The following is a 115,343-nucleotide window of genomic DNA, read 5'->3' as shown; positions in this document are numbered from 1 at the left end:
GCCAGCCCGTACGAGCCGACGGCCGCGCCGAGGGCGACGACCGCGACGGCGAGACCGAAGAGGATCTGCAACTCCCGGCCGAGCGGGCGGCGGCCTCCGGTGACGAGCGCGGGCAGGCCGACGAGGGCCAGGCCGTACGTGGCGAAACCGCCGTCCTTGACCACGTCCGTGAGCAGCACCTTGTGGATGGCGTCGAAGCTGCCCGCCGCCCCGAAGAGGGTGGAGACGTCCGACCACGGCCACACCATCACGAGGGCGAACGCCACCGCGGCGCCGACGGCCAGGTGGAGGGGCCGGGCGCGAAGCGTCGCCCGCGGATCGGCCAGCACGAACGCGACCAGGCCGATCACCATGTTCACGGCGGTGAACGGGTGGATGAGGACGACCAGCGTGCCGAGCAGCGCGACGGTGGCGACCGCGCCCACGCCTTCAGGCCGTGCTCGGTGGCGCAGGAAGGCGTCCCAGACCAGCAGCATGAGCGCCGTCCCGATCAGGCTCGGGTAGCTCATGGTCCAAGAGAGGGAGTACAGGCCGAGGAAGCCGCTCCAGGCGACCGGGTCGGTACCCCACAGGAGGAGGGCGAAGACCAGGGCCAGCGTCGCCACGAGCGGGCCGCGCCCGAGGTTGCGGCAGAAGCGGCGCAGGGCGAAGATCAGCAGCCCGACGTTGGCGAGCCCGGCGGCTTCGAGCACCGTACGGGTGGGCGCCCCCGTCGCCGCCTTGATCATGCCCAGCAGGACGGTGTACGGGGAGTAGTAGGGACTGCCGGAGGCCGCGCCGACCATGGGGTCGGCCGGGCTCCACAGGTCGCGCGCCAGGGTGTTCACCGTCGCGAGGTGCAGCAGGAAGTCACTGACCCAGGTGTGCTGGAGCGTGACCAGGAGCGCCCAGAGCCCGACCGGCACGGCGACGATGAGGTACGGGTCACGCCACCACCGGGCGCGGGCCGGCGGTCGGCCGTTGGGGGAATCGGCCGGCTCCTGGCTCACCTGGTCGGATCCGGCGATGGGGGGACCGTGATGCATGGGCGTCTTCTCGTGCGGGGGGAGGGAGGTTCTCTGCGACGGCTCGCGTGGGGCGGGCCACCGTGAGTTCCGATGGCCGGGGACGCCGAACGACCGTCAGCGGCGACGGCCGGTGAGGCTTCCCAGGCGGTAGGCGACACCCCATCCGGTGACGCGGCGGAAGGCCTCGACGATGATGTCGCGGCTCATCTTGGAGTTGCCGCGCTCCCGCTCGACGAAGGTGATCGGCACCTCTGCCACCTGAAGGCCGCACCGGACCGTCCGCAGCGTCAGGTCGACCTGGAAGCAGTAGCCCTGGGAGGTGACGTCGTCGATGCCGATCTTTCGCAGCGTCGTGGCGCGGTAGGCGCGGAACCCGCCGGTCGAGTCGCGCACGGGGATGCCCAGCATCAGCCGCGCGTAGGTGTTCGCGCCCCGCGAGAGGACCTCACGGTTCTTCGGCCAGTTCTGGACCTGCCCGCCGCGTACCCAGCGGGACCCGATGGCCAGGTCGCTGTGCTCGAGGGCGCCGAGCAGTCTCGGCAGCTCCTCGGGCTGGTGGGAGCCGTCGGCGTCCATCTCGACCAGAACCTCGAAGCCGTGCTCCAGCCCCCAGTTGAACCCGGCGACGTACGCCGCGCCCAGTCCCTCCTTGCCCTGGCGGTGCAGCACGTGGACCTGCTCGTCGCGGGCGGCGATCTCGTCGGCGATCTCGCCGGTGCCGTCGGGGCTGGCGTCGTCGGCGATCAGGATGTCGACGGTCGGCACGGCCGCGCGGACCCTGTCGACAATGATCTCCAGGTTCTCCCGCTCGTTGTACGTCGGGATGATCACCAGAACCCGTTGGAGGTCGCCCACGCTGTCCACCCTTCGCTCCCGCAGACCGCCGTCCTCGACCTGGCGGACCGCCGCGAAGGGTCGAGAGGCTCGCAAAGAATACGCGACATGCGGTGCGCAAGTGATGTTTGGTTCATAGGTCTCATCTCGGGCGGACCTGGAAGAACGTTCGGGCGGGCGAATACGTCGATATCGGGCCGGGCGACCGTTTCGTTCTTCGCGCCCTCACTCTCCGCTCGAGGCGGTCTCGTTCGGGCCGAGTTGCTGGATGACCTTGGTGAGCGCCGTTCGCAGGTGGCGACGTTCCTCTTCGGTGAGGGTGGCGGTCGCGTGCTCCTCCAGGCGGCGGCGGGCCTCCTGGATGGGCTGCCGGGCGGCGCGGGCGCGGTCGGTCAGGTAGAGGCGGACGAGCCGGCCGTCGTTCGGGTCACGGCGGCGGGTGAGCAGCCCGGCGGCCTCCATGCGCGTGGCGGTGTTCACGATCGTCGGGGTCGTGATGGGCAGGCGCGCCCGTGCCGCCACCTCGCCCGGCGTCAGGCCGTCGGTCTCCCAGAGCGCTTCCAGGATGAGGTTCTGGCCGATCCGGACGCCGTGTCTGTTCATCGCCTCGTCGGAGGCGGCCTGCAGCAGCTTATGCGTCCGGACCAGCAGCGTCAGGAAGTCGTCCACCTCTCGATCCTAAGGGTCGATTGCATGCTAATGATTTCGCCGCTACGGTCTCATTAGCAAGCTAACGACCTCCTGGAGAACCACGCATGATCCTGATCACTGGCGGGCTCGGCTTCATCGGCTCCCACACCGCCCGCGCGCTGCTCGACCTCGGCGAGTCCTGCGTGCTCACCCGGCACCGTACGGCCCGGATCCCCGCCTTCCTCGAAGACGAGGTCGGCAGCCGTCTCTTCGTCGAGCCGCTCGACGTCACCGACCCCGACGCGGTCCTGGGCCTCGGCGAACGTCACTCCATCACGGGCATCGTGCACCTCGCCGCGGTGTTCTTCGGCAGCCACTCCCCCGTGGAGGAGGTCCAGGCCAACACGCTGGGGCTGCTGAACGTGCTGCGGGCGGCCACGGAGTGGGGCGTGCCACGCGTGAGCCTCGCCAGCACGGTCGGCGTCTACCTCGGCGTGAACGAGACCGTGCTCCTCGAGGACGTTCCGCTTCCGATGACCGCCACGCACCCGATCCCCGCGGCCAAGAAGAGCGCCGAACTGCTGGCGGGCACGGTGGCCGAACGGGCGGGCTTCGAGGCGGTCAACCTGCGCATCGGGGCGATCTGGGGCCCGCTCGGCCGCCCCGAATCGCCGTTCTTCCCTGTTCCCCGCCTCGTGCACGCGGCGGTGCGGGGCGAGGCGGCGGACTTCTCCCCGCCGCGCCGGCCCGCGTACACCGACGACGGCGGCGACTACTGCTACGTCAGGGACTGCGGCCGCGCCATCGCCCTGCTACAGACGGCCGACCGCCTGAACCACCGCACGTACAACATCGGCTCCGGCCAGGTGACCAAGCACACCGAGGTCATCGAGGCGATCCGCACCGCCATCCCCGACGCAACGATCGACCTGCCCGCCGGTCGTAGTCCCGGCGCTCCCGCCGAAGACCCGTACCTCGACCTCACCCGGCTCCGCCAGGACACCGGCTTCACTCCCGCGTACGACCCGAAGCGCGCCGTCCACGACTACATCGCCTGGCTCAACGCCGGCCACGAACGCTAAGGAACGGCCCCCTAGGCGACGGCAGTGAACCGGCGGTCAGACGCTGCGCACGTCGCCGCAGTCGATCACGGCGACCTCGACGCAGGTACCGCCCTCCTGGCCGCTGTGGGTGCTCTTTCGCCAGCCAAGGGTTGGTGAGTCCATGTCAGGTCACGTCCCTTCCATGAGGGCTCGGATCAGATCGGTCGACGCGGCCGCAGACAGAGCAGCCGATCTGATCAGGTCGAACATCACCTTAAGACCCTCGATCGACTTATGTTGCTCGATCAGGGGGCCGTGACCGTTAACGGCCTCGGCGTAGCCCAGGTCCGGTGCTTCATCGAAGCTGAAGATCGTGAAACCCCCAGACGGATAGACCGGGGCATCCTCCGGCAGTACGTGAATCGTGATGTTCGGCCGCTCTGCCAGCTCAAGCAGCCGCGCGTACTGCTCGCGCATCACGTCGGGGCCACCCACGACGCGTCGAAGCGCCGACTCCGAAAGGACGAAGACCAGCCACGGCGCGTCCTCCCGATCGAGGATCTCTTGGCGGGCCAGCCGGGCGGCGACGAGTTCTTCCAACCTTTCGTCCGGCTGCCCTGCCCGCAGCACCTCCCGTGCGTAGGCCTCAGTCTGTAGCAGGCCCGTGATCAGCAGCGGGTCGAAGAGGCGGATGGAGGCGGCGCGGGCTTCGGCGGCGACGTAGTCACGGAACCAGCTCGGGGTCTGTTCGCGGCGGACGTGCCACCAGAGCTCTTCAAAGTAGGCGTCGAGGCCGAAGAGCTTGTCGAAGCCCTTGGACATCTCCGGGGTGGTCGGTCGTTTGGCGGTTTCGATGTGGCCGATCATCTGGCCGGTCACCCCGACTCGTCCTCCTAATGCGTCTTGCGAGAGATTGGCCTTTTTCCGGTAATACCGGAGGCGATAGCCGTACTGTGCGATCGCCGAGACGCGCGGATCGAGTTCTCGTTCTCGTCCCATCGGTTCGATCTCCCTTGTCCGCGGTTGTGATGTGTAGCGACGAAACCGTATCGACGGTAAACGCCGCGCGACACGCTGAGGAAGCGATCCCTTCAGCGACCTGCGAGGGGTAGGAGAAATCGTCGACCGCGGAGGAAGTCTCGTGATCGAATCGCGTCTTCCGTATGAAATATCTCTTAGCCCGAGGACGGCGGCGGCGCCCTGCGCCCGTCTCGTACTCAAAGACCGGCTGCGGGAATGGGGCCTGGCCGAACTGCTGGAGGACGCGGGCACCGTCACGGGTGAGCTCGTCGCCAACGCGGCCAGGCTCGGCCAGGTCTTCACGGTCCGGCTGACCCCCGAGGACGGCGCCCTGCTGGTCGAGGTGGTGGACTCCTCGCCGGACGAGCCTCAGATCAGGGACGCGTTCGGTGACTCGGACGCGGAGGGCGGGCGGGGTCTGCTGATCGTGGCGGCGCTGGCCGCCGGCTGGGGCGTACGCCGGGAGGGCCCCCGGAAGGTCGTCTGGGCACGGGTGGCGCCATGACGGCCGAGGACATCGAGGCGGAGCTGTACCGCCTTCGGAGTGCGCACCCGGACTGGCTGATCATTTACGGGGCCTACACCCGGTGCTTTGCAGCACACGGTTACATGCTCGACAGACCGGGCGTCTGGATCACCGCACGCACGCCAGCGGAACTGCAACGCCGGATAGGTCTGATAACGAACACCTATTCAGGCCATCGCAAATAGGTGCAATCATCACAGTAGACAGCCCAGGAAAAGACGCCGCAGCAGGCGCCTTGGAACCGGGGTCGGCGGTGGTCGCCCGGAGCAGCACCCACGGCGACCTTCACGCTAACGTCGCAGAGCGCCGCCTAGATGCGGCCTATACCGAGAGTTTCGTTCGCCCGGGATTCAGTGGCGAGGTCGCAGATGGGACAGACCGCCATAGCCCGACTCCGAAGCCGGACGCCGCCGAAAGGCCCCTCCGGCCCGGAGCCCCGGTGACGCTCCTCGACGGCGGCGGAGAGGTGCGATCGGTGACCTTCAGCCCCGACGGCAAGACCGTTGCCGGCGGTGGGAGTCGTCTCACGATCTGGCAGATCGGCTGAGCGCCCGGCAGCCGTTGACCTGAACCGGCTCGATCGACGCGTCGGCGCCGGGGCTGTCCGCGCCGACGGCCGGCCGATGGTCACCCATGGGAAGTCCTGCCTGTGACGCGCGTCATAGGCCGGTGCCGTCACAAAGGGCGCGGCGTCGGTGCCTTGTGGGCGAACGAACCACCGGCAGCAAAGGAAACCTCATGAACCTCGCGCTATGGATCTGCGCCGGACTGCTGGCCCTGGTCGCGCTGGCCGGCGGGATCAGCAAGACCTTCGTCCCCAAGGAGAAGCTGGCCGCGGCCCACGGTGGGGGCTGGACCGACGCCGCCAGTGTCGGCTTCGTCAAGACCCTCGGCGTCCTCGAACTCCTGGCCGCGGTGGGCTTGGTCCTGCCGGCCCTGGTCGGCATCGCACCGGTTCTGGTGCCGGTGACCGCCGTCTGCTGGATCCTGCTGATGGTCGGTGCGATGGTCACCCACGGCCGACGCGGCGAATTCGCACTCGTGGTGCTGAACCTCGCCTATCTCGCCCTGGCCGTGTTCATCGCGTGCGGCCGGTTCTGAGCCCTGGCCCGTCGGCTCAGGGTGATCCCGTCCCGTCGGTTCGCGGTCCGAAGGCGCCGGCCTGCCAGAGGGTACGGACGTGGTCGATCACCTGCGGGCCGAGGGCGCTCAGCCCTTCGACGTCGTTCTCGGCGACCGCCCTGGTCACCAGGGTGCTGGTCGCCGCGACGACCATCTGGCAGGTGAACCGGCCCGCGTCGTCGGTGACCCCCATCAGGTCGGCGAACACGGCGGTGATGGCGTCCTGCAGCTCGCTGCGGCGCCGCATCGCCGCGGGACCGGCCGCGTACACCTCGATCAGGAACAGCCGCGTGTAGGGCAGTTCGATGGCGAGTGCCGCGAGGTAGGCGGTGAACGTCCGCTCGAAACCGCCCAGCGGGTCACCGGTCGCCTCCGGACCGGGCATGCGGTGTTCGTCGGCGCCGACCATCTCCAGCAGGTGCTGCAGCAGCAGGTCGGCGGCGACGTCGAAGGCGGCCATGAAGCAGTCGAGCTTGTCCTCGAACAGCTGGTAGAAGCTCTGCCGCGAGACGCCCGACCGCTGGAGTACGTCGGCGACCGAGGTGGCGACGTACCCCTTCTCGGCCATCACTTCGGCCATCGCCGCGCACAGCCGCGAGCGCTGGATGCGTTCCACTTCCTCCCGCGAGAGCGCGTAACGCCCGCGGGGCAGCCGACGCGGCGATGAATCCGACACCCGTTCACCATAGATGTTCATGGCACCGGCCGAGACGGCAGGAGCGCGAGGTCGAGCCGCCGGAGCCGCGCCGGATCGGCGACGATGTCGTACTCGGCGACCTGGTCGCCCGCCACCGTGATCACGAGCGCGAGCAGCAGCCGGCCGTGCGGGGCGATCACGGCGCCTACCCTTCCGTCGACGAGCGCGGGTTCGGCGAACGTCGCGCGCCGCCCGAAGACCAGTGTCTCCCGCGCCACGGTGTCCGCCCCACGCGCCACCGCCGGCCGCCCCGGCGTCAGCACGACCGCGTCGGCCCGCCGTACGACGTCCGGGGCGAGCACGGCGAGCAGCGCGGTGAGGTCGCCGCCGCGCGCGGCGGCGAGGAACGCCTCGACGACCCGTCGTTGCTTGGACAGCTCGGCGGTGGGGAGCGCCGTCGTGCCGCGTACCCGGTGCCGTGCCCGGCTGGCGAGCTTCTTGGCGGTGACCGGAGTGCGGTCGACGATGGGGGCGATCTGGTCGAACGGTACGGCGAACAGGTCGTGCAGCACGAAGGCGACGCGTTCGGCGGGCGGAAGGGTGTCCAAGACCACGAGCATGGCGCGGCCGACCGAGTCGATGAGCATGGCCTCGTCCTCCGGGTCGTCGTCCCCCGCCTGCGCGGACACCTCCCATTCGAGAGTGTCCTCCCGGCGCGAGGCGCGCGTCCGCAGCATGTCGAGGCAGAGCCGGGACACCACCGTACGGAGCCATGCCTCCAGGTTGTCGATGCCGCGTTCATCCGTGCGGCTGAGTCGCAGCCATGCCTCCTGGACGGCGTCCTCCGCCTCGTTCGCCGAACCCAGCATCCGGTAGGCCACCGCGCGCAACTGCTCGCGGTGCGCCTCGAAGCGCCGGGCCAGTCCCTCGTGCTCGTCCATCGGTCACCTTCCGCCGTCGGGCTCCGTCTGTTTCGTGCCACCGAGCAGCGAGCCGACAGGAGAAGACCGACCGATGATGCGACAGCAGCAGAATAACGAGTTCGACGAGGCCCGGCCGTTGCTGCGGCCGGTGGCCCTCGGGGACCTGCGGCTGCCCAACCGGGTGGTGATGGCGCCGCTGACCCGGTGCCGCGCCACCAACGAGGACCTGGTCCCGACCGGCCTGCACGCCGCCTACTACGGCCAGCGGGCCGGCGCCGGCCTGATCGTCGCCGAGGGCACCTGGGTGAGCGCGGAGGCGATCGGCCTGCCGAACGTTCCCGGGATCTACAGTGAGCGGCAGGTCGCCGCGTGGCGCCGGGTGACCGGCCTCGTCCACGCCCTGGGCGGCCGTATCGTGCTGCAGCTCTGGCGCCCGGGTGACGACTCCCGGCCCGTACGGGAGATGAGCGTCCCGGACCTCGAACGCGTGATCGCGGAGTTCGGCGCCGCGAGCGGGAACGCGCGCCGGGCCGGGTTCGACGGGGTCGAGATCGCCGCCAACGGCACCCATCTGCTCGCGCGGTTCCTGAACCGGCGGCTGAACCGGCGCACCGACGGATACGGCCGCCCCGGGCACCGTCTCCTCCTCGAGATCGTCGACGCGGCCACCGCCGCCTGGGACGGCCGGCGTGTCGGGATACGCCTGTCGCCGTACTGGAGCGTCGCTGACGCGCCCGCCACCGACCGGACGCTCGTGGACCATCCGTTCACCGGTGACGACCGGTCGCGCGCGGACTATCCGTTCACCGGTGACGACCGGACGCTCGCGGACTACGACGCGCTCGTGGCCGAGCTCGACGAACGCCCGCTCGCCTACCTGCACCTGCGCGGTCCGATGCCCGGCGGGCCCGTCCCCGACTTCGACGCCTTCGCCCGGTACCGCAAGCTCTTCGACGGTCCGCTGATCGCCAACCACGGCTTCGACCGGGACAGCGGCTCCGCGATCATCGACGCGGGACTCGCCGACGCCGTCTCGTTCGGCCGCCTCTTCGTGGCCAACCCCGACCTGGTGGCCCGGTTCGCGCTGGGCCACGAGACGGCCGCCGCCGATCCGGGCGCCCACTACACGGGCGGCGCACGCGGCTACGTCGACCACCCGATCTGGTCGGCGTCCTGAGGATCTCCGGCTAGGCCACGGTGCCGCCGGTGTTCCGGATCATCTGCTGGAGCACCTTGAGGGCGGTGACGTAGTCGGCGTCGTCGATGCCCTGGTGGATGCGTGCGCGGATCTCCGGGGCGTGCCGCTTCAGGTCGGTGCGGGCCTCCTCCCCCGCCTCGGTGATCCACAGCCGGCCCTCTCCGTCGCGGGAGAGCCAGCCGCGCTCCACCAGGACCTCCGCCTCGGCCGCCAGGTCGTCCTCGGGGCGGAGGTAGGAGCTCATGGCCTGCCGGAGCTCAGGGACGGTCAGGCCCTGGCCGTCGGGCGAGATGTCGTTCTTTGACAGATTGCGCAGCAACCAGAACTGAGGCTGGGTGAAACCCAGCTCGGCCTGCCGGGCCCGGGTGAACGCGATGAGGGCCTCGTAGGCCACTCCGGTCCAGTACGCGGCGGGCTGCGCGGCGAGGTCGGCGTCAGAGATCTGCCCGGTCGTCATATGCGATGCCTCCTTGAATGCTCACTGATGGGAGGACCGTAGAACGTCAAGTTAAGTTGAGGTCAAATGCCGAACTGCGAGCCCACATCTACCGGCTCATCCAGCGGGCGAAGGAGGGCCACCGGCCGCGTCCGTGGAATCATCGGCCCGCGCCCACCTGGCCGGCGTCATCGAAGCCCTCTCAAGGCGACCGCACGGATTTGACTGACAGGCCATGGGCGACATGTGAGGATGCGTCGTAATCGGCAGCCGCATGTCAAGGAGTGACGCATGGATAACATTTGGGAGCCCATGCTGGACCCGGCCGAGCTCTGGGGTTCCGAGATGGCCGAGAAACTGGGCGAGGCGATCGGCCAGCGGTATGCGGACATCGCGGCGGCCGAAACACGCAAGATCACGCAGCTACGCGGCCACGCCAAGCTCGCGGTCGATCTGACCGGCCAGCTCATCCCCGCGCAGTCCGACGCCTCCGCACGGGACCAGATCACGAAGTCGATGGCCGGCGTCGCGGCGCTCGACCCACCGTCGTCGGAGACCCTGGTCGGGGGCGTACCTCTCGCCGTCCCACCGCGGGCGAACAGCTGCGTGACCAGTAACGGGCCGTACAACCAGTGGGGTCACACCTGGGACCCGCGCGCGCTGCAGCACTGGAGTTCTCCGGAGGCGATCAGTACGCCCACGCCTCGGGTGCTGCAGCCGCGGGTCGTCGTCGCGGTGGACGGGGAGCAGGAACAGATCACGGGATCCGGGTGCTGGTTCCAGGTCGGTGTCTCGGGACGGGTGACGCTCAACGTCGACTGGCGCTTCAATGCCGGGTGCGATGTATTCACGCTGCTGGCGGGCTATGGCTACGCGTCCATCGGCATGTTCGGCTCGGTCTGGGGAGCTCGGGAGAATCGATGGGTCGACCACGGCGGCGCCGGATTCACCCTGGCCGACCAGCACTACCTCGGCATTCAGGAATGGTCGAACGAGTCCCGGCGATTCAGTGTGGGCTTCGACGCGATCGCCGGCGGCGCGTATTACTGCGCGGGCTGGCTCCGCGTGCACGCGTTCGCGGCCGGGCTGAGCGGCGCCCGCGCCGAGGTCGCCGCCGTGCTGAATCCGTTGCAGGTGTGCACCTGACGATTCGCCGACGCCGTCGGCGCGACGTGCGTGACTACCTCTCCCGCGTCCGCGACGGCGCCGCGACCAGGCGGGCGACGATGACGAGGCAGAGGAGCTGAGGCAGGGTCTCGGTGCACAGGTGCGCCGCGGTGTGCTGCGCCGACTGCAGGCGCAGGCCGACGAGCAGGGACGCCGTCGCGGCGAGCATCGCCGCCGCCGGGAGCCACGGCGTGCCCAGCCGCGTACGCGCCGGGGCGAGGGCGAACGCCACCGCCGCGACCGCCGCCACGGCCGTCCCGACGAGGCCGTCGCTCCAGTAGCCGATGCCCGCCGCCGCGCCCACCGTCAGGACGAGCTCGAGGGTCGCGACGGTGCGGGACCTCGCCCGCGCGGTCTCCGGTCGCGGCTCCGGTTCGGCGGGGCGGTGGCGGGACGGCCAGAGTGCGGCGATCACCAGGACGACCAGGAAGTTCAGGCCGATGAGGACGGCGGCCTGGTACGTGCGGTCGGGGGTGTACGACAGGCGGACGGTGCCGATGGTGCCCGCCGGGAGCGCCCACGCCTGGCGCCAGCCGTCGATCCGTACCGGGTGCAGGGTCCGCCCGTCGATCTTCGCCTGCCAGCCGGCGTTGTAGTTCTCGTTGACCACCAGGTACGAGGCGCGCCGCGCCGAGACCTCGACCTGCCGGTGCTCGGACGTCCACCGCGTCACGGTCACCGGCGACGGCTCGCCGTTCCCGGCGGCCGTGGCGCCGGCCGGGGCGAGCACGGCGGAGTCGACGCGGAAGGCGTCGGACGGCGCCGCGGCGAGCCGATCGTCGCCCGCCTTGACCGTGACCGTGCGGCACGCCTGGAACCGGAACGCCCGCCCCTCCAGGAGGTCCGCGTACGTGCCGGTCGCGCGGGTCGGCACGTCGACGCCGTTCAGCCGCAGGTGGGGGCCGAACCCGCACGGCAGCGGGACGCGCGCGCCGGGGAGCGTCCGGAACGGCTTGACGCCCGGCACGGTGACGTCGGTGATCTGCGGCAGGCCGGAGAACCGAAGCGTCAGCCGGCTCGTCCGCATCGGCTTGAACGACACGCGGCCCTTGTCGTCCAGCGGCGCCTCGCGCCACTGGCCGTCGTCCCCCTCCACACGGATCTGGGTGAGATAGGCCGCGCCCGCCGGGCGACGTACGGTGATCTGCCCCACCTGGACCTTGCGGCCCCAGGACAGCGACAGCCACGGCGCGCGGTCGCCCGTCGCGGGCACCCACGTGGTCGCGGGGTCGGCGTCGAACGCGCCGCGTGGCAGGGTCGCGGGCTCCCGGGTCAGCGTCGAGCTCGCGGTGACCTGGAGGCGGGGGTCGGTACTCGTGTAGCGCTGGATCAGGTCCGGATCGGTGAGGGCGGCCGTCCCGGTCAGCTTCGCGGTGTCCGTACGGGCGGCGGTGAAGACGCGGTCGAAGGCGTACGGCTCCTCCGCCCGGCGTTCGAGGTACGGCGAGCAGACCCAGCGGATCGAGCCCCGCAGGCACGCCGGCATCCCGTCCGAGGTCCGGGACATGACCACCGTCGCGCCGGCCGGGACGTTCGGCAGGCGGTACTCGCGGCCCGCGCGCACGCCGTCGACGTGCAGTTCGGAGATGGCGACGCGGGCGGCGGCGGGGACGGCGGGCCGCGCGGTCAGCGACCGGATCCGGACGCGCAGCCAGCGGGTCCGCCCGGCGGGGACACGGAGCGGCTGCGCGGCGGAGGTACGGGCGAGGTGCTGGACGACCCGGCCGGTCTCGGTCTCGACGGCGACCTCGTCCGGCGGCGGGCCGAGGCCGTCGTCCTGGGCGAACGCCGCCGTGACGTTCCGGGGCGTCAGCGGGTGGTCGAAGTCGACGCGGAGCCACTGGCCGACGGGGCCGCTCCAGCCGCCGGTCTCCCACCGGGTGCGCGGGTCGCCGTCCACGGCGGCGTACGGGAGGGCGCCGGGCTGGTCGAGTTCGGCCGGTGAGGTGATGTCGGAGGCGGAGGCGGAGGCCGTGACGTCCTTGACGCCGGTGTAGGCGGCGACGGTGGAGTAGCGGTCCCAGCCGGGTTCGAGGACGTCCCGGCGGGTGGCGGGCACGCCCCGCTCCTCCGCCGCGGTCAGCGTGGGCGAGGTATGGCCGCGCAGTTCGCCGAAGTCGCGTTCGACCTTGCGCAGGGAGTCCGCGACGACGGGCCGGCCGGTCGTCTCGGGATCGTCGGCGCCGAACAGGACGGGCCGGCCGGTCGGCAGGCCGTCGTCGGCCATCGTGAGCAGGGCCTCCGGTGAGCCGTACAGCCGCAGGGCCCGGTCGGCGTCGAGCAGGCCGACGGTGTCGTCCGCGCCTTCGACCTCGTAGATCTCGACGGGCGCGTACGGCTGGTCCGGTGAGCTCACGGCGTCGTCCGGCAGGACGGAGCCGGCCGGCACCCCGCCGAACCAGGCGACCCTCCGGATGCCCGGTGAGGAGTCGAGTGCCTGGTGCACGCGGGCGGGCCACGCGCCGCGCAGGTCGTCGCGGCGCAGATCGTTGCGGACGAGGAGGTAGCGGATGCCCATCCGGGCCAGCACCTCGGTCAGCCCCGCGGAGCCCCGGCCGGTGGTGATCCGCTGGTCGATGGCGTCGAGCAGCCGCGTGACGCCGGCCGAGCCTGCGGGGACGAGCTGCCGCTCGCCCCAGCGGACGTTCAGCAGCGGCTGGGTGACGTCGTCCATCGGGCGGCCCCACAGGTACTCGCCGAAGCGCGCCCCCGGGACGGCCAGGACGCCCTGGTCCCCGGCGCGCCCGTTCAGCCAGGCGGCGGCCTCGCGCCAGTACCGCGGAACCTCACGGAAGTCGCCGTCGGCGGACAGGCCCGTGCTCAGCGCGGACAGCGTCACCCCGGCCAGGGCGGCGGCCGCCCCGGCGGCGGTCCACCTCCGCCACCGGAGCGGCGACGACAGCAGGTGCGCGAGGCCGAGGGCCAGCGGCAGCCGGACCAGGCCGTCGAACTTGTAGAGGTTGCGGAGCGGGGCGAGCGGCCCGTCGATCAGGTCCCGTACGGCGGGCGCGAGCGGGCCCGCGTGCCCGGCGACCATGACGACGAGGCCGGTCAGCAGCGTGAGGACGAGGAAGGTCCGCTCGGGGAGCCGGGCCCGTACGAGACCGGCCAGGCCGAGGGCGGCGACGAGACCGGTGCACAGGACGGGGAGCGTGGCGGTCGCGAAGGCGTGGCCGAGGGGCCACCAGGGACGGCCGTCCACGACGAGGAGGTTCAGCCAGCGCTCCGACCCCCGCAGGACGTTGGCGGGGCCGGTCGTCGCGGTGGTCGTCGCCGCTTTCTCGGTGTAGAGCAGCCACGAGTAGGCGTACCGGCCGAGCAGGAGCAGCGGCACGGACCACCAGGCGGTGGCGCAGCCCACCGCGACCGCCCACCACGAGAGGAGGCGCGTCCGGAACAGGCGCGGGCGCCCCCGGGGACTCCGGGTGAGCACGTACAGGACCGGGACGACGAGGACGGCGAGGACCGCGGTGGCGTTGATGCCGCCGCAGCAGGCGACGGCCAGCCCGGACCGGGCGGCCGCGCGGACCCGGCCGCCGCCGTGCGCGGCGGCGACCAGGGGCAGCACCATCCAGGGCAGCATCGCCAGGGGCAGGTATTCGGAGGAGTTCGTGCCGAGGGACGCCAGGCCGTGCGGGCCCAGCGCGAACGCGAGGGCGCCGATCAGCCGCGTGTCCGGCGTGCCGATCCGGAGGCGGCCGGCGAGGCGGCGGGCGCCGAGGAACGCGGTGCACAGCAGCGTCGCCAGCCACAGCCGCTGGACGATCCAGGCCGGCATGCCCGCCAGGTGGCCGAGCGCGTAGAACGGGCCCATCGGGAACAGGTAGCCCGACACCTGGTTCTGCAGCTGCCCGAACTGCTCGATGTCCCACAGGTGCAGCGCCCGGCCGAGGAAGCCGAGCGGGTTCACCGCCATGTCGATCTTGGTGTCGGCGATGATCCGGCCCGGCCGGGTCGCCGTCGCGAGGAGGGTCAGGAGCGCGCAGCCCAGGAGGGTCCGCAGGCGGTCCCGCAGCCGCTCGTCGAGGCGGTACGGCTCGGTGTCGGGGGACGGTTCGGCGCGGGTCAGCGCGGCCATGGGAACGACTGATCCTCCAGACCGTGCGCCGTCCCGCGCCGGACGGCCGCGTCGAGCAGCGCCGCCATGCGTTCGGCGCTGCGCGCCCACGTGAACTCGGCGGCCCAGGCCCGGCAGGCGGCGGCCGTCTCGCGACGTCGCTCCGGCCCGGTCAGCTCCTTCAGCGCCCGCTCGACGACGTCCGCGAGGTCCTCGCCGTCGCGCACGAGCCGGCCGGTCACCCCGTCGACGACGGCGTCGCGCAACCCGTCGACGTCGTACGCGACGGTCGGCACGCCGAGCGCCGCCGCCTCGGCCACACTGAGGCCCCAGCCCTCGCCCCGCGAGGCGCTGAGGTGGAGCCGGGCGCGGGCGACGAGCGCGACCTTGTCCTCCTCCGGCAGGTAGCCGTGCAGGACGACCAGGTCCGCCAGGCCGCGCGCGGCGATCCGGGCCCGCAGCCCGGCCTCCTCCGGTCCCCGCCCGATGACGTGCACCCGGACGCGGAGGCGTTCGGCGACGTCCAGCAACCGGTCGACGCGCTTGTGCGGGACGAGCCTGCTCACGCACACCAGCTCCGGATCGTCTTCCCCGGACTCTGGGACGGAGTCCGGCAGTGTGACTCCGTTGGGGACGATGTGGACGGGACCGGTCCAGGCGAGGCGTCCCCGCATGGCGGTCACCGTGGACGGGGACACCGCGACGCAGGCGTGCCGCCGGTACGTCCACCGGGCCACCGGCCCCTCGAGGAACCGGCCGATCCGCGCCAGCCACGCCGGGAAGTAGACGCCGAACTGGTCGTCGTGCACGTGGTGGACGACGCACAGCACGGGCACGCGGCGCGGCAGCACCCACGGCGTGAAGAACGGGATGCCGTTCTGGCAGTCGAGCACGGCGTCGAACGCCCGCCGATGCCGCAGCATCCAGGCCAGGACCAGCGGATACACGCCGAACCGGCCGCCCAGGCGTACGATCTGGACGCCCTCGATCCGCTCCCGCCGGGCCTGGCCGGGCGCCCGCCCGGTGACGAAGCACACCCGTGTTCCCCGCGCGGTGAACCACCGGGCCATCTCCCAGGCGTAGCGCTCGGCGCCACCGGCCTCCGGATGCCAGGGGTCGCGCCAGTTCACGATCGCGAGCGTACGCAGTCCCCCCTCGACCGTCATCTGGCGCCCAGCTCGTCGGCGACGGTGATGGGGCGCTGCGCGGCCGGGGTGCGGCGGGCCTCGGCGTGGATGCGGAGCAGATCGCGCAGGCAGCCGACGGTGTGCCGCCGTACGGAGAAGGTCGAACCGGGCACGTCGCGCCACACCACGGGGATCTCCACGGGGTCGGCGCCCCGGCGCCGGCAGTGCAGCAGCAGTTCCACGTCGAAGGCGAAGCCGGCCGTGCGGAGGTCGGCGGCGGCGGCGCGGGCCAGCGGGCCGGTGAAGAACTTGAACCCGCATTGCGTGTCGGCGACGCCTCCCGTGAGGTCGTGGACGAGGCGGTTGAAGGCGAGCGCGCCGACACGGCGCAGCGGGTGCCCGTACACCTCGACGATCGAACCCGGATGCCGCCGCGAGCCGATGACGACCTGGTGCCCGGCCCGCAGCAGGACGAGGACCTCGTCGAGGGCGGCCAGGCCGGTGGCCATGTCCGCGTCGCAGAACCCGGCGTACGGGGCGGTGGTGGCCAGCAGACCGGCCCGCACCGCCGCCCCCTTGCCGGGCACCGGGCAGTGGACGAGACGCACCGGCACCGGCCCGGACCAGCGCTCGGCGATCCGCGCGGTGGCGTCAGTGCTGGCGTTGTCCACGACGACGATCGAAGCGCTCAGCGGCAGCCCGGCCAGCTTCGCGGACAGCCGTTCCAGGCCGTACGGAAGCCGCCCGGCCTCGTTGCGCGCGGGGATGACGACGTCCAGCGCGGGGGCGGGCGGGCACTCCGGGTGCACGGCTCACCGGGAGCCGTAGTTGTACAGCGGCTTGACGACCGGGTCCTGCTGCGAGGTCGTGACGACGCGCACGACGCCGAACGAGGTGATGAGGGCCAGCACGATTCCGGCCAGCATGGCGACGGCGATCCGCATCATGGCTCCTTCGGCGACAACGATCTGAAGAGGCTACCGACCGGTAGCCGCATTGACCACACAACCGCCGCAAAAGTAGTGAACGACGCTATTGCCGTAGGCCATTGCGAAACCGGCGTCTCTCTGCTCCGGGCGGCACCCGGGACGGCCCGTGAGGAAGGTGGAACCAGATCCGGGGAGTAACCGGCCGCAGCGCGGTGAGGATCGATGGACGGTTGAGAGCCCGCTGGTGCCACGGCCGGGTCAGTGCCCGTCATGGCGGGCGCTCGGGCCGCTGGTCAGCGGTTGAGGTAAGCGGCCAGGCCGTCGGGTTCTTCGTTGGCGATGAACACCGACCGGACGTTGATGAGGGCTTCTTCAACGTGAGTGGTGCAGCCCCACGCCGCATCGCCCCAGGAGTCGGCGATCTTGATCTCGGCCGGTTCGGTGCATCCGGCGCGACCGCCGAGCTGGCAGCGTTCGGGGTGCGGCGTGGTGGCCTGCGCGGCGGCGGCGGCACGCATCCGGTCGGCGAGTTCTGCGGCGGCGGCGGCGCGTTGCTCAGCCTCGGCGCGCAGTTGCTGCTCGGCGCGTACCGCTTTGGCCAGCTCGTCGTGGGCCGCTTTGGCGCGTGCCTCGGCGGCCGCCTTCTCCTGTTCGATGTAGTGGCGTTCGATGGCCAGGGCCGCGGTGTCGGCGAAGACGCGGGCGAGGGCGAGGTCGGTGTCGTGAGGGACGCGCGGGGTGCGGTGATACATGGCGAAAGTGCCCAGCAGGCTGCCGTCGCGGGCCAGGATCGGCGTGGACCAGCAGGCCGCCAGGTCGGCACGGTCGGCCAGCTCGCGAAAGTCATCCCAGAACGGGTCGGTGGCGATGTCGGTGACGATGACCGGTTCCCGCCGATACGCGGCCGTGCCGCAGGAACCGACGCCTTCACCGGTGGCGATCCCGTCGATGGCCTGGTTGTAGAAGTCGGGCAGGCTGGGTGCGGCGCCGTGGCGCAGGTGCCGGCCGTCGGGGTCGGCGAGCAGGACGGAGACGAGCATCTCCTGCGGCGTCAAGTTCTCGATGCAGCGAGCCATCCCGTCGAGCACCTCGGTCAGCGGGGCCTGCCGGGCGATCTGCTCCAGTAGGGCGCGGTGCTCGGCCATCAACCGCTGGGCCTGTTTGACCTGAGTGGTCTCCACGCCGATCACCCGGATCCCGGTCACGTTGCCGTCGGCGTCGCGGCGCGGCTCGTAGGTGAAGTCGAAGAACGCCTCCCGCAGGTGCGGGTCGGAGCCCAGCATGACCTGGGCGTCGCGGCCGATGTAGGGCTCACCGCTGCGATAGACCTCATCCAGCAACGCGATGAAGCCCTGCCCGGTCAGCTCGGGCATCAGCTCGGCCAGCGGAACCCCGGTGCGAGCCCGTTCTTCGCCGATGGCGGCGAAGAACGCCGGGTTCGCCGCCTCCACCACGTGCGCCGGCCCCGACAGCGAAGCAAAGACGGCGATGGACTGCCCGAACAACGCCCGCAGGTCCTCCGCCGCCGCTTGCCCGGGAACCGCCGGATCCGCAGCGGAGGATCGCTGGCCTGATATCCCCGTCATGTGCCGGTCTGCCTCTCATCTGGAAATGCCGAAGATCGATGGTGCGCCGAGCGGTGACAGGCCGGTCAGGCATCGGCGTCGTTCTCGACGACGCGGATGGTCCCGCACCACGCCGGGGTGCTCACGGCCTTCCCTGCTCGCCGGCGGCCCGGAGCGGGGCGTCGGCGCAGTCTACCGTCCTTCCCCTGCTCACCATCGGGTGCCACATCCTCGACCGGTCCGAGGAGGAATGCGCCTGCCTGTTCGGCATCGGCGGGCGGGATGCGGTAGAGGGTCAGGGCGGGTCCGGTGACGACGCGTTCCGCGCCGGGGAGCCGGGCCGCCCAGGTTCCGAACTCCTCGGGCGCGTCGACGGCGACGTAGCGGATCCCGTGGGCGCGCAGCGCGTCGGTGAGCGGCGCGCCGGAGCTGATGAGGGGGTCCAGTGCCCGGGCCCGCGGGTCCTCCACCGCCATCCGGAGGTCCCGCCGCCCGCCTGTCCCGACCCGTACGGCGTCGTTCAGGACGACCCGGCCGGGCAGGTAGCGGGGCAGCGGATCGAGCACCCGGCGCCCGCCGTTCCAGGCGTAGGTCCGGTACGCCTCCCACGGCAGGACGAGCACCGTGCCGGGCTCGGCCGCCACGACGGCGCGCGCCCGCGACCAGGCGGCCGGATAGCGCACCGCCGCGAGCCGGCCGCCCGCGCCCCAGGCGAGGCCGGGCAGCAGGGCCACCGGGACGAGGAGGGCCAGGACCGCCAGTTCGGGACGCCCGCCCGCGACCCGATCGACGGCCGGACCGGCCCCGACCGCCTCCGGGCCGCTGCCCGCGACCCGGTCGACCGCCGGGCCGGCCCCATTCGCTTCCCGACGTCCGCCCGCGACGCGGTCCACGGCCAGGCCCGCCCCGACCGCGACGACGACGGCGAGCGGCGCGACGTACTGCTGGCCGTCTCGCAGTACCGCGAATCCGGGCCACAGCCCGATCGCCCAGCGCAGGAGGCCGGGGACGACCGCGCCGAGGGCGGCGAGGACCAGGCCGGCGAGCGCGGCGACCCCCAGTCCCCGGGTCGCGGCCGCCCGGCCGCGCGCGTACGCGACCAGGGCGAGCAGGACGACGCACAGCCAGGGCACGGCGGTGACGACGGCGCCGTACCCGGACGGCACGGTCTCGGCGTTCCAACCGCCGCCGAGGAGCAGCAGGCTGCCGAGCGTGCCGAACGGCGTGTCCGCGCGGGCGGCGAACGCCGCCACTCCGGCCGGGTCCGCCGGGACCCCCGAGAACCGCGTGAGGGAGGGAACGAGCCACGGCAGGCTCATCACGAGCAGCCCCGCGAGCAGCCACGGCAGTCGTCTTTTCTCCGACCAACCGACCCCGACCGGCCTCCCGGCCCCCGACCGACCGACCCCGACCGACCTCCCGGGGCGCGGCCGGTGCAGGCCGATCACGAGGACGACCAGGCCGGACACGGCCATCGCGGCGAACCCGCCGATCGCCGCCGGCACCAGCGCGAGGACCAGCCGCCGGGGCTCGCCGCGCGCGGCCGCCCGCACCACCCAGGGCAGCGCGGCGTACCCGAGGAGCAGCGCCCACTGGCCGAGCAGCAGCCGTTCGGCGACGAAGGGGTTCCAGGCGTAGACGACCCCGCCGGCCAACCGGGCCGTGAGCCGTTCCGAAGGGACCAGCGCGGCCGCGGACACGCAGGCGATCACGAAGACGGCCAGCAGGATCGCCTTCTGCACGACGTCCGCGGGCGCGACCTGGGCCAGCGCCGTGACGACCGCGTCGCTGGGCACGTGCCGCGGCAGCATCCCGGCCAGCCCGAACGTCTCGCGGTCGAACGTCGGATGCGGCACGAACACCATGTCGTACGCGAGCGTGAACCCCGGGGCCAGCGCGGGCCCGAGCGCCAGCAGCCCTAGGACCAGCCCCGTCCCGGCGGCGACGACGGAGCCTCGGGACACGCGCTAACGTCCTGGTTCGGGGTCCCGGGGCAGCCCGAGGAGGCGTTCGGCGATCACGTTGAGGTTGACCTCGGTGGTGCCCCCGCCGATGGTCATCGCGCGGGAGGCGAGCAGCAGCCTGGTCCACTCCGCGCGCGGTCCCGCACCGGGCGGGCCGGTCAGCGCGCCCTCGGCGCCCAGCAGCCCGAAGCCGTACTCGGTGACCCGCTGGCCGTGTTCCATGCCGACCAGTTTGCTGACGTTCGCGGTGGCGCCGGCGTCCACGCCGGACAGCCGTTTGAGGGTGGCGCGCAGGCCGAGCAGCGCGAACACGTGCGCGTCGGCGACCAGCCCGCCCACGCCGTCGCGGGTGACCGGGTCGTCGGCGAGGCCGAGGTCGCGGACCAGCTCCAGCAGCCGGGGCACGTCCGCGCCGAGCTGCCAGCCGGTCGACAGGTTCACGCGTTCGGCGGTGAGCGTGACCCGCGCGACCTGCCAGCCGGCGTTCACCGGACCGACGACGAGGGAGTCGGGCACGAAGACCTCGTCGAGGAACACCTCGTTGAAGACCTCCGCGCCGGTGAGGTCCTTCAGCGGCCGGACCTGCACGCCGGGAGAGGTCATGTCGACGAGGAAGTAGGTGATGCCCGCGCGCTTGGGCGCGTCCGGGTCGGTGCGGGCGACGCAGATCCCCCACTGGGCGTACTGGGCGAGTGAGGTCCAGATCTTCTGCCCGGAGATCCGCCAGCCGCCGTCACATCGGTCGGCGCGGGTGCGCAGGCCGGCCAGGTCGGAGCCGGCGCCCGGCTCGCTGAAGAGCTGGCACCACACGATCTCGCCGCGGAGGGTGGCGGGCAGGAAGCGCTCCTGCTGCTCCGGCGTGCCGTACGCGGCCAGCGACGGAACGACCCACGCGCCGATGGCGAGCTGCGGGCCCTTGATCGCGGCGGCCCGCAGCTCCTGGTGGATGATGACCTGCTCGAGGGGCGAGGCCGCCCGGCCCCACGGCCGGGGCAGGTGCGGCTGCACCCAGCCGCCCGCGGCCAGCTCCGCGATCCGCTCCCGCTCGTCCAGCGCGGCCAGTTCGGCGACCCGCGCCCTGATGTCGCGCCGCAGCGGCTCGGCCTCGGGCGGCAGGTCCAGTTCGCGTTCCCGCCTCTCCCCGGCCAGGGCGAGCCCGGCGATCGACGCCCGCTCGTCCGCCGCGCGGCCCAGCACCGCCCGCAGGGTCAGGGCGCGCCGGTAGTACAGGTGGGCGTCGTGCTCGAAGGTGTAGCCGATGCCGCCGTGCACCTGGATGCAGTCCTCGGCGCAGGCCACGGCCGCGTCGGGGGCGACGACGGCCGCAACGCCGGTGGCGTACGGGACCTGGTCCCCGGCCGCGACGGCCTGGGCGGCGTCCCAGACGGCGGCGCGGGCCTTCTCCAGCTCGATCAGCATCCGCGCGCACTTGTGCTTGACGCCCTGGAACTGCCCGATCGGCCGGCCGAACTGCTCACGGGTCCGGGCGTACGACGAGGCGCCCTCGACCGCCCACCCGGCGACCCCGCACGCCTCGGCGCCGAGGATCACCGCCGCGAGGGCCCGCACGTCCTGCGCGGTCAGTCCGGTCAGCACGCGGTCGGCGGGCACGACGGCGTCACGCGCCACGACGCGCGCCGACCCGAGTACGGCGTCGACGGCGTCCAGTGTCTCGACGTCGCACTCCCGGCGGTACAGCGCGACCCACTCCTCGGCGCCGTCGCCGACGGCGACCGGGACCACGAGGACGTCGGCCGTCGGGCCGCCGAGGACCGGCCCGGCGCCGCCGCCCACGATCAGGGCGTCGCCGCTCCGCCGCCCGGTGAGCCCGGTCGCCAGGCACACCGCGCCGGTCAGCGTTCCCCCGGCGAGGCCGGGCAGCAGCTCCTGGCGCGCCTTCGGCGCGTCGGCGGCGGCGATCACCGCGCTCGCCAGCACCGTCGGGACGTACGGCCCCGGAACCAGGGCCCGGCCCATCTCCTCGACGGCCACCGCGAGCTCCAGGACGGAGAAGCCCTGCCCGCCATGCTTCTCCGGAAGGTGCAGGCCGAGCAGCCCCAGCTCGGCGAGCTCCCCCCAGTGGGCGGGCCGCGGCGCGCGTACGGCCTGCTTCCCACCCTCGCGGCTTCGCCCCGCCGCCCCCTCGTCGTCCGCGCCGGCCGTCCGCACCACCGCCTCGTCCGCGACGGCCGCCCGGACCACCGCGCGGGACGCGTGCCGCTCGGTGAACCGGCGTACACTCGCGGCCAGCTCCTCGTGCTCCTCGGTCAGCCCGATGCCCATCCGGCGCTCCTCCGTGCCGCTACTTGCCGGGCTCCGGGTCGCGCGGCAGGCCGAGCATGCGTTCGCCGATGACGTTGAGCTGCACCTCGGTGGTGCCGCCGTAGATGGTCATCGAGCGGCTGAACAGCATGTACCGTGCCCAGATGCCGGTGGCCTGACCGGGCTCCTCCACGGTGGCCACCGCGCCCTGCGCCTCCCAGATGAAGTCCGCGACCTCCTGGTTGAACTGCACGCCGAGCAGCTTGCGGACGCTCGCCTCGGCGCCCGGCTCGTGGCCCGAGATCTGCTTGAGGGTGAGGCGCAGGCCGAGCAGGTCGATCGCCTGGCCCTCGCAGAGCAGCCGGCCCAGCTCGGTCAGCGTGGCCGGGGACAGGTCCTTGCCCTGGAAGGAGTTCAGGAGCTCCCGCGTGCCCGCGCCGAGACCCTGCCCGCTGGACAACTGCACCCGCTCGTTGCTGAGGGTGTTGCGGGCGACCTTCCAGCCCTGGCCGACCTCGCCGACGACCTGGTCGTCGGGCACGAACACGCCGTCGAGGAACACCTCGTTGAACATCGCGTCGCCGGTCAGCTCGCGCAGCGGCCGCACGTCGACGCCCTCGCCCTTCATGTCGACGAGAAAGTAGGTGATGCCGTCGTGCTTCTTGGGCTCGACCGAGCTGCGGGCGACGCAGATCGCCCACTTGGCGTGCTGGGCGAGGGACGTCCAGATCTTCTGGCCGGTGAGCCGCCAGCCGCCCTCGACCCGCTCGGCCCGCATCTGCAGCGAGGCCAGGTCGGAGCCCGCGCCCGGCTCGCTGAACAGCTGGCACCACACCATCTCGCCGCGCAGCGTCGGCGCGAGCCACCGCTCCTGCTGCTCCGGCGTGCCGTACGTGACGAGCGACGGCACGACCCACGCGCCGATGCCGAGCTGCGGCCCCTTGACCTTGGCGGCACGCAGTTCCTGGAGGATGAGCACCTGCTCCATCGGGGAGGCGGCCTTGCCCCAGGGCTTGGGCAGGTGCGGGAACACCCAGCCCTCGTCGCCCATCTTCGCGAACCGCTCCCGCTCGTCGGTGATCGCGGCGAGCTGCTCGACCTCCGCGCGGATGCGGTTGCGCAGCGGCTCGGTGTCCTCGTCCAGTTCGACCTCGACGGCGCGGCGTACGCCGTCGAGCGCCAGCCGCGCCACCGACCCGGCCCAGTCCTTGCCGGGGCCGAGCAGGACGCGCAGCGTCGAGGCGCGGCGCAGGTAGAGGTGGGCCTCGTGCTCCCAGGTGAAGCCGATGCCGCCGAGCACCTGGATGCAGTCGCGGGCGCAGCGCAGCGCGGCGTCCGGCGCGATGACGGCGGCGACGCCCGCCGCGAAGCCGGACTCCTCGGCGGGGTCGTCGGAGGCGCGGGCGGCGTCCCAGACGGCGGCGCGGGCCTTCTCCAGGTCGATCAGCATCCGCGCGCACTTGTGCTTGATGCCCTGGAACTGCCCGATCGGCCGGCCGAACTGCTCGCGGACCTTGGCGTACTCCGCGGCGGTGGTCACGCACCAGCCGGCGAGACCGACGGCCTCGGCGCCGAGGAGCAGCGCGGCCAGGTCGAGGACCTCCGGGCCCGTGAGGCCGGTCAGGACCCGGTCGGCCGGAACGGCGACCTCCTCGGCGGACACCCGGGCGACGCGGCGGGTGCGGTCCAGGCTCTTCAGCGGCGTGACCGTGAGCCCGGCGGCGTCGACGGCCACCCACTCCTCGCCCTCGTCGGTCGCGACCGGCAGCACGATGACGTCGGCGAGCCCCGCGCCCAGGACCGGCTCGACCGTACCGCTGATCGTCAGGCCGTCGTCCGTACGGCGGCCGGTGAGGCCGGTCGCCAGCGACAGCGCGCCGATCAGGGAGCCGTCGGCGAGGCCGGGCAGCAGCGCGGAGTGCGCCTTGCCCGCCTGTTCGGCGCGCAGCAGCGCGGCGCTGGCCAGCACGGTCGGCAGGAACGGCCCGGGCACGACGGCGCGGCCGAGGGACTCCAGGGCGACCGCGAGCTCCAGCAGCCCGGCGCCCTGTCCGCCGTGCTCCTCGGGCACGTGCAGGCCGAGGAGGCCCTGCTCGGCGAGAACGGCCCAGAAGGCCGGACGGACCTCTTCATCAGCGTCGAGCGTCGCGCGTACGACATCCACGGACGCGTACCGCTCCGCCCAGCCGCGCACCGCGTCGGCGAGCGCCTCGTGCTCCTCGGTCAGCCCGATCGCCATGTCCCCACCTCATCCCGCAATGTCCCGTCGCGGCCTACCTTAGATGGCCATCGACACGGATTGGAATGGGATTCGGTATGTGACACGGCTCTCGGGGGCCGAGGACCGGATCAGGCCACCTTGATCGAGCGCATGACGTAGTTGACGTCCGGCCAGAGCTTCTTGTCGGTGTTCGGCACCGTCATCAGCAGCACGCCGGGGGCCTTCTTGCCCGTGTCGACCACCGCCACCGTGAAGAGCTCCCCGGTGGTCTTCACGCCGTGCTGGCGATAGGTCAGGTAGTAGCCGACCAGCCACCCCTTGTGTCCGTCGACGTTCAGCGACTGCGAGGCCAGCACCCTCTTGTGGTGCGTGTAGCCGTACAGCTTCGCCTCGTAGGAGTCGGCGACCTTCGTCGCGGCGGCGCGCTCGGTGCCCGGCCCGCCGTAGGCGTCCTTGTTCGCGCCGCCCAGTTCGGCGCTCAGCAGCCGGCCCCAGCGCTTGGGCTCGCTCACCGCGAACTGGCCGGCGCTGAACCCGAGCTCGGCCATGGCGCTCTTCTGGGTCTGCATCTGCCACGGCTTGCCGAGCTTCGGGTAGGTCAGGCCGGCCCGCGTGTCGGAGATGTGCCCCACCGGTCGGGTGTGGGCGCCCTTGAACTGCGTGAGCGGCTTCTCCGGCTGGTCGTCCGCCGGCTGACCGGCCTTCTTCGACGTAGCCGCCTTCGGCTTATGGCTCGGGCTCGAGCTCGCGGTGTGGTCCGACTTCTTGCCGGCGGTCAGGAAGTACGCTCCGCCCGCCGCGACCAGGCCGACGACGAGCACGCCCACCACGGCCAGCAGCGGCCGCTTGGACCGGCCCTTCTCCTCGAAGCCGTCGTAGTCGTCGTAGCCGCCGGTCGACGGAGCCGTCGGTCCCCCGGCGGCGCCGTCGCCGTTCTGGTCCCGCATCCAATCCGGCAGCCGCAGGTTGCCGCTGCTCGGCTTGCCGGGCTGCGGCGGGGGGCCGGACGGGCCGATAGGCCTGTCCCACATCGCCGGGTCGTCGCCGTGCGAGAAGAAGTCGTTCTCCGCGGCCTGGTCCTCGGCCGACACCGGACCGCCCGCCGGGGACGGCGGGACTCCGGGCGCGCCCTGGAACGCCCCGGGACCGGGGAAAGGCCGGGACGGGGCGACGTCGTCGTACGGCTGCGGGCCGGCGGCCGGCGGTCCGGGCGGCGGTCCGGGCGGCGTCGCCGGGCCCGCCACGCCGTCGCCGGGGCCGAGCAGCGACTCGAACGAATAGGGCTCGGACGCCGGGCCCGGACCCGCGCCGTCGGCCGCAGGGCCGGTGTCGACGCCGGCCGCACGCGTCGGATGAGCGGGGGCGAACCCGAACGACGGGTCCGCCACCTCGTACCCGTACGTGGCGTCCCGCGCGTCGTACGGGGCGACCTGCGGACTCTCGGCCCCGAAGGGCGGCGTGGAGCCGGGCTCGGTCTCGGGCCGGACGGGCTCGTTCGGGCCGGAGGAGTTCTCCACCGTCCGGTGGCCGAACGACGGCGTCTCCTCCTCCGGCACGGACGGGAACGCCGTCGTCGGCTGGAAGGCGACCTCCGGCTCGGCCGGCGGCTCGGCGCCGAACGAACCGTCGCGCTCGGCCGGCGGCTCGGCGCCGAAGGAACCACCGGCGGAGAAGGAGCCGGTCGGCTCGGCGGACGGGCCGGCGCCGAACTCGGCGGGCGCGCCGAAGCCGCCGTACCCACCGGACGCCCCGGACTCACCGGACTCACCGGACTCACCGGAGCCCTCGGGTGCGGGCGTCGCGGGGTCGGCGGGCTCGAACGGCGCGCGCTCCCGGCGCGCCGCCTGCGGAGACTGCTCGGACGCCGAGACCGTGGGGAACCCGCCCGTCGGCGCGTCGTCGTCCGCCCAGGAACCGGGCTGGCCGCTCACCGGCGGGAACGCCGACGCCGCGGAGTCTCGTCCGCTGACCTCGGGAAGCGGCCCCGTCGGCTCATCCTGTTCGGAATACGGGCCGCTATGGCTGTTCGCCGGACGCCACTGCCCGGCGCTTCCCTGATCAGACATGCCGCACAGGTTACGTGAAGATCAACAATTCTCGCGTCGAACACTAATTACGGCCAGGCCACAGCTTGTTAGCCGCGGCATGGCGTCACCGTGACGTCCGTCTCACGCCTGAGTGTCCGCGAGAGCACCGCGATCGGGCGGAATTCCCGGCCTGGCAAGCCGTTCACGCGCCAGCAGCGTACCGCCGGCCACCGCACCGGGCATGGCCAACACGGAACCGAGCGGAATGAGGAAGGTCACGAACACCGCCACGCCGAATCCCAGGGACAGCCCCCGGTCGCGACGCAGGAGCGCGAAGCGTTCGCGCCGCCGGACCCCGCGGCGCTCCAGCGCGATCGACGTCAGCTCGAACGTGAGGAAGTATCCCGACACGCACGCCGCGAGGACGGGGACGACCGTCTGGCCGACGACCGGCAGGAAGCCCAGGACGAAGAACAGCACGGCGAAGAGCGCGGTCACCGTCCCGACGACGACCCCGTCCGCGATGGCGCGCGCGAGCTGCCGCAGCAGCGGAACCCGGGCCTCCGGAGGCAGCCCGCCCGCGCCCTCCTCCACCCGCCCCGACAGGCTCTCGTAGAAGGGATCGCCGACGATCAGGGTCACGGCGGTGAACGTGACGATCGCGATCATGATCGCGGCGCCGAAGACGAGGACGGCGATCAGCCCGCGCGTGGCGCCCCGCGCGGCCTTCGACCAGTGATCGGCGAACGGGCTCATCGCCTTCGCCAGATCCCAGTCGTAGTGGGCCAGGACCACGAGGGCGGCGACGTAGACGGCGAGGACGATCAGCGCCGGAATCAGGCCGAACAGCCATTGTTTCGGGCGCCGCGCGACCCATGCCATGCCTCGCAGGAAATACCGGACTCCGGTCGCCAAATCTCGCACGCGCCCACATTAGAGCCCGAACACCGTCCGACACCCTCACCGCGCGTACGTGGCGGATCTCGGCGCGCGCGTCGCCGCGCGTTCGGCCGCGCGCCGGACACCCCGCACCATCCCGCCGAAGACGATCTCGTGGCACGGCCGGATCGCCCACCAGTAGAGATGGCCGAACAGGCCGTGCGGACGGAAGACCGCGCGCTGCCGGAACCAGGTCCGCCCGCCCCGCTCCTCGACGCCCAGCTCCAGCCAGGCGAGGCCCGGCAGCCTCATCTCGGCCCGCAGACGAAGTGACACCCCGGGGACCAGCTTCTCGACCCGCCAGAAGTCCACCGTGTCACCGACGCGCAGCCGGTGCGGGTCGCGCCGCCCCCGGCGGCTCCCGACGCCGCCGACCAGCCGGTCGATGCCGCCTCGGACCGCCCAGGCCGTACGCCAGGAGTACCAGCCGGCGTCCCCGCCGATGCCCTCGATGACCCGCCACAGCACGTCCGGAGGCGCCGCGACCGGCGACTCGCGGACGTCGGTGTACCGGGTGCCGCCCGCCCACGCGGGGTCGGCCGGCGACGGGTCGCTGGGCGGCGCGGCGGCCGAGTCCGGAGTCGTGGCCTCGGCCTCGTGGGCGCGCCGGAGCGCCAGGCGCATCGCGTCGTCGAAGCCGGTCGGCCCGCCCGGCGGGTCGGGCACGAACCGCCGGATGTCGTGTTCCCGGCAGACGACCTCGTTGGACTGGGACTCCACGAGGGGCCGGGCCAGGCCGCCGGGCACCGGGGTGACCAGGCCGACCCACAGGCTCGACAGGTGCGCGGTGAGGATGGGGACCCGCACGACGACGCGGCGCGGCAGCCCGGCCAGCGCCGCGTACCGGCGCATCATCTCCTCGTACGTCAGCACGTCGGGGCCGCCGATGTCGAAGGTCCGGTTCACCGACGGCGGCAGCGCCGCGCATCCGACGAGGTACCACAGCACGTCGCGCACGGCGATGGGCTGCGTGCGCGTGCGCACCCACCGGGGGGTCACCATCACCGGCAGCCGCTCGGTGAGGTAGCGCATCATCTCGAAGGAGGCCGAGCCGGCGCCGAGCACGACCCCCGCGCGCAGCACGGCCGTCGGCACGCCGGACGCCAGGAGGATCGCGCCGACCTCCGCCCGGGACCGCAGATGCTCCGAGAGATCGCCGTCACCGGCCGGGACCAGGCCGCCCAGGTAGACGATCCGGCCGACGCCCGCCTCCAGGGCCGCCTCCCCGAATATCCGCGCCGCCCGCCGGTCCCGCTCCGCGAAGCCCGGACCCGATCCGAGCGCGTGCACCAGGTAGTACGCGACCGAGACCCCCTCGAGGGCCGTCCGGACCGCGACCGCGTCCAGGACGTCCGCGCGGGCGACCTCCACCCGCCCGAACCACGGCCGGGCGCGCAGCCGCTCGGGAGAGCGGGCCAGGCACCGCACCCGGTACCCGGCGCCGAGCAGCTCGGGCACCAGCCGGCCACCGATGTACCCGGTCGCCCCGGTCACCAGGCACAGTTCCCGGTCCTCGCCGCTCACCGCTCACCCCCGGACCGCGCCCGGTGGAACCGCTCCCGTCCCTCGTCGAGATCGATCAGGGGATCCGGGTAGTCCAGCCGCCGGCGCACCTCCGTGGGCAGGAGCCACGGGCGGTGCACGGCGGCGCCCTCGATCTCGGCGAGCTCCGGCACCCACCGGCGCACATAGTCGCCGCGCCGGTCGAACCGCCGCGCCTGCACGAGAGGGTCGATCACCTGGTTCGGCCGGGTGCTGGCGCCGGTCCCGGCCACCCACTGCCAGTTGAGCTGGTTGTTCGCCACGTCCCCGTCGACCAGCAGGTCGAGGAAGTGCCGCGCGCCCACCCGCCAGTCGACGTACATGATCTTGGTCAGGAAGCTCGCCGTGATCAGCCGCCCGCGATTGTGCATCCAGCCCTGCTCCGCCAGCTGCCGCATCGCCGCGTCGACCAGCGGATATCCGGTGCGCCCCCGCCGCCAGGCCGCGACCGCCGCCTCCTCGGCCCGCCAGCGATCACCCCGGGGCCGGTAGTCCTCGTGCGCCACCTCCGGATGGTCCGCGAGCAACTGCCGGTTGAAATCCCGCCAGGCCACCTGCCGTACGAACGCCATGGCGCCGGGACCGCCCACCGCGGTGGCCCGGCGCACCAGTTCGACGGCCGACAGACACCCGAAGTGAAGGTACGGCGACAGCCGGGACGTGGCGTCCCCGGCGAGATCGTCGTGCCGGTCGGCGTACCGGGTGACCGGCCCGTCCAGCCAGGCGGCCGCCCGCCGCCGCCCCTCGCCCTCCCCGCCGCGCGGCAGTACGGGCGACGGAGCGCCGTCGGCCAGATCGGCGCCCGACGGCAGGCGCTCGGACCGTACGGCCGGGACCGGCACCGTGTCCGGATCGGCCAGCGGCTCCCGTACGGGGACGTCGCTCCACTTCCGGAAGTACGGCGTGAAGACCGCGAAGTGCCCACGAGACGCGGGAGTGATCGCGCCCGGCGGGACGACGGTGACGGAGTCATGGACGCACAGCCGCCGACCCGAGGTTTCCAGCGCGCGGCCCAGCCGCGCCTCACGCCGCTGCGCGTACGCGCTGACGTCCCGCGCCAGGTGCACCGACCCCGCCCCGGTCTCCTCCGCCACCCGTACGACCTCGGCCACGACGTCGCCCCGGCGCACCACGAGCCGACCGCCCCGGCTCCGCAACGCGCCGTCCAGATCAGCCAGGCAGTCGGCGAGGAAGGCCGCCCGGTTGGGAACCACGAACCCGGCGTCCCGCACCCCGTCGTCGACGACGAACAGCGGCACCACCTGATCCGCCGCGTCCAACGCCGCGCGCAGGACCGGATTGTCGTGCACCCGCAGGTCGGCCGTGAAGAGACAGATCGCAACGGACATCACTTATGGGCATTCCCCACCCGGCGCCACCCCAACGCGCGGGCCGAGACGACGAAGACGACACGAAAGGGCGCGCCCGGCAGTGCCGGGCGCGCCCTTCGGTTACAGCGCGAGTTGGCGGCGCCGGAGGACCGAGTGGATCCAGCCCGCCCCCAACGGAATCAGGCATGCCACCGCGGCCCAGGAGCTGATGGCCGGATGCCACAGCTCGATGACCCAGGTGACGCTGAGGAGCCCGAGGCTCCAGTGTGCCGCAGACGCCAGGTAGGGCAGTTGCTTCACCTGCTTGACGAGGTTGACCGTGAGGATCCTCATCACCAGGACGCCGGCGAGCACGCCGAGGACGATGTCGACGAGGTGACTGCTGGCCGAGTAGGTCCCGACCCACATGTCGATCGACAGCGCGGCCTCGAACACCTCGACTCGCACGAACCCCTTCCACGTCGCGGCCTCGGGCCGCGGGCCGGAGTTCTCGCTCTTGTCCTCACTGAACTTGATCGCCGCGAAGGCCATCATGCCCAGCACACCGAAGAGCATGAACGTCCAGGAGAACGCGAAGTGGGATCCGAGGGCGAGCACGCCCAGGACTACGCCGATCGTTCCGACTTTGTAACGCCGAGCGTGCCGCTTGATGTGATCGTCCACCAGCCACGCGTGGTTCTTCTCGTCGGCGATGAACCACATCACGGCCGGGGCGACGAATCCGAGCCCCAAACCGACGATCTGTGGATGGACGGTCTCCAACAGGGCGGAGTAGCGTTCCGGCTGACCGACCAGCCCGTACACCGACCACGGGCTTCGCCATGCGCTGAGGGCGACGATCAGCGGCGGTACCGCCACCAGCTCCACCAACTGGATGAGGATGCCCGCAGTCACGTACACCTTCAGCCACCGGTCGAGTTTCTCCACCTTCTCGGAGATGACGATCAGGTTGTCGACTCCCGAGAGGAAGACGACCAGTGCCACGTCGAACGGGCCCATGCCCCTGATCAGGACGAAGGTGGCGAGTAACCCGATCGGTATGGCCAGGAAGGCCGATTTTCGAGGCACGAAAGGCCCCTCTCTGCTCTGTACGAGGTCCTTGCGGACCGCGAGCCGCTTTAGGGCTCGCGCAGAAGACTGTGCGCGGGGGAAACCCGTAGGCAAAGTCCGGTTGTGGCCGCCCGCGTTCCCATCAGGAACGCCTGGCCGAGCAGGTCGTGCAACGGCCACCACACGGGGGGCGTGGGGGCGGAGCCCCCCACCTCAGGGGGTTCGGGGGGTCGCCCCCCGAAAGAAATGACGAAGGGCCGGCGTGGAAGGAAGCCGAAAGGCTTCCGACCACACCGGCCCCAGGTCCGAGTGGAGGTGGCGGGAATCGAACCCGCGTCCTTCAGTACCAAGACAGGGCTTCTCCGGGCGCAGCCTGCTAGTCGTTTTCTCAGCCCCGGCGCTCACGCAGGCGTGTCGCCGACGGGCTCAGCCACTGTTAGGTTTCCCTGTCACTCCCGCGGCCGGAGTGGCAGGTTGAGTCTCCTAGCGATGCCAGGTCCCGGGCCGGAGACAGTCCCGGGCTGACAAGTTCGCTACCTAGCCTCAGGCGGCGAGGGCGAACTGAGTGCGCTTAGAGTTGGCACTTGTTGTTTTGCGGTTACAGGATTTACGAGGTCACAACCGCAACCCTCGGCCCGCTTCCCCGTGTCTCGACATACCGAAGTCGAAACCGGTCACCCCCTCTTGAGTTGTCAACCGGGCACCGAAGCACCCGTCGCGTCGACCGTACATCTTCAACACCGGGGATGCCAACGTGATTCCCGCCGCTGGACTCCTGGCGGGCGGTGGAGGTTCGACCGGGCCCTCACAGGGGCCGGGAAGGATGAGACCCCCGTGGGTGTGGACTAGGCACACCCACGGGGGTGACCGGCAGGGTCGGGCCGGTCCGGACGACAGAGCCTCCCCCGAGACGAGGCTCTGGTCTCATCACGGCGACTGAGTCCGCAACCCCCCAAGCGGTGTCTCAGTCACTTGTTAAGACGCCCGGTCACGCGCGGATGGTTGCGGCCCGAGAGTCAAGAAATGACAAAGCCGTCACGCCGGTCACAACGGCCTGCCGACGCAGCCCACGTCGGTGCCGCGTCCCGGGCCACAGGTCAGCGCTTCGCCTTCAGGAACGTCGCGGCCAGGGTCGCCGCCGAGACCTTGCCCTCGACGGCGATCGCGAAGGCCACGTCCTGCCGGTACCCGACGAACCACGAGACGACCTTGCCGTTGCCGTACGGCACCGTCGCGGTGACACCGGCCACCGGCCCGCCGGAGACCTTCGCCTGCTGGGCGGCTCCGCTCCTGACAGACGTGCTCATGAGGCTCTGCAGCGTCGTGACCCCGTCGGACGCGCCCAGCGGCTGGGCCTGCATCTGCGGCGGGGAGTCCTGCAGGAGCTGCGGCGGCCGCCAGGTGCCGACCGCGACCGCGCCGGCGACCAGCGCCATCGAGAGCGGGCTGACCTCGATCTTGCCCTGCCCGACCATCTCGGCGGCGCGCTCGGCGGTGCTGGAGGGCGTCGGCACGGAGCCGGAGAACGACGGCACCGACAGGCTCCACGGCGCGCCGAGCCCGAAGCGCGCCGCACTGGTGGACAGGTCCTGCGGGGCGATGTTGCGGTACAGCGCGGCGAACGCCGTCGTGCAGCTCACGGCGAAGTTGGAGTTGAAGGTCCCCCGGCCCACCCTGCCGCGGTAGGTGAAGTTCTGCCCGCCGATGTTCTGCGTGCCCTGTTTGCACGGCGACGACTCGATCTTCTGGCCGTTCTGCAGGAGCGCCCGGGTCGTCACGATGCTGAACGTCATTCCCGGCGGATAGTGCCCGTTCAGGGCGGCGCTGCTCGGCTGCGAAGGCTCACCGGACTGGCCGGCGTCGCTCTTGTGCTGCGCGGCGATGTTGTCCGCCGCCGCGAGGATCTTGCCCGTGGCCGGATCGATCGCGGCGAGGGACGCCGCGTAGGAGACCTTCCTGAGGGTGTTCTCGGCGGCGTCCTGCGTCCTGCGGTCGATCGTCGTGGCGACCTGCTGGCTCGGGTCGCCGAGGACCTCCTTCAAGATCTTCTCATTGGACCCCGAGAGGTCCTGCGCCACGACCTTGACGGTGGGGGTGCCGGCGAGCTTCCGCTGTTCCAGCACCTGCAGCCCGGACACGCCGATCGTGTCGCCGGGCTGGTACGGCGCGCCGACCTGCTGGAGGCGTTCGGCGGTGGCCGGTCCCAGCTTCCCGACGATCTCGTCGGCGACCGCCGGCGCGACGTACGCGATCTTGGTCTGCCCCTCGACGCCGGGCACCTGCCGGAGCTGGGCCGCGTCGCCGGCCTGGGCGGGGATCTGGAGGGTGACGAGCGGCAGGAACTTCTGCGGCGGCGCGGACCGCACGTGGGCGATCACGCGGTCCTTGTCCAGGTGGGTGATCTTCGACAACTGCCCGAGGGTCTGATCGGCGTTCGCGAGCCTGCCGGGCGTCACGCCGAAGACCTCGACCTGGACCTTCTTGAGCAGCGTCTTGGCCCTGTTGTCGACGATGGGCTGACGCGTCGGCGTCTCGGTCACGATCGCGAGCCGCTGACCCTGGCCGAGCTGCGGGTGGATGATCGACGGACTCCAGGTGACCTTCCACTTGCCGTTCGTCCGGTGCAGCCGCATCGAGCTGCCGTAGCTCCACGGCTGGCCGCCGTCGCCCAGGTCGATGCTGACCGAGAACTGGGCGGTCGCGTCCTCGCCGTTCTGCCGCACGCGGCCGAGCGCGAGGTGCAGCGACGCCAGGTCGAGCTGGGACGGTACGGCGCCGAGGACCGCCGCGACCTTGGTCCGGTCGCCGTCGGTCTGCTTCGCGGCGGTGCCGTAGTTGCCGTTCTGCCAGGCCACCAGGAAGTCGCGGATCGTCGGCAGCGGCGAGGGCTCGGCGAAGCAGCCCGCGCTCGCGGTCGTGACCAGCAGGGCCGCGGCCAGTCCGGCCGCCGACCGGAGCCGTCGGATACCCACCCTCAGCGCCTCCGCAGCCGTGCGGCGCGAGCCCGCTCCATCTCCCGGGCGGCGTCCCGCTTGGCGATGTCCTGCCGCTTGTCGTACTCGCGCTTGCCGCGCGCGACCGCGATCTCCACCTTGGCCTTGCCGTCCTTGAAATAGAGGGCGAGCGGGACCAGCGTACGGCCGGGCTCGTTGGTCTTAGCGATCAGCTTGCCGATCTCTCGCCGATGCAGCAGCAGCTTCCGGGGACGACGCGCCGCGTGGTTGGTCCACGTCCCCATCGTGTATTCGGGAATGTGCACTCCCTCGAGCCAGACCTCTCCGTCGCGGATCAGAGCGTACCCGTCCGTGAGGTTGGCCCGTCCGGCGCGCAGCGACTTCACCTCGGTGCCCATGAGCACGAGGCCCGCCTCGTAGGTGTCCTCTATGTGGTAATCGTGACGCGCGCGCTTGTTCTGCGCGATCAGTTTGCGTCCCTCTTCGCGTGGCAATGACTCAGCCTCGGTCCTTCTTCGGCAGGGTGGCCGACAGCCCGCGCACGACCGTGAGCGCGCGTCGCTCGGCCTCCCGGGGTGGGCGGTTCGCGTTCACCGCGACGTCGGGGTCGATCCCGGACCCATCGAGGTTACGGCCACTCGGAGTCCGGTATCGACCGACGGTGACTTCGATCGCGGATCCGTCGGCCAGCCGCAACGGCTCCTGCACCGACCCCTTTCCGAAGGTACGCGATCCGACGATCACTGCGCGATCTCGATCACCCAATGAGCCCGCGACGATCTCGGCCGCGCTGGCCGTTCCGCCGTCGACCAGGACGACGAGCGGGACCGCGGTGTCACCGCCCGGATCCGCCATGAGCCGCTCCGGCGGGGTCCCGGCGCGTTCGAACGTCGCCACGAGGCCGCCCGGCAGGAACACCGACGCGGTGTCGACCGCCTCGTCCAGCAGACCGCCCGGGTTCGCCCGCAGGTCGAGCAGCACGCCGCCGGGGCGCCGGGGCCGGCCGGTCACCGCCGCGCGCACCTCACGTCCGACTCCCCGCGTGAACGCCGCGATCCGGATCACGACCACACCGTCGGCGGTGAGGGACGCGCTCACGTCGTGAGAGGCCATGGCCGTCCGCACGAGCGCGAACCGCAGGGACACGCCGTCGCGGCGCACCGCGAGGTCCACGCCGGTGGCGGGCCGGCCGCGCAGCGCGGCGGCCACGGTGGCGACCGTCAGGTCGCGGGTGGCGATGCCGTCGACCGCCGAGACGACGTCGCCGGGGCGCACGCCCGCGCGCTCGGCGGGCGAGCCGGGCTGGACCCCGACGATCCGGACGTCGTTCCCGATCTTCTCCAGCCACAGGCCCACGCCGCTGTACCAGCCGTTCAAGGTGGCTTCGAGGCCGCTGAACTCCGCCGCCGAGTAGAACCGCGCCCACCGGTCGCCGAGACGGCGCAGCGCCCGCTCGACCACGGCGCGTTCCCGCTCCGGGTCCGAGGCCGGATCCGATCCCGCCCGCGCGGGATCGGCCACCGCCGGCTCGGCCGCACGCGCGGCCGGCCGGGAACCCCGCCGGAGCGGGTCCCGCCGTGCCGACGCGTGAATGCCCGTCCCGCCCGACCCGGCGCCCAGGACGTACGCGAACGCGAGAGCGGCAGTGGCGGCCGCCCCACGGAGCACACGACCGGTCAGCCGGGTCATGCGAGGATTCTACGAGCGGACTGATCACCGGACCGGCATATCGCCGGGAGCAGCGTCAGATCTTGAGGTAGCGGCGCAGGGTGAGGAACGACGCCAAGGCGCAGAGCAGGATGCCGAAGCACATCGAGGCGACGATGACCCCTGTCACGTCGACCCAGCCCAGCGGCGTCGCGAACTGCAGGTTCTTCTGCAGCCTGCCGAGCAGGAAGACCTTCGAGAAGCTCAAGAGGATGGCGGCGAACACGCCACCGACGAGACCCGCGATCGCGCCCTCGAGGACGAACGGCAGTTGGATGTAGATGTTCGAGGCGCCGACCAGCCGCATGATGCCGGTCTCCCGCCGCCGGTTGAACGCCGACAGCCGGATCGTGTTGGCCACCAGGAGCACGGCCGCGATGAGCTGGATCGCGGCGATGGTCAGCGCCGCCCACTGCAGACCACCGAGGATCTTGAAGAACTTCTCCAGGATGGCGCGCTCGTTGACGACCTGGTCGACGCCCGGCCGGCTGTTCATCTGGGCGACCACCGCGGCGAAGTTCTTCGGATCCTTGAGCTTCACCCGGAAGGAGTCGGGGATGTCACCGGGCTGGATCGAGCCGGCGATGCCCGGGCTGTCCTTGAACTGCTGCTTGGCGCGCTCGTACGCCTCCTGCGCCGTCTCCTGGGTGACCTTCGCCACCTGCGGCATGCTCTCGAGCTGCTTCTTGATCTCGGCCTTCTGACCGGGCGACGGCTCGCTCTTGTGGCAGTTCTGATTGGCGCTGAGCCTGTTGCACAGGTAGATCGAGACCTCGACCTTGTCCGACCAGTAGTTGTTGGACTTGTCGACCTGCATCTTCAGCAGCACACCGGTGCCGAACAGCGCCATCGCGATCGCGACGGTGACGACGAGCGCGATGGTCATCGTGAGGTTCCTACGGAGACCGATCCAGATCTCCTGAAAAACGAACTGTACCCGCATGCCTCGCTGTCCTTGGTCGTCCGGGTGTTGGTCGTGTCGGCGCGGCGGCGCGGTCTATCGAACGCCGCCGTACGCCTGGCCGGGTCTGCTACGCCTGGCCGACGGTCGGCTCAGACGCCGCCGTACGCCTGGCCGTAGACGCCGCGCGACTGGTCGCGCACGACGCGGCCGTCCTCCAGCTCGACCACTCGCTTGCGGAACGCGTCGACGATCGCCGCGTCGTGCGTCGCCATCACGACGGTCGTGCCGGTCCGGTTGATCCGGTCGAGCACCTTCATGATGCCGATGCTGGTCGCCGGGTCGATGTTCCCTGTCGGCTCGTCGGCCAGCAGGATCATCGGCCGGTTGACGAACGCCCGTGCGATCGCGACGCGCTGCTGCTCGCCGCCGGACAGCTCGTCGGGCATCCGGTGGGCCTTGCCCTCGAGGCCGACCAGGTCGATGACCTCGGGGACCACCTTACGGATGAAGCGTCGCGGCTTGCCGATGACCTCGAGGGCGAACGCGACGTTCTCGTAGACGTTCTTGTTGGGTAGGAGTCGGAAGTCCTGGAACACGCAGCCGATGCGGCGGCGCAGGTGCGGGACCTTCCAGTTGCTCAGTCGGCTCAGATCCTTGCCTGCGACCTGGATACCGCCCTGGGTCGGCCGCTCCTCCTTGAGGATCAGGCGCAGGAACGTCGACTTGCCGGACCCGGAAGGCCCGACGAGAAAGACGAACTCGCCCTTCTCCACGGCCACGTTGACACCCTGCAGGGCCGGTCGACTCTGGTGCGAATAGACCTTGGTGACGTTATCGAAGTGGATCACGGCTGCATCACGACGTGCCAGTCTAGGGGCTGGGGGACGGCGACGACTGTCTTTTCGTCGACAGACGCCCTGCCGCGGCTTCCCGGCTTGGCGGGCCGATTGGCCAAGCAGCAGTCTAGAGGGGAGACTGGCATGGATCGTCCAACTTGGGTACACCGAGGAAAAGCAACCGGGCATCACGGACACTCGCCGCCGAAGACGGCGGGCCACCGGCCAGGAGCGCTTAGGCTGAACGGATTCCCGCCGAACGTTCAGGAAGGAGCCGGATGAGCTGCGAACATCTGATCTGCGCGCGATGCTCGGGCCCCGTCGTCGAGGGGCGCTGCCCCGCGTGCCGCGCGGCACGGGCGGAGGTGCACCGTACCGGGCCGTTCGGCCTGTCCCCCATCGTGATCGGCGCCCTGATCCTGGCGCTGACGCTGCTGATCGCGCTCAAGCTGGGCCTGCACTGAGCGGCCGATCGCCCCGGCCCGCTGAGTGATAGGTCACCCCGGGCCGCTGAGCGATGGGCGCCCCCGGCCCTCCGCCGCCCGGCCGTCGGTCACCGACGGGCCGAGCGCGTGGTCGGTCAGTCCTGCTCGCCGGCCTCGCGGCGGCGCATCCAGCGGATCTCGGCCTCGATGAACTCGTCGATGTCGCCGTCGAGGACCGCCGTGGGGTTTCCGGCCTCGACGCCCGTGCGCAGGTCCTTGACGATCTGGTACGGGTGCAGCACGTAGTTGCGGATCTGCGTGCCCCAGGAGCTCGTCGTCTCGCCGCGCAGCTCGTTCATCCGCTCGGCCTCCTCCTGCCGCTTGCGCTCCAGGAGTTTGGCCTGCAGCACCGTCATCGCGGTCGCGCGGTTCTGCAGCTGGCTGCGTTCGTTCTGGCAGGAGACGACGATGCCGGTCGGCAGGTGGGTGATCCGCACCGCCGAGTCGGTGGTGTTGACGCCCTGCCCGCCGGGGCCGCTGGACCGGTAGACGTCGATGCGCAGCTCGTCCTCGGGGATGTCGACGTGGTCGGTCTGCTCCACCACCGGGACCACGTCCACGCCGGCGAACGAGGTCTGCCGGCGGCCCTGGTTGTCGTACGGGGAGATCCGGACCATGCGGTGGGTGCCGTGCTCTCCGCGCAGCGTGCCGTAGGCGTACGGCGCCTTGACCGTGAAGGTCGTCGACTTGATGCCGGCCTCTTCGGCGTAGGACGTCTCGTAGACCTCGGTCGGGTAGCCGTGGCGCTCGGCCCAGCGGATGTACATCCGCTGCACCATCTGCGCGAAGTCGGCGGCGTCCACGCCGCCGGCCTGCGAGTTGATCGTGACGAGCGCCTCACGGGAGTCGTACTCGCCGGACATGAGGGTGCGGACCTCGAGCTGCTCGATCTCCTTGCGGAGCGTGCCGAGGTCCCGCTCCGCCTCGCCGCGGGCGTCGTCGTCCCCCTCCTCCGAGGCCAGCTCGAACAGCACGGCGGCGTCGTCGAGCCGGCTGCGCAGCCCCTCGACCTTGCCGAGCTCGCCATCGAGGTAGGACAGCCGCCGGGTCACCTGCTGGGCGCGGTCCTGGTCGTTCCACAGGTCGGGATCGGCAGCCTGCTCGCGCAGCTCCGCGATGTCACGGCGCATCGAGTCGAGGTCGAGGACGGTCTCGATGCCGGTGAGCATCGAGCCGAGCTCCTTCATCTCTTCCGAGGGATCCATGGCTGCCACGTTCGAAAGCCTACCCGTGCCCGTACTCTCCGCGTACGCGCTCCGTCGGTCTTCGCCGACCCCGGAACCGGACCGCGCCGAAAGGCAGTCAGAGATCCCTGGCATACTCTGCCCGATAGCTGTAGCGAAGGCACGGGGTACATGAACAAGGCGGTTACGTCCACGCTCGTGGCGGTGCTCACCATCACCGCCGCCGCGGGGTGCTCGGGCAAGCCACACCGCACCGTACGAACGACCCCGGTCGCCGCCGAGAGCAGCCCCGCTCCCGAGCCGCTGACGCCCGACGTCGCGGCCAAGGCGTTCCACTCGTTCGTGAACAACGACGACGTCGCGCGGGCCAGCGGAGACGAACGGCTCTCCCTGTGGTGGACCAGTGAGGGGCAGTCGCAGCTCACGGCCGCGGCGTTCCGCCGGGCCGTGGCCGCCGGCGACCCGGTCCCCCGCTACCGCTACGAATCACCGGTCTTCTATGTGCCGCGCCTGCTGCTGACGGGGCCGCAGTGGTTCGTGGTGAGCGCGCGCCGGACGACCACGGACGGCAAGGACCCCCACACCGTGTACATGGGCTTCCTGCGGTCCAAGGCGGTCCAGCGCTGGCGGCTGAGCCTGCTCGCCGTGCTGGACGACAAGCAGAGGCAACCGAAGATCGCGGTGGACTCCGAGGGCTACGCCAAGGCCCTGGCCACCTTCGACAACGCCCTGCTGATCCCGCCACGGCTGGTGCCGTCGATCCAGGCGACACTCGCCGAGGAGGGCCCGCAGAACGTCGCCGCCCAGGTCATGCGGGCCGGGAAGTACACCACCGGCTACTACACCGGGGACCAGAAGGCGATGAAGAACAAGAAGCAGAAGAAGGCCGGGGTACGCAGCAGCGTCGTGTACTCCGCGACCTCCTTCCCGATCTTCCCGCTGGCGACCGCGGACGGCGGTGGGCTGGTGCTGTACGCCCTCAGCCGTGACACGGTCACCACCAAGAGCAAGAGCAAGCCCGGCCGCCTGCCGGTCCCCGATGACGCCGTGCCGTTCCTGAACTCCGATTCCGTCAAGAACGAGATCGACGTCAGCCAGACGATGCAGTACGTCGCGGTGGTCCCGGCCAAGCCCAAGAAGAAGGATGACGGCACCGTCAAGGCGCAGATCATCGGCGCCGACGGCGGCACCGTCAAGGCGGCCGTCCCGGCCAAGTAGCCCCAGGGCCTAGGACGCCTGGGCCGAGGCCAGGTCGAAGTCCTCGATCAGCGTGGTCGCGCGCCCGCGTACCGGCAGATACGTGACGGCCCGCCAGATCCAGGTGGCCGTCACCCGGTGCCCGGTCCTGCCGTGGAGGTAGGTGCGGACGTCCGCCGGCAGCACCGCGACGTCGCCGCTGCCGGTCGCCGTATAGGTCGTCGTCCGCCGCACCGAGTAGCTCACGATCGCCCCGCCGTCGCCGGTCCGCAGCGCGTAGACCGGATATCCGGTGGGCGAGGACCGGCCCGTGACGGCCACGTCGTGGTCGCGCAGTTGCTTCTCCTGGCGGGCCTCGGCGGTCCGCCACCCGCGGGCGACGTCGCTCGGTCTGATCGTGTCGTCGTCACCGCGATCGAGGTACGCGCCGTGCGCCGCCGGCAGTGCGGCGGGCGTGGTCGCCGGCGTGCCGGCACCCGGGTCGACCGCGACGGCGTAGCCCTGCTCGTCCGTGGCGATCCGGGGCGGCGGGCCGTGGAAGTAGAGCCGGCTCGACAGCCGCCACGCGGACTTCGCGCTCTGCTGCGAGAACACCGCGAAGATCGGGCGTTCGGCGCCACCGCGCCGCTCCAGCGCCGACACCGCGAACCACCGCGGCAGGCCGCGCAGCCGCGGGACGTACATCACGGGATTGCGCAGGGAGATCGCCCCGGTGCGCGGCGGCCGCCCGCCGCCGAGCCGCAGGGTGGCCTCGGCGGTGGCGCCGAGCGCGTCGGTGCCCACCGCACGCCACTCCTTCGCGTCGCCCGCCGTGACCGCCCGGTTGTAGTGGCGGACGTAGGCGGCGAGGACCTGCGCCGACGCGTCGGCCGAGACGGCGGGGGCCGCGGTGTCACCGGCGTCGCCGTCGCCGTCGTCGTGACCGCCCTGGCACCCGGCGAGCAGGAGGATCGCCAGCACGGCCGGCGCGACACGGCGGTGACGCATGCCGGAATTCTAGGAGGCGGTCGCCTGGATCGCCTTGCGGTAGCTTCCGACGACCTGGGCGGCACCCTGCGGGGGCACCACGGCGAGGTACTGGGTCAGAGCGGTCGTGTCCAGGTGCCGGCGGACCTTGCCGCTGATCAGACCGGCCAGGTCGCCGCCGTTGCCGATCAGCCCCGGCTTGGCCAGGTCGTAGCTCTCGCTCTGCCGCACGACGTACCAGACGAGGGCGCCGCCGTCGGTGGTGCGCAGCGCGAACGCCTGCTGCCGGTCCGGCCGGAAGTCGGAGGTGAGCGTCACGCCCCGGCGCTTGAGCGCGGACTCCGCCTTGACCAGCGCGTCGTGCGCCTGGGTGGTGTACGGGCCGGGCGCCATGCCGGACGTGCCGCGGGTCAGCGTGGCGGCGTGCACCGCGGCGACCTTCCCGGGCGCGGGCGCCGTCTTGCCGTCGTCGGGCGCGACCGCGGTGGCGTAGCCGTCCTTGTCCAGCGCGACGCCGGTGATCGTCGCGGCGGGGAACGGGTCGGCGGTGAGGAGCCAGGGGCCGCTGGGCCGCTCCTGGGTGAAGACCAGGGCGTGCCGGGTCTTGCCGGCGGTGGCGACGACCGCGAACCACTTGGGGAACCCCGTCTGCCGGGGGATGTAGTAGGCCGGAGCGCTGTAGACGAACGGCGCGTACTTCTCTCCGGCCGCCGTGCGCCGCCGGTACTCGGCGCGGTCCATGTCGAGCTGGGCGCCGGTCTCGACGGTGGCCAGCAGCTTCTCGTCGGACGTGCCGTTGGCCCGGTTGTTGACGGACTGATAGTGGGCGAGCAACTGCGCGGCCCGGTCCTTGGGCACGGCGGGCGCGGCGATCGCCGGCGAGCCGCCGCACGCGGCCAAGGGCAGCAGGACGACCGTCAGGGCGGTGAGGTGTCGAAGCATGCGGACCAGATTCGCACAGTGATCATTCGATCACTGTGCGAATCTGGAAAGAATCTCCGCTGGGGAGGACGCCCCGGCGACCGCCCGGGGCGTCCCCGCCGCCGGCTCAGGCGGGCAGCGTGCTGGCCGTCACGAGCGTGCGGATCGCGCGCAGCGCCACCGACAGGGTCGCGATGCCGAAGCTGTCGCTCTCCCAGATCTCCCCGAGGGTCTGCGCCGCCCGCGAGACGGCGGCGCTGTTCTTCTCGGCCCAGATCGCCAGGCGTTCCTCGGGGTCCGCGCCGGACTCGCTGGTGACCAGCACGTCGCGGGCGAGGGCCGCGTGCGCGGCGTACAGGTCGTCGCGCAGCGCCGATCGGGCCATCGACTGCCAGCGGTCGTCGCGCGGCAGCGCGATGACACGCTCGCGCAGCCGGGCGATCTGCAGGCGGTCGGCCAGGTCGAAGTAGACCTCGGCGGTCTCCTCGAGCGAGCGTCCCGTGCTGTGCGCGATCTCCACCAGGTCGAAGGTGGAGTAGGCGGGCACCATGATCGCGACCTGCTCGGCCAGCTCGCCCGGCACCCCGTCCTCGGTGAAGCGGTCCCGCCGCTCCTCGAAGCCCTGCAGGTCCCGGCCGGTGAGCAGCTTCGGCAGCTGCGGCGCGAGGATGGCCGCGCCCCCGGCGAAGAAGTCGACCGTCTCCTTCAGGTCGAACGGCATCCGCCGGTTGTGCAGCAGCCAGCGGGCGCCACGCTCGGTCAGCTTGCGCGCCTCGAGGCGCATCCGGATCTGCGTGGCGGTGTCGACCTGGGACTCCAGGGCGTCCACCGAGGCCCAGAACCGCGGCATGTCGAACACCGCGCGCGCCACCAGGTAGGCGCGGGCGATGTCGGAGGACGAGGCGCCGGTCTCCTCGTTCATCCGGAACGCGAACGTCGTGCCGCTGTTGTTGACCAGGCTGTTCACGACGGACGTGGAGATGATCTCCCGGCGCAGCGGGTGCCGGTCCATGTAGTCCCGGAACCGCTCCCGCAGCGGCGTGGGGAAGTACTCCACGAGCCGGGTGGCCAGGTGCGGGTCGTCCGGCAGGTCGGAGGCCCGGATCTCCTCCTCCAGCGTCAGCTTGCTGTAGGCGAGGAGCGTGGCGAACTCCGGTCCGGTGAGGCCGAGGCCCGCCTGCCGCCGCTCGGCGAGGGCCTTGTCGTCGGGCAGGTCCTCCAGCCGCCGCTTCAGCTTGCCGTCCCGCTCGAGCTTGCGCATGTGGCGCGCGTGCACGTGCAGCATGGACGAGGCCTGCCTGCGGGCGGCGGCGAGCACGACGTTCTGCTGGTAGTTGTCGCGCAGCACCAGGTCGGCGACCTCGTCGGTCATCTGGAGGAACAGCGCGTCCCGCTGCTTGCGGGTCAGCTCGCCGTCGCGGACCACCTGGTCGAGCAGGATCTTGATGTTGACCTCGTGGTCGGAGGTGTCCACCCCGGCGGAGTTGTCGATGAAGTCGGTGTTCACCAGTCCGCCGCCGAGGGAGAACTCGATCCGGGCGCGCTGGGTGAAGCCCAGGTTGCCGCCCTCGCCGATCACCTTGCAGCGCAGCTCGGTGGCGTCGGCGCGCAGCCCGTCGTTGGCCCGGTCGCCGACGTCGGCGTTGTTCTCGGCCGTGGCCTTGACGTACGTGCCGATGCCGCCGTTCCAGAGCAGGTCGACGGGGGCGCACAGGATCGCGTGGATCAGCTCGTGCGGGGTCATCGCGGTGACGCCGTCGTCGATGCCGAGCGCCTCGCGCACCTGCGGGGTGATCGAGATCTTCTTGGCGGTGCGCGGGTGTACGCCGCCGCCCTTGGAGATCAGCGAGGTGTCGTAGTCGGCCCAGGAGCTGCGCGGCAGCGCGAACATCCGTGTGCGCTCCTGGAACGACGTCGCCGGGTCGGGGTCCGGGTCGAGGAAGATGTGCCGGTGGTCGAACGCGGCGACCAGCTTGATGTGCTCGGACAGCAGCATGCCGTTGCCGAACACGTCACCGGACATGTCGCCGATGCCGACGACGGTGAAGTCCTCGTTCTGCACGTCCACGCCGAGCCCGCGGAAGTGGTACTTCACCGACTCCCACGCGCCGCGCGCGGTGATGCCCATCGCCTTGTGGTCGTAGCCGACCGAGCCGCCGGAGGCGAACGCGTCGCCCAGCCAGAAGCCGTACGACGCGGCGACCTCGTTGGCGATGTCGGAGAACGTCGCGGTGCCCTTGTCGGCGGCCACGACGAGGTAGGTGTCGTCCCCGTCGTGCCGGACGACGTCCGGCGCCGGCACCACGTGCATCTGGCCGCCCCCCTTACGGGTGCCCGCCCCCGCCTCTCCACCCACGAGGTTGTCGGTGATGTCGAGCAGACCGCTGATGAACTGCTTGTACGACGCGACGCCCTCGGCGAGGAACGCCTCGCGGTCGCTCGGGTCCGGAAGCTGCTTGCAGACGAACCCGCCCTTGGCGCCCGCCGGGACGATGACGGTGTTCTTCACCGCCTGCGCCTTGACCAGGCCGAGGATCTCGGTGCGGAAGTCCTCCTTGCGGTCGGACCAGCGCAGCCCGCCGCGGGCCACCGACCCGAACCGCAGGTGCACGCCCTCCAGGCGCGGCGAGTACACGAAGATCTCGAACTTCGGCCGCGGCTGCGGCAGGTCCGGGATCGCCTCGGGGTCGAACTTCAGCGACAGGTACGGCTTCGGTTTGCCGTCGGCGGTCCGCTGGTAGTGGTTGGTGCGCAGCGTGGCGCGGATCATCGCCAGGTAGCTGCGGAGGATGCGGTCCTCGTCCAGGCTGGAGACCGCGTCGAGCGCGCCCTCGATCTCCTCGGTGATGGCCGCGGCGAGCTCGTCGTGGGCGGCACGGGACCGGTCGTCGCCGGCGTGGTTGAGCCGCGGGTCCAGCCGCGCCTCGAACAGCCGGACCAGGAGGCGGGCGACGCGCGGGTTGGCGACGAGCACCTCCTCGATGTACCGCTCGCTGAAGGTGGTCCGGGTCTGCCGCAGGTAGCGGGCATACGCGCGCAGCACCATGGCGGACCGCCAGTCCAGGCCCGCGCGCAGCACCAGCGCGTTGAACCGGTCGCTCTCCACCTTGCCGGCCCAGAGCGCCTCGAAGGCCTCCTGGAACAGCCCCTTGACCTCGGTGTCGTCCACGTCGGGCGACGGGTCGTACCGCAGGCCCAGGTCGTAGATCCACGACTCCCGCCCGTCCGCGCGGGCGATCTCGTACGGCCGCTCGTCGATGACCTCGACGCCCATCTCCTGCAGCAGCGGCAGGATCTGGGACAGCGAGATCGGCGGGCCGAGCCGGTAGATCTTCAGCCGACGCTCGCCGGCCTGCGCGTCGTACGGCTCGTACAGGTTGATCGAGATCTCACCGGGCTCGGAGAGCTCCTCCAGCCGGGTGAGGTCCGCGCACGCCGTCCGGGCGGGGAAGTCGGCCTTGTAGCCCTCCGGGAACGCCTCGGTGTAGCGCCGGGTGAGCGCGCTCGCCTGCTCCTCGCCGCACTGCTGGACGATCGCCTCGGCGAGGTCGTCGGTCCACGACCGGGTCGCGGCGATCAGGCGCCGCTCCAGCTCGGCCGGGTCCACCTGGGGCAGCGGGCGGCCCCGCTCCCCGCGCACGACGACGTGCAGCCGGGCGAGGATCGAGTCGCCGACCATCGCGCTGTAGTCGACGGAGACGCCCTCATACGCCCGCAGCAGGATGTCCTGGATGCGCAGCCGGATCTGCGTGGTGTACCGGTCACGGGGCAGGAAGACCAGGCACGACATGTACCGGCCGTACTCGTCCTTGCGGACGAACAGCTTGAGCTGCTTGCGCTCCCGCAGCCGCAGCACGCCGAGCGCGATCGGCAGCAGCTCGTCGACGGAGATCTGGAAGAGGTCGTCGCGGGGGTAGGTCTCGAGGATCTCGATGAGGTCCTTGCCGTCGTAGCTGTCGGCGGCGAGCCCGGCGCGGTACAGGACCTCCTCCACCTTGTGCCGCAGCACCGGGATGTGCTCGATGCTCTCGCTGTAGGCGGTGTGGGTGAACAGCCCGAGGAAGCGCCGCTCGCCGACGACCTCCCCGCTGTCGCCGAACTTCTTGACCCCGACGTAGTCCAGGTACGCGGAGCGGTGCACGGTCGCCCGGGAGTTCGCCTTGGTCAGGATCAGCAGCTGCGGCTCCCGCGCCTTCGACCGCACCTGCTGCGGCAGGGACGCGAAGCTCGTCGACTCCGCCTGGTCGGACCGCAGGATGCCCAGGCCGGTGCCCGGGATCGCGCGCAACTGCTCGCCGTCCGGGCCCTCCTCCAGCTTGTACTCGCGGTAGCCGAGGAAGGTGAAGTGGTCGTCGGCCAGCCAGTCCAGCAGCTCGACGCCGTCGATGATCTCCCGGTCGGGCAGCGGCGGCCGCTTCTCGTTCACCTCGACCGCGATCGCGCCCGCCAGCGCGCGCATCTTCTGCTCGTCCTCGACGGCGGCGCGTACGTCGCCCAGCACCCGCTGCAGGTCGGCCTCGAGCTCGTCCAGCAGCACGCGATCGCTCTGCCGGTCGATCTCGATGTGGATCCAGGACTCCTCCAGCACGAGGCCGTCGCCCTCGCCGACCGTCTGAAGGCTCCCGGTCACGTCACGGGTGACTCTCAACTGCGGGTGGACGATCAGGTGCGTCGCGAGCCGGTGCCGGTTGAGCTCCATGACCACCGAGTCGACGAGGTAGGGCATGTCGTCGGTGACCACCTGCACGACACTGTGCCCGGGGTCCCAGCCGTACTCCTCGATCGTCGGCGTGAACGCGCGCACCATGGCGCGTCCCTGCGGCCGTTCCTCGCCAAGGTGCCGGTGCACCATCGCCGGGCCGCACACGTCCACCGGGTCGCGGTCCAGCAGGTCCTCCGGCGCGACATGACGGTAGTACAGCCGCAGGTAGCCGAGGATGTCTCCGGCGTCCTGCCGAACCCCCGGCGTGTGCGTGCACGCCTGCGCCGCACGGCCCAGCAGTTCGTCCTTGGCGTCGTCGAGTCCACCGGTGCCGTTGACGTTGGCACTCGCGCTCATGCGCCCTCGCCCCTCATCTCAAGTCTCCCTCAGTACCTTCAAGAATCCAGTGCTTCACGCGGTCTCGGACGGCGACCGTTGTTCCCGCCATGGCCTGTCGAGAACTTTTCGGCCGCAGCGGCGGTGATCCCGTGGGTCGGTCCGCCGTGCGCGCCGCAGCGCCACCGATCTCGTCGGATTCGAGAAGATCTTCGGCGAGTCGCCAGAGGTCGTCACGACGATCACGATCGTGCGTCGTCACCGGAGAGCGCCTGCGTCCGGCGTCCCCGGTGGGCGGACTCTGCTTTCGCGGAAGGATTACGAAGCTACGCCCGGGCATGCGGGATCGGTGTCCGGACACGCCGGAACCGAACGCGGCCGCACCACGCCGTTGTGGTGTTGTGCTCACGGCGGCCAGGTTAACGCGAAAACGCGGATTGTCCGACCCGAACGAAACCCGGTCACTCGCCTCCGGTGCTGGTGGTGGCACCGGAGTGGGCATTGGGCGCGGTCTGGGCGTTCGTGCCCTGACCGGTCGAGCCGGTTCCCGGGCCGCTGCCGCCCGTCCCGGTGCCGGTACCGGACCCGGTGCCCGTGCCCGTTCCGGTGCCCGTCCCGGTTCCGGTGCTCGGGCTCGAGCCGGTCGAGTGCGTGGGGCTGGCCGAGTGCGTCGGGGTGCTGGAGGTGTGGGTCGGGGTGGGCGAGTGCGTCGGCGTCGGCGAGTACGTCGGGGTGGGCGAGTAGGTCGGGGTCGGCGAGTACGTCGGCGTGGGCGACCGGTCCGACCGGGTCGAGGAGGGCGTGTCGACCGGCACGCCGGCGTTGCCCTGCCTGGTCTCGGAGGGGGACACGTGGCTCTGCGTGCCGTTCGGGTTGTACCCGGTGTTCTGCCCGGAGCGGCCGGCCGCGTTGGAGGTCAGGACCAGCCCGATCACGACCGCCGCGGCCGCGACGACCGCGGCTCCGGCGGCGGCGAGCCTCCGGCGGCCCCGGGACATCGTCGACCATCCGCCGGGAGCGGCCGGTTCGGCGCCGGCCACGGGCGGGAGGAGCGACGAGATCCCCTCGCTGTGGACGGGCGGGACCGGCGAGGTCGGCTGCCCCGATACGGGCGGCAGGACGGGCGACGTGCGCTCCTCCGCGCGGTAGGGCGTGGGCTCCTCCGCGCGGGGCGGCCGGACCACCGTGACGGGGTACTTGTGGGCGGCGGCGCCGAGGCGCGGCGTCCCGGCGAGGGCCGTGCCGCCGGGCGGGGTCCGCTGGGCGGCGACCGTGGCCGCGTGCTCCAGCAGGTCGGCGGGGACCGTCAGAGGACCCGCGTCGACGGCGACCGGCGGCAGCACCTCGGTCGGGGAGGGCTCCGGCCGCTGGGCCTCGCCACCGCCGCCGAGCAGGCGCAGCAGGAGGGCGTTGGCGGTGAGCCGCCGGGCGGGGTCCTTCTCCAGGGCGCCGGTCACGAGGGCGTGCAGCCCGGCGGGCAGGTCGCCGATCCGGGGCTCCTCGGAGAGGATCCGGCTGATCACCGCGGAGATCGAGTCGCCGCCGAACGGCGGAGTCCCCGTGGCCGCGAAGACCATCGTGGCGGCCCACGCGAAGATGTCGACGGCCGGCCCGACCGTCTCGCCGCGGATCTGCTCCGGGGCCATGTAGGCGGGGGTGCCGACGACCCGGCTGGAGACCGTCGAGGCCCCGTCCAGCGCCCGCGCGATACCGAAGTCGATCACCCGGGGGCCGTCCGGCCCGAGCAGCACGTTGTGCGGCTTCAGATCACGGTGCACGACGCCCGCCTGGTGGATCGCGACGAGCGCGGTGACCGTGCCGATCGCGAGCCGCTCCAGCGCGGCGCCGCCGATCGGCCCGCTCTCCTTGATCACGTCGTACAGCGAACGTCCGGGGACGTACTCGCTGACGATGTAGGGGCGGTCCCCCGCGACGTCGGCGTCGAGCACCTGCGCGGTGCAGAACCGCGCGACCCGCTTGGCGGCGGTCACCTCGCGCTCGAAGCGGGTCCGCGCCTTGGCGTCCTCGGCCAGCTCGGCGTGGAGCAGCTTGATCGCGACCTGCGCGCCCGCCGGGGATCTGCCCAGGAAGACGGCGCCCTGGCCGCCCCTGCCCAGCCGACCGACGACCTCGTAGTCCCCCAGCCGCCTCGGATCACCTGGCTGCAGGGGATTCGAATTCTGGTCCGCCGCAGTCCGGTCCATTGCCGACCGCATCCCTTCCGTCGCTCCCCGCCGACCGTCCCCACGGTCGGGCATATCGGTTGAGACGCGGTCGACGTCCTGCTGGTTCGGCCGGCCGGCCGGGGCGTCGATCAATCCCCTGCCGGCGCGCCGATCGGAGCATGGGCGACGAACCGCATCTGCCGAACATATCCCCACCGACTCCGCGTTCCCAGAGCGCGTCGCGCCAGGTGACGGACATGTCCCGTACGAGAGACGCGCCCGGCCCCGGTCAGGAATCCGGGGTGAAGTGGCGCAACACCTCGGGGTTGGCCATCGCGTCCGGATTCGCCGCCTTGTCGATGGGCGTGCCGAGCAAGATCTTACGGACTGGAACCTCGAGCTTTTTACCGGACAGGGTGCGCGGCACGCCCGGCACCACCCGGATCTCGTCGGGGACGTGCCGGGGGGACAGCGTCGACCGCAGGGCGGCGCGGATCCGGCCGACCAGGTCGTCGGACAGGGCGACCCCCTCGGCGAGCTGGACGTACAGCAGCAGGCGGCCCTCCGCGCCGAGCTGCCCGGTGTCGACGACCAGGGAGTCGGCGATCTCGTCGAACCCCTCGACGACGCGGTAGAAATCGGCGGTGCCCATGCGGACGCCCCCGCGGTTGAGGGTCGAGTCGGACCGCCCGTAGATCACGCAGCCGCCGTCGGGCAGCACCTTGATCCAGTCGCCGTGCCGCCAGACGTCGGGGTACACCCCGAAGTAGGAGTCGCGGTAGCGCTCGCCGCCCTCGTCGTTCCAGAAGTAGATCGGCATGGACGGCATCGGCTCGGTGAGCACCAGCTCCCCGACCTCGCCGATGACCGGCTCGCCCTTCTCGTCGTACGCCTCGATCTTGGCGCCGAGCCCGCGGCACTGGATGACGCCCGCGCGCAGCGGCAGCAGCACGCACGGCCCGACGAACCCGGTGGCCACGTCGGTGCCGCCGGAGAACGAGCCGACCAGCAGGTCCCGGCCGATGTGGTCGTACAGCCAGCCGAAGCCCTCCGGGGGCAGCGGCGAACCGGTCGAGCCGATCCCGCGGATCCGGGACAGGTCGTACTCCCGGCCCGGGTCGAGGCCCGCCTTCATCGACGCCAGGACGTACGGCGCGCCGACCCCGAAGTAGGTCACCCCGGTCTCGGCGGCCAGCCGCCACAGAGTGTCGCCGCCGGGCGCGCCGTCGTACAGCACGATCGTCGCGCCGACGAGCAGGCCGCCGATGAGGTAGTTCCACATCATCCAGCCGGTGGTCGTGTACCAGAAGAACACGTCGCCGGGGCCGAGGTCCTGGTGAAAGCTGAGGGCCTTGAGGTGCTCCAGCACGATGCCGCCGTGGCCGTGCACGATCGGCTTGGGCAGGCCCGTGGTGCCCGAGGAGTACAGGATCCACAGCGGATGGTCGAAGGGCACCTCCTCGAAGGCGAGCGGCTCTCCGGAGCGCCTCAGCTCGGCGTACCGGAGCGCGCGGCCCTCCCCGATCGCGGGGGCGTCGAGGTCGAGGTACGGGATCGTGACCGTGGCCGTCAGCGTGGGCAGCGCCGCCTGGATGTCCCGGACCACCCCGGACCGGTCGAACCGCTTGCCGTTGTAGGCGTAGCCGTCCACCGCGATCAGCACCTTGGGCTCGATCTGGGTGAACCGGTCGATCACGCTCGGCGCGCCGAAGTCCGGCGAGCACGACGACCAGACCGCGCCCAGGGACGCGGTCGCCAGGAAGGCGACCAGGGCCTCGGGGATGTTCGGGACGTACGCCGCGACGCGGTCCCCGCGGCCGACGCCGAGCGCCCGCAGCCCGGCGCGCACCTCGGCGACCTCGGCGGCGAGCTCCCGGTAGGTCAGCGTCCGCGAACGGGACGGGCCGGAGCCTTCGTCGGCCTCCGTCCGGAAGATCACCGCCGTGGCGTCCGGGTCCTCCTCGGCCCGCCGCAGCGTGTTCCGGGCGTGGTTGAGCGTCGCGCCGGGGAACCAGCGGGCGTCCGGCATCTCGGCGCGCTCCAACGCCGGCCCGGCGCCGCGGTCGCCCAGCACGCCGAAGTAGGACCAGATCGCGTCCCAGAAAGCGCCGACCTCGGTGACGGACCAGCGCCACAGCTCGTCATGAGAGCCGAAACCGCGCTCTTCCATGAACCGGGCGACACGGGCGGTCCGGCGGACCTCCTCGGACGGCTCCCACAACAGGTCACCCTCGGCAACGGACACGGCACGGCCTCCTCATGTTCTCGAGGAATCCAGCATTCACGGGGGCGGCCACCGATCGCAATGCCGGGTTCCCACATGCCTCTTCCGTCACTCGTGTGGCGTCGCGGTGAGCTCCTCGATCGCGGCGACGACCGCGTCGGTCTCGGCGAGGCTCGGCAGCACGGCGTCCGCGCCCGCGCCGCGCAGCTCCGCCTGAGTGGCCGTGCCCGTCGCGACCGCGATCGACTTCGCGCGGGCGATCTTCGCCGCCTGCACGTCGCGCGGGGAGTCGGCCACGAGCACGGTCGCGGCCTCGGCGATCACGCCGCGGTACCGCTCCCCCGTGCGGGTGCGGGCCAGCTCGACCAGGGCGGCCTTGGGGTAGGTCTCCGAGCCGTACCCGCCGACCTCGAAGTCGAGGTACTTGGCCAGGCCGAGCGTCTTGAGCTTGGTGACGGCGTTCGGCCGGATGGAGCCGGTCAGCACCGACTGGACGACGTCGCGCCGCCGGGCCACCGCCGCGAGGGCCTCACGGGCGCCGGGCAGCACCCGCCCCTCCTTGCGGACCGCCCCCTTGCGCGCCGAGAAGGCGTCGGCCAGGGCGGCCATGAACTCCGGCAGGTGGTCCTCGGTCGGGGCGACGTCGTTGAACGCCAGGGTCTCGAAGATGATCTCCGACTCGGTGCGCCCGGCGGTCGGCGCGAGCCGGACGAGCGGCCGCCCGGTGACGCGTTCGAACGCCTCGGCGTACGCCTCCCGGGTCACCTTGCCGACGTCGACCAGCGTGTGATCGACGTTCCACAGCACCAGACGAGGCATCACGGTCTCCTGCACGGAGTGAACACGGGGGCCGGTCAATCGTGGGGGGTCCCGGCCCGTCCGCGCAAACCCGGCCGCTCGGGGGCCGGGAGGACTCAGGGCGTCAGGAGAAGCGGCCCGTGGTGGCCTGGATCCCGCCGATCACCTCGAGCGGGATCGTCCCGCCCACCGGCTCGGTGAACCGGCCCAGGAACGTGTGGATGGTCATCCGGCCGCGCGGCGGCCGGTCCGCCGGGGTCTCCACGACGACGCGCACGGTCCTGGTCTCGCCGGGGTCCAGCCGCTGGAAGATGCACTCCACCCGCCCGACCCCCGAGCACGCCGGGTCGCTGACGGACACGACCGCCAGCCGGTCGTCCATGCCGGGTGCGGCGACCTTGACGCTGCGCGCGACGACGTGCCGGATGATCTCCGAGCCGGCGTTGGTCACGCTGAAGCCGTAGACGACGCGGCGGCCCGGGACGAGCCGGTGACCGGCCACGGGCGCCAGCGACGGGTCGGCGCGGACGGAGAGGCGCGCCAGGTCGGCGTCGCCCTCCGCGTCGACGACGCGGGCGGGCCGTGGCTCGGGCACGGTGAGCGCCTTGACCGCGAATCCGGCCGCCGCCGCGCAGCCGACGATGGCGGCCAATGACGTCAGACGCCGCACACAGCCCCCCGGTCCGTTCTCGGCGCGTCAGGCGTTCGGCCTGGTCACAGGACAGATTACTCGCCAGGGGGCGCGGAGGCGATCACCCCATGTGCGGGTACCGGTGATCGGTCGCCGGAACGAAGGTCTCCTTGACCGAGCGGGTGCTCACCCATCGGGTCAGGTTGAAGATCGAGCCGGCCTTGTCGTTGGTGCCGCTGGCCCGCGAGCCACCGAAGGGCTGCTGCCCGACGACCGCGCCCGTGGGCTTGTCGTTGACGTAGAAGTTGCCCGCGGCGAACCGCAGCTTCTCCGACGCCTCCGCGATGGCCCGGCGGTCCTGGGCGATGATCGATCCGGTGAGGCCGTACGGCGCGGCGCTCTCCATCTGGGCGAGCACCCTGTCGTAGTCGGCGTCATCGTAGACATGCACGCCGAGGATCGGGCCGAAGTACTCCGTGGTGAAGATCTCGTCCTCCGGGTCGGCGCTCTGCAGCACCGTGGGCTGGACGAAGTAGCCCTCGGAGTCGTCGAGGCCGCCGCCGACGAGGACGTCGATGGCGTCGTGGGAGCGGGCGCGCTCGATCGCGGCCCGGTGCTTGGCGAACGCCCGGTCGTCGATCACGGCGCCCATGAACACCGACAGGTCCTCGGCGACGTCGCCCATGGTCAGGGACTCGACCGTGCCGAGGAAGTCGTCGCGCATGGTGTTCCACACCGAGCGCGGGACGTACGCCCGGGAGGCGGCGGAGCACTTCTGGCCCTGGTACTCGAACGCGCCGCGGATCAGCGCGGTGGCGAGCACCCGCGGGTCGGCCGACGCGTGGGCGACGACGAAGTCCTTGCCGCCGGTCTCGCCGACGAGCCGGGGGTAGGTGCGGTAGCCGGCGATGTTCTCGCCGACGGTGCGCCACAGGTGCTGGAAGGTCGCGGTCGAGCCGGTGAAGTGGATGCCGGCCAGGTCCGGGTGCCGCAGCGCGACGTTGGAGACCGCCTCACCGTTGCCGGTGACCAGGTTGATCACGCCGGGCGGCAGGCCGGCCGCCTCGAGCAGGCGCATCGTGAAGTGCGCGGCGAACGCCTGCGTCGGCGAGGGCTTCCAGACGACGACGTTGCCCATGAGGGCGGCGGAGGTGGGGAGGTTCCCGGCGATCGCCGTGAAGTTGAACGGCGTGATCGCGAGGACGAAGCCCTCCAGCGGCCGGTACTCCAGGCGGTTCCACACGCCGGGCGAGCTGATCGGCTGCTGGGCGAGGAGCTCCCGGGCGAAGGAGACGTTGAAGCGGAGGAAGTCGATGAACTCACAGGCCGCGTCGATCTCCGCCTGCTGCACGGACTTGGACTGGCCGAGGATGGTGGCGGCGTTCAGGGTGTTACGCCAGGGGCCGGACAGCAGGTCGGCGGCCTTGAGGAAGATCGCGGCGCGGTCGTCGAACGACAGCGCCCGCCAGCCCGGCGCGGCCTGCCGCGCGGCGTCGATGGCCGCGCGCACGTCGTCGTCGGTCGCCTCCCGGGCCTGGCCGAGGACGTGCCGGTGCTTGTGCGGCTGCACCGTGTCGACGGGCCGTCCGCCACCGAGCCGCTGCTCGCCTCCTATGGTCATCGTGAGGTCGATCCGCTCGCCGGCGAGCTCCTTGATCTTCGCCTCGATGCCGGTCCGGTCCTGGCCGCCGGGGGCGTACGCCTTGACCGGCTCGTTCACGGGGACCGGTACGTTCGTGACAGCGTCCATGAGAGATCTCCCCGCAGTTCGTGACAGCGTCGTCATGATGATCCGGGTGAGGATCGTGGTCGCGTTCCGTCGTGAGGACCGCAGGTCAAATGTATGCGGAGATCTCGGTGAGCCGGTCCACCACCGGGAGGCCGAGACGGGCCAGATCCGCCCGCGCCTGCGTCCCCCCGGCGTACAGGATCGCGCGCGCCCCCGCGTGCCGGGCGGCCGCCGCGTCGTCGGCGCTGTCCCCGACCGCCACGACCTCGGCCGGGTCGACCCCCAGCCGGGACAGGTGCCGGACCATGAACTCCGCCTTCGACCCGCCGGACTCCCCCGGCCGCAGGCCGTCGACCCGGCGGAAGATCTCGCCGATGCCGTGCTCGCGTACCGCGATGGTCAGCCGGTCGTGGTGCCACATCGACAGCAGGGACTGGGTGTGCCCGGCGTCGGTCAGCGCGTCGATCGCGTGCCGGGCGTCCGCCGCGAGCCGGCAGCGCTCCATCAGCCGGTGGTAGGAGTCGTGGAACGCCGCGTCGAGCCGCTCCCACTCGCCCTCTTCCAGCGCGCGGCCCAGCAGGCGCTCGTAGCAGGCCCAGATCGGACGGCTGTAGATCGCCTGGAACCCCGCCCGGTCCATCAGCGGCAGGCCGTACGACGCGAAGACCTCGTTGGTCGCGTCCACGGTCGCGTCGATGTCGTCGAACAGCGTGCCGTTCCAGTCCCAAACGATGTGCGTCATAGCCAATCGAGCATAGGTCAGAACGCCCGTCGGCTGAAAGCATCACGGGAACAGGTCGCGCAGCTCCTGGGTGGCGTACCACATGAGGTCGTGCCCGGCGGCGCCGTCGACGGTGAACTTCGCGTCGTCGTCACCGGCGTCCGCGGCCTCGATCGCGCCGCGCGCGGCGCGGACGTCGGGCTCGGCCTCGGCGTCGTCGACGTGCCCGGACGCGATCCGGTTGAACGGGATCGGCTCCGACACGCGGACGAGGGCCCGCTCGTCGGCGTCGACAAGGTCGCCGACGGCGAAGGTCACGGCCTTGTCGGGCACCTCGGCGGCGATGACGACCCGGCGGGACGGCGCCCCCGGATCGGCGGCGAGCAGCCGGAGGGACGCCTTCGCGGCGTCCGACATCGCGGCGTACTCGAGCTCCTCGAGGTCCGCGGAGGCGTACCACTCGCGCAGCGCCGGCGTCACGGCATAGGCGGTCAGCGGCACCGGCCCGACCTCACGGTCACGGAGGATCCGGGCGAGGCCGCCGAGTGTGGACGGTAGATAAACGCGCATGGTCCTGGAGAGTGTGCCAGTACCGGCGCGCCGACGCGCGCCCTATCCGCACCGACACCCCGATCCGGGCCGCCGTCAGCCGAGCTGAACGCCCAGCAGTTCCTCCAGGCGGGCGACGGTGCTCGAACTGTCGACGTAGTGCACGCCGGTGATGCCGAGCTCCTCGGCGGCGCGCACGTTGTGCTCGATGTCGTCGACGAACGCGCACTCCTCCGCCGGCAGCCCGATCAGCTCCAGCGCGTGGTGGAAGATCGCCGGGTCCGGCTTGCGCAGCCTGACCTCCGAAGAGATCACGACCGCGTCGAACAGCTCGGCGAACAGCTCCCGCGGATAGGTGTTGCCCCAGGAGTTGGACAGCAGGCACGTACGGACGCCGGCGCCCTTCGCCCGGCGAAGCGCGTCGTACATCGGCTCGACCGGCTCGAAGGCGTGGAACATCCTGGTCAGCAGCCCGTCGGCGGGCACCGGCGTGCCGGTCCGGGTGCGCAGCCGCTCGGCCAGCAGAAACTCGAACTCCGCCGGGCTCAGCGACCCGTCCTCCAGCCCGTGGATCGGGTTGACGCCGTCACCGGCGTACGCCTGGCTCACCCACTCCTTCATCACCAGCTTGTAGACGTCGGCGTCGATGTCGTCCACCTCGATCCACGCCGTGATCGCTTCCTTCAGCGGCGTGGTGAGCACGCCGCCCCAGTCGGTGATGAGCCCGCGAACCGTCACGAAGCCGATCGTAAGCCACCGATCCCCCAACAACCGAACGCGGTTCTACGCGGCGGCAGCGTACGGAACGCTCGGCAATGGCCTGCCCGAAAGGGATCGGAGCGCAGGAGCACGCCGCCACGCGTCAGCGGCGGAGGGCAGTACTGTGCGCGGGTGATCGATGACCTGGTCGACCGGATCCTGGCCGGTGACGATGACGCCGCGTGGGAGCTCGAGGAACTGGTTGAGGACGACCCGGACGCTCTTCGGCCGTACCTCTCGCGACTGCTCGACGCGGACGACGTCTACCTTCCGGAGGCGCTGTTCCGCGACGCGGGCGAGGACGTGCAGCGCGAGGCCGTGGCGCGGGTCGACGCCGGTTCCCCGAACGTCTGGCTGGTGACGATGCTCACGGCCACCCACGGTCTGGTGGTCGAGGCGGCGTTCCGGCGCTGGCGGAGGCAGCCGCCAGCGGGCATCGAGGCCGACACCCTCGCCAACGTGCTTCCCCGGTACGGCTGGGACTTCGAGACCGACGGACGGGCCCGGGAGATCCGCGGGGCCACGGCGTACGCGCTGGTGCCCGAGGACGGTCCCGCGTCGGCCGAGGAGGAGTGCCCGTGGTGCGGCGGCCCGCTCTGGGTGCTCCTCGACGTCGACACCGCCGACCCCCGCGTCGCCGCCGCGCTCGCTCACACCGGTTGGCAGGGCCGGCTGCGGATCATCGCCTGCTTCCTGTGCTGCATCTACCCCCGCGTCTCCTTCGCGGAGGTGACCCCCGACGGCGGCGCCACGTGGTCCCCGCGTACCGCCCGGCCCGGCTACCTGGACGGCAAGAAGCTGGAAAAGGCGGCCCCACCCCCGGTACGCCTGACCGTGGGCGAACGACGACCCGACCGGTACCTGGGCGGCCCGACCCTCGGCGGCGACCGTACGGAATGCTCGGTAACGGCTCGTTGACGAGGGACCAAAGCCCGCACATCAGCGCCGCGAGGAGCGCTTTACCGAGCGTTCGGTACGCCTCCATGCCGCCACTCCCGCGACAACACGGATGACCGGGACGAATCGGATGCCTGGCCGGGCCCTCGCGTCTGAAGCCGTCTACTCAGAGGAGAATTCGTCTCCTCTGAGTAGACACCCCAGAGCGCGAGCGGACCACCCGGCAGGGGGATTGCCGGTAATGCGGCGGTTACGCCGATCGCGGCCCCGAGGAAGCCTCGACGGTGGCCGCTTCGCGCCGGCCGCCGCTGTCACGCCTATCCGGCGCCGGCGAGAAAGCGAACACGGCGGAAGCGGGCCACCCGAGCAAATCAGGCGAAAGCGGGCCGCCCGAGCGGCCGGGTCAGTCGCGGGCCGCTCTCAGCTCGGCCGCGCGGGCCCGGCGTTCGCGCTGCTCGACCGGGTCGGGGACCGGCGCGGAGCTGATCAGGCGGCGCGTGTAGGCCTCGCGCGGGTCGAACAGGACCTCGTCGCGCGGGCCCTCCTCGACCAGTTCGCCCTGGTTCAGCACCGCGACCCGGTCGGAGACCAGTCCGACGACGGCCAGGTCGTGCGTGATGAACAGGCAGGCGAAGCCGAGGCGGGCCTGCAGCTCCAGGAACACGTCCAGCACGGCGGCCTGCACCGAGACGTCCAGCGCGCTGGTCGGCTCGTCGGCGATCACGAGGTCCGGGTCGAGGGCGAGCGCCCGCGCGATGCCGATCCGCTGCCGCTGTCCGCCGGACAGCTCGTGGGGATAGCGGAACCGTACGGCGGGGTCGAGCCGGACGCTCTCCAGCAGGGCCACGATCCGCTCGTCCCGGCCACCGATCTTGTTGATGACCAGCGGCTCGGCGATGCAGTCGCCGACGGTCATCCGGGGGTCGAGGGACGACGCGGGATCCTGGAAGACGATGCCGCACCGTCGCCGCAACCGCCGCAACGCGCTCCCCCGCGCGCCGGTCAGCGAGTCGCCGAGCAGCCGTACGGTGCCCGAGGCCGGGGTGATCAGCCCGATCGCCGCGCGGCCGAGGGTCGACTTGCCGGATCCGGACTCGCCCACCAGGCCGAGGACCTCGCCCTTGGCCACGGTGAGGGAGACGTCGTCGACGGCGCGGACCTTGGTACCGCCCTTGCCGCGGAACTGCACGACGAGGTTCTCGATGGCGAGCGCCGCCTCGCCCGGCGCCGCCGGTTCGCCTGCGACCGCCGGTTCACCGGTGGGCTCGTCGCCGCGGGGCTTGAGGCGGGGGACGGCGCTGAGCAGGCGCTTGGTGTAATCCGCGCGCGGATTGGCGAACAGCTCCTCGACCGGGGCCTCCTCGACGACCTGCCCCTGGTACATGACGACGACCCGGTCGGCGATGTCGGCGACGACGCCCATGTTGTGGGTGATGACCAGCATCGCGGTGCCGAACCGGTCCCGGAGGTCGCGCAGGAGGTCGAGGATCTCCGCCTGCACGGTGACGTCCAGCGCGGTGGTGGCCTCGTCGGCGATCAGCACCTTCGGCTCGCACGCGATCGCCATCGCGATCATGACGCGCTGGCGGAGGCCGCCGGAGAGTTCGTGCGGGTACTGCCCGAGCCTGCGCCGCGCGTCCCGGATGCCCACCGTCTCCAGGAGCTCGGCGGCGCGGTCCAGGGCCTGCTTCCGCGACAGGCCGTCGATGTGCAGGCGGAGCGCCTCGGCGACCTGCCAGCCGACGGTGAACGCGGGGTTCAGCGCGGTCATGGGCTCCTGGAAGACCATGGCGATCTCCGAGCCGCGTACGGCGCGGAGCGCGGGGCCGTCCAGCGTCGTGACGTCGACCCCGCCGACCCGGACGCTGCCGCGTACGGTGGCCGTGGGCGGCAGCAGGCCCAGGGTGGACATGGACGTGACGCTCTTGCCGGAGCCGGACTCGCCGACGACCGCGACGATCTCCCCCGGGTTCACGCGGATGCTGACGCCGTCGACCGCGCGGACCTTGGCGGAGCTTCCCGCGAAGGAGACGCTCAGGTCCTCGATGGCCAGGGCCGGGGAGTCGCTCACCGTCTCACCTTTCGTCTGGTTCCGCATCAGCGCCCCTGGAGCCGTACTTCGAAGGCGTCGCGCAGGCCGTCACCGATGCAGTTGAACGCGCACACGACCAGCACGATCGCCAGGCCCGCCGGGAAGATCAGCCACCAGTAGCCCTCTGAGGTGTAGGAGATGCCCTTGCTGAGCATGCCGCCCCAGTCGGTCTTCGGCGGGGCCACGCCGAGGCCCAGGAAGCTGACGTAGGCGATGAGCAGGATCGCGTCGGCCACCTGGAAGGTCGCGTTCACCACCACCGTGCCGATGGCGTTCGGGATGACGTGCCGGAACACCGCGCGGCGGTGGCCGCCGCCCATCGCCTTCATCGCCTGCACGTAGTCGCGGCTGCGCAGGGACAGCGCCTCGGCCCGTACGAGCCGGGCCGGCACGAGCCACGAGACGCAGCCGATGATCAGGATCTGCACCGGCACCGTGGGGCGGAGGATCGTCGCGGTCACGAGGAGCAGGAACAGGGCGGGGATCGCGATGCCCGCGTCGACCACGCGCATCATGATCGAGTCGATCCAGCCGCCGGCGTACCCGGAGATGGCGCCCCAGACCGTACCGATCAGCGTCGCCAGCAGCCCGGCGGCGATGCCGATCTCCAGGGACGTCTGGCCGCCGACCATCAGGCGGCCGAGCACGTCCCGGCCGACGTCGTCGGTGCCGAGGAGGTGTCCGCGCGTGCCGGGCGAGAGGGTGGCGTCGGCCAGTTGCGTGTGCGTCTGGTCGGTGTGGTGGATCAGCGGGCCGATGAAGCAGAAGACGAGCAGCAGGCCGAGGATGACCAGGCCCGTGAGGGCCAGCCGGTTGGCGAGGAACGACTTCACCATCCGGCGGTACGGCCCGGCCGCCGTGGCCGCGGGCTCCTGCTCGGTGAGCAGCGGAGCGGAGACGGTCATGAGTTCTCCTTCGCGGTACGGAATGCGCGCGTCATCGGATCGCTCCGCGGACGCGGGGGTCGACGAGCGCCTGGATGATGTCGGCGAGCAGCGAGCCGATGACGGTGGCGAGCGCGATCACCATGACGGTGCCGAGCAGGATCGGGTAGTCGGACGTCTGCGCGGCGTTCCAGAACAGCAGCCCCATGCCGGGGTAGTTGAACACCGACTCGATCACCAGCGCGCCGGAGAACAGCACCGGCAGGTAGTAACCGAGCATCGCGATGATCGGGGTCAGCGAGTTGCGCATGATGTGCAGCCACACGACCCGGCGTTCCGAGGCGCCCTTGGCCCGCGCGGTCCGTACGTAGTCCTCGGCGAGGTTGTCGAGCACCGCCGACCGCATGTACCGGCTGAACGCCGCGACCGTCGCGATCGCCCCGGCGAGGACGGGAAGGATCAGCGCGCGGGAGTCGGCGAACAGCGCGCCGAGCGACTGGCCCTGCGGCGCCTGCGGGGGCAGGATCGGGATCTTCTCGGTGAAGACGATGACGAGGATGAGCGCCAGGAAGAAGACCGGCGTCGCGTACCCGATGAACACCACGGTGGTGACCGCGTAGTCGGTCAGGCCGCGGCGCCGCCGTCCCTGCCACACGCCCAGCGGGATCGCGACGAGCAGCGCCACCAGCGTCGACAGCCCGGTCAGGACGAGCGTCTTGGGCAGCCGCTGGGAGATGAGCGAGCCCACGGACTGGTTCAGTGTGTACGAGTCGCCGAGATCGCCGTGCAGCAGGCGGCTGAGGAACGCCCAGTACTGCTGGACCAGCGACTTGTCGAAGCCGTGCTCATGGTTGAACGCCGCGATGGCCTGCGGGCTGGCCTGGGGGCCGAGGATGCCCCGGGCGGGCCCGCCGGGGACCGAGTGCAGCAGCAGGAAGACGATCACGGTCACCAGCAGGATGACGACGATCGACTGCCCGAGGCGCTTTGCCAGGAAGCGGATCAACGGGGTTCCTCCGGCCAGAGTGAGGCCCGGGACGGCCGTCGGCCGTCCCGGGCGCGTCGGTTACTTCGTGAGGTACCAGCGCTGCGGCTGCATGGTGGCCAGGGGGTCCTGGACGACGCCGCGCAGGTTGTTGCGGATCGCCGACACCTGGTACGCGGGGTTCGGCATCCAGATCACCGGGAGCTGCTTGGCGAGGTAGGAGCTGTACTGCTGCATCGCCTGGGGGTCCGAGGAGCTCGTCGACTCCTTGACCAGCTTGTCGGCCGTGGGGTCGCTGTAGCTGCCGAGGTTGGTGCCCCCGTCGGTGGAGAAGATCTGCTCACCGCTCGGGTACGCCGGGAAGTACCAGCTGCCCTGGGTGCCGAAGAAGGAGAGCTGCCAGGAGCAGGTCGACTGGTTCGGCTTGCACTCCGGGCTGTGGTCGAGGACGGAGTTCAGCGGCTCCGACTTGATCGACAGCGCGACGCCGATCTTCGAGAGGGACGACTGCAGCTCCTGCATCGTGTTGTCGGTCTCGGTGCTGCCGCTCTCGGTCAGCAGCGAGAACTTCAGCTGCGTGCCGGCCTTGATCCCGGCCCCGCACTGGTCGGCCCCGGTGCCCGGCTTCGTGCAGGAGGCGACGTTGCCGGCGATCGTCCAGCCGTGCGACGTGATCAGCGCCTTGGCCTTGTTCACGTCGTAGGGGTACGGGTTGTTCTTCTGGTCCTGGGACAGGTACTTCGACACCGGCTGCTGCGGCACCGGCCCGTATCCGGGGGCGGCCTGGTCGTGCCAGATCACCCGCGAGATGGTCGCCTGGTCGATCGACATCTGCACGGCCTGCCGGATGTAGAGCTGCTTGAAGACCGCGCCCATCTCCGGGTTGTTGAAGTTGTAGGGGATGTAGGTGATCGCCCAGCCGTTCCAGGGCTTCACCTGGTAGCCGCTGTTCTCGATCGTCTTCTGCTGCGAGGTCGCGAGCGCCGGCAGGTAGCCGTAGTCGACGCCGCCGGCGCGCAGGACGTTCAGCTCCGCCTGGGCGGAGGTGAACGGCTTGAAAGTGACGGTGTCCAGGTGGGCGGCGTCGTCACCGGTGTACTTCGCGTTCTTGGCGAGCGTCACCTGGCCGGTGGTGGTGAACTCCTTCACCGTGAACGGCCCGTTCGCGACCTTCCACAGCGGGTTGCTCGCGTACTCCGACAGCTTGCCGGCCTCGCCGATGAGGTACTTGAAGACCTTCTTGGCGCCGTCGGTCGTGCGGTCGTAGTCGCCGACCTTGCCGCCGGCGGCCTCGACGTCCCAGGCCGACTGCGGCATCGGCGTGATGTAGGTGAGCTGGTTCGCCGTGAACCAGTCCGGGTTGTACGCCTTGGTCAGGTCGAGCTTGAACGTCTTGTCGTCCACCGTCGTGAACTTCGCGACGTTGTCCGGCAGGTCGCCCTTGCTGTAGTTGCCCCACTGGTCCTTGTTGGCCTTGGCCAGGTTGAACCAGAACTCCACATCACGGGTGGTGACCTTCTGGCCGTTCGCCCAGGTGCCGTCCTTCAGCGTGATCGTGACCGTCTTGCCGCCGTTGGAGTAGACCGGGGTCTTGGCCGCGCCGGCCTTCTCGTCCAGGGCGACGGTGCCGCTCGACCCGTTGTAGGCGTACAGCGGCAGGAAGACGTTCTGCCGGATCGCGCTGTTGTACCCGGCCAGGTGGCCGGGGGTGCCCAGCGGGAAGATCCAGTTCGGCGTGGCGTTGGGCGGCAGCGCGAACGTCACCGCGCCGCCCTGCTGCGGCGTGCCGCCGCTCCCCGACGACCCCTGCCCACTGCCGGAGGAACATCCGGCCACCAGCAGTGCGGCGCCCACGCCGAGCACCGCCAGCGGGGTGCGCGCGGCCGCCGGGAACGAGGGCGATGGTCTCTTCATCGGTGCTCCTGATGGGAGGAACGGACGTCGTCCGCAGGTTTCAGCGAGTCGTTCGGCCGACCGACCGGGGGCTTCGTTCGAGTGGCCGGTCCGGCGGGGGTCGGTGGCGATGTGGCGGTGACGATACAGCGCCCCATCGAACCAAGACAAGACCGAATCGAAACAAGTGACGCACTCGGCTCCCGGAAACCACCTGGTCACGGTCGCATAACGAGGTCACGCGGTGGACTGCCGTCACACCGGTTGCTATTGTCCGACCGAATCAACCGAAGTAACGTTCGGATCCGAAGCAAGTCTCCTGAACATTCGACTGAGGAGCCGCCGTGTCGGCCGCGCACATCATCGGGCTCGTCGCGTCGGGCCAGGCCACGTCGCGGGCCGAGCTGGCCCGGTTGCTCGGCTGGGCTCCGTCGACGGTCTCCGCCCATGTGCAGGAGCTGCTCGACGCCGGCCTACTCCTGGAGTCCGGTGAGGGCCGCTCGCGCGGCGGGCGGCGGCCGCGCCTGCTCAGCGTCCCCGCGGGTGAGGGCGTGATGCTCGCCGCCGACCTGGGCGGCCACCACGCGCGCATCGCGGCGCTGGACGGGACGGGCCGGCCCCAGAAGGTCCGCGATCTGGAGATGGACGTCAGCGCCGGGCCGGAACCCGTCCTGGACCAGATCATGGACGCGCTCGAAGAGCTCGGCGACGGTCGCCCGGTGCTCGGCGTCGGAATCGGGCTGCCCGGGCCGGTCGACCTCGACGGCGTCATGGTCGGGCCCTCCCGGATGCCCGGCTGGCACGGCTACTCCGTACGCGAGCGGATGAGCAGGCGGTTCCAGACCCCCCTCGTCGTGGAGAACGACGCCAACCTCATGGCGATGGGCGAGACCGTCGCACGCGGGCCGGACCTCCGCGACTTCGTCTTCGTCAAGGCCGGCACCGGCGTCGGCGCGGCCGTCGTGAGCGACGGCCGGCTGCACCGGGGCGCCCGCGGCTTCGCCGGCGACATCACCCACAACCGCGTCCCGGCGGGCGGCGACCGGCCGTGCAGCTGCGGCAACTTCGGCTGCCTGGAGACGATCGCCAGCGGTGCCGCGCTGGTCGCCGCCGTGAACGGCGACGGCGTCGACGTCAAGAGCACCGCCGACCTCGTACGCCTGGCCCGCGACCGGCACCCGACCGTCACGACCAACGTGAGGTTCGCCGGCCGGCAGCTCGGCGAGGTCCTCACCACGATCGTGAACTTCCTGAACCCCCAGGCGGTCGTCCTCAGCGGCGCGCTGGCCGGCTGCGACCTGTTCGTGGCGGCGGCGCGCGGCGTCCTGTACGAGCGATGCCTGCCCCCGACCACCCAGGACCTGGAGATCGCGGAGAGCGTCGCCGGGCCCGACGCCGGCCTGCTGGGCATCGGCCGCCTCATCCTCGACCAGGGCGTGGCCCTGGCCTCCTCCTGATCCCGCCCCCGTACGAAGGACCTTCCCGTGACAGCACTCCGCATCGGCATCGCCGGCATCGCGATCGAGTCGAGCACTTTCTCCCCGCACCTGACCCGCCTGGACGACTTCACCGTCACCCGGGACGACGCCCTGCTCGCGCGCTACGCCTGGCTCCGGGAGCAGCGGCCATGGTGCGCGGAAGTGGAGTGGGTGCCGCTGCTGCACGCGGTCTCACTGCCGGGCGGCGCCGTCGACCCCGACGTGTACGACGCCCTCGAGGCCGAGATCGTGGAACGTGCCAAAGCCGCAGGACCGCTGGACGGCCTGTTCTTCGACATCCACGGGGCGATGAGCGTCACCGGGCGCACCGACGCGGAGGCCGGCCTGGCCGCCGCCGTACGGGCGGCCGTCGGCCCGGACACGCTCATCTCGGCGTCCATGGACCTGCACGGGAACGTCTCCCGCGAGCTCGCCTCGACGGTCGACCTGATCACCTGTTACCGGATGGCGCCGCACGAGGACGCCTGGGAGTCCCGGGAGCGGGCGGCGCGCAACCTCGTGACCCGGCTGCGCGACGGCGGCCGGCCGCGCAAGGCCTGGGTGCAGGTGCCGGTCCTGCTGCCCGGAGAGAAGACGAGCACCCGCATCGAGCCCGCCAAGAGCCTGTACGCCCGCGTGCCCGAGGTCGAGGCGATGCCCGGCGTGCTGGACGCCGCGATCTGGGTCGGGTACGCCTGGGCCGACGAGCCCCGCTGCCGGGCCGCCGTGGTCGTCACCGGCGACGACGAGGCGACGATCACCGAGCAGGCGCGCGGGCTGGCCGAGGCGTACTGGAAGGCCCGCGCGGACTTCGCCTTCGTCGCCCCCACCGGCACCCTGCGGGACTGCCTCCGGGCCGCCATCGACAGCGACGCCCGCCCGTTCCTGATCAGCGACTCCGGCGACAACCCGACCGCCGGCGGCGCCGGCGACGTCTCCGCCACGCTGGAGTACCTGCTCGGGGTCGAGGAGCTCCGCCTCGGGAAGGTCAGCGCGATCTACGCGAGCATCCAGGACCCCGAGGCGGTGGCCGCCGCGTTCGCCGCCGGCGAGGGCGCCGAGGTGGTGCTCCGCGTCGGCGGGAAGATCGATCCGAACCCGGCCGGGCCCGTCACCCTGGCGGGCACCGTCCAGGCCCTGCGCCGCGACGACCCCGTCGGCGGCGACGTCGCCGTGATCCGGACCGGCGGGCTGCAGGTCATCGTGACCGCCCGCCGCAAGCCGTACCACGAGATCCGCGACTTCACCTTCCTCGGTCTCGACCCCACCGCGACCGACCTGGTGATCGTCAAGATCGGTTACCTGGAGCCGGAACTGTACGACCTCGCCGCCGACTGGCTGCTCGCGCTCACCCCCGGTGGCGTCGACCAGGACCTGCTCCGCCTCGGCCACCACGGCGTACGGCGGCCGCTGTTCCCATTCGACACCGACATGCCCGACCCGGATCTGACGCCCGAACTGCTCTGATCCACCCACCTCGCGAAAGGAACCGAAAAGTGCGTTACGAGATCTGCCTGGAATCGGCCGACGGCGTCGCGGCCGCGGCGGAGGCCGGCGCGGACCGGGTCGAGCTCTGCGCCGCCCTGCTCGAGGGCGGGATCACGCCGAGCATCGGGATGGTCGAACAGGCCGTCGCCCTCGCCGCCGGCCGGATCAAGGTCCATGTGATCATCCGCCCGCGCGGCGGCGACTTCGTGTACGGCCCCGCCGAGGTCGCGGCGATGCTCCGCGACATCGAGGCGGTCAAGGCCGCGGGCGCGGACGGCATCGTCATCGGCGCGCTGACCCCGGACGCGCAGATCGACACGGAGCTGTGCGCACGGCTGGTCGAGGCCGCCCGTCCGCTCAGCGTCACCTTCCATCGGGCGTTCGACGTCACCCGCGACCCCGAGGCGGCGTTCGAGGACGTCGTCGGGCTCGGCGTGGACCGGCTGCTCACCTCCGGCGCGGCCCCCTCGGCCCTGGAGGGCACGGAGCTGATCGCGCGGCTCGTCGAGAAGGCCGCCGGGCGGATCATCATCCTGCCCGCCGGTGGGATCAACGAGCGCACGGCCGCACGCGTCGTCGAGGCGACCGGCGCCGAGGAGCTGCACTTCACCGCCTCCGAGGACCGGCCGTCGCCGTCCCGCTTCACCCGGCCGGGCATCTACATGGGCGGCGCGCTGTACCCGCCGGAGACCGTCCGCAGCGTCACCACCACGGCCCGGGTCCAGAGCATCATCGCCTCGGCCCACTGATACCTCAAAATCATGCAAACTTCGGAGGGTGAAGATCTCCGACGGCGAACTACGGCGTATCCGGTCCGGCCCAACCGAGGATGACGAGGAAGGCCTGTTCCTCGTACGGGTGTTCTTCACGGCGGCCGACCCGGCCGCCGTGATCGCCCGTGCGCGCGAGGTGCTCGAACGCGTCATCGAGCGGGTCGACTCATGGCCGGCGGAGAAAGAGTGGCCGGAGATCCTCCCCTCGTGGTTCGTCGAACGGTTCGCACCGGAGGTCGAGCGGCCCGCACCGGAGCCGGTCTTCGATCCTGCCGCCCGGGCCGCCGCCTGGCTGGAGCGCTGGCAGGCCATGACCCCGACGGATCCGGCGGATTCGGCTGATCCGGTGGAGGAGGCCACCGCGGACGAGGCGTGGCGCCTTTCGAACTGGCTCTACTCCTTCGACCCGAACGAAGAAGAGGGCGGCGGCGACCGGAGCTGGTGGTGGTGGGATGCCGGAACAGACGTGCCGGGCACGGGCTGGATCGACGTCGCCACGCCCAGGCTGCCTTTCGGCACCGGAACGCTGTACTGGCTGATCGAGGCGAGCGGCGGGGCGAAACCCGGCTACTGATCGCGCCCGCTCGCCGCGGCGCCGGCGCAGGTCGATATCGCTCATGGGCCCACTGTCACCGTCCACGCGCGCCGGCGGCCTGAACGAATGTCCGCCTCGGGCGGCTCACGTAGCATGTGACGATGCGGTTCACGGGGCGCGAACGTGGGGTCACGGCTTTATGGGACGTCGCGTCCCCGGCACGTCCCAGCCGAATGCCCGGTGTCACCATGGCCGGGTTCGGCGTCCGCGACCTCATGGCGATCCGGATGGTCCCGCACCCGGCCGTGACCGTGGCCGTGGAGTTCGGCGCCGGCACTCCCACTCTGGACGACTCCGCCGGGCGGCGGCAGCGCGGAAGTCTCGTCGCCGGGGTCGGGTTCGGTTCCGGGGGCGCGGCCTGGGCGCGGGGCGAGAACGTCGAATGCGTGCAGGTGCGGCTGTCCCCGATGGTCGTACGCGCGGTTCTCGGCGTCTCGCCGGCCGACCTGGAGGGCACAGTGGTGGCCCTCGACGACCTGTGGGGCCGGGAGGCGTCACGGATCCGCGAGCGACTGAGCGAAGCCTCCTCCTGGGAGGATCGTTTCGCCCTGACGGACGCGTTGCTCGCCCGCCGATTCGAGGCGCGATCGTCCGTGGATCCGGAGGTGGCCTGGGTCTGGAAGCGGATCGTCGCCGACCACGGCCGGGTCCGGGTCGACCGACTGGCGGCCGAGGTCGGCTGGAGCCGTAAACGCCTGTGGTCGCGGTTCCACGCGCAGATCGGCCTGCCGCCCAAACGCGCCGCGAGGCTGGTCCGCTTCGACCACGCCGCCAACCGCCTGGTCGCGGGTGAAGGCGCGGCCCGCGTCGCGGCCGACGGCGGCTACGCCGACCAGTCCCACCTGCATCGAGACGTCGTGGCGTTCAGCGGAGCGACCCCGGCGACCTTGACCGGCGAACCGTTCCTGGTGGTCGACGACATCGCCTGGCCCGGCCTCAGAACACCCGCCCAAGCGGGTCCGGTAGCGCCACGACGTCGAGGCTGCCGCTGACGCGGCAGCCTCGTCATGCGCGTTCCCGTTATTTGGACATTCCGGCGGTCAGGCCGGCGACGATCTGTTTGGTGGCCACGAGGAAGAGGACGACGAGGGGGATCGTCGTGATGACCAGGCCGGCGGACAGTTGCGCGTGGGCGGCCTCGAACTCGCCGAAGAAGCGCGTCAGGCCGGTCGGCAGCGTCCACTGATCGTCCTTCAACAGCACCAGCGGGAAGAAGAAGTCGTTCCAGAGTGGGATGAACTGGAACAGCGCCACGGTGGTCAGCGCCGGGCGGACCATGGGGACCATGATCCGGGCGAAGATCCGCAGCTCGCCGGCGCCGTCGATGCGGGCCGCCTCCTCCAGCTCCATCGGCAACTGCCGGAAGAACGCCGTCAGCACGAAGACCGAGAACGGCACGCCGCTCCCCGCGTACACGCAGATCAGCCAGAACCGGGCGTCGACCCCGGGCAGCGACTGCGTGAGCGAGTTCACCAGGTAGAACACCGGGACGGCGCCGAGCCGGATCGGCAGCATGAGACCGGCCAGGAAGTAGGACGACAGTGCCCCCCGGCCGCGGAAGCGGTAGCGCCCCAGTGGGTAGGCGGCGAGCACCGAGACCCCCGTGCCGAGCACCACCGCGCTCACCGTGATCACGACGGAGTTGACGAAGTAGGTGCTGAAGTTGCCCGCCGACCAGGCGTGCGAGTAGTTCTCGAACACCGGGTGCAGGGGCAGGCCGAGCGGCTGGTTCGCCAGGTCCTTCTCGGTGCGCAGCGAGTTGAACGCCATGATGATGAGCGGGGCCAGGGCCGCCAGGGCGTACACCCAGAGCAGGATGGCCGAGGCCGCTCCGCCGACCTGGATCCGCCGCCGGGGCGGACGCGGGCGCGCGGCGACGGTGGACCGCTCGTTGACCGTGAGAGTGCCGCTGGTCATGTGAGGCGTTCCTCCATCCGGCGGAAGACCTTGTTGGCCGCCAGCGACACCCCGAAGATCAGGACGAACATGCACACGGCGAGCGCGCACGACTGGCCGATGGCGTTCGGATCCGGGTTCTCGAAGGCCGTCCGGTAGAACAGCAGCCCGAGCGTGTCGGTGGCGAACCCGGGATTGCCCTGGGAACCCTGCAACGCGTAGATCAGGTCGAGCACGTTGAACGTGCCGATGAAGGTCAGCACGGTGACGATGCCGAGCACCGGCGTGAGCAGCGGCAGCGTGATCCGCCGGAACACCTGCCACGACGACGCGCCGTCGACGCGGGCGGCCTGCTCGTACTCGTCGGGGATCCCCGCCAGGGCGGCACCGAACAGCAGCATCGGGAAGCCGACCCACTGCCAGGCGTTCACGACGATCGCCACGGGCAGCGCCAGGTGCGGGTCACCGCGCCAGGGCTGCGCCAGCGAGCCGAGGCCGACGCCGCGCAGCGCGGCGTTCACCGCGCCGAACTGCGGGTTGAGCATGATCGACCAGAGGTAGCCGACCACCACGGGGCTGACCAGGTGCGGCAGCGTGTACGCGGTCTGCAGGAACCGCTTGCCGCGCCGGGACTTGTGCAGCAGCACGGCGAACGCCAGGCCGAGGGTGGTCTGGATCAGCATCGTGCCGATGAAGAACAGGCAGTTGTGGCCGAGGGCGCGCCACACCTGCTCGCTCAGCGGGTACTTGGTGAACAGCTGGTGGAAGTTGGACAGACCGGTGAAGCCGTCCTGCTTGTTCCCCGACCAGGAGTACACGCTGTACTGCGCGGCGGAGACCAGCGGATAGATGATGAACACCGTGTACAGCGCCAGAGCGGGCAGCAGGAAGGCCAGCAGGACCCGGCGGCGGGGTCGCCCGCCGCCGGTGCCGACCGGACGCCTCAGCCTCCGCTGGGCTTGAACCACGCCGAGATGCCCTTCTGGACGAGCTTGCCCGCGTCCGCGGCCGAGGTGCCGCCCAGCATCTTCTGCAGAGCCTGCCCCTCCTGGTCACGGCCGAGCGGATTCCCGTAGCCGAAGTCGACGACCATGATGTACGTCGCCCCGTGCTGCTGGTAGCCCTGGTACGCCTGGGTGAGCAGCGGGTCGCCGGGGGTCGTGCCGGGCACGGCCGAGATCTGCTTCAGCGAGTTGGCGTACAGCTGCCCGAACTCCGGCGTCGACATCCACTTGACCAGCTCGAGCGCCTCGGCCTTGTGCTCCGAGTGCGCGTTCACGCCGAACGATCCGTCGACGTAGCCGGAGGTCAGCGGCTGGTTCACCTTGGCGCCCGGCGCGGGCGGGGCGTCGAAGAAGCCGATCTGCAGGTCCGGCGTCGTCTTGGTGAACGGCCCGATCTCGTACGAGCCGCCCGGGTACATCGCGGCCTTGCCGCTGGTGAACAGCGTCTGCGCGTCGGGGTAGTCGACGGCGGCGACCTGGTTCGGGAAGTACGGCTTCAGGTCCGCGACGGTCTGCAGCGAGGCCGTGTAGTCCGGGTCGGTGAAGTCCTTCTTGCCGGTGAGGACGGCCTGCTCGAAGTCGTTGCCGCCCTCCCGCGTCGCGCCGAAGATCTGGTGGTCGATGGCGAGCACCCACGGCTGCAGGCCGCTCGTGGCCATCGGGGTGATGCCGGCCTTCTTGAGCTTGTCGCAGGCGGCGGTGAAGTCGGCCCACGTCGTCGGCGGCTGGATGCCCTGGTCGGCGAAGATCTTCTTGTTGTAGAGGATCCCGAGCGTCTGCAGGGCGTACGGGACGCCGTACAGCTTCCCGTCTTCCTTGCCCTTGGCCGCCTGCAGCACCTTGTCCTGCCAGCCACTGACGTTCACCTGGCCGTCGAGCGGCACCAGGTTGCCCGCCTTGATGTAGGACTGCAGCGGCCCGTACGGCTTGAGCTGGACGACGTCCGGCCCGCCCGTCGCCTTCTTCAAGTCGTTCGGCAGCACCGTCAGGTAGTCGGTGCTCTTGATCGGCTTGTAGTCGAGGATGACCTTCGGGTGCTTCTTCTCGTACGCGTCGAAGATCTTCTGGTATCCCGCGGTGTCCTCGGGACGCCAGGTCTCGACCGTGAGATGGATCTTGCCGCCGCCACTATTCGTGCTCGGTGCGCACGCCGGGAGGGCGAGGGCTGCGCCCAACGCCGCGACGAGCGCGCAGTATTTCCGCATGAGGAGGTGGACCCCTTTCTTCGCTGCCCCCGACGTCTTACTACTGACCCTCGGGCCGGATCCTGCGCATCGCTTCCCGCACCGAGCCTCCGGTCTCCTCCAGCGCTCCGGCGGCGCGGTCGGAGGGCACGTCGCACAACAGGGACAGCAACGCGACGCGCGTGTCGCCGCCGGCTCCCGCCAGCGCCGCCGCGCATGTCTCGGCGTCCAGACCGGTCGCCTCGACCAGGATCTTGATCACGCGACCGCGCAGCTTCGAGTTGAGCGCGTTGACGCTGACCATGAGGTTGGAGTAGGTGCGGCCGAGCCGCACCATGACAGCGGTGGACATGGCGTTCAGCACCAGCTTGGTGGCGGTGCCCGCCTTCATCCGGGTCGAGCCGGTGACGGCCTCGGGCCCGGTCTCCACGGCGATGTTGACGTCGACCTCCGCACCGAAGACCGACTGCGGATTCGAGCTGATCAACGCGGTGTGCGCGCCCTGCTTGGCCGCGGCGCGCAGCGCGCCGACGACGTACGGCGTGCGGCCGCTCGCGGTGATGCCGACGGCCAGCTCGCCGAGGCGCACGTCCGCGGCGTCGCGGCCCCCGAGGTCCTCGTCGTCCTCGACGCCCTCGACCGCCTCGGAGAGCGCGCCGAGCCCGCCCGCGTGGTGGGCGACGAAGAGGTCCGGACTGACGCCGAACGTCGGCGGGAGCTCGGCGGCGTCCAGCACCGCGAGTCGCCCGGAGGTGCCGGCGCCGAAGTAGTGCACCCGCCCGCCGCCGTGCAGCGCGTCGACGGCGAGGTCGGCGGCCTTGGCGATCTGCGGCAGCACCTTCGCCACCGCGCCGGGGACCTGCTCGTCCTCGGCGTTGATCAAACGAAGCACGTCCAGGGTGGGCAGCAGGTCGATGTCGATGGTGCGCGGATTGCGACCCTCGGTGGGGACCCCCTGCAGAACCCCGACGGAGAGGCGATCGGTCACCTGCGTCTCCGATCTGATCCGACACGGCGGACCCGGACCGCTTCGCGGGTCGCCTCCAGGGCCTGACGGGTCGGTTCGTACGTGCGCTGCGCGACGCCGACGAAGATGCAGTCGACGACCGTCAGCTGGGCCAGCCGGCTCGCCGTGGCGCCCGACCGGAACGTGGTCTCGCGGGCCGCCGTGGTCAGGACGTAGTCGGCGACCTCGGCGATCGGCGAGCGCGGGAAGTTGGTCAGCGCGACCGTGGTCGCACCGCGCCGCTTGGCGACGTTGAGCGCGTCGATGGTGTCGACCGTGGTGCCGGTGTGGGAGATGCCGACCGCGACGTCTCCGGGCTCCAGCACGGCCGCGCTGGTGAGCATGATGTGCGCGTCGGACCAGCCGTAGGAGGTGCGCCCGATGCGGTGCAGCTTCTGCTGGAAGTCCAGGGCGACGAACGCGCTGGCCCCCACGCCGTAGATGTCGACCCGGCGCGCGTCGACGATGGCCGCGATGACCCGTTCGAGCGCGTCGATGTCGAGCTGGTTGGCGGTCTCCTCGACCGCCCGCGCGTCGGCGAAGGAGATCTTCTCCACGACCTGCTGGAGCGTGTCATCGGTGCTGATGTCGCTGCCGACGACCCGTCCACCGGTCACCCCCTGGGCGCGCCCGGCCTCGGTGGCCAGGGTCAGCCGCAGCTCCGGGTAGCCGGCGAAGCCGATCGCCCGGCAGAACCGGATGACCGTCGTCTCCGAGGTCCCGCATGCCTGGGCGAGCTCGGTGATGGTGGAGTTGGCCACCGCCTCGGGATCGTCGATCACGCGCTGGGCGACGCGCGCCTCCGCGGGGGGCAGCGAGGGCAACAGGGAACGGACGCGAACGACCGTGCTGAGCGACGCGCTCGCACTGTCGGCCGCGGACCCGGGGTCGGGCCCGACCTTGCTCATGCAGGAAATTTTCCGACGAAAACCGTTCCCTGTCAATATGCCATGTTCTACGGTCACAGTGTGTGTTCCAATTGGAGAGGCCCGTATGTCGTGGGAGTGGATGCCGGCGGCACCAACACTCGTGCCACGATCGTCACTCTCGACGGTGTTGTCGCTGGTCGTGGCCGTGGTCCTGGCGCCAATCCTAACTCCAGCGCCGATCCGGCCGACGCTCTGACCAGGGCCGTCGGATCCGCTCTGGGGGACCTGGACCCGCTACGGGTGGTAGGCGGCGTTTTCGGGATCGCCGGGGCCGGCGCGGCCGGACGACCGAAAGCGGTCGCCGCCGCGAACGCCGCGTGGCGGGCGCTGGGCCTCCCCGGCGAGCCGGAGGTGGTCACCGACATCGCGGTGGCGTTCGCCGCCGGGAGTCCCGCGCCCGCCGGGCTCGTGGTCTTCGCCGGCACCGGAGCGGGCGCCGCGGTGGTCGACGACGGCGAGGTGGTACGCCGCGCCGACGGCTACGGGTGGCTGGTCGGCGACGAGGGCTCCGGGGTGTGGATCGGCGCCGAGGCGGTCCGCTCGGCGCTGCGCGCCTACGACGGGCGCGGTGCGCCCACCACCCTGGCCGAGAGCGTGCCGAGGCTGCTGCTCGGCGAGGCCGCCGGCCCGCTCCTCGCCGACGTCGACCTGAAGGCCCTGACCCTCGGCTCCGGCGACACCGGCGCGGCCGCGATGTCCTCCGGTGCCGCGCTGCCCCAGGCGGTGCTGAAGGAGGTGTACGGCGGGCCGCCCGCCGGGCTCGGCCGTGCGGCTCCCCTGGTGACCGCCGCGGCCACCGCGGGCGACGAGGTGGCGCTGCGGATCGTCACGGAGGCCGCGCGGTGGCTGCTCGCCGACGTCGACGCCGTGCGCCCGACGCTGGAGGAGATCATCGGCACCGCCCGGTACGGGGATTCCGGTCCGGGCGTCGTCGTGGCCGGTTCGCTGCTCGAGGAGGGGCCGGTCGCCGAGGCCGTACGCGCCGGGCTGTGCGAGCGGTTCGGCGTCGAGGCGTCCGTGGCCGACGACGGCACCCTCGGCGCCACCCGCCTGGCCCTCCGCCGCGCGGGACTCGACTGAGTCCCGACGCGATCGCCTTTACGCGGCGGCGGGTTCGGGTGAGGATTCTCTGAGAGCGTGGGACGGCGACCGGCGGGGTCTCGCCGTCCCACGCTCCGTACGGGGGGCGGCCGGTCCAGGTGCCGCCTCATCGATCCGGACATCGATGAGGCGGGCACGCCGGCCGGGTTCTCTTACTTCTTGTGGAAGGTCAACCCGGTTCCGAAGGGGTACAGGGTCTTGGTCGGGTCGCCCGCGACGGGGACCATGACGGGCAGCTTCCCCTGGGGGCTGATCTCACCGAACAGCACCTTGGTCAGCGACTCCAGCGTCGCCGGCGTGTAGCCGTAGGTGGCCAGGTAGTTCTTCGCCTCGGGGAAGTAGCCGATGTCGTACGCGTCGCGCACCGCCGCCACGATGACCGGCTTGCCGGTGGCCACGAGCGCCTTGACGAGGTTGGCCTGACCCGGACCGTTGTGACCCGACTCGGTCGAGACGTCCCAGGCGCGGTTGGTGGTGACGACGACGAGATCGTTGTCCTTCGCCTTGGCCACGGCCTGGTCGATCGTCGCCTGCGACGGGCTCGTGCCGGTCTGGTAGACGGTCGTGGCCGGGCCCCGCTTGCCGATGTCGGCGGCGAGCGTCTGGGTCGTCGCGACGCCGTAGCCGGTCACGAGGACCTTGCGGCCGTCCTTCGTCAGCGGCAGCGCGTCGTTCTTGACCAGCGTGATGGTGCGGTCGGTGACCCGCTGCTCGGTCGCGAGATGCGCCGGCGTGCCGACCTTCTGAGCGACCTTGCTCTCGTCGACGTACGGGTTCGTGAACAGGCCGTGCTTCTTCTTGACCTCGAGAAGCCGGTAGACCGACTCGTCGATCCGGGACTCGGTCAGCTCGCCGCCCTTCACCGCGTTGATCACGGAGTTGAGCTGCAGGTCGAACAGGCCGTTGCCCTTCGCGTCCGTCGGCGGCTTCTCCAGCTCGTCCGCGCCCGCCTTGATGGCGAGCACCGGCACGCGGTCGTCGCCGTACTTGTCGCGGACGCCCTGCATGCCGAGGGCGTCGGTGGCGATGACGCCCTTGAAGTGCAGCTCGTTCCGCAGGATGCCGGTGAGGATCGGCTTGGACAGCGTCGCCGGGTCGCCGGACGGGTCCAGCGCCGGGACGACGATGTGCGCCGTCATGATCGAGTCGATGCCGTGCGCGATGGCCGCCTTGAAGGGCGGCATGTCGAGCTTCTCCCACTGCTCGCGGGTGTGGTTGATGACCGGCACGCCGGTGTGGCTGTCGGTGGCGGCGTCACCGTGGCCCGGGAAGTGCTTGGCCGTCGGGATGACGCCCGCGGCCTGGTAGCCGTCGACCTCGGCCGCCACGAACTTCGAGACGAGCTGCGGGTCGGAGCCGAAGGACCGTACGCCGATCACGGGGTTGGCCGGGTTGGTGTTGACGTCGGCGTCGGGGGCGTAGTCGGTGTTGATGCCGATCGCCCGCAGCTCCTGCCCGGTGATCTTCGAGGTCTCGTACGCGTCCTTGGGACGGCGTCCGGCCCCGAGGGCCTGGCTGCCGGGGAACTGGGTGAACGGCGCCGGGACGCGGGTCACCACGCTGCCCTGCTCCTGGTCCGTGACGATCGTCATCGGAATCGGCACCCGCTGGCGCATCGCCGCCTGCTGGATCCCGTTGGACAGGTGCGCGACCTGCTGCGGGCTCGCGAGGTTGGGCGGATCCACGGAGTAGTAGATGATCCCGCCCGGGTGGTACTTGTCGATGAGCTGCGCGGCGTTGTCCACTCCGTACAGCTTCCGGTTGGCCGCGACGGCGGCCGGGTCCGTGGTGTCGGCGCTGGTGCCGTACACCTGCAGGACGAACAGCTGGGCGACCTTCTCCTCCAGCGTCATCTTGTGGAGGATCCGCAGGACGCTCTGGTCCTTGCCGGGCGAGGACGCGGCCTGGGCGGTTCCCGCACCCAGACCCGCGATCGCCACCATTGACGCCGTGCTGATCGCGGCGAGCCGTCGGCGACGGGACATCCAGACTCCTTCCGTCCGCCCCCGAATACGAATCTGTAAGAAAATGACCAGTCGAAACCGGCAGAGCGAAACTTAGTCACGCGAATGGACGCGCGTCAACGGTCGGCTGCCGATCCGCTGGTCAGCGGCCCGCGCGGACGTGCGCCGCGACCTTCCGCGCGGCCGCCCGGTGCTCCGCCGAACCCACGATGTCGGCGGCGCGGGACGCGTCGACATACGGTGAGCGGAGGATCCCCCGGTCCTGCTTCATCCGCAGGATGCGGGTGACCGCCTGGTCGAGGCGGCTCTGCGGGATCCGGCCCGACCGCACCGCCGTGAGCACGGCGCGGTAGGCGCTGTCCAGCCGCGGCGGCATCAGGAGCATGTCCGCGCCGGCCCGGACGGCCCGCACGGCCGCCTCCGGCGCGCCGTACTTCATCGTCGCGCCCGCCATGCTCAGCGAGTCGGTCACCACGACCCCGTCGTAACCGAGCTTGTCGCGGAGCAGGCCCGTCAGCACCGTTTTGGACATGGTCGCCGGGTCACCGGAGTCGTCCAGGCCGGGGACGACGATGTGCGCGGTCATGATCATGTCGATGTGGTGGGCGATGGCGGTCTGGAACGGCGGCGCGTCGAGGCGCTCCCACGTCGCCATGGAGTGCTTGATCACCGGCAGGCCGGTGTGGCTGTCGGTCGCGGTGTCGCCGTGCCCGGGGAAGTGCTTGACCGTCGCCACGATCCCGGTCGCCCGGTAGGCGTCGACCGCGACGCCGACGAGATGGGCGACCTCCTTGGGGTCGGCGCCGAACGACCGTACGCCGATCACCGGGTTGCGCGGGTTGACGTTGACGTCGGCGACCGGCGCGAAGTCCTGGTTGATGCCGACCGCGCGCAACTCCTCGCCGGTGACCCGTGCCGCCGTGCGCACGTCGTCATCGGGGTTCTTGGTCGACGCGAGCGCCTTGTTGGTGGGGAACCGGGTGATGTACGGCAGGCGGGAGACGATGCCCTGCTCCTCGTCGGTGCCGATGAGCAGCGGAACGCCGTCGTCCTTCGCCGCCGCGCGCTGCAGGCCGTTGGACAGCGTCGCCGTCTGCCGCGCCGTGCGCAGGTTGTTCGGGAAGTAGATGACGCCGCCGGGGTGGTACTTCGCGACCATCGCGGCGCCGGTGGCCGCGGTGGTGCCCTGGACGGTCGGGATGAACAGCTGGCCGACCTTGTCCGCCGTGCTCATCCGCCGGACCAGCGCCGCGACCGGGTCGGGGGTGGGAGTGGGGCTGGGGGTGGTGCGGGCGGCCGCCGAACCGCGCCGCGTCGGCCCGTCGTCGGAGCGGGCCGACGATCCGCCGCACGCCGCCGCGGAGGCCACCGCCGTGATCGCGGCCACTGCGGACAGGAGCCGCAGGCCACCGGTCCGTCTCACTCGCCGCCCTCCCCGAGCCGTCATCGCACCCGCACGACGCTAGCCGCCGGACCGGCACGCGGCAAACGCCCCGGTCGGGCGTTCCCCGCGCGCCCGGAGGGCGCGCCGGCCGGGCCCGGCGACCACGTCAGGACGAGCGGTAGCCGGGGTGCACTCCCGGGGTGAGGCCCTGCTGTTCGGCGACGCGCCGGAGCAGCGCGGTCAGCTGCCGGTGCTCGTCGGAGGAGAGCGCCGCGCAGACGTCGCGCTCGTGCGCGGCGCCCATCTCGCGCAGCTCGGCCAGCAGCTCGACGCCCCGTTCGGTCAGGTAGAGCGCGTGCGACCGCCGGTCGTCGGGGTTCTTGCGCCGCTCGATCAGGCCGCGTCCCTCCAGTTCGTCGGCGAACGGCACGAAGCGGCTCGGCGGCATCCCGAGGTCCTCGGCGAGCCGGCGCTGGCTGCGGCCGGGCGTCGCGGCCAGCATCCGGAGGAGCCCCGCCTGCGGGGGTGTCAGGTCCAGCGAGGCGATCCGCTCGGCGAACGCCCGCGCGGCGTGCGCCCCGAGCTGAGCCAGCAGGAAGGCGGCGCCCCCCTGGTTCCTGGAGCGCTCGGTCTGCTGGTTCGTGCTCATGGCGACACTGTATACGGTTGACAATCGTTCTGTTCTGTAATCATTATCTGGCGTACACGATTTCTGACCGAGGAGAAGAGATGTCGACCGTCTCCGCCGCCCCTGGCGTGAAGGCCCCGGGCCGCCGCCCGCAGTCCGGGCCTCCCCTGCTCGCCCCCGTGCTCGCGTTCGCCGGGCTGACCATCGCCTACGTCGTCGCCAACCGGGCCACACCGCACCCGGACGCCTCCGGCCTCGCGGTCCTGGAGTACGCCCGGTCGCACGGCACCACGATCAAGGTCGGGGCCTTCCTGCTGGTCGCCTCGGCGGTGCCCCTCGCCCTCACCGCGGCGGTGCTCTACCGGCGGCTGCGGGCGCTGGGCATCACCGCACCGGGCTCGGCGATCACCCTGGTCGGCGGCGTGTCCGCCGCCGGCGCGCTCAGCCTGAGCGGGATGTTCACCTGGACCGGCGGCCGCGTCGAGACCGACCCCGCGCTCGCCCGTGCCCTCGCCGACCTGGGGTTCGTGGCCGGCGGTCCGGCCTTCGGGGCGATGTTCGCCCTGCTCGTCGCCGGGATCTCGGTGACCGGCCTGCTCGCGGGCCTGCTGCCGCGCGCGGTGACCTGGACGGGGCTCGTCCTGGCCGCCGTCGGGATGGTCGCCCTGCTGACCCTCCTGGCCTCCCCCTTCGGCTTCCTGCTGCCGGTGGTCCGCTTCGGCGGCACCGTGTGGCTCGTGGCCGTTGCCGCCCTGCTGCCGCGCACGCGGCCCTCCCGCCATCAGTGAGAACCCGGACCGGACCGAACACCGAGGAGACCTCCATGACCAGCACCTACTCCGACCTCGCCGGCAAGGTCGTCGTCGTCACCGGTGGATCGCGCGGCATCGGCGCGCGGACCGCCCGGGCGTTCGCCGCCCAGGGCGCCAAGGTCTGCGCGGTCGGCCGCGACACTGACGCCCTCGCTCGGGTGGTCGCCGGGATCGCCCAGGACGGCGGCGTCGCGATCGACGTGGCCGCCGACGTGACCGACTCCGCCGCGCTCGACGCCGTGCGCGACCAGGTGGAGGCGCGGCTCGGCCCGGCCGACGTCCTGGCCGCCTTCGCCGGCGGGCAGGGCTTCCCGGTCCCCTCCCCGGAACTGACCGAGGAGCGCTGGCGCGAGGTGCTCGACTCCGACCTCACCTCGGTGTTCCTGACCATCAAGGCGTTCCTGCCGGGCATGCTCGAACGTGGCCGCGGCTCGATCCTGACGATGTCCTCCGCCGCCGGCCGCCAGCCTAGCCAGGCCAACCTCGCGTACGGCGTGGCCAACGCCGGTTTGGTCATGCTCACGCGCCACCTCACCACCGAGGTCGGGCCGCGCGGGGTCCGCGTCAACTGCATCGCGCCCTCGGCCATCGCCACGGAGAAGGTGGAGGCCCGCATGCCCGCGGAGGTCCGGGCGAAGGTCGCGGCGGGGCATCCGCTCGGCCGCATCGGCACCACCGACGACGTCGCCCGGACCGCCCTGTTCCTGGCCTCCGAGGACGCGTCGTGGCTGACCGGGATCACCGTCGACGTCGCGGGCGGCCGGGTCACCGGCTGACGACGCTCGGTGTGAGCGCGCCGGCCGGTGACCGGTCGAAGAACCGGATCGTCAGGCGGAGGGGTTCTGGAAGTAGTGGCCCTTGCCGAGGTCGTCGAGGAGTCCGGGCTGGGTCGGCTGCCATCCCAGCCGCTCGCGGGTCAGCGCGCTCGAGGCCGGGAAGTCGGCCCCGATGAAGCCCGCCAGCCAGCCGAAGTGCTCCCCCGCGTCCTCGGGGGAGACGGAGACCACCGGGAGATCGAGGTGGCGGCCGATCACTTCGGCGACCTCGCGGATCGGCACGCCCTCGTCGGTCACCGGTTGCAGCACCGATCCCGCCGGGGCGTTCTCCAGCGCCAGGCGGAACAGGTGGGCGGCGTCGAGCCGGTGCGTCGCGGGCCAGCGGTTGGAGCCGTCGCCGACGTAGCCGGAGACGCCCTTGTCGCGGGCGACGCCGACCAGGGACGCCATGAAGCCCCGGTCGCCGTCGCCGTACACCGTCGGGGGCAGGCGCAGCACCGAGGAGCGGACGCCACGGGAGGCGAGGGAGAGCGTCAGGAGCGCGGTGCCGTACCGGGCCCGCGGACCGGCCGGCACGGACTCCGGAGCCGGCTCACGCCCGTCCTCTTCGGTCGCCACCCGCCCCGGCACGAGCCCGAGCAGCCCGGAGGCGAGGACGAACGGCCGGTCGGAACCCGCGAGCGCCTCGCCGAACACCTCGACGGCGCGGCGATCCGCGGCGGCGGCGTCCTCGAAGCCGCCCGAGAAGGCGATGTCGTGCTTGAAAGCGAGGTGGATCACGCCGTCCGACGCGGCCGCCGCGTCCCGCAGGACGTCCAGATCGTCGAGAGTGCCGCGGAGCGCCTCCGCCCCGGTCGCGGTGAGCGCGGCGGCCGAGGAGTCCGAGCGCGCGAGCCCGATGACCTGATGGCCGGCGCCGATGAGCTCCGGAACGACGGCGGAGCCGATCCAGCCGGACGCCCCGGTGACGAATACGCGCATGAGAAGACCTCCGAATGGTCGGCCGGCCTCGGCACAGGCGTGTCCGAGGACCGACCGATGTCAGTGACTGCCGTCAGCATAGCAAGCGATGTCAGTGGCTGTCATCAGGCTACGATCAGGGCATGGGTCGATGGGAGCCGAACGCGCGCGGCCGGCTGGCACAGGCGGCATTCGAGCTCTACGGCGAGCGCGGGTACGAACAGACCACGGTGGCGGAGATCGCCAAGCGGGCGGGCCTGACGGAGCGCACGTTCTTCCGGCACTTCGCCGACAAGCGGGAGGTCCTGTTCGCGGGCTCGGAGATCCTGCAGGACTCCCTCGTGCGCGCCGTCATCGACGTCCCCGAGTCCGCGGCGCCGATCGACGCGGTGAGCGCGGCCCTGGAGACCGTTGTCACCGTGCTCCGGGATCGGGAGTTCTCCCAGCGGCGTCAGAAGGTCATCGACTCGACCGCGGAGCTGCGCGAGCGCGAGCTGATCAAGCTCGCGTCACTCGCCGCCGCCCTCGCCGACGCACTGCGCCGGCGCGGTGTTCCGGACCTGGCCGCCAGCCTGGCCGCGGAGGCGGGAGTCGCCGTCTTCAAGGTCGCGTTCGAGCGGTGGATCGCCGGAACCGACGAGAAGGACCTGTCGGAGCTCATCCGAGAGGCGATCGACGAGCTGAAGGCCGTGACCGCCGGCTAAAGGCTCAGGGGCTCCAGGCCCGGGAGTTCCGCCCGGGCGGCCGTACGGGCGCCGTCGGCGTCGGTGGCGCGGCGGGCGGCCTCGGCGGCCCGGCGGCACTGGTCCAGGGTGTGCGCGGCCACCGCGGCGCGTACCAGGGGCAGCGACCGGGCGCTCATGGAGAGCGAGGTCACGCCGAGACCGGTGAGCACGCAGGCGAGTGCCGGGTCGCCGGCCGCCTCGCCGCAGACGCCGCAGTCCTTGCCCGCGGCGGTGGCGGCCCCGGCGGCCAGCGCGACGAGATCGAGCAGCGCCGGCTGCCAGGGGTCCTGGAAGCGGGCGAGCCCGCCGATCTGCCGGTCGGCGGCGAAGGCGTACTGGGCGAGGTCGTTGGTGCCGAGGCTGAAGAAGTCCGCCTCGGCGGCCAGGTCGGCGGCCCGCAGCGCCGCCGCCGGAATCTCGATCATGATGCCGGCGCGGGGCAGCCCGGCCGCGCGGCAGGCCGCGACGAACGACCGGGTCTCCGCGGCGTCGGCGACCATCGGCGCCATCACGTGCAGCGCGACGTCCAGTCCGTCGGCGGCGCGGGCGAGGGCGCGCAGCTGCCCCGTCAGCACGCCGGGATGGCTGTCGAACAGGCGCAGGCCGCGTTCGCCGAGCGCCGGGTTCGGCTCGTCGTCCGGGGGCGGCAGGAAGGCCAGCGGCTTGTCGGCGCCCGCGTCCAGCGTCCGGACGACGACGCTCGGGAACGCCTCCAGCACGGCGCGGTAGGCCGACTCCTGCTCCTCCTCCGAAGGAGCGGTCGTACGGCCGAGGAAGAGGAACTCGGTGCGGAACAGCCCGACGCCCTCCGCGCCGCAGGCCAGGGCCGCCTCGACGTCCTTCGGGCCGCCGATGTTGGCCAGCAGCGGCATCCGGTGCCCGTCGGCGGTGGCGCCCGGCCCGGTCGTGACGTCGAGCGCGGCCGCCCGCGCCCCGGCCGCCGCGTGGGCGTCCGCGATCACCTGCTCGGTGGGGTCGGGGCGGACCTCGCCGGAGGCGCCGTCGACCAGCACGATCGTGCCGTCGCGCAGGTCCATGCAGTCGCCGCAGGCGACGACCGCGGGCACGCCCATCGCGCGGGCGAGGATGGCGGTGTGGCTGGTCGGACCGCCGTCGCGGGTGACGAAGGCGAGGACCTTCGCCGGGTCCAGCAGGGCGGTGTCGGCCGGGGCGAGATCCCGTGCGACCAGCACGAACGGCTCGTCGGAGTCGGGGACGCCCGGCGCCCCCACGCCCAGGAGGACGGCGACGGCACGGTCCCGGACGTCGTCGAGGTCGGCGACCCGGGCGGCCATGTACTCCCCCGCGCGGGACAGCGCCGCGCGGAAGACGCCGAACGCCTCGTACACCGCGCGCGGCGCCGACAGACCGTCGTCGATCCGGTCGGTCACGAGGCCGGCCAGCCCGGGGTCCCGGGCCATCATCGCCTGGGCGGCCAGGACGTCCTGTGCCTCGCCGCCCGCCTGCGCGCCGCGCTCCTCCAGGTCCGCGCCGACGGCGTCCAGCGCGGCCAGCGCACGCGCGCGTTCGGCGTGGGCGTCACCCGCGTGCCGTTGGTCGGCGGGTGGTTCGGGCACCGCCCCGGACATGGACCGCACCGGCCCGGCCGCGACTCCGGGGCTGACCCCGGTGCCCCGCAGGACCTCAGGCACTCGGCTCGGTGACCAGTCCCGCCAGCTCCTCCAGCACGGCGTCGGCACCGTCGCCCTCCGCCCTGATCACGATCTCCTCGCCCTGCTGGGCGTCGAGGGCGAGAACGGACAGAATGCTCTTGGCGTTGACCGGGTCCTTGCCCGGCTTGGCCACGGTGACGTCCAGCGGCGTCCTCGTGGCCGCCTGAACGAAGAGCGCGGCCGGGCGGGCGTGCAGCCCTACCTTCGTTTCCACCCTGACACGGCGCTCGGCCATGTGGTCCTCCTGCGTCATTGATCTGTCTGGGTCACCTTGTCGAGACCGCGTGGGACGTCGGGGTCGATGCCGAGCCCACGGGCCAGCGCCTCGGTCAGCAGCTGGCCTGGCACGATCAAGGCGAGCGGCGATACCCACTCTGGCAGATCCGGACCAGGTAGTGCACACGAGGTCGCTTCGGACAGTGCCCGGCCGCCGCCGATACCGTACGCCGGGGCGCCCGCCGCCACCACCCGCTCGGCCAGTGCCACCGTGCCGGACAGCGTGGGCCCCGAGTCGGCGGCGACGAGGACCGCGGGCGTCTCCTCGTCGACGACGGCGATCGGGCCGTGCAGCAGATCAGCGTAGGACAGGCCCATGGCGTGCAGGTAACACGCTTCTTTCAGCTTGAGGGCCAGTTCGAGGGCGGTGCCGTACGCGATGCCGCGCCCGGACACCACGACGCCCTTCACGCCCGCGAGGCCGTCGACGATCGGCTCCAGCGCGCCGGACTCCTCGGTCGCCGTGACCAGGCGCTCGACCTCGTCCGGCGCGCGGCGCAGGTCCGCGACGTCCACGTCGGCGCCCAGGGCGATGCCGAGCACGGCCAGCGCCGCGAGCTGTGTGGTGTAGGTCTTGGTCGCCGGGACGGCCACCTCCGCGCCCGCCTTCGTCACGAGGGCGATCTGGGCGGCCTCCGCGAGCGGTGATCCCTCGCCGTTGGTGACGGCGATCGTACGGGCGCCGCAGTCCGCGGCCCAGTCCAGCGACTCGACGATCTCCTCGGTCTTGCCCGACTGGCTGATGGCGACCGCGAGAACGCCGGACAGGTCGATCCGCTTCTTGTAGGTCGTGGCCACCGACGGCGAAGCGAGCGTGGCGAGCCGTCCGGCGTGCGTCTGGACCAGGTAGCTGCCGTAGACGGCGGCGTTGTCGGACGAGCCGCGCGCGATGAACAGCACTTGGCGGGTCTCCTGCGCCAGCAGCCCGATCTCCGGCATTCGGGGGAGCAGAGCGTCGAGGGTGGCCCGCAGGGCGGCGGGCTGCTCGCCGATCTCCGCCCGCATGCGCGATGTGCTCACCAGAACCATCCCATCCTTCGCCTGTGATCTTCTCGTTACGTCTTCGTGTTGCTGACCTGCATTGACAGTCAGTTCTGACGTGTGGTCTAGTCCGGACTAGACCAGTCTGAACCATACTTCAACCCCCGACTTCGCCACCAGAGGTACCCAATGGGGAAGATCGACCCCACGAGTCCCGTGCCCAAGTACTTCCAGCTTCGTGGCATCCTCCTCGACCTGATCGACGACGCGGAGCTGCCCGTGGACGCGCCGATCCCGTCGGAGCGCGAGCTCTGCCAGCGGTTCGGACTGTCCCGGATGACCGTCCGCCAGGCGGTCGACCACCTGGTCACCGAGGGCCGGCTGTACCGGGTCCCCGGCAAGGGCACGTTCGTCGCGCGGCCGAAGATCGAGATGCCGCTGCGCCTGGTGTCGTTCACCGAGGACATGCGGGCGCGCGGCCTCGAACCCGGCGCCCGGGACCTCGACCACCGCACGACGCAGGCGAACGCGAACCTCGCGCGGGTGTTCGGCATCCCGCTGGGCACCGGGGTGCACGTCATCGAGCGGCTGCGCACCGCCGACGGCGAGCCCATGGCGGTCGAACGCTCCCAGATCCCGGCGACCGTCGCCCCGGGCCTGCTCGACATCCCGCTCGGCGACGTCTCGCTGTACGACGTGCTGGAGAAGCGCTTCGGCGTCATGTTCGACGCCGGCGAGCAGACCATCGAGGCGGGGCTGGCCGACACGGCGGACGCCCGGCTCCTCGACCTGCCCCGCGGCAGCGCCGTCCTGCTGCTCCAGCGCCGGTCGTTCATGAACGGCAAGTGCGTCGAGCTCGCCGTCTCCACCTACCGCGCCGACCGCTACCAGTTGCGCGGCGCCCTGGAGATCCCCCGCCGCGGCCGTCCCGGATGAACCGCCGCCGCGGCCGTCCCGGGTGAGCCGCCGCTTCAGCCGCCGTCGACCGCGAAGCCGTCCTGACAGAAGGTGTCGCGGTCGTCGTGCGGCGACGGCGACGGCCGGCCCGGTCGGAGGGACGGCGGTGCGCCCTGCGCCTTGGCGAGAACGAGGTCCCATCGGGACCCGTCCTTGTCGGCTTTTCGCACGAACTGGACGAGCTGGTAGGGATAGCTCGGGAAGTTCAGGCAGGCCGCCCGTTCTTCGGGCTTGCCGATCACCGCGAAAGTGATCACGACCCGCCCGTCGAGCAGCCGGGCGTAGTTCCGGACCAGTGACCGGGCCTGCGCGAGCGCGTCCTCGCCGATGCCGATGCGCGCGATGGCCGCGGGATCACGCGCACGCATGGCGTCGACGAACCGGACCAGCACCGCCTCGCTGCCCGTGATCTCCGAGGCGCTCTCGGAGAACTTCCTGTCCTCGGTGAGGCGCTTTCCGAACGTCACGCCGGGCGGCGGTTTCGGAGGCTCCGGCGGCGAGGAGCATCCCGACAGGACCACCGCGGCGAGCAGACCCGCCGCGATGTCCCGTCCGTCCCGTCTCAGAAGCGTCATGCGGTCACCAGTCCAGACTCGCGTAGCCGATGTTGCGCACGGTCCTGTCGCGTCTCATCGCGAACGCGAGCGGCCGGTAGGCGTCGTAACCGACGGTCGGGCTCGAGCCGAGGCCGTGGTCGGCGATGTAGATGCCGCCCGGGTTGTCGGCACTCTTGTAGGTGACCATGGACATGTGGTCGATGCCATCGAGCCGGTCATCCCACCACATGACGTCGCCGACCCTGACCTGGGCGTAGCTCCGTCTCCAGGTGACACGGTGGTGTTTGCGGCTGAAATGGTCGTGATTCGCCGTCGCCAGGGTCCAGGAGCGGGTGGCGCCGGGCGCGAACGGCGGCGGATCGGTGTTGCGCCACCACGCTGAATAGTTGGTGTACCAGCCGCTGATGTAATGCGCGCCGCCGCCATAGTGCATGACCTTCGACATGAAGTTGGTGCAGTCCTGGCGATACTGCCAGCGATCCCTGATGTGCCGTACGGCCCAGCCGACCATTCCGGAATGGCTGATCGCCGAGTGGGCGGTGGCGGTCACCGCGCCGGGAGGCGCGGCCTCCCTAGCCGCGAAGATCTCATCCGGACCCAGATGCGCCCCAGGATCAGCGGCCTGATCCTTGGTGACCGCATTGATCTCCCCACCGATCGGCCGGGCGTCGACGGCCGGGCCGGCCAGCTCACGCAGGATGGTGACCCTGTCGTCACCGGCGTCGACGCCGAAGACGAAGTCGGCGCACTCGCTGTACTCACTGCGGACCTTGTGCTCTCGGCCGGTGCCGACGCCGTCGGCGTACACCTTGGTACCGGCCAGGTCGGCCCGGACGGTCACCGTCCTGTCCGCCGGGGAGTAGGTGACCAGCGACGAGTCCATCCGCACGGTGCTGGACAGCTGCGCCGACCCCATGCCTCGCGCGAATCCGCGCATGTCCAGCAGGTCGTTCTGGTGCGCGGCGAGCAGGGCACGGATGGCGTCGCCGACCGACCCGGATCCGACGGCGGCGTGGGGAGTGGTGCCTTCGATCAGGCTCTCGCGAGCCCTGACGTAGGCGGTGGTGAGGTCGAGGAATCGTCGTGTTCCGCCGGGGACGGCCCCGGGTGTGATCGCGCCGGTCGTGGTCCACGCGCCCGCGCCGAAGCCGTTGCGTGCCCGGACCCGGATCGTGTACGCGGTGCCGTCGGTCAGGCCGGCGACGGTCGCGTCGGGGGTCTGGCTCCGCAGCGTCCTGACCACATGGCCGGCGTCGTCCAGGACCTGAACGTCGTAGCCGGTGACGGCCGTGTCGGCGGCGCCGTCGCCGGTGAGCGGGGGTGCCGCCGCCCCGGAGTCGGCGGGCGGAGCCCAGGTGACCAGGGCTCCGCCGTCGCCTTGCCGGGCGGTCGCCTCCGTGACCGCGCCGGGCACCGTTCCGGGGACGTAGGTCACCTCGACCGAGGCCTTCGCCAGGTCGTAGCCGACCGCGGTGGCCGAGTCGGAGGTCACGGCGATGCCGGTGTTCGTCGGCGGCTCATGCCGCCATGAGCGGATCAGATCGGTGAGGTCCAGCCTGGCGTCCTGGAGTGCCGAGGACGTGCCCGCCTCCGGGATCGACGCGGTGACGACGTCGGCGCCGGTCGCGCCCTCACCCGGGGCGCTCCGCAGTTGGGCGGCGATCAGATGCGCCGATGCCGGGCAGCTGCCACGGCCGGCGCAGGTCGGGCCGCCGAGCCTGAGAGTCGCCGAGGTGATCCGCGCGCCCCACGGAACGGCGGACGGGTCCACTTTCAGCAGGGTGACCTGTCGACTCGAGCCGGTGCCGCCGATCCGGACCCTGGTGTCGGCGGTCAGCGTGCACGAGGTGCCCGCGCAGCCGCCGGGCGCCGCTCTGGCGGTCCAGGCGGACATCGCCTTGTTGGTCAAGGTCGTCGACGCGGCGCCCTTCAGCGTCGGCGGGGTCTGCGGAACCCGGAACGGAACCGGCCGCGTGGCGGCACTGCAGGCGTCCTGAACGCAGGCCTTCATCGTCCAGGTGTAGGCCGTTCCCGGACGCGTCAGGCCGTCGGGAACCCGGAGCGAGATGCGTTCGCCGCCGTCCGCGGCACCGACGCCCAGCGGGCTTCCGCCGACCGGCCGACCGGCGTCGTCGTACAGGAAGAACCAGCCGGTCACCGGCATCCCGGACGGACGGGCCACCAGTCCGGTCAGGACCGGGCTCGCCGGGTCCTGCAGGTTCGTCCCCACGTCGGTGGGAACACCGGGAGCGTCCACGACCGCCCAGGTGACGGACGACCAGTCACCGACCGTCCTGCCGTTCGTGGTCCGGACCCGATAGCCGTAGACACCGGGACTCCGCAACGCGCCCAGAGTCAGGGTGGCCGGCCGTCCGGACGGGACGCCCGTGACGGTCGCCTGCCGGACGGGCACTCTGTCGTTGAAGTCGGTCAGCAACTGGAAGGTGTAGTCCAGCGGCGCGCCGCCGGGGTCGGTCGCGACCGCGGACAGCGTCGGCGCGGTGCTGGTGACGACCTGCAGGCCGCCCGGTGCCTGCCGATCGGTCGGCTCCATCGTCGACCGGATGGACCCACCCGGCGGATCCATCCGGGCCGGCGACGCCGTGGTGGTGCGCGCTCCTCTCGCCGCCGGTCCGCCCGCCGTGCGGGCCTGCCGCTGGGCCACCGGCCCGTCCGGCGACCGCTCCGTCGCCCGGGGGACGGCCGCCGCGACGGCTGCGGGTGCCGACAGTGCGAGCGGCAGGGACAGCGCCATCGCGAGCGCCACCGACCGCCTCCGACGAACGCTCGATTGGCGGTCGAACCTGACATACGAGCCCAGCGGATCCGGCAACGACTCCTCCGAGGTCGCCGACAGTGTCGATACGACCACCGATGGTAATCGTCGGGGGGCCGGACCGGAGACCGTCGGCTGGCCGGATGCGGTCCGGATGTATCAACGCGCCGTCTCGGGCCTCTTTGTGACTGCCGCCCTCCCCGCGGCAGACACCAAGGGAGGCCCGTCATGCGCCGAAACCCATCCGCCCGCCGACCCGCCCCGATCCGGCTGATCCCGTACGGCTCGGGCCGGTCCCCCGAGATCGCCGTCCACGGTTCACTGGCCGTCGCCCTGGACTCCGGCCCGCCACCGCGCACCCGCCCGCCGCTCGGCGTCGTACGCCCCGGCACGCCGGACCTCACCGCGGACGCGCGGCTCATCGCCCGGCTCGTCCTGGAGGTGCTGGCCGGCGTGCGCCCGTACCACCACCTCGCCGGCCGTACGACGCCGGAGCTGTTCGAGCACCTGGACGGATTCGCCGCCCGCATGCCGACGCGGGTGTTCCCCCGGCTCGGCACGGTCCGGGTCTGCGCGCCCGCGCCCGGCGTGGCGGAGGTCACCGCGATCGCGACCTTCGGGTCGCGGGTCCACGCCCTGGCGCTGCGCCTGGAGCACGGCCGCGGCCGGTGGCGCTGCGCCGCCATCGAGACGACCGTGCCCGCGAGCTGAGGAGGACCGTGACGGGCGTGGTGGTCTCCCCGGACAAGTCCGGGGAGACCACCACGCTCTCAACGTTGTCCGGGCTTGTCGGTCACCTTGACGGTCACCAGCGCGCTCTGGGACAGCACCTGCCCGGCCCGCTGGACCAGCTTCGGAGTTCCGTCCGTGGTCATATCCTGGACGGCGACGAGGCGCGACCCCCTGTAGCGGAAGGTCGTGGGGTCGAACAGGATCTCTCTCCGGTCCTCACCCGGGGAGTCGCGGTAGACCCCGACGGTGCGGCGCCCGGCGGCGTCCGTCACCTGCTCCAGGTGCACGCCCGGGAAGCCCTTGAGCATGCGGAAGAGCGCGGCGTTCACCTTGGGCGGGATGAAGGGATCATTCATGAAGATCAGTTGAATGGACTCGAAGACGGGCCCGTTCTTGTCCCCGTTGCTCACGGTGCTGACGAACAACTTGCTCTTGCTGTCCTTGCGCACTCTGGCGAGCAGGGCGGCCGGGTCGGTGGGCAGTCCGTTGACGTACTTCACCAACTGCGGCAGCTTCAGCCCCTCCGTCGCCCTGGCCGCCTCCGCGTCATAGGTCACGTGCAACCGTCCGGTGCGCCGATCGATGCTCGCCGTCCGGGTCACGCCGTACTGGTCCCAGCGCTCCACCACCGGGGCGGCCTGCACATGCCCCGGCGCCGGGACGCCGTTCGTGTAGAGCGTGCGGGTGTAGATCCACTGGTCCGGCCGGGGCAGCGTCTGCGTCTGGTGTTCGACGGTCGCGGCGGCCAGCTCGAGTGATGGCAGCGCCGTCGTGACGCCGGGCCGTGGTGCCTTCGGCGGCGTCGTGCCGCCGGTCTGCGCCACGATGATCGCCGTGGCGACGCCCGCGGCCACGATGCCCGTGGCGGCCAACGGCCGGCCGAGGCGGCGACGGACCTTTCGGCTGCGAGCCTCCGGATTCGCCTCCATCTGGGCATGTAGGCGCGCCCAGGCGCGTGCCCTGGCTCCCGTGTCCTGCGCCGGAACCGCCGGGCGGACCCGGCCGACCAGGTCGATCTCGTTGTCGATCACGCGAACTCCTCCTGCAGACGAGAGGGGTCGGTTCCGCCGAACGCCCGGCGGAGCTTCCCGCGAACCCGGTGGAGCCGGGACCTGACCGTGCCGAGCGGCAGTTCCAGCGCCTGCGCCGCCTCGTCGTACGTCAGGTCGGCCCAGGCGATGAGCAGCAACAGGTCGCGTTCCGCCGCCGACAGGCGCGTCAGCGCGGAGGCGATCCGGGGACCGAGCCGTTGCGCCGTCACTCGCGCGTCGCTGCTCTCGTCGAACGGCAGGGTCATCCACTCGGCATCCGCCCGCGCCAGCGCGCTCTGCCGGCGGCGCTCGACCCGGCGGTGCTCGCCGATCAGGTTCGTCGCGATGCCGAACAGCCACGGCCGGGCGTCCGGCCGGGTCAGGTCGTAGCGGGCGCGGGCGCGGAAGGCGACGACGAAGGTCTCCGCGCTGACGTCCTCGGCGACCTCGGGGCCGAGCCTGCGGACCACGTACCGATGGATGGCGTCCCAGTGCCGGTCGAAGATCAGGGAGAACCTCTCCGGCTCGGTGGCGGACTCCGCGATCGCCTCGCTGTCGGTCGCCTCCCTCGTGTCAGGGGGCGGCGTCTTCTCCACCGAAGTCTCCTTTCGATGCCGTGCATCGTGCATCGGTCATCCGGTACTTGGTGGTGGGGCGCCGCGTTGTTCCGACTTCTTTCGGGAGGCACCGCTTCCGGGAGGCACCGCCCGGAAAGACCGAACGGCCCCGGGCGAGAGGTCGCCCGGGGCCGTTTCAGCCGTCTTCGGTCAGTCGGTGTGCTTCGGGTCGCCGTGGCAGCGCTTGTACTTCTTGCCCGAGCCGCAGGGGCACGGGTCGTTGCGCGACACGTTGGCGAACGCGTCGTCGGTCTTCTCGGTGTGGGTCTCCACGCCGCCCTCGCCGTCGACGGTCGGCGCCGTGTAGTTGAGCGTCTGCGGCCGGGCCGACTCCTCCAGGCCCTTGGCGACGATCTCCGGCGTCTCCTCGCCGCTCGCGGACAGCTCGACCGGGGCCTCGCCGACGCCGGCCACTCCTGCGGCGCGCTCCTCCTCGGCGACCTCGACCTCGAGGTTGAAGAGGTAGCCGACCGACTCCTCCTTGATGCCCTCGAGCATCGCGGTGAACATGTCGTAGCCCTCGCGCTGGTACTCCACCAGCGGGTCGCGCTGCGCCATCGCCCGCAGGCCGATGCCCTCCTGGAGGTAGTCCATCTCGTAGAGGTGTTCGCGCCACTTGCGGTCGAGGACGGACAGGACGACGCGGCGCTCCAGCTCGCGGAGCACCTCCCCGCCGAGCTCCTCCTCGCGCCGCTCATACGCGGCCTGGGCGTCCTCGCCGATCTTCTCGGTGAGCAGCTCGGCGGTCAGGCCGGCCTGGCCGCCCGCCTCCTCGACGAGGTCCTCGGAGCCGACCGAGATCGGGTAGAGCTGCTTGAACGCCTTCCACAGCTTGTCGAGGTCCCACTCCTCGGGGAAGCCCTCGGCGGTCGCCGCGGTGACGTATCCGGCCACGACCTCGTCGATCATGCGCACGATCTGCTCGTGCAGGTCGGCGCCCTCGAGGACGCGACGGCGCTCGGCGTAGATCACCTTGCGCTGCCGGTTCAGCACCTCGTCGTACTTCAGGACGTTCTTGCGGATCTCGAAGTTCTGCTGCTCGACCTGGTGCTGGGCCGACCGGATGGCGTTCGACACGATCTTCGACTCGATCGGCACGTCGTCCGGGATGTTCAGCCGGGTCATGATCGCCTCGACCCGGGCGGAGTTGAACAGCCGCATCAGGTCGTCCTCGAGCGACAGGTAGAAGCGGGACTCGCCCGGGTCGCCCTGCCGGCCGGACCGGCCACGAAGCTGGTTGTCGATGCGCCGCGACTCGTGCCGCTCGGTCGCGAGGACGTAGAGGCCACCGGCCTCCTTGACCTCCTCGTGCTCCTCCTTGACCGCCTTCTTGGCCTTCTCGATCGCCTCCGGCCAGGCCTTCTCGTACTCCTCCGGAGTCTCGAGCGGGGACAGGCCGCGGGCGTGCAGCTCCTTGTCGGCGATGTGGTCGGGGTTGCCGCCGAGCGTGATGTCGGTGCCTCGACCGGCCATGTTCGTCGCGACCGTGACGGCGCCCTTGCGGCCCGCCTCGGCGACGATCATCGCCTCCTTCTCGTGGTACTTGGCGTTCAGCACCTCGTGCTTGATGCCGCGCCGCTTGAGCATCCGCGAGAGCTTCTCGGACTTGTCGACCGAGGTGGTGCCGACCAGGACCGGCTGGCCCTTCTCGTGCCGCTCCAGGATGTCCTCGACCACGGCCTCGAACTTGGCCTGCTCGGTCTTGTACACCACGTCGGAGACGTCGCGGCGGATCATCGGCTTGTTCGTCGGGATCGGGATCACGCCGAGCTTGTAGATCTTGTTGAACTCGGCCGCCTCGGTCTGGGCGGTACCGGTCATGCCGCCGAGCTTGTCGTACAGCCGGAAGAAGTTCTGCAGGGTGATCGTGGCGAGCGTCTGGTTCTCGTCCTTGATCGCCACGCCCTCTTTGGCCTCGATGGCCTGGTGCATGCCCTCGTTGTAGCGCCGGCCGTGCAGGATGCGGCCGGTGAACTCGTCGACGATCAGGACCTCACCGTTGTTGACGATGTAGTCCTTGTCCTTCTTGTACAGCTCCTTGGCCTTCAGCGCGTTGTTCAGGAAGCTGACCAGCGGCGTGTTGACCGAGTCGTACAGGTTGTCGATGCCGAGCCAGTCCTCGACCTTCTCGACACCGGACTCGAGGATGCCGACCGTGCGCTTCTTCTCGTCAACCTGGTAGTCGCCGTCCTCGCCCTCCGGGCCGTCGGTCGCGCGCTTGAGCCGCGGCACGATCTTGGCGAACTCGACGTACCACTTGGAGTTCTGCTCGGCCGGGCCGGAGATGATCAGCGGGGTCCGCGCCTCGTCGATGAGGATCGAGTCGACCTCGTCCACGATCGCGAAGTTGTGCTCGCGCTGGACGCACTCGTCCAGGCTCCAGGCCATGTTGTCGCGCAGGTAGTCGAAGCCGAACTCGTTGTTCGTGCCGTACGTGATGTCGGCGGCGTACGCCTTGCGGCGCTCCTCCGGCGTCATGTCGGCCAGGATCACGCCGACCTCGAGGCCGAGGAACTGGTGCACGCGGCCCATCCACTCGGCGTCGCGCTTGGCCAGGTAGTCGTTGACCGTGACGACGTGGACGCCCTTGCCGGACAGCGCGTTGAGGTAGGCGGGCAGCACGCAGGTCAGGGTCTTGCCCTCACCGGTGCGCATCTCGGCGATGTTGCCCATGTGGAGGGCGGCGCCGCCCATGATCTGCACGTCGAAGTGGCGCTGGCCCAGCGTGCGCTTGGCGGCCTCGCGGGCGGTCGCGAACGCCTCGGGAAGCAGATCGTCGAGCGTCTCGCCGTCGGCCAGGCGCTCCTTGTACGTCTCGGTGAGCGCGCGCAGCTCGGCGTCGCTCATGTCGACGAAGTCCTCCTCGATGGAGTTGACCTGGTCGGCGATCCGCTTGAGCTTGCGCAGAACTTTGCCTTCGCCAGCGCGAAGGATCTTGTCGATGACTACTGGCACTCTCGGAAGCTCCTCGAACCATTCGTGGAATCGCCGGGGGTCATGTCCGACGGCGCATACACGACCCGTACGGTGTCATCGTAGGCGAGTCCAACCGTACAGCGGGACCACCTCGATATCACGGGACTCGGCCGCAGGGGCCGTAAGCCCCGGGTTTATCGTTGTCGCTGCGAGGAACCGCACCACAAAGCACAACGTAGGACCGCGTTCGGGGACGGACGCAGATGCCCCTGGGAGGAAAACACATGGCCGGCAGTTCTCACGGAGGCCGCCTCAGCTCGTGGGTCGCGGTCGTCGTGATGTGGATCGGCTTCGGTGTCGGGGGCGTCGCGATGGTCAGCGGACCGTCGTGGTGGCTCTTCTGGACCGGTGTCGGCATCGTCGCGGTCGGCGGTGTCATCGGGCTGATCGTCCGCATCTTCGACGACGTCATCATCGACGCTCCGCGGATCATCCCGGAGGAGGCCCACCCGGCCGTGCTGCACGCCCGGGCCGCCGGAATCGAGGGTCCCGCGATCGCCACCGACCCGCAGACGACGCACCCCCACGGCTGAGCGACCGGCGCGGTCCCGGCGCGCGGAGCGAGCGGCTGTCCACCGGCCTCCGTTCCGGGCGTGGTGGCACCGTTTCGGTCACATTTCAGTCACATTCCGATCGATGGGCCCGCCCGAGCCGACCCCGGCCGAGCGGGCCCATCGGCATTTCCGGATCGCTCAACCCGCATAACCGTTTTGTCGGTGTCGGCCCCTACGATCGGGCCATGCCGACGCACGAGCTGACCGCCGACGAGGCGCGCCGGATCCAGTTGTACGCGCAGGGCCTCATCGGGCGGGTCGCGCCCGCCCCGACCCAGGACCTGCGCGGCGACCCGGACGCGCGCCGGGCGCTCGGCGCGCTCCGCCATCTCGGCGCGGTCCAGCTCGACACGATCTCCGTGCTCGCCCGCTCGCACGAGCTGGTCGCCTACGCCCGGCTCGGCGCCGTCGGGCGCGCGAGCGTCGAGCGGGCCTACTGGGGCGGGACCGCCGCCTTCGAGTACTGGTCGCACGCCGCCTGTGTGCTGCCCATCGAGGACTGGCCGCTGTACGCCTTCCGCCGCCGCGCCTACCAACGGCGGGGCCGGCACTGGCACCGCACGCCGGAGGAGGTCTGCGCGGACGTCCTGGCCCGGCTCCGCACCGAGGGTCCGCTCACCGTGACGGGCCTCGGCGGCGCGAAGAAGGGCGGTGAGTGGTTCGACCGCACCGACGAGAAGATCGCCGCCGAGTTCCTGCTGGCCACCGGGGACGTCGTCTGCACCCGGCGGGTCGGCTGGCGGCGGGTGTACGACCTGCCGGAGCGGGCCGTCCCCGCCGAGCTGCGGGCCCGCGACCTCGACGACGCCGAGTGCGTCACGACGCTCGTCCGGCGCGCCGCCCGGGCGCTGGGCGTCGCGACCAGGGCGGACCTCGCCGACTACGTCCGCGTCCGAGGTGAGGACGTGGACGCGGTCGTCGAGGCCGCCGGGCTGGTCCCGGTGACGGTGGCCGGCTGGACCAACGGCAACGGCGCGGGCCGGAGCGCCGCCTGGGCGCATCCGGAGGCCCTCGACGCGCCGCCGCGCGGCCGGCACCACACCACCCTGCTGTCGCCCTTCGACTCGCTCGTCTGGGACCGCAAGCGCACCCAGCGGGTCTTCGGCTTCGACCATCGGCTGGAGGCCTACGTCCCCCGCGCCAAGCGCGTGCACGGCTACTTCACGATGCCGCTCCTGGCGGGCGGGCGGCTCATCGGCCGCGCCGACCCGGCGCGCGAGGGGTCCACACTCGTCGTCCGCAAGGCGTCGCTCGAGCCGGGGGCGGTGAGCACGCCCGCGCGCGCGGAGAGCGCGGTGGCCCGGCTGGCCGACGCGCTCGTGGCGGCCGCCGCCTGGGTCGGGTGCGACGCCGTACGCGTGGAACGGCTCGACCCGCCCGAGCTCGCCTCACTGCTGAGCGCCGCGTTGCAGGAGACGGGGCTCGGCCCGTCTCCTGCGGCCCGGTCCTGACCAGGCCTGCCGCGGCTCGCGGTCGGCCCGCCCCGAGCACTGCCGCAGCTCTCGGTCAGCCGGTCGCGAACCTGGCGCGGCTGAATGTCAGCCGGTCACGAACCCAGCGCGGCTCGAGATCGGCTGATCTCGGGTCGCGCTGGGTTCGCGGTCAGCTGATCTCCAGCAGCTTCTCGCGCACCGCGTAGACCACCGCCTCCATCCGCGAGTGCAGTTGGAGCTTCTCGAGGATGTTGCGGATGTGGTTCTTCACGGTGTTCTCGGAGATGAACAGCTCCTTGGCGATCTCCCGGTTGCCCAGGCCCCGAGCGACGAGACGAAGCACTTCCATCTCCCGATCGGTGAGCTTGGGCGCCGGGACCTGCTGCTGCCGCTCCTCGCCGCGCTTGGCCAGCGCGGCGAACTCGGTGATCAGCTTGGACGCCATCGACGGGCTGATGAAGGACTGGCCGTCGTGGACCGCGCGGACCACGTCGGCGACCTCGTCGATCGAGACGTCCTTCAGCAGGTAACCGGTGGCGCCGGCCTTGATCGCCTCGAAGAGGTCCTCCTCCTCGTCGCTGATCGTCAGCATGACGATCTTGGCGCTCGGCACCTGGTCCTTGATGGCGGTGCACGCCTCGATGCCACCGCGGCGCGGCATCCGGATGTCCATGAGGACGACGTCCGGCAGCAGGTCGCCCACCTGCTCGACCGCCTCCTGGCCGTCGCCGCACTGTCCGACGACCTCGACGCCGTCCTCATCCTCGAGCACCATCTCCAGACCGCGGCGGAACAGCGCGTGGTCGTCGACGATCAGGACGCGGATGGGATCACCGGCGACCGCGCCGCGAGTCTCGGGGGTCTCGCTCAACTTTCCCTCCAAACGGTGCGCCTGCCCATGATCAACATCTTGGGCGTGTCGCGGGGCTGAGAGCAAGCTCGGGGAGTCATGGGCGTCCCACCGCGGAACGCTACGAGTCCAGAGTGGTCGAGCCGGTGGCGCGGCGCAAGCGGGAGGTCACTCTTCGACGAGACGGATGACCCCGTAGTCCCATCCGCGCCGCCGATAGACCACGCTGGCGTCCCCGGAGTCCTTGTCCCGGAAGAGGAAGAAGTCGTGGCCGACCAGCTCCATCTCGAAGAGGGCCTGGTCGATCGTCATGGGCTGGGCCTTGTGCGACTTCTCGCGCACCACGAGCGGCCCCTCCCCCTCCATCGGGATGGGAACGATGCCCTTCTCGGCCTCCGCCCGGGCCTCGTCGCGCCAGGTGTCCCGGGTCTCCTCCGTGGGCTCCGCGAGGGGAACGGCGGTGCCGGTCGTCTCCACGGGCTCCGGGGCGAGGGCCATCGCGAGGCGCTCACGTCCGTGGCCGCCGTGCGGCTTGCGCCGGTCGGACGAGCGGCGGAGCCGGGCCTCGAGCTTGCCGATGGCCATGTCGAGCGCCGCGATCCGATCGTCCGCGGCGGCCTCGGCCCGGATCACCGGCCCGCGCGAGTGGATGGTGAGCTCGACGCGCTCTCGGCGGGACGACTGGCGGGGATTGCGTTCTTGGGAGACTTCGACGTCGATCCGCATGACCTTCGGGTCCAGCTTCTCGACTTTCGCGATCTTGCTGTCCACGTGACGGCGGAAGCGGTCGCTCACATCCGTGTGGCGACCTTTGACGATGATTTCCACGGGGGACCCCCCTCCTCCCCGGTCGCTGACCTGTCAGCGACGGGAACGCCGGGCTCGGTAGGTTGTTCGGATCCGGTCGTGGGTCGCCGGATCCCTAGGGGACAACACCCGCCCGGCCGACCTGGTCTTCGTCCCCACATCCGCCTGCTGAGGGTCTCGCGGCGCTCTCGCCACTACTCCCCTTCTCCCGGTCCGGAGGACATCTGATCCTCCGGCGAGGCAGGACTTACCTCTAAGCCGCACCGTGATCGGTCGACGAAAAGTCGCCTTACGTGGGCCGTTTCGCCTGCGGCTGGCATCGGCTTGCCGGGCCGGTAGAGGCTCGGCGCAACCACGGACCCGGGCGGGTGTCATGTGAGGAACGCTAACCCCTCTCCGGGCGAATGTCAGGGGGGTGTGACGGAGAAAACCACGGATAGTCATGAACGGACGCCGTTTCGGCCCTCCCGTTCGGCGGTCGGAACGATGCGGCCATCCGCCGCCGACGGGGCGAAACGCGCGCCCGCATGGGCCTCGCGGACCGCCGCAACGCCCGGGACATCGCGTTTCGGGCCGAACGGGACGCCGACGGTGATCTCCTGCGGATCCCTGCCGCGCGAAGAGGGCCGGCCGGTAATCGGCTACATATAGTGACCGATCTCACCCCGTCCCGCGTCGTCGCCGTACCGGCGTGTCGCGGCCACGACCGCGGCCGCCCGGACCCGCGCGCCGCCCGACCGCAGGGCGCGGGCGGCCTCGGCGAGCGTCGCCCCGGTGGTGATCACGTCGTCGACCACGATCACGAGCGTGCCCCGTACGTCGCGCCGCACCGTGAGCGCGCCCGCGAGGTTGGCGGCCCGATCCGCCGCCGTGAGCCCGGACTGGTCCGCGACCCGCCGCCGGTGCACGAGCACCCGCGCGACCGACACCGCCGCGCCCTGCCGGGTGGCCTCGCGGGCGGCGGCCAGCGCGATGCGGAGCGTCGGATCGTGCCCCCGGCGGCGTACCGACGCCCGCGAGGAGGGCACCGGGACGAGCAGGACAGGGCCCATGGCGTCCGCTGCGTCCGCGGCGTCCTCTACGGCCGCCAGGACGGCCGTGGCGAGGCAGGAGCCGAGGGGCCGGGCCAGGCCGGTACGCCCGCGCTCCTTGTGCGCCACGATCAGCTGCCGGACCGCGCCGGTGTAGGCGGCGACGGACCAGGGCCGCGGCAGGCCGGGCGGTGTGGGCCGGGGCGGGCGGACCTCCGCCGGACCCCGCAGCAGGGCGGCGCAGGCGGAGCACAGGAGACCGTCGGCCCGGCCGCAGCCGGCGCACCGCTGGGGCAGCACGAGGTCGAGGGCGGCGCCGAGGAGTCCCACGGCCGTAGCCTGCCGGTGCGCGACCCCGGCCCGCCAGCCCCGCCCGCGCCCTGTGGACGACGCCCGCGCCCTGTGGACGACGCCCGCGCCCGCCTGCGGCCGGTGGGCGCGCTACGGCGCTAGCCGGGGTAGGCGGGGTCGGACGTGCCGTTGACGCACTTCCAGTCGTCGTACCGGTCGCTGAGCCGGCAGACGTTCAGGGTCTTGTCGCCCGGGGAGACGCGCTGGGTGACCAGCAGCGGCGAGCCGGGCGAGGCCGTGACCGTGGTCATCTCCCCGCCGGGGCCGATCATGGGCTGGATCGGGGCGCCGCTCACCGGGACGTCGAACAGCGACGGCGACGGGTTCCCGTTCGTCATGCCGATGACGGCGAGATGGTCGGTGGTGCTCCACGCCAGGTCGATGGCGCTCTGCAGCTCCGAGCTGATCGAGATGAACCCCTCCGCCTGCAGTCCGCCGGACGGAGCACGGTCGATCCGGCCGAGCTGGACCTGCCAGCGGTTGTCCGCCTTGACGATGACCGCGGCGCGGGTGCCGTCCCGGGAGACGCGCAGCGCCTTGGCGGGGTACTGGACGAGCGCCCAGCCGTCCACCGCGACGGGCCGGGTGCCGCCCTCGATGATCCAGAGGCGGGAGCCGTTCGCGGTCGACTCGACCACCCAGACGTTCCCGCGCGCGTCCCAGGACGGCGGGGTGAATCTGCCGCCCTTCGAGGTGGCCCGCATCGTCGCGCGGACGGAACCGCCGATCAGGTCCGTGACGGTGACCGTGTTCGCCGCCGCGTTCAGGGAGGCGACCTGCCGGTGGTCGTAGGAGATCGCGGGATGGCCGACCTGGAGCTTGAGCGGCATGGACTGCGCCCGGTCGCCGTCCAGGCGGCCCAGGCGTCCGTCGACGAGCCGGACGTAGGCCTGCTGTGGTTCACCGCTGCCGTTGGGGTTGTAGGCGTCCCAGTCGTGGATCGACTGCAGCCTTCCACTGATGCCGGGCACTTGGACCGGCTTGCCGTCGATCTTCAGCTGCATCCGCTGGACCTCGCGGAGTTGCCGGAGCGTCCAGATCAGCTGGATCGACATGCCGCGCAGGTCGCCGGCGCGGGCCTGGCGGGTCAGGTCGACCGTGGCCACGCCCCCGCTGATCTGCAGCCGGCGCAGGCCGGTGCCGGCCGGGAACGTCGAGCGTACGAGGGCGCTCTTGAGCCAGGTCGTGGGCCCGCTGATCAGCTGCTTCACCAGCTGTGTGGGGAGCCAGGACCGGCTCACGAGCGGGATGAACACCGGGTTCGGCACGAGCGTCTGGGAGTCGGGCGCGAAGAAGTACAGGTCCAGGGTCCGGAAGGCGCGAGTGACGTCGTCCCGGCTGAGCAGGAGCCCTTCGGGCGGGAGGGGTTCGGTGATGCGCCACTGCCGCTGGGCGTCCCGGCGCAGGTGGAACACCTCTTTGAAATCGACGGCGTCCGCGATGTACTGCCCGTCGGCGCCGATCCGGCCGAGCTGGCTGCCCTGCAGGGTGACCGTCGCCTGGGTGGGGCCGTTCGGCTCGTACGTCGGAGGGTCGAGCTTGTCGTAGACGATCGCCGCGACGCCCGGCCGCCAGCAGGACGGGCAGGCGAGGTAGGACCGGGCGACCTGGTGATCGCCGTTCGGCCCGTCGAAGCTGGAGGAGGCGGTGCGGAAGCCTTCGACGATCGAGATGGGGGGCCAGTCGCGTTCCGGCCCGACCGGGATGATGCGGACGTACGGGTCGTCGACCGGCTGCTCGGTGCCTCCGGCGTTCCCGCGGAGCACCCGGCCGCCCTGCGGGACGCCGACACAGCCGGTCGCCAGGAGCGCCAGCAGGGCCATGAGGGCGGCCGTCACGAGCCGGGGCCTCATGCGTCCGCCTCCAGTTCCAGTTCGGCGTACGGCGCCCGCTGCAGTTCGATCTCGGGCGGCACCAGCGGCAGCGGCGACCCGCGCAGCTCCGTCCCCGCCACCCGGGGCAGCGACAGCCGGAACTGCGACCCCTGGCCCGGCTCGCCCCACGCCTGCAGCCAGCCGCCGTGCAACTGGGCGTCCTCCATCGAGATCGACAGCCCCAGGCCGGTGCCGCCCGTCGTACGGGCGCGCGCCGGGTCGGCGCGCCAGAACCGGTCGAAGACCATGTTCGACTCACCGGGCCGCAGGCCGCAGCCGTGGTCGCGGACGGCGATCGCGACGGCGTCCCGGTCGGCGGCGACGCTGATGACGATGTCCTTGCCCTCGCCGTGCTCGACCGCGTTGACCAGCAGGTTGCGCAGGATGCGCTCGACGCGGCGGCGGTCGACCTCGGCCATGGTCGCCTCGCCCGGGAGCTGCTGGATGATCTTGCTGCCCTTGCGCTCGGCCAGGTCCTCGGCGTAGCCGACCGACCGCAGCACCAGCTCGCGGACGTCCATCGGCTCGATGTCGAGGGTCGCGGCGCCGGCGTCGTACCGGCTGATCTCCAGCAGGTCGGCCAGCAGCCCGTCGAAGCGTTCGAGCTGGCTCTGCAGCAGTTCGGCGGAGCGGGCGGCCATCGGGTCGAAGTCCTCCCGCGACTCGTACAGCACCTCGGCCGCCATCCGGACCGTGGTCAGCGGGGTGCGCAGCTCATGAGAGACGTCGGAGACGAACTGGCGCTGCACCTGCGACAGCTCCTGCAGCTGGACGATCTTCTCCTGCAGGTTCGCGGCCATGTCGTTGAAGGAGGTCGCGAGCCGGGCCAGGTCGTCTTCGCCGCGCGCCTTCATCCGCTCCTCGAGGCGCCCGGCCGCCAGCCGCTCGGCCGCCTGGGCCGCCATCCGCACCGGAATGACCACCTGGCGCGTGACGATCGAGGCGATCGCGGCGAGGAGCAGGACGAGCGCCGCGCCGACGCCGAGGATGGTCTGCTGAACGACCTCCAGGCTCTGCCGCTCCTGCGTCAGCGGGAACAGGTAGTACAGCTGGTACCGGCTGACCTTCTTGCCGACGATCAGGCCCGGCTTGGACGAGCCGTCGTCGTACGTCAGCGTGCCGTAGGTGCGGTACGGAGCGCTCCCGTCGGAGGACTCGACCTGCTGCATCAGCACCGTCGGGACGCTCTTCAGCCGGATCCAGTTGGAGCTGAACCCGACGCTGCCGGGGTCGTCCCGGTCGAGGATGATCACCTCGTACAGGCCGGCCGGCCCGCTCCGGTGGGCGAGCGTGGTGACGATCCCGTTGAGCGTGCTCTTCGTGTCGTCGGAGTCGTCCGTGCCGGCGCTGGCCAGCCTGCCCTGGGCCACGCCCACGCCCTCGTCCAGCTGGAGCAGCGCCGCCCGCTCCTTGGCCTCCAGCAGCGCGCTGGTGATCTGCTGCATCAGGAAGACGCCGAGCACCGCGACGACGAGACCGGACACGAGGAGGGTGGTCGTCACGACGCGGGCCTGCAGCGACCGCCGCCAGCCGACGTACGCCCGGCGCACCACCGCGCGGGCGTAACGGCGGATCGGGCGCAGGCCACGGCGGGCCGCCGACGGCAGCGTCGGCCATCTGTTCATGGACTGATCGGGGGGAGTCGGGAGGCCGCTATGCCGGCCCCGCCTTGTAACCGACGCCGCGCACGGTCACGACGATCTCCGGATGCTCGGGATCCTTCTCGATCTTGGCGCGCAGCCGCTGCACGTGGACGTTCACCAACCGGGTGTCGGCGGCGTGGCGGTAGCCCCACACCTGCTCGAGCAGCACCTCGCGGGTGAAGACCTGGCGCGGCTTGCGGGCCAGCGCGACCAGCAGGTCGAACTCCAGCGGCGTCAGCGGAATGTGCCGGTCCGCCCGCTTCACCGAGTGGCCCGCCACGTCGATCGAGATGTCGCCGATCTGCAGCAGCTCCGGCGTCGGGTCGTCGGTCCGGCGGAGCCGGGCACGGACCCGCGCCACCAGCTCCTTCGGCTTGAACGGCTTGACGATGTAGTCGTCGGCGCCGGATTCGAGGCCGAGAACGACGTCGACCGTGTCGCTCTTGGCGGTCAGCATCACGATCGGCACGCCGGACTCGGCGCGGATCTGACGGCAGACGTCGATCCCGTCGATGCCGGGGAGCATCAGGTCAAGCAGCACGAGGTCGGGCCGGGTCTCCCGGAAGGCCTCGAGCGCCTTGTCACCGTCGTGCACGAACGACGGCTCGAAGCCTTCGCCGCGGAGCACGATGCCGAGCATCTCGGCCAGAGCCAGGTCGTCATCGACGACCAGCACGCGTCCCTTCATGAGCCCTCATCGTCGCGTTATCGGAGGCGGTCGCCCAGAGCAGCCAGCGTACCTTCGTTCACCGGCGAGATGACCCCACGCTCGGTGACGATGGCGGTCACCAGGTCGCCCGGAGTCACATCAAAGGCCGGATTGTAGACAGGACTCCCGAACGGCGCCGTAGGTTGTCCGGCAATCGTGGTGACTTCTCCCGGATCACGTAGTTCGATCGGGATATCGGCGCCCGTTCGCGCGGTCAGGTCGACGGTACTCGTCGGCGCGACCACCACGAACGGCACGCCGTGGTGGCGGGCCAGCACCGCGAGGGAGTACGTCCCGACCTTGTTGGCCACACTGCCGTCCCGGGCGATGCGGTCGGCGCCCAGCACGACCAGGTCGACCTCCCCGGCGGCGAACAGGGAGGCGGCCGCGCCGTCCGGCAGCAAGGTGTGCGGCATCCCGTGCCGCGCCGCCTCGTACGCCGTCAGCCGGGCGCCCTGCAGGAGGGGGCGGGTCTCGTCGACCCACAGCATCTTGAGCCGCCCGGCGCGGTGCGCGGCGAGCACGACGCCCAGCGCGGTGCCGTCACCGCCCGCCGCGAGGGCCCCGGTGTTGCAGTGCGTGAGGACCCGGCCGCCGTCCGGGACCAGCTCCAGGCCGTGCGTGGCCATCCGCGCCGAGGCCTCCGCCTCCTCGGCCGCGATCGCGTGCGCCTCGGACAGTGCCGAACGCCCCTCCTCGTGGGCCCGTAGGACCCGCTCGGCGCCCCTGGCGAGGTTGACCGCGGTGGGCCGGGCGCCGGCGAGGGCACGCGCCGCAGCCGCGACGTCCTCGCCGAGCGCGGCGGCCAGCGCGACGCCGTACCCGGCGGCGATCCCGAGCAGCGGGGCCCCGCGGACGGCGAGGTCCTTGATCGCCGCGACGATCGCGGGGACGTCCCGGCAGACCAGGACGGTCTCCTCCCCCGGCAGCCGGGTCTGGTCCAGCAGCAGCAGCGCGGGCCCATCGGGCGGGTCGATCCACCGCAACACGTCCATGTCCCTCAGTCTGCCTCACCACGGGCGGACGGTCACCGGATCGAGCGGACGGCGGCGGTCGATCACCCGTACTCTCGCCGCATGGCAGGATTGGCCGGGTAACGGCGGGCGGGGAGCAGGCGATGACCGACGCAGGAGCTTGGGCGTCTCCGGGCTCCGCCATGCCCGAAACCGACACCGCCGACTCGGTGGCGCCGCCGCCGGCTCCCCCCGCCGCCGCGGACGACGTCCTCGAGACGGAGATCCCGCTGCGGCCGCTCGGCGTCTCCGAGCTCCTCGACGGGGCGATCACCTACGTCCGCCGCAGCCCGCGCGCCGCGCTCGGCCTGTCGGCGATCCTCACCGGGATCGTCCAGGTGGTCGTCACGGTCCTGCAGTTCATCGCGCTCGGCGGCAGGCTCCACACCAACGTCGACAGCCCCGCGGACCTCGTCCGCACCCTCGGGCCGGCGTCCATGACGTCCGTCGTCGGGCTGTTCCTCACCGCGTACGTCGTGCTGCTGCTCAGCGGGCTCCTCGCCCCGGTCATGGGGCGCACGCTGCTGGGCCGTGCCACCTCGTTCGGGCAGGCCTGCCGTGACGCGCGCGCCGTCAAGGGCCGCCTCATCGGCACCGCGACGGCCGTCCTCGCGATCGTGCTCCTCGCCATCGCGCTCCCCCTCACCCCGCTCGTCGTGTCGCTCCTCGCCCACGCCCCCACGGGCCTGCAGGCGCTCACGGCCGTCCTCGGCGTACCGCTGGCGCTGGCGCTGATGGTCGTCGGCTACGTCTGGTTCGCCCTCGCCACCCCCATCGCCGTCCTCGAGCGCCGGGGCGTCCGTGCCGCCCTCCGCCGCTCGGCGGAGATCGTGCGCGGCCGCTGGTGGCGGATGATGGGCGTGCTCACCCTGGCGCTGGTCATCACGTTCTTCGTCGAGTTCCTGGTGCTGCCCGTGCCGTTCGCTGTCGCGCAGCAGATCATCCTCGTCTTCGACAAGGATCCGCACGGCTGGCTGCTCGTGGCCGCCATCGCGGTCGGCGGGGTGGGCCGCGTCATCGCCGGTACTCTCGTCAATCCGTTCAACGCCGGAGTGATCACGCTGATCTACGCCGACCGGCGCATGCGGCGCGAGGCGTTCGATCTGGAGTCGCAGCTCGAGCCGTCGGACGACCCGCTCGCCGCCTGGCTGCCCGGCCCGCTCACGGCCGCCGGGTCGGGTCCCCAGCCGAAGACGCCGCGCCCGTCCTTCGTGGCGCCTCCGCCCCCGCCTCCGCCGCCTCCGGGGTGGCAGCGATGACGCCGGTGATCCGCTACGGAGGCGGTCCGCCGATCGCCCGCGATCCCGCGCGTGAGCTGGCCCGCCGCGAGCTCGAGAAGCGGATGTACCACCAGGACGATCCCTCGTTCTTCGAGCGCATCCTGAACAAGATCGGTGACTGGCTCAACGCCCTGTACCACCGCGTGAACGACATCGGAGGCGGCGGAACCGGCGGCGGCTGGCTCGGCTACCTCGTCCTGGTGCTCATCTTCGCGCTGGTGGTCGCCGCCGTCTGGTGGCGGATCGGCAGCGTGCGCCGCAACGCCGCCGGGCCCCGGTCCCTGCTCGGCGAGTCGGTCGCCACGGCCGAGGACCACCGGGCCACGGCCGAACGCCACGCCGCCGCCGGCGAGTGGCCCGAGGCCATCCGCGAACGCCTCCGCGCCATCGCCCGCGACCTCGAGGAGCGGACGATCGTCCCGCCCCGGCCCGGCCGGACCGCCGACGAACTGGCCGCCGAGGCGGGGACGGCGCTGCCCGACCACGCCGACGCCCTCGCCTCCGGCGTACGGCTGTTCGACGACGTCTGGTACGGCGGCCGGGACGGCGACGCGGACGGCTACCGGGCGCTCGTCGACCTCGACGACCGGCTCCGCGGCGCCCGCCCCGTCCCGCTCGGAGCGTCCTCATGACCGAGCGCGGCGAGGGAATCGACAAGCACAGCGACCTGGTCGCACCTCCGACGAAGGAGGGCCCATGACGACTCTGCAGGCTCCGCCGGTCGGTGAGCCGGCCACCGCCGGGCAGGTCGCGCGGCGTCGCTGGCAGCGGTCCCGCGGCATCCTCGTCGCGGTGCTCGCCCTGCTGGTCCTCGGTGTGCTGCTCGCCCTGATGCGCCCGCGCACCGGCTCGGAGACCCTCGACCCGGACTCGCCCGGACAGCAGGGCGCCCGCGCCCTCGCGGAGATCACCCGGCAGCACGGCACGCCCGTGACCGTCGTGCACACGGCCGCCGACGCCGCCGAGCGCCTGCGCGCCCAGCCCGACGCCGTCCTCGTCGTCGTCCGCTCCGAACGCCTCGTCGCCGCCGATCTGACCGCCCTCCGCGGCGCGCCCGGCGACCGCCTCCTGGTCACTCCGTCCAGCGAGACGCTGAACGCGCTGGCCCCGGGCGTCGAGGCGGGCGGGGCCGCGTGGGGCACCCCCGAGCCCGACTGCACCCTGCCCGCCGCCGCGTACGCCGGGAACGCCGACTTCCTCGGCGCGACCACCTACACGGCGCCCGGCGAGGCCACGAAGTGCTACCTCTCCGGCGACGAGGCGGGGCTGGTGCAGCTGCCGGTGGCCGGCGCGACCGTCACCGTCCTCGGCTCGTCCCGCCTGCTCACGAACGAGCACCTCGCCGAACACGGCAACGCCGCCCTGGCCATGAACCTCATCGGGTCCCGGAGCGGCGCCGTCTGGCTGATGCCGGACCTGCCGGCGCCGGGGAGCGGCGGGCACAAGTCGTTCTTCGAACTCGTCCCGTTCGGCGTCCGGCTCGGCCTGCTGCAGGTCGTGATCGCCGTGGTCCTGGTGGCGCTGTGGCGGTCCCGGCGCCTCGGCCCGGTCGTCGTCGAGCCGCTCCCGGTCGTCGTGCGCTCCGCGGAGACCGTCGAGGGCCGGGCCCGCCTGTACCGCTCCCGCCGGGCCGCCGACCGGGCGGCGGAGGCGCTGCGCGCCGGCGCGCTCGAACGCCTCACCGCGCTGCTCGGCATGCCGCGCAGCGCGGCCTCCGACCCCGCGATGGCCGCCGAGATCGTCGCCGCGGTCGCGGCGCACACCGGCCGGGAACAGGCCATGGTCGGCGCCGCCCTGTACGGTCCTCCCCCAGTGGACGACGCCGGGCTGGTAAGCCTCGCGGGCGTCCTCGACGACCTGGAAAGGCTGGTTCGCAACTCTTGACGGAAACTCCACACGACCTCGCGGGCGAGGACGCCCGTACCGCGCTGACGGCACTGCGCGGAGAGGTCGCCAAGGCGGTCGTCGGCCAGGACTCCGTCGTGACCGGCCTGGTCATCGCCCTGCTGTGCCGGGGCCACGTCCTGCTCGAGGGCGTGCCCGGCGTCGCCAAGACGCTCCTGATCCGCACCCTCGCCCAGGCCCTGAAGCTCGATTTCAAGCGGGTGCAGTTCACCCCCGACCTCATGCCGGGCGACGTCACCGGCTCCCTCATCTATGACAACCGCACGTCGGAGTTCGAGTTCCGGGAGGGGCCGGTCTTCACGAACCTGCTGCTCGCCGACGAGATCAACCGGACGCCGCCGAAGACCCAGGCGTCCCTGCTCGAGTCGATGGAGGAGCGCCAGGTGTCGGTGGAGGGCGAGGCCCGCCCGCTGCCCGACCCGTTCGTCGTCTGCGCCACCCAGAACCCCGTCGAGTACGAGGGGACCTACCCGCTGCCGGAGGCCCAGCTCGACCGGTTCCTGGTGAAGCTGAACGTCCCGGTCCCCTCCCGCGAGGACGAGATCTCGGTCCTGCAGCGCCACGCGTCCGGGTTCGACCCGCGCGACCTCGGCGCGGCCGGCGTCACCCCCGTCGCCGGCCCGGCCGACCTGGCCGCCGGCCGGGAGGCCGTGCGGCGGGTCCACGTCGACCCGAAGGTCAGCGGCTACATCGTCGACCTGTGCCGTGCCACCCGCCAGTCGCCGTCCCTGCAGCTCGGCGTGTCGCCGCGCGGCGCCACGGCGCTGCTGGCGACGGCGCGGGCCTGGGCGTGGCTGTCCGGCCGCGACTACGTACGGCCCGACGACGTGAAGGCGCTCGCCCGGCCCACGCTGCGGCACCGCGTGCAGCTGCGGCCCGAGGCGGAGCTCGAGGGCGCGACCACGGACGGCGTGCTCGAGGGCATCCTCACCACCGTCCCCGCTCCCCGATGAGCGGGAGCCGGGCATGGCGCTGACCGGGCGTACGGGGCTGCTGACCGTCCTCGCGGCGGTCGTCCTCGTGCTCGTACCGAGCTGGTGGACGCTGCTCGCCGTCGACGGCGTGATCGTCGCGCTCGTCGTGGCCGACCTGGTGCTGGCGGGCAACGTCCGCCGGCTGCGCCTGCACCGTTCCGGCGACACCAACGTCCGCCTCGGTGAGGAGGCCACCGTCTCCCTGATCGTGGAGAACCCCGGCCCCCGGCGACTGCGGGCCCGCCTGCGGGACGCCTGGCCGCCCAGTGCGGGCGCCTCGCCCCGTACGGCGACCGTGACGATCCCGTCCGGCGAGCGGCGCCGCGTCGAGACCCGCCTCGTGCCGACCCGCCGGGGCGACCGCGCCGCCGTCGCGGTCACCGTCCGCTCGTACGGCCCGCTGGGGCTGGCGGCCCGCCAGCTGAACCGCGCCGCGCCGTGGACGGTACGGGTCCTGCCGGCCTTCCCGTCCCGGCGTCACCTGCCCGCGAAGCTCGCGCGGCTGCGGGAGCTCACCGGGCAGCACGTCGCGTTGATCCGTGGCCAGGGCACCGAGTTCGACTCGCTGCGGGAGTACGTCGACGGCGACGACGTGCGCTCGATCGACTGGCGGGCGACGGCACGCCGCAGCGACGTCGTCGTCCGCACCTGGCGGCCCGAGCGGGACCGGCGCATCTACCTCGTGCTCGACACCGGCCGTACGGCCGCCGGTCGCGTCGGCGACATCCCGCGCCTGGACTGCTCGATGGACGCCGCGCTGCTGCTCGGAGCGCTGGCCTCCCGCGCGGGCGACCGCGTCGACCTGCTGGCCTACGACCGGAGGGTCCGCGCCCGGGTGGAGGGCGCCGCCCGTACCGAGGTGCTGACCTCGATGGTGCGGGCGATGGCGCCGCTGGAGCCGGAGCTGATCGAGGCGGACGCGGCGGGCATGATCTCGGCGCTGCTGTCCCGGGTCCGGCAGCGGTGCCTGGTGGTGCTGCTGACCGACCTCAACGCGACCGCGATCGAGGAGGGCCTGCTGCCGCTGCTCCCCCAGCTGACGGCCAAGCACCTCGTCCTCATCGCGGCGGTGAGCGACCCGCGGGTGACCGAGATGGTGGCGGCCCGCGGCGACGCGGCGGCCCTCTACGACGCCGCCGCGGCCGAGCGCGCCCGCGCCGAGCGCCGCCGCGTCACCGTCGAACTCCGCAAGTACGGCGTCGAGGTCGTCGACGCGCCCCCGGACGAGATCGCCCCCGCCCTGGCCGACGCCTACCTCTCCCTGAAGGCCGCCGGCCGCCTCTGATCACGCCAGGCGCTCGGCAGAGGATCGCCCCGTCAACGGCGATGCTCCTAAGATGTGAGAAGCGGGGAGAGCGACCCTGTTAACAGGAGGGCCATTATGGCGGCTTTGCCGGAATGGATGTTGAGCCTTCCGGAGGAAGGTGTCACGGCGGAGGAATACGATCGGATGCCCGAAGAGATTTGTCGGCGCATCGAGATCGTTGATGGGAGCATCATCGTGTCGCCCTCCGCGACTCCGCGGCATAACCGCATCGCGCGCCTGTTCGCCAACGCGCTCGAGGCCGCCGCGCCGGCTCCCTGGCAGGTGACCACGGACGTCGACCTACGCCTCGCGGACGTCCCGCTCCATAACCGACGGCCCGATGTGCTGGTGTTCGATGGCGATCCGGACGTGCTCCCGGTCCACCCTCACCAGGTCCTCCTGGTGGTGGAAATCATGAGCAAGGGCAGCGTCAGCGCCGACCGCCTGGACAAACCGGCCGAATATGCCGTAGTCGGCATTCCTCATTATTGGCGCGTTGAGCAACAGAATTCCGGGCTGATCACTTATACTCACATCCTGAATGCGACGACGCGGAGCTACGCCTCTTCTGGTGCCCACACCGGCGTCCTGAAGACCGACCAACCCTTCCCCGTCGCCATCGACCTCGACGCGTTGAGCTGAGCGACGGAGCGGACGCACTTCAATCGCGGCCGAGGATTTCTGTCGCTCACACGACCGAAATCCTCGGCACAGTGGTCTCGGCTCAGGCGGCGACGGGGGCGGAGTCCGGCACCAGTTCCGCGTCGCCGGTCTCGCCCTCCCGGGCGGCGCGGCGGCCGAAGACGATGACGTACGTCAGGAACGCGGCCTCGGCGAGGACGCCGATGGCGATGCGCAGCCAGGTCACCGGCACGTGGCCGGTGATGAACCCCTCGATCGCGCCGGAGACGGCGAGCACGCCGATCAGGCCGAGGGCGATGCTCATCGCCGCCCGGCCCTCCTCGGCGAGCGCCTGCCCCCTCTTGCGCGGACCCGGGTCGATGATCGTCCAGCCGAGCCGCAGGCCCGCGGCCGCCGCGAGGTACACGGCCGTCAGCTCCAGCAGGCCGTGCGGCAGGATCAGGCCGAAGAAGATCGCGCCCTTGCCGTGGGCGAACATCAGGCCGGCGGAGACGCCCAGATTGAGCTGGTTGGCGAACAGGGCGAGGATCGTCGGGATTCCGAGCAGGATGCCGAAGATCAGTGACTCGGCGGACACCCAGACGTTGTTGATCCACACGTGGAACGCGAACGCCCCCGCGGCGTGCTCGGTGTAGTAGTCGGCGAAGTCGTGGTCGACGAGCTGCTTGATCTCCTGCGGGGACAGCAGCGACGTCTGCACCTGCGGGTTCTGCGCGACCCACACCGCCAGCACCACGGAGACGAGGGTCGACAGCACCGCCGACCCCAGCCACCACCAGCGCATCCGGTAGGCCGTCACCGGGAAGGACACGGTGAGGAAGCGCGTGGCGTCCCGCCACATGGGCGCCTGCGCGCCGGTGACCGCCGCCCGGCCCCGCGCGACCAGCCCGGAGAGCCGCCCGACCAGTGCGGGCTCCGGCGAACTGGACCGCACCACCGACAGGTGGGTGGCCGCCCGCTGGTAGAGCTCGACCAGCTCGTCGATCTCCGCGCCGCTCAGCTTGCGGGTGCCGCGGTTGACGAGCTGCTCGAGGCGCCGCCATTCGGCGTTGTGCGCGGCCACGAAGGCGTCGACGTCCACAACCCGGCAGACTACCGTTCACTGGAGATTCCAGGTTTGCACGGATCCGCGATCGGAAGGGGCAGCGTGCCCGTCGAACTCGTCACCGGTGAGGCCGTCGCACTCGACATCCGGGTCGCGCGGCTGGCCAGCCGCGCGCTGGCCCTGTTCATCGACGTGCTGCTGCAGTTCATGGCGCTCTACTTCTGCCTGATCTTCGTCAGCATGTCGGCCCACATATCGGACTCCGCGGTGACGGTCGGCCTGACGCTCATCACGATGGTCGGCGTGCTGGTCGGCTATCCGACGATCACCGAGACGCTGACGCGGGGCCGTACGCTCGGCAAGCTCGCCCTCGGGCTGCGGGTCGTGGCGGACGACGGCGGGCCGGAGCGCTTCCGTCAGGCACTGGTGCGGGCGCTGGCCGGGTTCCTCGAGTTCTGGATGCTGTTCGGCTCGCCGGCGCTGATCTCGTCACTGGTGAGCCGGCGTGGGAAGCGGCTCGGCGACATCTTCGCGGGCACGATCGTCATCCAGGATCGGGTGCCGGTGAACGTCATGTTCGGGCCCGTGGCGATCATGCCGCCGCAGCTCGCGCCGTGGGCGGCGTCCCTGGAGCTGTCCCGGCTGCCGGATACCACCGCCCTCGCGGCACGGCAGTACCTCACGCGCTTCTGGGAGCTCGCGCCCCTCGTCCGGGACGAGATGGGCCGGCGGCTCATGGAGGAGGTCCTGACGTACGTCAGCCCTCCGCCGCCGCAGGGATTCCGGCCGGAGATCTACCTGTCCGCCGTGCTCGCCGAGCGCCGGCACCGCGAGGAACGCCGGCTGGCCGAACGCGCCGCCCGGCGGGCCGCGATCGCCCGGCGCGGGCTGCCGCTCGCCGTGAGCGTTCCGCCCGGCCCGGGGCGGCCCGGCGGCCCGGCCTTCGTCCCGGTGGGCGGGCCGCCTCCCGCGCCCCCGTCCTACGGCGGCGGCCCCATGCCGGTCCCGGAGTGGCTCGGCGGCGCTCCCGGCACCGAGAACCCGCCGCGCTTCCTCCCGCCCACGGACTAGCTAGGCCGTCGCGTCTTTCAACGCCGCGATGTCCGCACTGACCCTGCCGCGCACATGTGACACGAAACGCAGCATGTCCGCGCAGTACACGGTCGGGTTGAGGAACCCGTTACCCGCCCGGTACCTGTGGGTGTAATAGCCACCACCGCAGACGTCTCTCTCAGGACATGAGCGGCAGGCGTCACACAGCCCCTGGATACCCAACTGACGAGCCGCAACCGAAGGGTGACGCAGTGCCGCGTCGAACGGAGCGTCGCGTACGGAGAAGCCGGTGGCCGGGGCGCCGTCGTAGGCCGACTTCAGAGTGTCGACCTGCTCCACGTAGCCGTCCGTATCGACCACGACCACACCGGCGGGCGCGATACCGATCTGCTCGGAAGTGCTGTGGCCGCCGAACAGCAGGTTCAGGGCGTCCTCGAAGAGCCGTACTGATGTCTTCCGCGTCGTCTCGCCGTACCACGTGTCGAAAGCCGCGACCAACCAGTCCCCGTAGGGCGTACGGCTCGGATCGTCGTCGCGCCCCGGGGGCGGGGTCGTCCAGTTGCCATGGGGCAGCAGGAAATCCATCATCGGCGGCTCATGACTCACCAACGAGCGGTAAGTCTCGACCGGGTCGTTGGCGAGGTCGACCGTGCACAGCAGGCCCGAATACAGGCGACGGTAGGAAGGGGCACGGAGTGCGTTGAGACCACGGAGGACGGCTTCATGGCTGCCACGACCATCGGCGTAACGGCGATGGCGGTCATTCGCCTCGGCGTTACCATCGATACTGACACCGACATTGATGTCGTGCGCGGAAAGCACGTCGAGCATTGAATCGTCCAGAAGTATGCCGTTGGTCTGAACTATGAACTGCGGCTGCGTCGACAGAGGAAGCTCACGACGTACTGCTGTAACGACTTGGCCCAGTACGTCGGCGCCGGCGAGCAGAGGCTCACCACCGTGCAGTACCACGTCGATCGTCGTCAGGCCGTGTGTACGGGCGTGCTCGCCGATACGGGCAGCAGTACGATCGATGACGGCGTCGCTCATGACCTTCGAACTGTTCCGCCAGGACTGGTCGGCCATCTCGTAGATATAGCAGTAGTCGCACGACAGATTGCACCTGCTGTGCACCTTGAGCACAAAACTCTGGAACGGCACCGGCCGCCAGCCCGCGGCTTCGAGTTCGTCCACCCGCAGGACCCCGTCGGGCCATTCAAATCGCCGCAGCAGATCCACCGGATCAACCGTCACGTTTCGCTCCAAACAAAAGGCGGCCGAGGATCCGGACGATGGTCCGCCACCGTCCGGATCAATTCATCAGCCCAACATCGTCCCACCGTCTCCTACGGGAGAAGCGGAGCCATGGATATATGAAGGCGTCAGGCCGGGGCCACCGCACTGTTGAAGGCCTGCGCCGGAGCCACCGCACTGTTGAAGGCCTGCGCCGGAGCCACCGCACTGTTGAAGGCCTGCGCCGGAGCCACCGCACTGTTGAAGGCCTGCGCCGGAGCCACC

At 71.6% G+C, this 115,343-nt stretch carries 96 protein-coding genes and 1 other RNA gene (1 of these 97 running past the window's edge); 28 read left to right on the top strand and 69 right to left on the bottom strand.

All coding sequences use genetic code 11. From position 1 onward, the window contains the following. The 3 genes from AB0L00_RS04020 to AB0L00_RS04010 form a co-directional block, all read right to left on the bottom strand. On the bottom strand, nucleotides 1-1,025 hold the 5' portion of the coding sequence (locus AB0L00_RS04020; protein ID WP_364427968.1) for a hypothetical protein. 547 nt of this gene lie to the left of the window's left edge; only the first 1,025 of its 1,572 coding nucleotides appear in the window; its start codon is at nucleotides 1,023-1,025; its stop codon lies off the left edge, out of view. A 96-nt stretch (nucleotides 1,026-1,121) separates the two neighbouring features. Next, complete coding sequence (locus AB0L00_RS04015; protein ID WP_364427967.1) at nucleotides 1,122-1,862, bottom strand: polyprenol monophosphomannose synthase; 741 nt, start codon at nucleotides 1,860-1,862, stop codon at nucleotides 1,122-1,124. 204 nt (nucleotides 1,863-2,066) lie between these two features. Continuing rightward, nucleotides 2,067-2,510, bottom strand: coding sequence for a MarR family transcriptional regulator (locus AB0L00_RS04010; RefSeq protein WP_364427965.1), 444 nt, complete (start codon nucleotides 2,508-2,510; stop codon nucleotides 2,067-2,069). A gap of 86 nt (nucleotides 2,511-2,596) precedes the next feature. On the opposite strand from AB0L00_RS04010, the gene AB0L00_RS04005 reads away from it, so the two are divergent. Next, nucleotides 2,597-3,553 (top strand): NAD(P)-dependent oxidoreductase, encoded by a 957-nt coding sequence (locus AB0L00_RS04005; protein WP_364427964.1) that lies wholly within the window; start codon nucleotides 2,597-2,599, stop codon nucleotides 3,551-3,553. A 36-nt stretch (nucleotides 3,554-3,589) separates the two neighbouring features. Here AB0L00_RS04005 and AB0L00_RS04000 read toward each other — a convergent pair whose 3' ends face one another. Next, nucleotides 3,590-3,697: a DUF397 domain-containing protein gene (locus AB0L00_RS04000; RefSeq protein ID WP_364427962.1), complete on the bottom strand. Its 108-nt coding sequence runs from the start codon at nucleotides 3,695-3,697 to the stop codon at nucleotides 3,590-3,592. Nucleotides 3,698-3,703: 6 nt separating this feature from the next. Continuing rightward, complete coding sequence (locus AB0L00_RS03995; RefSeq protein WP_364427960.1) at nucleotides 3,704-4,513, bottom strand: helix-turn-helix transcriptional regulator; 810 nt, start codon at nucleotides 4,511-4,513, stop codon at nucleotides 3,704-3,706. A 142-nt stretch (nucleotides 4,514-4,655) separates the two neighbouring features. Here AB0L00_RS03995 and AB0L00_RS03990 point away from each other — a divergent pair, with 142 nt between their 5' ends. Together AB0L00_RS03990 and AB0L00_RS03985 are read left to right on the top strand one after the other, a co-directional pair. Further along, a complete protein-coding gene (locus AB0L00_RS03990) occupies nucleotides 4,656-5,039 on the top strand; it encodes an ATP-binding protein (protein ID WP_364427957.1) in 384 nt (127 codons plus the stop codon). 759 nt (nucleotides 5,040-5,798) lie between these two features. Continuing rightward, nucleotides 5,799-6,161 carry a DoxX family protein gene (locus tag AB0L00_RS03985; RefSeq protein WP_364427954.1) on the top strand — a complete coding sequence of 121 codons (363 nt, stop codon included), beginning with the start codon at nucleotides 5,799-5,801 and terminating at the stop codon, nucleotides 6,159-6,161. Between the two features lie 16 nt (nucleotides 6,162-6,177). Here the strand turns inward: AB0L00_RS03985 and AB0L00_RS03980 are convergent, their stop codons facing one another. Then, nucleotides 6,178-6,858: a TetR/AcrR family transcriptional regulator gene (locus AB0L00_RS03980; protein WP_364427952.1), complete on the bottom strand. Its 681-nt coding sequence runs from the start codon at nucleotides 6,856-6,858 to the stop codon at nucleotides 6,178-6,180. A gap of 17 nt (nucleotides 6,859-6,875) precedes the next feature. Next, complete coding sequence (locus tag AB0L00_RS03975) at nucleotides 6,876-7,760, bottom strand: sigma-70 family RNA polymerase sigma factor (RefSeq protein WP_364427950.1); 885 nt, start codon at nucleotides 7,758-7,760, stop codon at nucleotides 6,876-6,878. A gap of 73 nt (nucleotides 7,761-7,833) precedes the next feature. Here AB0L00_RS03975 and AB0L00_RS03970 point away from each other — a divergent pair, with 73 nt between their 5' ends. Next, on the top strand, nucleotides 7,834-8,919 hold the full coding sequence (locus AB0L00_RS03970) for a hypothetical protein (protein ID WP_364427947.1): 1,086 nt from the start codon (nucleotides 7,834-7,836) through the stop codon (nucleotides 8,917-8,919). A gap of 10 nt (nucleotides 8,920-8,929) precedes the next feature. On the opposite strand, the gene AB0L00_RS03965 is transcribed toward AB0L00_RS03970, so the two are convergent. After that, nucleotides 8,930-9,397 (bottom strand): MarR family winged helix-turn-helix transcriptional regulator, encoded by a 468-nt coding sequence (locus AB0L00_RS03965; RefSeq protein WP_364427945.1) that lies wholly within the window; start codon nucleotides 9,395-9,397, stop codon nucleotides 8,930-8,932. Between the two features lie 270 nt (nucleotides 9,398-9,667). On the opposite strand from AB0L00_RS03965, the gene AB0L00_RS03960 reads away from it, so the two are divergent. Next, entirely contained in the window at nucleotides 9,668-10,522 is an 855-nt protein-coding gene (locus tag AB0L00_RS03960; RefSeq protein ID WP_364427942.1) for a hypothetical protein, read from the top strand. A gap of 34 nt (nucleotides 10,523-10,556) precedes the next feature. Here AB0L00_RS03960 and AB0L00_RS03955 read toward each other — a convergent pair whose 3' ends face one another. The 19 genes from AB0L00_RS03955 to ftsE form a co-directional block, all read right to left on the bottom strand. Then, complete coding sequence (locus AB0L00_RS03955; protein ID WP_364427940.1) at nucleotides 10,557-14,621, bottom strand: alpha-(1->3)-arabinofuranosyltransferase family protein; 4,065 nt, start codon at nucleotides 14,619-14,621, stop codon at nucleotides 10,557-10,559. Beyond that, entirely contained in the window at nucleotides 14,609-15,766 is a 1,158-nt protein-coding gene (locus AB0L00_RS03950) for a glycosyltransferase family 4 protein (RefSeq protein WP_364427938.1), read from the bottom strand. The genes AB0L00_RS03955 and AB0L00_RS03950 overlap by 13 nt, the downstream gene beginning before the upstream one ends. Next, the gene (locus tag AB0L00_RS03945; protein WP_364427935.1) at nucleotides 15,763-16,536 is read right to left on the bottom strand and encodes a glycosyltransferase; all 774 of its coding nucleotides are present in this window, start codon (nucleotides 16,534-16,536) and stop codon (nucleotides 15,763-15,765) included. The genes AB0L00_RS03950 and AB0L00_RS03945 overlap by 4 nt, the downstream gene beginning before the upstream one ends. 3 nt (nucleotides 16,537-16,539) lie before the next feature. Then, nucleotides 16,540-16,671, bottom strand: a complete 132-nt coding sequence (locus tag AB0L00_RS03940) for a hypothetical protein (RefSeq protein ID WP_364427932.1) — start codon at nucleotides 16,669-16,671, stop codon at nucleotides 16,540-16,542. 278 nt (nucleotides 16,672-16,949) lie between these two features. Beyond that, nucleotides 16,950-18,242 (bottom strand): GAF domain-containing protein, encoded by a 1,293-nt coding sequence (locus AB0L00_RS03935; RefSeq protein WP_364427930.1) that lies wholly within the window; start codon nucleotides 18,240-18,242, stop codon nucleotides 16,950-16,952. 65 nt (nucleotides 18,243-18,307) lie between these two features. After that, nucleotides 18,308-20,185 carry a hypothetical protein gene (locus tag AB0L00_RS03930; protein WP_364427927.1) on the bottom strand — a complete coding sequence of 626 codons (1,878 nt, stop codon included), beginning with the start codon at nucleotides 20,183-20,185 and terminating at the stop codon, nucleotides 18,308-18,310. Nucleotides 20,186-20,188: 3 nt separating this feature from the next. Next, nucleotides 20,189-22,468, bottom strand: coding sequence for an acyl-CoA dehydrogenase (locus AB0L00_RS03925; protein ID WP_364427924.1), 2,280 nt, complete (start codon nucleotides 22,466-22,468; stop codon nucleotides 20,189-20,191). Nucleotides 22,469-22,487: 19 nt separating this feature from the next. Beyond that, complete coding sequence (locus tag AB0L00_RS03920; RefSeq protein WP_364427921.1) at nucleotides 22,488-24,686, bottom strand: acyl-CoA dehydrogenase; 2,199 nt, start codon at nucleotides 24,684-24,686, stop codon at nucleotides 22,488-22,490. 110 nt (nucleotides 24,687-24,796) lie between these two features. Beyond that, a complete protein-coding gene (locus AB0L00_RS03915; RefSeq protein ID WP_364427918.1) occupies nucleotides 24,797-26,734 on the bottom strand; it encodes a hypothetical protein in 1,938 nt (645 codons plus the stop codon). 102 nt (nucleotides 26,735-26,836) lie between these two features. Continuing rightward, entirely contained in the window at nucleotides 26,837-27,619 is a 783-nt protein-coding gene (locus AB0L00_RS03910) for an EI24 domain-containing protein (RefSeq protein ID WP_364427915.1), read from the bottom strand. Nucleotides 27,620-27,655: 36 nt separating this feature from the next. Beyond that, nucleotides 27,656-29,158 carry an SDR family oxidoreductase gene (locus AB0L00_RS03905; RefSeq protein WP_364427912.1) on the bottom strand — a complete coding sequence of 501 codons (1,503 nt, stop codon included), beginning with the start codon at nucleotides 29,156-29,158 and terminating at the stop codon, nucleotides 27,656-27,658. Continuing rightward, the gene (locus AB0L00_RS03900; protein ID WP_364427910.1) at nucleotides 29,155-30,525 is read right to left on the bottom strand and encodes a deoxyribodipyrimidine photo-lyase; all 1,371 of its coding nucleotides are present in this window, start codon (nucleotides 30,523-30,525) and stop codon (nucleotides 29,155-29,157) included. Before AB0L00_RS03900 ends, AB0L00_RS03905 begins: the two co-directional genes overlap by 4 nt. 102 nt (nucleotides 30,526-30,627) lie before the next feature. Beyond that, complete coding sequence (locus tag AB0L00_RS03895) at nucleotides 30,628-31,575, bottom strand: DUF475 domain-containing protein (RefSeq protein ID WP_364427907.1); 948 nt, start codon at nucleotides 31,573-31,575, stop codon at nucleotides 30,628-30,630. Nucleotides 31,576-31,864: 289 nt separating this feature from the next. Beyond that, nucleotides 31,865-32,239, bottom strand: a transfer-messenger RNA (tmRNA) gene (gene ssrA, locus AB0L00_RS03890). A gap of 415 nt (nucleotides 32,240-32,654) precedes the next feature. Then, complete coding sequence (locus tag AB0L00_RS03885) at nucleotides 32,655-34,529, bottom strand: penicillin-binding transpeptidase domain-containing protein (RefSeq protein WP_364427904.1); 1,875 nt, start codon at nucleotides 34,527-34,529, stop codon at nucleotides 32,655-32,657. Between the two features lie 2 nt (nucleotides 34,530-34,531). Next, nucleotides 34,532-35,005, bottom strand: coding sequence for an SsrA-binding protein SmpB (smpB, locus tag AB0L00_RS03880; RefSeq protein WP_345353548.1), 474 nt, complete (start codon nucleotides 35,003-35,005; stop codon nucleotides 34,532-34,534). Nucleotides 35,006-35,009: 4 nt separating this feature from the next. After that, nucleotides 35,010-36,200 (bottom strand): S41 family peptidase, encoded by a 1,191-nt coding sequence (locus tag AB0L00_RS03875; RefSeq protein WP_364427902.1) that lies wholly within the window; start codon nucleotides 36,198-36,200, stop codon nucleotides 35,010-35,012. A gap of 55 nt (nucleotides 36,201-36,255) precedes the next feature. Further along, nucleotides 36,256-37,161, bottom strand: a complete 906-nt coding sequence (ftsX, locus tag AB0L00_RS03870; protein WP_364427900.1) for a permease-like cell division protein FtsX — start codon at nucleotides 37,159-37,161, stop codon at nucleotides 36,256-36,258. Between the two features lie 110 nt (nucleotides 37,162-37,271). Continuing rightward, the gene (ftsE, locus tag AB0L00_RS03865) at nucleotides 37,272-37,970 is read right to left on the bottom strand and encodes a cell division ATP-binding protein FtsE (protein WP_345353542.1); all 699 of its coding nucleotides are present in this window, start codon (nucleotides 37,968-37,970) and stop codon (nucleotides 37,272-37,274) included. Nucleotides 37,971-38,236: 266 nt separating this feature from the next. Between ftsE and AB0L00_RS03860 the strand changes: the two genes are divergently transcribed. Next, nucleotides 38,237-38,422, top strand: a complete 186-nt coding sequence (locus AB0L00_RS03860; RefSeq protein ID WP_345353540.1) for a hypothetical protein — start codon at nucleotides 38,237-38,239, stop codon at nucleotides 38,420-38,422. 116 nt (nucleotides 38,423-38,538) lie between these two features. Here AB0L00_RS03860 and prfB read toward each other — a convergent pair whose 3' ends face one another. After that, entirely contained in the window at nucleotides 38,539-39,657 is a 1,119-nt protein-coding gene (prfB, locus tag AB0L00_RS03855; RefSeq protein WP_364427897.1) for a peptide chain release factor 2, read from the bottom strand. 141 nt (nucleotides 39,658-39,798) lie between these two features. Here prfB and AB0L00_RS03850 point away from each other — a divergent pair, with 141 nt between their 5' ends. Beyond that, nucleotides 39,799-40,845, top strand: coding sequence for a hypothetical protein (locus AB0L00_RS03850; RefSeq protein ID WP_364427894.1), 1,047 nt, complete (start codon nucleotides 39,799-39,801; stop codon nucleotides 40,843-40,845). Nucleotides 40,846-40,854: 9 nt separating this feature from the next. Here AB0L00_RS03850 and AB0L00_RS03845 read toward each other — a convergent pair whose 3' ends face one another. The 11 genes from AB0L00_RS03845 to AB0L00_RS03795 all read right to left on the bottom strand — a co-directional run bounded on the left by AB0L00_RS03845 (nucleotide 40,855) and on the right by AB0L00_RS03795 (nucleotide 57,304). Next, nucleotides 40,855-41,811 (bottom strand): hypothetical protein, encoded by a 957-nt coding sequence (locus AB0L00_RS03845; protein WP_364427892.1) that lies wholly within the window; start codon nucleotides 41,809-41,811, stop codon nucleotides 40,855-40,857. A gap of 9 nt (nucleotides 41,812-41,820) precedes the next feature. Then, the gene (locus AB0L00_RS03840; protein WP_364427889.1) at nucleotides 41,821-42,732 is read right to left on the bottom strand and encodes a hypothetical protein; all 912 of its coding nucleotides are present in this window, start codon (nucleotides 42,730-42,732) and stop codon (nucleotides 41,821-41,823) included. A gap of 106 nt (nucleotides 42,733-42,838) precedes the next feature. Further along, nucleotides 42,839-47,770, bottom strand: a complete 4,932-nt coding sequence (locus AB0L00_RS03835) for an NAD-glutamate dehydrogenase (protein WP_364427886.1) — start codon at nucleotides 47,768-47,770, stop codon at nucleotides 42,839-42,841. Between the two features lie 440 nt (nucleotides 47,771-48,210). Further along, entirely contained in the window at nucleotides 48,211-49,953 is a 1,743-nt protein-coding gene (locus tag AB0L00_RS03830) for a protein kinase (RefSeq protein ID WP_364427883.1), read from the bottom strand. Between the two features lie 250 nt (nucleotides 49,954-50,203). Next, entirely contained in the window at nucleotides 50,204-52,159 is a 1,956-nt protein-coding gene (locus AB0L00_RS03825; protein WP_364427880.1) for an acetoacetate--CoA ligase, read from the bottom strand. Between the two features lie 87 nt (nucleotides 52,160-52,246). Continuing rightward, nucleotides 52,247-52,957 carry a haloacid dehalogenase-like hydrolase gene (locus tag AB0L00_RS03820; RefSeq protein ID WP_345353524.1) on the bottom strand — a complete coding sequence of 237 codons (711 nt, stop codon included), beginning with the start codon at nucleotides 52,955-52,957 and terminating at the stop codon, nucleotides 52,247-52,249. A gap of 103 nt (nucleotides 52,958-53,060) precedes the next feature. Beyond that, nucleotides 53,061-53,606 (bottom strand): hypothetical protein, encoded by a 546-nt coding sequence (locus tag AB0L00_RS03815; RefSeq protein WP_364427877.1) that lies wholly within the window; start codon nucleotides 53,604-53,606, stop codon nucleotides 53,061-53,063. An 82-nt stretch (nucleotides 53,607-53,688) separates the two neighbouring features. After that, nucleotides 53,689-55,317: an L-glutamate gamma-semialdehyde dehydrogenase gene (gene pruA / locus AB0L00_RS03810; protein WP_364427875.1), complete on the bottom strand. Its 1,629-nt coding sequence runs from the start codon at nucleotides 55,315-55,317 to the stop codon at nucleotides 53,689-53,691. Nucleotides 55,318-55,402: 85 nt separating this feature from the next. Then, entirely contained in the window at nucleotides 55,403-56,038 is a 636-nt protein-coding gene (locus tag AB0L00_RS03805; protein WP_364427872.1) for an HAD hydrolase-like protein, read from the bottom strand. Between the two features lie 42 nt (nucleotides 56,039-56,080). Continuing rightward, entirely contained in the window at nucleotides 56,081-56,587 is a 507-nt protein-coding gene (locus AB0L00_RS03800; protein WP_364427870.1) for a hypothetical protein, read from the bottom strand. A gap of 75 nt (nucleotides 56,588-56,662) precedes the next feature. Then, nucleotides 56,663-57,304, bottom strand: coding sequence for an HAD family phosphatase (locus AB0L00_RS03795; RefSeq protein ID WP_364427867.1), 642 nt, complete (start codon nucleotides 57,302-57,304; stop codon nucleotides 56,663-56,665). Nucleotides 57,305-57,457: 153 nt separating this feature from the next. On the opposite strand from AB0L00_RS03795, the gene AB0L00_RS03790 reads away from it, so the two are divergent. Continuing rightward, the gene (locus AB0L00_RS03790; protein ID WP_364427864.1) at nucleotides 57,458-58,243 is read left to right on the top strand and encodes a hypothetical protein; all 786 of its coding nucleotides are present in this window, start codon (nucleotides 57,458-57,460) and stop codon (nucleotides 58,241-58,243) included. A gap of 382 nt (nucleotides 58,244-58,625) precedes the next feature. Here AB0L00_RS03790 and AB0L00_RS03785 read toward each other — a convergent pair whose 3' ends face one another. Genes AB0L00_RS03785 through AB0L00_RS03770 form a run of 4 tightly spaced genes read right to left on the bottom strand, consistent with a single transcriptional unit; the run spans nucleotide 58,626 to nucleotide 64,097 of the window. Continuing rightward, nucleotides 58,626-60,293 carry an ABC transporter ATP-binding protein gene (locus AB0L00_RS03785; protein WP_364427861.1) on the bottom strand — a complete coding sequence of 556 codons (1,668 nt, stop codon included), beginning with the start codon at nucleotides 60,291-60,293 and terminating at the stop codon, nucleotides 58,626-58,628. A gap of 26 nt (nucleotides 60,294-60,319) precedes the next feature. Continuing rightward, nucleotides 60,320-61,219, bottom strand: coding sequence for an ABC transporter permease (locus AB0L00_RS03780; protein ID WP_364427858.1), 900 nt, complete (start codon nucleotides 61,217-61,219; stop codon nucleotides 60,320-60,322). A 31-nt stretch (nucleotides 61,220-61,250) separates the two neighbouring features. After that, nucleotides 61,251-62,204, bottom strand: a complete 954-nt coding sequence (locus tag AB0L00_RS03775) for an ABC transporter permease (RefSeq protein WP_345353502.1) — start codon at nucleotides 62,202-62,204, stop codon at nucleotides 61,251-61,253. 60 nt (nucleotides 62,205-62,264) lie between these two features. Then, entirely contained in the window at nucleotides 62,265-64,097 is a 1,833-nt protein-coding gene (locus AB0L00_RS03770; protein WP_364427855.1) for a peptide ABC transporter substrate-binding protein, read from the bottom strand. Between the two features lie 323 nt (nucleotides 64,098-64,420). On the opposite strand from AB0L00_RS03770, the gene AB0L00_RS03765 reads away from it, so the two are divergent. The 5 genes from AB0L00_RS03765 to AB0L00_RS03745 all read left to right on the top strand — a co-directional run bounded on the left by AB0L00_RS03765 (nucleotide 64,421) and on the right by AB0L00_RS03745 (nucleotide 69,402). Next, nucleotides 64,421-65,533, top strand: a complete 1,113-nt coding sequence (locus tag AB0L00_RS03765; protein ID WP_364427852.1) for an ROK family transcriptional regulator — start codon at nucleotides 64,421-64,423, stop codon at nucleotides 65,531-65,533. A 27-nt stretch (nucleotides 65,534-65,560) separates the two neighbouring features. After that, a complete protein-coding gene (locus AB0L00_RS03760) occupies nucleotides 65,561-67,021 on the top strand; it encodes a M81 family metallopeptidase (protein ID WP_364427849.1) in 1,461 nt (486 codons plus the stop codon). A gap of 29 nt (nucleotides 67,022-67,050) precedes the next feature. Beyond that, nucleotides 67,051-67,791, top strand: a complete 741-nt coding sequence (locus tag AB0L00_RS03755) for a copper homeostasis protein CutC (RefSeq protein ID WP_364427846.1) — start codon at nucleotides 67,051-67,053, stop codon at nucleotides 67,789-67,791. A gap of 28 nt (nucleotides 67,792-67,819) precedes the next feature. After that, nucleotides 67,820-68,389, top strand: coding sequence for a hypothetical protein (locus AB0L00_RS03750; protein ID WP_364427843.1), 570 nt, complete (start codon nucleotides 67,820-67,822; stop codon nucleotides 68,387-68,389). Nucleotides 68,390-68,583: 194 nt separating this feature from the next. Continuing rightward, nucleotides 68,584-69,402 (top strand): helix-turn-helix domain-containing protein, encoded by an 819-nt coding sequence (locus tag AB0L00_RS03745; RefSeq protein ID WP_364427840.1) that lies wholly within the window; start codon nucleotides 68,584-68,586, stop codon nucleotides 69,400-69,402. Nucleotides 69,403-69,430: 28 nt separating this feature from the next. Here the strand turns inward: AB0L00_RS03745 and AB0L00_RS03740 are convergent, their stop codons facing one another. From AB0L00_RS03740 to AB0L00_RS03720, 5 genes are read right to left on the bottom strand one after another with little or no spacing between them, the layout of a single operon-like run. Then, a complete protein-coding gene (locus AB0L00_RS03740) occupies nucleotides 69,431-70,327 on the bottom strand; it encodes a carbohydrate ABC transporter permease (RefSeq protein WP_364427837.1) in 897 nt (298 codons plus the stop codon). Then, nucleotides 70,324-71,274 (bottom strand): sugar ABC transporter permease, encoded by a 951-nt coding sequence (locus AB0L00_RS03735; RefSeq protein WP_364427834.1) that lies wholly within the window; start codon nucleotides 71,272-71,274, stop codon nucleotides 70,324-70,326. Before AB0L00_RS03735 ends, AB0L00_RS03740 begins: the two co-directional genes overlap by 4 nt. Further along, the gene (locus AB0L00_RS03730; RefSeq protein WP_364427831.1) at nucleotides 71,250-72,515 is read right to left on the bottom strand and encodes an extracellular solute-binding protein; all 1,266 of its coding nucleotides are present in this window, start codon (nucleotides 72,513-72,515) and stop codon (nucleotides 71,250-71,252) included. The genes AB0L00_RS03735 and AB0L00_RS03730 overlap by 25 nt, the downstream gene beginning before the upstream one ends. A 40-nt stretch (nucleotides 72,516-72,555) precedes the next feature. Continuing rightward, nucleotides 72,556-73,482 (bottom strand): N-acetylmuramic acid 6-phosphate etherase, encoded by a 927-nt coding sequence (murQ, locus tag AB0L00_RS03725; protein WP_364427828.1) that lies wholly within the window; start codon nucleotides 73,480-73,482, stop codon nucleotides 72,556-72,558. After that, a complete protein-coding gene (locus AB0L00_RS03720; protein WP_364427826.1) occupies nucleotides 73,479-74,408 on the bottom strand; it encodes a MurR/RpiR family transcriptional regulator in 930 nt (309 codons plus the stop codon). Before AB0L00_RS03720 ends, murQ begins: the two co-directional genes overlap by 4 nt. A 42-nt stretch (nucleotides 74,409-74,450) precedes the next feature. Here AB0L00_RS03720 and AB0L00_RS03715 point away from each other — a divergent pair, with 42 nt between their 5' ends. Then, a complete protein-coding gene (locus AB0L00_RS03715) occupies nucleotides 74,451-75,509 on the top strand; it encodes a BadF/BadG/BcrA/BcrD ATPase family protein (protein ID WP_364427823.1) in 1,059 nt (352 codons plus the stop codon). A gap of 173 nt (nucleotides 75,510-75,682) precedes the next feature. On the opposite strand, the gene AB0L00_RS03710 is transcribed toward AB0L00_RS03715, so the two are convergent. The 3 genes from AB0L00_RS03710 to AB0L00_RS03700 form a co-directional block, all read right to left on the bottom strand. After that, a complete protein-coding gene (locus AB0L00_RS03710; protein WP_364427820.1) occupies nucleotides 75,683-77,515 on the bottom strand; it encodes a glycoside hydrolase family 3 protein in 1,833 nt (610 codons plus the stop codon). A 121-nt stretch (nucleotides 77,516-77,636) separates the two neighbouring features. Continuing rightward, nucleotides 77,637-78,917, bottom strand: coding sequence for a glycoside hydrolase family 3 protein (locus tag AB0L00_RS03705; RefSeq protein ID WP_364427817.1), 1,281 nt, complete (start codon nucleotides 78,915-78,917; stop codon nucleotides 77,637-77,639). 127 nt (nucleotides 78,918-79,044) lie between these two features. Then, the gene (locus AB0L00_RS03700) at nucleotides 79,045-79,527 is read right to left on the bottom strand and encodes a MarR family winged helix-turn-helix transcriptional regulator (RefSeq protein ID WP_364427814.1); all 483 of its coding nucleotides are present in this window, start codon (nucleotides 79,525-79,527) and stop codon (nucleotides 79,045-79,047) included. A gap of 80 nt (nucleotides 79,528-79,607) precedes the next feature. Here AB0L00_RS03700 and AB0L00_RS03695 point away from each other — a divergent pair, with 80 nt between their 5' ends. Together AB0L00_RS03695 and AB0L00_RS03690 are read left to right on the top strand one after the other, a co-directional pair. Beyond that, nucleotides 79,608-80,294 (top strand): DUF4386 domain-containing protein, encoded by a 687-nt coding sequence (locus AB0L00_RS03695; RefSeq protein WP_364427811.1) that lies wholly within the window; start codon nucleotides 79,608-79,610, stop codon nucleotides 80,292-80,294. Nucleotides 80,295-80,329: 35 nt separating this feature from the next. After that, complete coding sequence (locus AB0L00_RS03690) at nucleotides 80,330-81,094, top strand: SDR family NAD(P)-dependent oxidoreductase (protein ID WP_364427808.1); 765 nt, start codon at nucleotides 80,330-80,332, stop codon at nucleotides 81,092-81,094. A 51-nt stretch (nucleotides 81,095-81,145) separates the two neighbouring features. Here the strand turns inward: AB0L00_RS03690 and AB0L00_RS03685 are convergent, their stop codons facing one another. Beyond that, nucleotides 81,146-82,075, bottom strand: coding sequence for an SDR family oxidoreductase (locus AB0L00_RS03685; RefSeq protein ID WP_364427806.1), 930 nt, complete (start codon nucleotides 82,073-82,075; stop codon nucleotides 81,146-81,148). A gap of 122 nt (nucleotides 82,076-82,197) precedes the next feature. On the opposite strand from AB0L00_RS03685, the gene AB0L00_RS03680 reads away from it, so the two are divergent. After that, nucleotides 82,198-82,758, top strand: a complete 561-nt coding sequence (locus AB0L00_RS03680) for a helix-turn-helix domain-containing protein (RefSeq protein ID WP_364427803.1) — start codon at nucleotides 82,198-82,200, stop codon at nucleotides 82,756-82,758. Here AB0L00_RS03680 and ptsP read toward each other — a convergent pair. From ptsP to AB0L00_RS03665, 3 genes are read right to left on the bottom strand one after another with little or no spacing between them, the layout of a single operon-like run. Further along, entirely contained in the window at nucleotides 82,755-84,431 is a 1,677-nt protein-coding gene (ptsP, locus tag AB0L00_RS03675) for a phosphoenolpyruvate--protein phosphotransferase (RefSeq protein ID WP_364427800.1), read from the bottom strand. The genes AB0L00_RS03680 and ptsP overlap by 4 nt on opposite strands. Next, nucleotides 84,424-84,687 carry an HPr family phosphocarrier protein gene (locus tag AB0L00_RS03670; protein WP_345353456.1) on the bottom strand — a complete coding sequence of 88 codons (264 nt, stop codon included), beginning with the start codon at nucleotides 84,685-84,687 and terminating at the stop codon, nucleotides 84,424-84,426. Before AB0L00_RS03670 ends, ptsP begins: the two co-directional genes overlap by 8 nt. Before the next feature lie 14 nt (nucleotides 84,688-84,701). Beyond that, nucleotides 84,702-85,733: an SIS domain-containing protein gene (locus AB0L00_RS03665; RefSeq protein ID WP_364428993.1), complete on the bottom strand. Its 1,032-nt coding sequence runs from the start codon at nucleotides 85,731-85,733 to the stop codon at nucleotides 84,702-84,704. Nucleotides 85,734-85,898: 165 nt separating this feature from the next. Here AB0L00_RS03665 and AB0L00_RS03660 point away from each other — a divergent pair, with 165 nt between their 5' ends. Continuing rightward, nucleotides 85,899-86,645, top strand: coding sequence for a GntR family transcriptional regulator (locus tag AB0L00_RS03660; RefSeq protein ID WP_364427797.1), 747 nt, complete (start codon nucleotides 85,899-85,901; stop codon nucleotides 86,643-86,645). 35 nt (nucleotides 86,646-86,680) lie between these two features. On the opposite strand, the gene AB0L00_RS03655 is transcribed toward AB0L00_RS03660, so the two are convergent. Together AB0L00_RS03655 and AB0L00_RS03650 are read right to left on the bottom strand one after the other, a co-directional pair. After that, nucleotides 86,681-87,241, bottom strand: coding sequence for a hypothetical protein (locus tag AB0L00_RS03655; protein WP_364427795.1), 561 nt, complete (start codon nucleotides 87,239-87,241; stop codon nucleotides 86,681-86,683). Nucleotides 87,242-87,245: 4 nt separating this feature from the next. Further along, nucleotides 87,246-89,990, bottom strand: coding sequence for an amidase domain-containing protein (locus tag AB0L00_RS03650; RefSeq protein WP_364427792.1), 2,745 nt, complete (start codon nucleotides 89,988-89,990; stop codon nucleotides 87,246-87,248). A gap of 237 nt (nucleotides 89,991-90,227) precedes the next feature. On the opposite strand from AB0L00_RS03650, the gene AB0L00_RS03645 reads away from it, so the two are divergent. After that, the gene (locus tag AB0L00_RS03645) at nucleotides 90,228-90,710 is read left to right on the top strand and encodes an Rv3235 family protein (RefSeq protein ID WP_364427789.1); all 483 of its coding nucleotides are present in this window, start codon (nucleotides 90,228-90,230) and stop codon (nucleotides 90,708-90,710) included. 59 nt (nucleotides 90,711-90,769) lie between these two features. Here AB0L00_RS03645 and AB0L00_RS03640 read toward each other — a convergent pair whose 3' ends face one another. From AB0L00_RS03640 to secA, 3 genes are all read right to left on the bottom strand, one after another. Further along, nucleotides 90,770-91,762: a CU044_5270 family protein gene (locus AB0L00_RS03640; protein WP_364427787.1), complete on the bottom strand. Its 993-nt coding sequence runs from the start codon at nucleotides 91,760-91,762 to the stop codon at nucleotides 90,770-90,772. Next, nucleotides 91,759-92,358: an RNA polymerase sigma factor gene (locus AB0L00_RS03635; RefSeq protein WP_364427784.1), complete on the bottom strand. Its 600-nt coding sequence runs from the start codon at nucleotides 92,356-92,358 to the stop codon at nucleotides 91,759-91,761. The genes AB0L00_RS03640 and AB0L00_RS03635 overlap by 4 nt, the downstream gene beginning before the upstream one ends. A 171-nt stretch (nucleotides 92,359-92,529) precedes the next feature. Then, a complete protein-coding gene (secA, locus tag AB0L00_RS03630; protein WP_364427781.1) occupies nucleotides 92,530-95,334 on the bottom strand; it encodes a preprotein translocase subunit SecA in 2,805 nt (934 codons plus the stop codon). Nucleotides 95,335-95,579: 245 nt separating this feature from the next. Here secA and AB0L00_RS03625 point away from each other — a divergent pair, with 245 nt between their 5' ends. Beyond that, a complete protein-coding gene (locus AB0L00_RS03625; protein WP_364427778.1) occupies nucleotides 95,580-95,888 on the top strand; it encodes an HGxxPAAW family protein in 309 nt (102 codons plus the stop codon). 206 nt (nucleotides 95,889-96,094) lie between these two features. Beyond that, nucleotides 96,095-97,360 carry a crosslink repair DNA glycosylase YcaQ family protein gene (locus AB0L00_RS03620; protein ID WP_364427775.1) on the top strand — a complete coding sequence of 422 codons (1,266 nt, stop codon included), beginning with the start codon at nucleotides 96,095-96,097 and terminating at the stop codon, nucleotides 97,358-97,360. Nucleotides 97,361-97,511: 151 nt separating this feature from the next. Here AB0L00_RS03620 and AB0L00_RS03615 read toward each other — a convergent pair whose 3' ends face one another. From AB0L00_RS03615 to mtnA, 7 genes are all read right to left on the bottom strand, one after another. Then, nucleotides 97,512-98,213 carry a response regulator transcription factor gene (locus tag AB0L00_RS03615; protein ID WP_345353440.1) on the bottom strand — a complete coding sequence of 234 codons (702 nt, stop codon included), beginning with the start codon at nucleotides 98,211-98,213 and terminating at the stop codon, nucleotides 97,512-97,514. 147 nt (nucleotides 98,214-98,360) lie between these two features. Beyond that, entirely contained in the window at nucleotides 98,361-99,020 is a 660-nt protein-coding gene (raiA, locus tag AB0L00_RS03610) for a ribosome-associated translation inhibitor RaiA (protein ID WP_345353438.1), read from the bottom strand. Between the two features lie 620 nt (nucleotides 99,021-99,640). Beyond that, on the bottom strand, nucleotides 99,641-100,360 hold the full coding sequence (locus AB0L00_RS03605; protein WP_364427771.1) for a phosphoribosyltransferase family protein: 720 nt from the start codon (nucleotides 100,358-100,360) through the stop codon (nucleotides 99,641-99,643). Between the two features lie 119 nt (nucleotides 100,361-100,479). Next, nucleotides 100,480-102,234, bottom strand: coding sequence for an LpqB family beta-propeller domain-containing protein (locus AB0L00_RS03600; RefSeq protein ID WP_364427768.1), 1,755 nt, complete (start codon nucleotides 102,232-102,234; stop codon nucleotides 100,480-100,482). Then, nucleotides 102,231-103,880, bottom strand: coding sequence for an MtrAB system histidine kinase MtrB (mtrB, locus tag AB0L00_RS03595; RefSeq protein WP_364427766.1), 1,650 nt, complete (start codon nucleotides 103,878-103,880; stop codon nucleotides 102,231-102,233). The genes AB0L00_RS03600 and mtrB overlap by 4 nt, the downstream gene beginning before the upstream one ends. A gap of 28 nt (nucleotides 103,881-103,908) precedes the next feature. Continuing rightward, complete coding sequence (gene mtrA / locus AB0L00_RS03590; protein ID WP_252785371.1) at nucleotides 103,909-104,586, bottom strand: MtrAB system response regulator MtrA; 678 nt, start codon at nucleotides 104,584-104,586, stop codon at nucleotides 103,909-103,911. Between the two features lie 17 nt (nucleotides 104,587-104,603). Beyond that, nucleotides 104,604-105,602 (bottom strand): S-methyl-5-thioribose-1-phosphate isomerase, encoded by a 999-nt coding sequence (mtnA, locus tag AB0L00_RS03585; RefSeq protein ID WP_364427764.1) that lies wholly within the window; start codon nucleotides 105,600-105,602, stop codon nucleotides 104,604-104,606. A gap of 122 nt (nucleotides 105,603-105,724) precedes the next feature. Here mtnA and AB0L00_RS03580 point away from each other — a divergent pair, with 122 nt between their 5' ends. The 6 genes from AB0L00_RS03580 to AB0L00_RS03555 all read left to right on the top strand — a co-directional run bounded on the left by AB0L00_RS03580 (nucleotide 105,725) and on the right by AB0L00_RS03555 (nucleotide 111,727). Beyond that, on the top strand, nucleotides 105,725-106,879 hold the full coding sequence (locus tag AB0L00_RS03580; RefSeq protein ID WP_364427762.1) for a hypothetical protein: 1,155 nt from the start codon (nucleotides 105,725-105,727) through the stop codon (nucleotides 106,877-106,879). Next, a complete protein-coding gene (locus tag AB0L00_RS03575) occupies nucleotides 106,876-107,532 on the top strand; it encodes a DUF4129 domain-containing protein (RefSeq protein WP_364427759.1) in 657 nt (218 codons plus the stop codon). The genes AB0L00_RS03580 and AB0L00_RS03575 overlap by 4 nt, the downstream gene beginning before the upstream one ends. 64 nt (nucleotides 107,533-107,596) lie before the next feature. Continuing rightward, nucleotides 107,597-108,784, top strand: coding sequence for a DUF4350 domain-containing protein (locus AB0L00_RS03570; protein ID WP_364427757.1), 1,188 nt, complete (start codon nucleotides 107,597-107,599; stop codon nucleotides 108,782-108,784). After that, on the top strand, nucleotides 108,781-109,758 hold the full coding sequence (locus AB0L00_RS03565; RefSeq protein ID WP_364427754.1) for a MoxR family ATPase: 978 nt from the start codon (nucleotides 108,781-108,783) through the stop codon (nucleotides 109,756-109,758). Before AB0L00_RS03570 ends, AB0L00_RS03565 begins: the two co-directional genes overlap by 4 nt. Before the next feature lie 13 nt (nucleotides 109,759-109,771). Then, nucleotides 109,772-111,064 (top strand): DUF58 domain-containing protein, encoded by a 1,293-nt coding sequence (locus AB0L00_RS03560; protein WP_364427751.1) that lies wholly within the window; start codon nucleotides 109,772-109,774, stop codon nucleotides 111,062-111,064. Between the two features lie 96 nt (nucleotides 111,065-111,160). Then, nucleotides 111,161-111,727 (top strand): Uma2 family endonuclease, encoded by a 567-nt coding sequence (locus tag AB0L00_RS03555; RefSeq protein WP_364427748.1) that lies wholly within the window; start codon nucleotides 111,161-111,163, stop codon nucleotides 111,725-111,727. A gap of 82 nt (nucleotides 111,728-111,809) precedes the next feature. Here AB0L00_RS03555 and AB0L00_RS03550 read toward each other — a convergent pair whose 3' ends face one another. After that, on the bottom strand, nucleotides 111,810-112,808 hold the full coding sequence (locus tag AB0L00_RS03550; RefSeq protein ID WP_364427746.1) for a stage II sporulation protein M: 999 nt from the start codon (nucleotides 112,806-112,808) through the stop codon (nucleotides 111,810-111,812). 66 nt (nucleotides 112,809-112,874) lie between these two features. Between AB0L00_RS03550 and AB0L00_RS03545 the strand changes: the two genes are divergently transcribed. Further along, nucleotides 112,875-113,843, top strand: a complete 969-nt coding sequence (locus AB0L00_RS03545; protein ID WP_364427743.1) for an RDD family protein — start codon at nucleotides 112,875-112,877, stop codon at nucleotides 113,841-113,843. Here the strand turns inward: AB0L00_RS03545 and AB0L00_RS03540 are convergent, their stop codons facing one another. Beyond that, on the bottom strand, nucleotides 113,844-115,079 hold the full coding sequence (locus tag AB0L00_RS03540) for an FxsB family cyclophane-forming radical SAM/SPASM peptide maturase (RefSeq protein ID WP_364427741.1): 1,236 nt from the start codon (nucleotides 115,077-115,079) through the stop codon (nucleotides 113,844-113,846). Nucleotides 115,080-115,343 lie beyond the last annotated feature (264 nt).

This window comes from Actinoallomurus sp. NPDC052308 (assembly GCF_040679195.1).
GTDB lineage: Bacteria > Actinomycetota > Actinomycetes > Streptosporangiales > Streptosporangiaceae > Actinoallomurus > Actinoallomurus liliacearum.
This window is presented reverse-complemented; position numbering and strand designations above follow the sequence as displayed.

Excerpts from the sequence above, each read along its gene's own strand:
- AB0L00_RS03740 (WP_364427837.1), bottom strand. The coding sequence starts at position 70,327 with ATGACCAGCGGCACTCTCACGGTCAACGAGCGGTCCACCGTCGCCGCG.
- ftsX (WP_364427900.1), bottom strand. The coding sequence starts at position 37,161 with ATGCGGGTACAGTTCGTTTTTCAGGAGATCTGGATCGGTCTCCGTAGG.
- AB0L00_RS04000 (WP_364427962.1), bottom strand. The coding sequence starts at position 3,697 with ATGGACTCACCAACCCTTGGCTGGCGAAAGAGCACCCACAGCGGCCAG.
- AB0L00_RS03600 (WP_364427768.1), bottom strand. The coding sequence starts at position 102,234 with ATGAGGCCCCGGCTCGTGACGGCCGCCCTCATGGCCCTGCTGGCGCTC.
- AB0L00_RS03965 (WP_364427945.1), bottom strand. The coding sequence starts at position 9,397 with ATGACGACCGGGCAGATCTCTGACGCCGACCTCGCCGCGCAGCCCGCC.
- AB0L00_RS03560 (WP_364427751.1), top strand. The coding sequence starts at position 109,772 with ATGGCGCTGACCGGGCGTACGGGGCTGCTGACCGTCCTCGCGGCGGTC.
- AB0L00_RS03690 (WP_364427808.1), top strand. The coding sequence starts at position 80,330 with ATGACCAGCACCTACTCCGACCTCGCCGGCAAGGTCGTCGTCGTCACC.
- AB0L00_RS03995 (WP_364427960.1), bottom strand. The coding sequence starts at position 4,513 with ATGGGACGAGAACGAGAACTCGATCCGCGCGTCTCGGCGATCGCACAG.
- mtrB (WP_364427766.1), bottom strand. The coding sequence starts at position 103,880 with ATGAACAGATGGCCGACGCTGCCGTCGGCGGCCCGCCGTGGCCTGCGC.
- AB0L00_RS03580 (WP_364427762.1), top strand. The coding sequence starts at position 105,725 with ATGACCGACGCAGGAGCTTGGGCGTCTCCGGGCTCCGCCATGCCCGAA.
- AB0L00_RS03800 (WP_364427870.1), bottom strand. The coding sequence starts at position 56,587 with ATGCGCGTTTATCTACCGTCCACACTCGGCGGCCTCGCCCGGATCCTC.
- mtrA (WP_252785371.1), bottom strand. The coding sequence starts at position 104,586 with ATGAAGGGACGCGTGCTGGTCGTCGATGACGACCTGGCTCTGGCCGAG.
- AB0L00_RS03975 (WP_364427950.1), bottom strand. The coding sequence starts at position 7,760 with ATGGACGAGCACGAGGGACTGGCCCGGCGCTTCGAGGCGCACCGCGAG.
- AB0L00_RS03695 (WP_364427811.1), top strand. The coding sequence starts at position 79,608 with ATGTCGACCGTCTCCGCCGCCCCTGGCGTGAAGGCCCCGGGCCGCCGC.
- AB0L00_RS03830 (WP_364427883.1), bottom strand. The coding sequence starts at position 49,953 with ATGGACCGGACTGCGGCGGACCAGAATTCGAATCCCCTGCAGCCAGGT.
- AB0L00_RS03700 (WP_364427814.1), bottom strand. The coding sequence starts at position 79,527 with ATGAGCACGAACCAGCAGACCGAGCGCTCCAGGAACCAGGGGGGCGCC.
- AB0L00_RS03770 (WP_364427855.1), bottom strand. The coding sequence starts at position 64,097 with ATGAAGAGACCATCGCCCTCGTTCCCGGCGGCCGCGCGCACCCCGCTG.
- AB0L00_RS03660 (WP_364427797.1), top strand. The coding sequence starts at position 85,899 with ATGGGGAAGATCGACCCCACGAGTCCCGTGCCCAAGTACTTCCAGCTT.
- AB0L00_RS03685 (WP_364427806.1), bottom strand. The coding sequence starts at position 82,075 with ATGCGCGTATTCGTCACCGGGGCGTCCGGCTGGATCGGCTCCGCCGTC.
- AB0L00_RS03780 (WP_364427858.1), bottom strand. The coding sequence starts at position 61,219 with ATGACCGTCTCCGCTCCGCTGCTCACCGAGCAGGAGCCCGCGGCCACG.
- AB0L00_RS03860 (WP_345353540.1), top strand. The coding sequence starts at position 38,237 with ATGAGCTGCGAACATCTGATCTGCGCGCGATGCTCGGGCCCCGTCGTC.
- AB0L00_RS03950 (WP_364427938.1), bottom strand. The coding sequence starts at position 15,766 with ATGACGGTCGAGGGGGGACTGCGTACGCTCGCGATCGTGAACTGGCGC.
- AB0L00_RS03655 (WP_364427795.1), bottom strand. The coding sequence starts at position 87,241 with ATGACGCTTCTGAGACGGGACGGACGGGACATCGCGGCGGGTCTGCTC.
- AB0L00_RS03900 (WP_364427910.1), bottom strand. The coding sequence starts at position 30,525 with ATGTCCGTTGCGATCTGTCTCTTCACGGCCGACCTGCGGGTGCACGAC.
- AB0L00_RS03575 (WP_364427759.1), top strand. The coding sequence starts at position 106,876 with ATGACGCCGGTGATCCGCTACGGAGGCGGTCCGCCGATCGCCCGCGAT.
- AB0L00_RS03720 (WP_364427826.1), bottom strand. The coding sequence starts at position 74,408 with ATGAGCAAGGTCGGGCCCGACCCCGGGTCCGCGGCCGACAGTGCGAGC.
- AB0L00_RS04005 (WP_364427964.1), top strand. The coding sequence starts at position 2,597 with ATGATCCTGATCACTGGCGGGCTCGGCTTCATCGGCTCCCACACCGCC.
- AB0L00_RS03645 (WP_364427789.1), top strand. The coding sequence starts at position 90,228 with ATGCGCCGAAACCCATCCGCCCGCCGACCCGCCCCGATCCGGCTGATC.
- AB0L00_RS03845 (WP_364427892.1), bottom strand. The coding sequence starts at position 41,811 with ATGCGTCACCGCCGTGTCGCGCCGGCCGTGCTGGCGATCCTCCTGCTC.
- AB0L00_RS03715 (WP_364427823.1), top strand. The coding sequence starts at position 74,451 with ATGTTCTACGGTCACAGTGTGTGTTCCAATTGGAGAGGCCCGTATGTC.
- AB0L00_RS03925 (WP_364427924.1), bottom strand. The coding sequence starts at position 22,468 with ATGGGCATCGGGCTGACCGAGGAGCACGAGGAGCTGGCCGCGAGTGTA.
- AB0L00_RS03920 (WP_364427921.1), bottom strand. The coding sequence starts at position 24,686 with ATGGCGATCGGGCTGACCGAGGAGCACGAGGCGCTCGCCGACGCGGTG.
- AB0L00_RS03915 (WP_364427918.1), bottom strand. The coding sequence starts at position 26,734 with ATGTCTGATCAGGGAAGCGCCGGGCAGTGGCGTCCGGCGAACAGCCAT.
- AB0L00_RS03935 (WP_364427930.1), bottom strand. The coding sequence starts at position 18,242 with ATGACGGGGATATCAGGCCAGCGATCCTCCGCTGCGGATCCGGCGGTT.
- AB0L00_RS03620 (WP_364427775.1), top strand. The coding sequence starts at position 96,095 with ATGCCGACGCACGAGCTGACCGCCGACGAGGCGCGCCGGATCCAGTTG.
- AB0L00_RS03850 (WP_364427894.1), top strand. The coding sequence starts at position 39,799 with ATGAACAAGGCGGTTACGTCCACGCTCGTGGCGGTGCTCACCATCACC.
- AB0L00_RS03940 (WP_364427932.1), bottom strand. The coding sequence starts at position 16,671 with ATGCGGATCGCCGTCGCCATGCTGGCCGGAATCGTGCTGGCCCTCATC.
- AB0L00_RS03970 (WP_364427947.1), top strand. The coding sequence starts at position 7,834 with ATGATGCGACAGCAGCAGAATAACGAGTTCGACGAGGCCCGGCCGTTG.
- AB0L00_RS03960 (WP_364427942.1), top strand. The coding sequence starts at position 9,668 with ATGGATAACATTTGGGAGCCCATGCTGGACCCGGCCGAGCTCTGGGGT.
- AB0L00_RS03835 (WP_364427886.1), bottom strand. The coding sequence starts at position 47,770 with ATGAGCGCGAGTGCCAACGTCAACGGCACCGGTGGACTCGACGACGCC.
- pruA (WP_364427875.1), bottom strand. The coding sequence starts at position 55,317 with ATGGACGCTGTCACGAACGTACCGGTCCCCGTGAACGAGCCGGTCAAG.
- AB0L00_RS03805 (WP_364427872.1), bottom strand. The coding sequence starts at position 56,038 with ATGACGCACATCGTTTGGGACTGGAACGGCACGCTGTTCGACGACATC.
- AB0L00_RS03955 (WP_364427940.1), bottom strand. The coding sequence starts at position 14,621 with ATGGCCGCGCTGACCCGCGCCGAACCGTCCCCCGACACCGAGCCGTAC.
- AB0L00_RS03680 (WP_364427803.1), top strand. The coding sequence starts at position 82,198 with ATGGGTCGATGGGAGCCGAACGCGCGCGGCCGGCTGGCACAGGCGGCA.
- AB0L00_RS03625 (WP_364427778.1), top strand. The coding sequence starts at position 95,580 with ATGGCCGGCAGTTCTCACGGAGGCCGCCTCAGCTCGTGGGTCGCGGTC.
- AB0L00_RS03570 (WP_364427757.1), top strand. The coding sequence starts at position 107,597 with ATGACGACTCTGCAGGCTCCGCCGGTCGGTGAGCCGGCCACCGCCGGG.
- AB0L00_RS03710 (WP_364427820.1), bottom strand. The coding sequence starts at position 77,515 with ATGTCCCGTCGCCGACGGCTCGCCGCGATCAGCACGGCGTCAATGGTG.
- AB0L00_RS03985 (WP_364427954.1), top strand. The coding sequence starts at position 5,799 with ATGAACCTCGCGCTATGGATCTGCGCCGGACTGCTGGCCCTGGTCGCG.
- AB0L00_RS03665 (WP_364428993.1), bottom strand. The coding sequence starts at position 85,733 with ATGCGGGCGGAGATCGGCGAGCAGCCCGCCGCCCTGCGGGCCACCCTC.
- AB0L00_RS03745 (WP_364427840.1), top strand. The coding sequence starts at position 68,584 with ATGCCCGGTGTCACCATGGCCGGGTTCGGCGTCCGCGACCTCATGGCG.
- AB0L00_RS03875 (WP_364427902.1), bottom strand. The coding sequence starts at position 36,200 with ATGACCCGGCTGACCGGTCGTGTGCTCCGTGGGGCGGCCGCCACTGCC.
- AB0L00_RS03730 (WP_364427831.1), bottom strand. The coding sequence starts at position 72,515 with ATGCGGAAATACTGCGCGCTCGTCGCGGCGTTGGGCGCAGCCCTCGCC.
- AB0L00_RS03820 (WP_345353524.1), bottom strand. The coding sequence starts at position 52,957 with ATGCCTCGTCTGGTGCTGTGGAACGTCGATCACACGCTGGTCGACGTC.
- AB0L00_RS03840 (WP_364427889.1), bottom strand. The coding sequence starts at position 42,732 with ATGCTTCGACACCTCACCGCCCTGACGGTCGTCCTGCTGCCCTTGGCC.
- mtnA (WP_364427764.1), bottom strand. The coding sequence starts at position 105,602 with ATGGACGTGTTGCGGTGGATCGACCCGCCCGATGGGCCCGCGCTGCTG.
- AB0L00_RS03670 (WP_345353456.1), bottom strand. The coding sequence starts at position 84,687 with ATGGCCGAGCGCCGTGTCAGGGTGGAAACGAAGGTAGGGCTGCACGCC.
- AB0L00_RS03555 (WP_364427748.1), top strand. The coding sequence starts at position 111,161 with ATGGCGGCTTTGCCGGAATGGATGTTGAGCCTTCCGGAGGAAGGTGTC.